Genomic DNA, 115343 nt, shown 5'->3' with positions numbered 1-115343 from the left:
GCGCGACGCGGGCGACCCCGTCGAGCTCGCCGCGACCTACGGCGCCGCGGGTGCTGACGAGGTGACGTTCCTCGACGTCACCGCCTCGGTGGACGGCCGCGACACCACCTACGACGTGGTGGGCCGCACCGCGGACACCGTGTTCGTCCCGCTCACCGTGGGCGGCGGCGTGCGCGCGCCCGAGGACGTGGACCGGCTGCTGCGCGCGGGCGCGGACAAGGTGGGCGTCAACACGGCGGCGATCGAGCGCCCCGAGCTCATCTCCGAGATCGCGCATCGCTTCGGCTCGCAGGTGCTGGTGCTGTCGGTCGACGCGCGTCGCTGCGGTCCCGACACCGTCACTGACTCCGGCTACGAGGTCACCACGCACGGGGGCAAGAAGGGCACCGGCATCGACGCCGTCGAGTGGGCGCGCCGCGGCGCGGAGCTCGGCGCGGGGGAGATCCTCCTCAACTCGATGGACGCGGACGGCACCACCGACGGCTTCGACCTCGAGATGATCCGCGCGGTCCGCGCGGTCGTCGACGTCCCGCTCATCGCCTCGGGCGGCGCGGGCACGGTCCAGCACTTCGTCGAGGCCGCGCAGGCGGGGGCCGATGCGGTGCTCGCGGCGTCGGTGTTCCACTTCGGCACGCTCACGATCCAGGAGGTCAAGGACGCGATGCGAGAGGCAGGGATCGAGGTCCGATGACATCGCGCGACCAGGCGCGCCGGTACGAGATCTCCGGCCGCTTCTCGAAGAAGGCTGCCCAGCTGCTCGCCCACGCGGTGCGCGAGCAGCCGTGGCAGTTCGCCATCGCCGTCGCCGCCGCGGCGGCCTTCAGCCTGCTCACCGTCACCTTCGGCACGCTGCTGGGCGACATCACCGACGAGGTGGTGATCCCCGGCGTCGCGGGCGAGCCGATCCAGGGCTTCTGGGGCGAGCGCACCCAGGACCCGACGGTCGCGATCTGGATCGCGGGGGCCGCGTTCCTGCTCATCGGCGTCGCCAACGCGATCCTCGTGGGCCTGCGCCGCATGGTGCAGGGCTTCGGCGTCGCGGGGGTGGGCGCCAAGCACCGCCGGGTGGTGGCCGATGCGCTGGCGTCGCTGCCGCTCGGCTGGCACCGCGCGAACCCGTCGGGCCGCATGCTGTCCGCGATGTCCTCCGACTCGGAGACCGCGACGTCGCCGCTGCACCCCTTCGCCTTCACGGTGGGCTCGTTCGTCATGATGATCGCCGCGGGCATCAGCATGTGGCGCATGGACCCGTGGCTCGCCGTCACCGGCCTCGCCGTGGTGCCGGTGATCTTCGCGATCAACGTGGTCTACGAGAAGGTCATCACCCCGCGCTGGGACCTCGGTCAGAGCCTGCGCGCCGACGTGTCGACCATCGCGCACGAGTCCTTCGAGGGCGGCACCGTGGTGAAGGCGCTCGGCGCCGAGGACCGCGAGACGCAGCGCTTCGCGAAGGCGGCCAACGACCTGCGCGACGCCGACACCCGCGTGGGCCACACCTCCGCGTGGTTCGAGCCGATGATGGACGTCATCGTGCCGCTCGGCGCGGTGTCCCTCATGGTCGTCGGCTCGTTCCGCGCCGCCGCGGGTGCCGTGTCCGTGGGCGACGTCGTGTCCTCGATCTACCTCGTCACGCTCATGGCCGTCCCGATCCGCGGCCTCGGCTGGGTGCTCGGGCAGATGCCGCAGGCCCTCGTGGCCTTCGGCCGCATCGGATCGATCGCGAAGGCCGCGACCGAGATCGACGAGCCGGGCCACCTCGAGATCTCGCGCGACGGCGCGGGCGAGGTGCGCTTCGACAAGGCGTCGATCGGCGCCGACGACGGCGACGGCGAGCTCGCGATCATCCTGCGCGACGTGTCGCTCGAGCTGCGCCCGGGCACCGTGACGGCGCTCGTGGGCTCGACCGGCTCCGGCAAGTCGACGGTCGCCCTGGCGGCCGCGCGTCTCGCGCGCCCGTCGGACGGCACCGTCACGCTCGACGGCGCGGATCTCGAGGAGATCGCGCGTCTCGGCACGCACGTCGCGCTGGTCCCGCAGACCGCCTTCGTGTTCGCGGGCACCGTGCGTGACAACGTCACGCTGGGCGAGGACCACACCGACGAGAAGGTGTGGGACGCGCTGCGGCGCGCCAACGTGCTCGACGTGGTGGAGAAGCTCGCGCGCGACGGCAGGGACGGCCTCGACGCCGTGCTGGCCGAGCGGGGCATGAACCTCTCGGGCGGACAGCGTCAGCGCCTCGCGCTGGCCCGCTCCCTGGTGCGCGACCCGCGCGTGCTGGTGCTCGACGACGCGACCAGCGCCGTGGACCCGCGCGTCGAGCGCGAGATCCTCACCGGCCTGGCCGGTGACGACGGCCCGACCGTCCTGGTGATCGCGTACCGGCTCGCGTCGATCATGCTGGCCGACCACATCGTCCACGTCGATCGCGGCGAGGTGGTGGACGCCGGCACGCACGCCGAGCTCATCGGCCGTGACGCGGGCTACCGCGAGCTGGTGCTCGCATACGAGGAGGACTCGCGCCGTCAGGCCGAGGAGCAGGCGGGGTACGTGGGATGACCGACGAGATGACGATGCGCCACCTGTTCCGGCGCGGGCTCGAGCTGAGCCCCGAGTTCCGCAAGGGGCTCGGCATCACGCTGACCCTGGCGGCCCTCGCGGCGACCGGTCGCGCGGTGTCGCCCTTCCTCACGCAGCGCGTCACCGACCTGGGCCTGCTCGCGCCCGGCGGCGTCGACACCGACGTGGTGGTCGCGTACGCGAGCGGGGGAGCGGTGATCCTGCTGATCTCCGCCGTGCTCGCGTGGCGCGTGCGCATGCGCATGGTCTCCGCCGCCGAGGCGGGCCTCGCGACGTTGCGCATCCGCGCGTTCGGCAAGGTGCACGAGCTCTCGGTGCTCACGCAGAACGAGGAGCAGCGCGGCCGCTACGTGTCGCGCGTCACGGGCGACGTCGAGACGATGCGCGACCTCATGCAGTGGACCGGCGCGGCGATGATCATCGCCGCGATGGAGTCCGGCGTGGTGTTCCTGGTGATGCTCGCGTACTCGTGGCAGCTGTCGCTGCTGGTGCTGCTCGCCTTCATCCCGATGGTGATGTCGCTGCTGTGGATCCAGCCGCGCGTCCGGGCGGCGTTCACCACCGTCCGCTCGCGCATGGCCGACCTGCTGGGCAAGACCTCGGAGCAGCTCGTGGGCATCTCGACCATCCGCGCGTACGGCGTGCAGCAGCGGATGCGCGACCAGCTGGGCGATGAGATCGACGACATCCTCAAGGCTGAGAAGCGCGCCTCCGCGCTCGCCTCGCTCAACTTCTCCTCGACGGTGCTGGGCCAGTCGCTCGCGACGGGCATCGCGCTCATCGGCGGCACGCACCTCGCGCTGCGCGGGGACATCACGGTCGGCACCGTGGTGGCCTTCGCCTTCCTCGTCTACATGTTCTCGGGTCCGCTCATGTGGATCATCGAGATGCTCGCGGAGATGCAGCGCGCGATCGTCGGCTGGCGCCGCGTGGTCGAGCTGGTCGACGAGGAGGTCACCATCGCCGACCCGGCCGAGGACGGCACGCCCATCCCGCACGGCCGTGGCGACCTGGCGATGGAGGGCATCCGGCTCACCTATCCGGGCGGCCCCGAGGTGCTCAAGGGCGTCGACCTCGACCTTCCCGCGGGCAAGCGCCTCGCGCTCGTGGGCCAGACCGGCTCGGGCAAGACCTCGCTCGCGCGCCTCATGTCGCGCTTCTTCGACCCGTCCGAGGGGACGGTGCGCGTCGGCGGCGTCGACGTGCGCGACGTGCCGATGTCCTCGCTGCGCCGCTCGGTCGCGGTGGTGCCGCAGGAGGGCTTCCTCTTCGACGGCTCGGTGCTGACGAATCTCGCGTACGCGCTGCCGAAGGCCTCGCCCGACGAGGTGGAGGCGCGCGCGCATGCGGCCTTCGAGTCGCTCGGGCTCGAGGGCTGGGTCAAGACCCTGCCCCACGGCCTCGACACGCATGTGGGCCCGCGCGGCGAGCTGCTGTCCGCCGGCGAGCGCCAGCTCGTGTCGATCGCGCGGGCGTACCTGCGCGACCCGGACCTGCTCATCCTGGACGAGGCGACCTCGGCCGTGGACCCCGCGACGGAGGTGCGGATCTCCCGCGCGCTCGAGTCGCTCATGCAGGGCCGCACCGCCGTGGTGATCGCGCACCGGCTGTCGACCGCCGAGCGTGCGGACCTCGTGGGCGTGATGGAGCAGGGCGAGCTCGTGGAGCTGGGTCACCACGACCAGCTGGTCAAGGCCGGCGGCATCTACTCGGGTCTCCACGCCGCGTGGGTGGCGCAGACCCGGGACTGACGTCCCTCGCCCCGTGCGCCCCTCGGCGCAAGCCCTCGTGAGGTTGCTCACGCCGGGGTGCGAAACGCGCACGAAGTGCGTGTCATCCGAGGGTCCTGGTGGTTTGATGTCCGTCAGGACCCCCTGGGGTCCGTGCTGAGGGATCTGAGGGAAGGACGGCCGTGACCGAGTCGTTGGCGGCGAGCGTGCGCGGGCTGCGCTACGCGGCGTTCGATGCGCACATGGAGCGGCTTCCGCACCTCACCATCCGAGAGGTGATCTCGCTGTCCAAGGCCCGCAAGATGGGCCTCACCGAGGTCTTCGACCTGCTGTCCGACACCGACTTCCTGGTGAGCGACTGGCACGCCTCATGGAAGCTCGCGTACGACGCGGTGTACTCGCTCGCGGTCGACCACGGCCTCGACGGGCTGCCCGTGGTCTGCTCCGCGGCGGCCGACGTCGCCGCATGCCAGGGTCTCGCGCGCCTCCTGGGCTCGGACGTGTCGATCGACGTCCACCTCAAGCTCTCCGAGCCGTGGCGCTTCGTGATGGAGCGCCACTGCATCGTCTCGGAGCCGCTCGAGGCCTGATCCTCCGCGCCGCGCGCGCCTGCGGGACATGAGTGCCGTTCTCGCGCGGATTCCGGCCTCCATGTCCCGCCAGCGCGCAGTGCGACGCTGCGGACTCCGTTGGCGCTGTCGGAGGGGAGGGCGTGGAAGGATAAGCCGCATGCCTCTCGACGGTGACCTCGCAGCGCGCCTCAAGCGCGACCCGAACGGCCTCGTCTGCGCCGTGGTGCAGCAGCACGACACGCGCGAGGTGCTCATGGTGGCGTGGATGAACGACGACGCGCTCCATGAGACCCTCACCAGCGGCCGCGCGGTCTACTGGAGCCGCTCGCGCCAGGAGCTGTGGCGCAAGGGCGACACCTCGGGCAACGTCCAGCGCGTGGTGCGCGTGAGCCTCGACTGCGACGGCGACGCGCTGCTGCTCGAGGTCGACCAGCAGGGTCCGGCCTGCCACACCGGTACGCGCACGTGCTTCGAGGCCGGGGGAGCCCTGGGCGCGGTGAACGGCCTGGGAGATCTCGCATGACGGCCGCGCCGCGCCTCGACTGGGGCCAGACCTGGCCGTCGCTCGCGGGCTTCACCGAGATCGGCGCCTCGCATCGCGTGGTGCCCGTGGTCCGCCGCCTGCTCGCCGACTCGCTCACGCCGGTCGCGGTCTACCGCGCCCTCGCGCAGGAGCGGCCCGGCACCTTCATCCTCGAGTCCGCCGAGCCCGACGGGTCGCGCGCCCGGTGGTCCTTCGTGGGCGTGCACAGCCGCGCGATGCTCACGGTCGACGGGGACGATGCGCGGTGGAGCGGCGACGTCCCCGTGGGCCTCGCCGACGGCGCGCCGCTCACGACGATCCAGCAGGTGCTCGCCGAGATGCGCTCCGAGGCCATCGAGGGCCTGCCCCCGCTCACCGGCGGCATGGTCGGCGTGCTCGGCTGGGACATCATCCGTCAGTGGGAGCCGACGCTGCCGATGAAGGCGCCGCGCGAGCTCGACGTGCCCGACGTGCTGCTGCTGCTCGCCACCGACATCGCGGCGATCGACCACCGCGACGGCTCGGTGTGGCTCATCGCCAACGCGGTCAACGCCGATGCGCAGCAGACGGGCATCGAGCGGGCGTACGAGGACGCGGTCGCCCGGCTCGACCGCATGCAGCGCGAGCTCGCGAACGCCGTCGCCGGAGAGGTGTCGGTGCTCACCGAAGGCGACGACCCGGCGATCACCCAGCGCAGCGCGCCGGGGGAGTACGAGAAGGCCGTCGAGTTCGCCAAGGAGGCCATCCGCGACGGCGAGGTGTTCCAGATGGTGCCCTCGCAGCGCTTCGACCTCCCGTGCGAGGCGAGCCCGCTCGAGGTCTACCGCGTGCTGCGCACGCTCAACCCGAGCCCGTACATGTACTACTTCCAGCTCGAGGACGACCAGGGCCGCGACTTCGCGGTGGTCGGCGCGAGCCCCGAGTCGCTGTGCACCGTCAAGGACGGGCGGGTCTCGACGTTCCCCATCGCGGGATCGCGTCCGCGCGGCGCGACGCCGGCCGAGGACAAGAGCCTCCAGGAGGAGCTGCTCGCGGACCCCAAGGAGATCGCCGAGCACGTCATGCTCGTCGATCTCGCCCGCAACGACCTCGTGAAGGTATGCGAGCCCACCTCGGTCGAGGTGGTCGAGTTCATGGTGGTCAACCGCTACAGCCACATCATGCACATCTGCTCGACGGTGGTGGGCGAGCTCGAGGCCCCGCACGGCGCGCTCGACGCGTTCACGGCGGTGTTCCCGGCCGGCACGCTCTCCGGGGCGCCCAAGCCCCGGGCCATCGCGCTCATCGACGAGATCGAGCCGACGCGGCGCGCGTTCTACGGCGGCGCGGTGGGCTACTTCGACTTCGCGGGCAACATGGACACCGCCATCGCGATCCGCACCGCGCTGATCGAGGACGGCACCGCGCACGTGCAGGCGGGCGCCGGCATCGTCGCCGACTCCGTGCCCGAGAACGAGGCCGCGGAGACCCGCCACAAGGCCGCCGCGCTCATCCGCGCGATCTCGACGGCGTCGCGCCTGGCACCGGCTCCGGCTTCGCTAGACTGACGCGCAATTCCCCAGTCCCCAAGGAGAACCCCATGTCGAGCGTGCACCTCGAGCCGCAGGACCTTCCCGAGATCGCCCCGCACAACCACGGCAGGACCACCGCCGCGTGGGTCACGAACATCGGCCTGGTGATCGCCGCGCTGCTCGCCTCGGTGGGCATCGCGATCCCCGTCCACGCGCTCACGATCGCCGGCATCGTCGTCGCCGTCGCGTCGCTCGCCGCGGGTGCCGTGCTCCGTGCGCTGGGCCACGGTCAGCCCCTCTCGTAGGCACTCTGTGCCTCAATTTGAGGCGTCCTTGAGCCGTTCTTTGCGGCGGTAGAGTGGGCGCCATGGGTGGGAGCAGCATGAGCGTTCTGGACAGCATCGTCTCGGGGGTACTCGAGGACCTGGAGGTCCGCAAGGAGCTGACCTCCATGGACGCGCTCAAGGAGCGCGCCGCACGCCTTCCCGAGGCGCTGGACGCTCGCGCGATCCTCGCTCAGGAGGAGGTCGGCATCATCGCCGAGGTGAAGCGGTCGAGCCCCTCCAAGGGTGACCTCGCCGACATCACCGATCCCGCGCTGCTCGCGACCGAGTACGCCGCGGGCGGCGCGTCCGTGATCTCCGTCCTCACCGAGCAGCGCCGGTTCAACGGCTCGCTCCAGGACCTCGACGCGGTGCGCGCCAAGGTGGACGCGCCGATCCTGCGCAAGGACTTCATCGTCACGCCGTACCAGGTGTGGGAGGCCAGGGCGCATGGCGCGGACGTGGTCCTCCTCATCGTCGCGGCGCTCGAGCAGCTCGCTCTCGAGAGCCTCATCGAGCGGGTCCACTCGCTCGGCATGCTCGCGCTCGTCGAGGTGCACAGCGAGGAGGAGGTCAAGCGGGCCGCCGACGCCGGCGCGACCGTCATCGGCGTGAACGCGCGCAACCTCCGCACCCTCGAGGTGGACCGCACCACGTTCGCCCGCGTCGCGCCGCACATCCCGGACGGCATCCTGCGGATCGCCGAGTCCGGCATCCGTGACAGCCACGACGTGGTCGAGTACGCCCGCCTGGGCGCCGACGCCGTGCTCGTGGGCGAGGCCCTGGTGAAGGACCGCGACCCGCGCGCGACGGTGGCGGAGATGGTCGCCGCCGGCGCCCACCCCGCGCTGCGCTCGGTGCGCCCGTGACGGGGTCGCTCCAGGAGGCCCCCGGGCCGTACTTCGGCGAGTTCGGAGGACGCTTCGTCCCCGAGGCGCTCATGGCCGCCCTCGACGAGCTCACCGACGCGTACGACAAGGCCCGCATCGACCCCGAGTTCACCCTCGAGCTCGAGCGCCTCGCCCGCGACTACACCGGCCGCCCGAGCATCGTGACCGAGGTGCCGCGCTTCGCCCAGCACTGCGGCGGCGCGCGTGTGCTCCTCAAGCGCGAGGACCTCAACCACACCGGCTCGCACAAGATCAACAACGTGCTCGGCCAGGCGCTGCTCACCAAGCGCCTGGGCAAGTCGCGCATCATCGCGGAGACCGGCGCGGGCCAGCACGGCGTCGCGACCGCGACCGCCGCGGCGCTCATGGGCCTCGACTGCGTGATCTACATGGGCGAGGAGGACACCGAGCGGCAGTCCCTCAACGTCGCCCGCATGCGCCTGCTCGGCGCCGAGGTCATCCCCGTCGCGACCGGCACCCGCACCCTGCGCGACGCCATCAACGAGGCCTTCCGCGACTGGGTCGCGAACGTCGAGCACACCAACTACGTCTTCGGCACCGCCGCGGGCCCGCACCCGTTCCCCGCGATGGTCCGCGACTTCCAGCGCGTCATCTCGGTCGAGGCGCGCGAGCAGATGCTCGCGCTCGGCGGGCTGCCCGACGCGGTGCTCGCGTGCGTGGGCGGCGGCTCCAACGCGATCGGCTCGTTCGACGCGTTCCTCGACGACGCCGACGTGCGCCTCATCGGCTGCGAGGCCGCGGGCGACGGGGTCGAGACCGGCCGCCACGCCGCGACGCTCACCGGCGGTCGCCCCGGCATCCTGCACGGCTCGATGTCCTACATCCTCCAGGACGAGGACGGCCAGACCCAGCCGAGCCACTCGATCTCCGCCGGCCTGGACTATCCGGGCGTGGGCCCCGAGCACACCTGGCTGTCGAGCATCGGCCGTGCCGAGTACTGGCCCGTCACCGACGCCGAGGCGATGGAGGCCTTCCGCCTCCTCACCCGCACCGAGGGGATCCTGCCCGCGATCGAGTCCGCGCACGCGCTCGCCGGCGCGATCCGCCTGGGCCGCGAGCTCGGCCCCGACGCGACGCTGCTGGTGACCCTCTCGGGTCGCGGCGACAAGGACGTCGAGCAGGCCGCACGCTGGTTCGACATGCTGCCGGAGGGAGACGAGTGAGCGCGCTGACCGACCGCCTCGATCAGTGCAAGGCCGAGGGGCGCGCGGCGCTCGTCGGCTACCTGCCCGTCGGCTACCCCGACGTCGAGACCTCGCTCGCCGCCATGCGCGTGCTGGTCGAGGCCGGCTGCGACGTCGTCGAGATCGGCCCGCCCTACTCGGACCCCGTCCTCGACGGCCCAATGATCCAGCACGCGGCCGCGCGCGCCCTCGAGGGTGGCGTCAAGGTGGACGATGCGTTCATCGCCGTGCGCACGGTCGCCGAGGCGGGCGCGGTGCCCGTGGTGATGAGCTACGCCAACCTCATGCTCCAGCGCGGCTGGTCGCGCTTCGCGCAGGACCTCAAGGCCGCCGGCGGCGCGGGCGTCATCACGCCCGACCTCACGCCCGACTCCGCGCCGGAGTGGGTCGAGGCGGCACGCGCCGAGGACGTCGACACGATCTTCCTGGTCGCCCCGTCGACCACGCGCGAGCGCATGGCGCTCACGTGCGGGGCCTCGACCGGCTTCGTCTACGCGACGCCGCTCATGGGCGTCACCGGCGAGCGCGCCTCGGTGGGCGACGCCGCGACACGCGTGGTGAAGGACGCCCGCGATGCCGGAGCCGCTCGCGTGTGCATCGGCGTCGGCGTCGCGACGGGGGAGCAGGCGGCCGAGATCGCCGGCTACGCGGACGGCGTCATCGTCGGCACGGCGCTGGTGCGCGCCCTGGGCGACGAGGGCGACCTCGAGCGCCTGCGCGCCAAGGTGACCGAGCTCGCCGAGGGGGTGCGCGCAGCACGATGACCACCTCCATCCCGAGCCCGCCTCTCGAGTGGAGCTCCTTCAGCATCGGACCGCTCACGGTCCACGCGTACGCGCTGTGGATCCTGCTCGGCATCTTCGTCGCGCTATGGCTCACCACGCGCCGCTGGGTCGAGCGCGGGGGAGACGCCGAGGTGGTCGGCGACATCGCCTTCTGGGCGATCCCGTTCGGCATCGTCGGCGGCCGCATCTATCACGTCATCACCACGCCGGCCCCGTACTGGGGACCCGACGGCAACCCGTGGGACGCGCTCAAGATCTGGAACGGCGGGCTGGGCATCTGGGGCGCCGTGGCGCTCGGTGCGCTGGGCGCCTGGATCGGCGCGCGCCGCGCGGGCGCGAGCTTCACGGCCTTCGCCGATGCCGCCGCGCCGGGCGTGCTGATCGCCCAGGCGATCGGCCGCATGGGCAACTACTTCAACCAGGAGCTCTTCGGCGCCCCGACCACGCTGCCGTGGGCGCTCGAGATCGAGGAGCGTTTCCGGCCCGCCGGCTACGAGCAGTTCGCCACGTTCCACCCCACCTTCCTCTACGAGATGGTGTGGAACCTCGCGGGCGCGGCGCTCATCATCTGGCTCGACAAGAAGTACGACCTCCGCGGCGGCCGCGTGTTCTGGCTGTACGTCATGGTGTACGTCTCGGGCCGTCTGTGGATCGAGCACGTCCGCATCGACGATGCGGTGCACATCGCGGGCCTGCGCATCAACGAGTGGGTCTCGATCATCGTGCTCGCGGGTTCGATCCTCGCGTTCGTGGCCCTAGGATGGCGGCAGCGCAAGGCAGCCGTGCGACCGGATCGGTCGCAGCTCGCGGCACGTGTCTCGCACCCTGATGACGCCGCCTTGCCCGACGATGACGCATCGTCGGACGTCGCCGACACCCCCGGCGACAGCCCCGCGGGGTCCTGAGGGGGTTTCCCCGTGCAGGGTCGTTCGCGGTAGGCTGAACGCCCGTGTCAACACCGGGTCGAAGGCGCCCCGAAATCTACGAATGTCCCCGTGTGAGCGGGGACGCTTAAGGACGGTGTGATGGTCGCGCATCTTGGCGCCCCCCAGCCCGCAGCGGGGCTTTACGACCCCGCCTACGAGCACGATGCGTGCGGTGTCGCCTTCGTCGCGACCCTGCGTGGCACGGCGGGCAGGGACATCGTCGATGCCGGCCTCACGGCGCTCAAGAACCTCGAGCACCGCGGAGCCGTCGGTGCCGAGACCGAGACCGGCGACGGCGCGGGCATCCTCACGCAGGTGCCCGACGCCTTCCTCCGCGAGGTCTCCGGCCTCGACCTCCCGGCGGCGGGAGAGTACGCGGTGGGTCTCGCGTTCCTCGAGCCCGGCCAGGAGGCCGCTCAGGTCGCGACCTTCGAGTCCGCCGCCGAGGCCGAGGGCGTCCGCGTCATCGGCTGGCGCGACGTCCCCGTGAACCCCGAGCCGCTGGGCCCGAGCGCCCGCGGCGCCATGCCGACGTTCCGGCAGGCGTTCCTCGCGGTCGACGGGCTGTCGGGCATCGAGCTCGACCGCCGCGTGTACCGCGTGCGCAAGCGCTCCGAGAACGCCGGCGGCCCCTTCTTCGCCTCGCTGTCGTCGCGCACGCTCACCTACAAGGGCATGCTCACCACGTACCAGCTCGAGCAGGTGTTCCCGGACGTCCTGCACCCGCTGTTCGCGTCGGAGCTCGCTCTGGTGCACTCGCGCTTCTCCACCAACACCTTCCCGTCGTGGCCGCTCGCGCAGCCGCTGCGCGGCATCGCCCACAACGGCGAGATCAACACCGTGCGCGGCAACCGCAACTGGATGGCCGCGCGCGAGGGCATGCTCCAGTCCGACCTGCTGGGCGACATGGCGCCGCTCATGCCGGTGTGCACGCCGAGCGCCTCTGACACCGCGTCCTTCGACGAGGTGCTCGAGCTCCTGCACCTGGGCGGCCGCCCGATCCACCACGCGCTGCTCATGATGATCCCCGAGGCGTGGCAGAACAACGAGTCCATGGACCCGGCCCGCCGCGCGTTCTACGAGTACCACTCGGGCCTCATGGAGCCGTGGGACGGCCCCGCCGCGCTCCACTTCACCGACGGCACCGTCATCGGCGCGACGCTCGACCGCAACGGTCTGCGCCCCGGCCGGTACTGGGTGACCGACGACGGCCTCGTGGTCTGCGGCTCCGAGGCGGGCCTGCTCGACCTCGACCCTGCGAAGGTGGTCCGCAAGGGCCGCCTGCAGCCCGGCCGCATGTTCCTCGTCGACACCCGCGAGGGCCGGATCGTCGAGGACGAGGAGATCAAGTCGGCGCTCGCCGCCGAGCAGCCCTACGAGCAGTGGGTCGCGGACAACGCGATCCGCCTGTCCGAGGTGCCCGACCGCGAGCACATCTCCCACTCGGCCCGCTCCGTCCAGCGCCGCCAGCGCGCGTTCGGGTACACCGAGGAGGAGCTCAAGATCCTGGTCGGCCCCATGGGCAAGACCGGCATCGAGCCCATCGGCGCGATGGGCTCCGACACCCCGATCGCGGTCCTGTCCGAGCGCCCGCGCCTGCTGTTCGACTACTTCGTGCAGATGTTCGCGCAGGTGACCAACCCGCCGCTGGACTCGATCCGCGAGGAGATCGTCACCGCGACCGGCGGCGCTCTCGGCCCCGAGCCGAACCTGCTCGACGCCACGCCCGAGCACGCCCGCAAGATCATCATCGACTTCCCGGTGATCGACAACGACGAGCTCGCCAAGATCCTCCACATCGACCGCGACCCCAAGCGCCGCGGCGTGTTCTCGGCGCGCAAGATCCGCGGCCTCTACCCGGTCAAGGGCGGGGCCGAGGCGCTCGACGCGCGCCTCGCGGAGATCTTCAACGAGGTCGACGAGGCGCTCGAGGACGGCGTGTCCTTCCTCGTCCTCTCGGATCGCGACTCCAACCCCGACCTCGCGCCCATCCCGTCGCTGCTGCTCACGTCGGCCGTGCACCACTACCTGGTGCGCACCCACCGCCGCACGCAGCTGTCGATGGTGGTCGAGGCGGGCGACGTCCGCGAGGTCCACCACGTCGCGCTGCTCATCGGCTACGGCGCCGGCTGCGTCAACCCGTACCTCGCGATGGAGACGGTCGAGGACCTCGCCAAGCGCGGCTACCTGGGCGACGTGGCCCCCGAGAAGGCGACCGCGAACCTCATCAAGGCGCTCGGCAAGGGCGTCCTCAAGATCATGTCCAAGATGGGCATCTCGACCATGGCGTCCTACCGCGGCGCGCAGGTGTTCGAGGCGATCGGCCTGTCCAAGGAGCTGGTCGACCTCCACTTCAACGGCACCCCGTCGCAGATCGACGGCGTCGGGCTCGACGTCATCGCCCGCGAGGTCGAGGAGCGCCACGCCGACGCGTACCCCGCCTCGGGCGAGCTGCCCCCGCACCAGCGCCTGCGCACCGGCGGCGAGTACCAGTGGCGTCGCGACGGCGAGGAGCACCTCTTCGACCCGGAGACGGTCTTCAAGCTCCAGCACTCGACCCGGACGCGTCAGTACGACGTGTTCCAGCAGTACACCGACCGCGTGGACCTCCAGTCCAAGCGCCTCATGACGCTGCGCGGCCTGCTCGAGTTCGCCTCGGACCGCCCCGCGGTGCCGATCGACGAGGTCGAGCCGGTGAGCGAGATCGTCAAGCGCTTCAACACCGGCGCGATGTCCTACGGGTCCATCTCGCAGGAGGCGCACGAGACCCTCGCGGTCGCGATGAACCGCCTGGGCGGCAAGTCGAACACCGGCGAGGGCGGCGAGTCCGTCGACCGCCTCCACGACCCCGAGCGCCGCAGCGCGATCAAGCAGATCGCCTCGGGCCGCTTCGGAGTGACCTCGGAGTACCTGGTCAACGCGGACGACATCCAGATCAAGCTGGCGCAGGGCGCCAAGCCGGGCGAGGGCGGCCAGCTCCCGGGCAACAAGGTGTACCCCTGGGTCGCCCAGACCCGTCACTCGACGCCCGGCGTCGGCCTCATCTCGCCGCCGCCGCACCACGACATCTACTCCATCGAGGATCTCAAGCAGCTGATCCACGATGCGAAGAACGCCAACCCGAAGGCGCGCATCCACACCAAGCTGGTGGCGGAGGTCGGCGTCGGCACCATCGCTGCCGGCGTCGCGAAGTGCAAGTCGGACGTGGTGCTCATCTCGGGCCACGACGGCGGCACCGGGGCGAGCCCGCTCAACTCGCTCAAGCACGCGGGCGCGCCGTGGGAGATCGGTCTCGCCGACACCCAGCAGACCCTGGTGCTCAACGACCTGCGCGACCGCATCGTCGTCCAGGTCGACGGACAGCTCAAGACCGGCCGCGACGTGGTCGTGGCGGCGCTGCTCGGCGCCGAGGAGTTCGGCTTCGCGACCGCGCCGCTCGTGGTGTCCGGCTGCATCATGATGCGCGTGTGCCACCTCGACACCTGTCCGGTGGGCGTCGCGACGCAGAACCCCGAGCTGCGGTCCCGGTTCTCCGGCAAGCCCGAGTTCGTCGAGACGTTCTTCGAGTTCATCGCGCAGCAGGTGCGCGAGCACCTCGCGGCTCTCGGCTTCCGTTCGATCGCGGAGGCGATCGGCCACGTCGAGGCGCTCGAGACCCGCGCGGCGATCGACCACTGGAAGGCGCAGGGGCTCGACCTCACGCCGGTGCTCGCGCGTCCCGCCGAGGGCGCGGCGCTCATGAACTCGACCACCCAGGACCACGGGCTGGCCGAGGCGCTCGACAACGACCTCATCGCCGCCGCCGAGGCCGCCCTCGAGCGCGGCGAGAAGGTGGTGCTCGAGCGCGAGGTGCGCAACATCAACCGCACGGTGGGCACGATGCTCGGCTACGAGGTCACGCGCCGCTACCGCGGGGCCGGCCTCGAGGACGACACGATCGACGTCACCTTCACCGGCAGCGCGGGCCAGTCCTTCGGCGCCTTCGTGCCCCGCGGCATCACGCTGCGGCTCGAGGGCGACGCCAACGACTACGTGGGCAAGGGCCTCTCCGGCGGCCGCATCATCGTGCGTCCGGCGCGGGAGTCGATGCTCGACGAGACCAGCGACGTCATCGCCGGCAACGTGGTGGGCTACGGCTCCACCGGCGGCGAGATCCTGCTCCGCGGCCAGGTGGGCGAGCGCTTCCTGGTCCGCAACTCCGGCGCGACGGCCGTCGTCTCGGGCGTGGGCGACCACGGCCTCGAGTACATGACGGGCGGCACCGCGGTGATCCTCGGTCGCACCGGCCGCAACCTCGGCGCCGGCATGTCGGGCGGCACGGCCTACGTGCTCGACCTGCGCCCCGAGCGGGTCAACGCGCAGGCGCTGGCGGCCGGCGAGCTCACGCTCGGCGAGCTGGACGCCGAGGACCAGGTGATCGTCCGCACGCTGATCGAGCGCTTCGAGCGCGAGACCGGATCGCCGGTGGCGCGCGAGCTGCTCGCCGACTGGTCCATGACGGTGGCGCGCTTCACGCGCGTCCTGCCGGCACAGTACGCACGCGTCCGCGAGGCGCTGACCGAGCTCGAGGCCAAGGGCGGGGACCTCTCCGCGCCGGGTGCCTGGGCCGAGTTCCTGGAGGTGACGGGTGGCTGACCCGCGTGGATTCCTGAACGTCCGTGACCGCGAGGTCCCGCCCTACCGCCCCGTCGAGGTCCGCCTGCGCGACTGGTCGGAGGTCAAGGACGAGCTCGGTCGAGACGAGGTGGTGCTCAAGCGCCAGGCCGGTCGCTGCATGGACTGCGGCATCCCGTTCTGCCACCAGGGGTGCCCGCTGGGCAACCTCATCCCGGAGTGGAACGACCTCGTATGGCGCGGCCAGTACGCCGACGCCATCGAGCGCCTGCACGCCACCAACAACTTCCCCGAGTTCACGGGCCGCGTCTGCCCGGCGCCGTGCGAGACCTCGTGCGTGCTCGGCATCAACCAGCCCGCGGTGACCATCAAGAACGTCGAGGTCGAGATCATCGAGCACGCGTTCGAGGACGGCAACGTGACGCCGCACATCGCGCAGCGTCACACCGGCAAGACGGTCGCCGTGGTCGGATCCGGCCCCGCGGGCCTCGCGGCGGCGCAGCAGCTCACGCGCGCCGGCCACACCGTCGCGGTCTACGAGAAGGACGACCGCGTGGGCGGCCTGCTCCGCTACGGCGTGCCGGACTTCAAGATGGAGAAGCACGTCATCGACCGCCGCGTCGCGCAGATGGAGCGCGAGGGCACGCGCTTCCGCACCGGCATCGCCATCGGCGAGGACATCACGTGGGACGACCTGCGGGCACGCTACGACTCGGTGCTCATCGCCACGGGCGCTCCGCTGCCGCGCGACCTCCCGCTGCCCGGCCGCGAGCTCGACGGCATCCACTTCGCGATGCCGTACCTCCATCAGGGCAACCAGGCGGCTGCAGGCGAGGACGTCGCCGACCAGATCCACGCGGCCGACAAGCACGTCATCGTCATCGGCGGCGGCGACACCGGCTCGGACTGCATCGGCACCGCTCTCCGTCAGGGAGCCGCGAGCGTCACCACGCTCGCGATCGGCAAGAAGCCGCCGACGGAGCGCCCCGCGAACCAGCCCTGGCCCACCGACCCTCGCGTGTTCGAGGTGTCCTCGAGCCACGAGGAGGGAGGCGAGCGCGACTATCTCGCCTCGACGGTGGAGTTCATCGGTGATGAGAATGGACACGTGAAGTCCCTCAAGGTCGCCGTCACGCAGTACAACGCGGACGGCTCGCGCACCCCCACTCCGGGGACCGAGCGGGAGATCCCGGCGGACCTTGTGCTCATCGCGATGGGCTTCACTGGGCCTGAGGTCACGAACCTGCAGGCACAGTCGCAAGTAGCGTTGACCGCGCGCGCTCAGATCGAGCGGGCGCACAACTACGCGACCACCCAGGACGGGGTCTTCGTGGCCGGCGATGCCGGGCGCGGCGCCTCGCTCGTAGTCTGGGCGATCGCCGAAGGCCGGGCGGCAGCCGCGGCCATCGATGAATACTTGACAGGGAGCACCGAGCTCCCGGCGCCGGTCACGGCGCACACAACGGCGCTTCGCGCCTGAATACCAAGGTTGGAGAACATGCGTAACGCGAAGATTGTCTGCACGATCGGACCGGCCACGGCGCCGATCGACCAGATGCGCAAGCTTGTGGGGGCGGGCATGGACGTCGCCCGTATCAACCGCAGCCACGGCTCCGCCGAGGAGCACGAGGCGGTCTACCGCAACATCCGCCAGGCGGCGGAGGAGTCCGGCCGCAACGTCGCCGTCCTCGTCGACCTCCAGGGCCCGAAGATCCGTCTCGAGAAGTTCGCGAACGGTCCGCACGAGCTCGCGGTCGACGACGTCTTCACCATCACCACGCGTGACGTCGAGGGCACCAAGGACATCTGCGGCACCACGTTCAAGGGCCTCCCGGGCGACTGCAACCCCGGCGACACGCTGCTCATCGACGACGGCAAGGTCCGCCTCGAGGTCACCGAGGTGACCGAGACGGACGTCGTCACCAAGTGCGTCGTGCCCGGCCCGGTCTCCAACAACAAGGGCATCAACCTGCCCGGCGTCGCCGTCTCGGTGCCCGCGATGTCGGAGAAGGACGAGGAGGACCTCCGCTGGGGCCTCAAGCTCGGCGCGGACTTCATCGCCCTCTCGTTCGTGCGCAACGCCGCCGACTACGAGGACGTCGCCCGCATCATGACCGAGGAGGGCCGCACGGTCCCCGTCATCGCCAAGGTCGAGAAGCCGCAGGCGGTCGAGAACCTCGCCGAGATCGTCGACGCGTTCGACGGCGTCATGGTCGCCCGCGGCGACCTCGGCGTCGAGCTGCCGCTCGAGGAGGTGCCGCTGGTCCAGAAGCGCGCCATCGAGCTGTGCCGCTCGCAGGCGAAGCCCGTCATCGTCGCCACCCAGGTGCTCGAGTCGATGACGCACTCGCCGGTACCGACGCGCGCCGAGACCTCGGACTGCGCGAACGCGATCCTCGACGGCACCGACGCGGTCATGCTCTCGGGCGAGACCTCGGTCGGCGACTACCCGATCATCACGGTGGAGACGATGGCCCGCATCGTCAAGAACACCGAGGAGAAGGGCTACTCGCGCATCGCGCCGTACCTGTCGACGCCGCACACCCGCGGTGGCGCCGTCACGCACGCGGCCTCGGAGATCGCCGAGAACCTCGACATCAAGTACATCGTGACGTTCACCCAGTCGGGCGACTCGGCGCTGCGCATGTCGCGCCTGCGTCCCTCGACCCCGATGATCGCCTTCACGCCCTCGGCCGACACCCAGAAGCGCCTCGCGCTGTCCTGGGGCATCCAGGCGGAGCTCGTGGAGAAGGTCGACTCGACCGACGCGATGGTCAACCTCGTGGACGGCTACCTCAAGTCCTCGGGTCGCGCCGTCGACGGCGACTTCGTGGTCGTCGTGTCCGGCACCCCGGTGGGCGTGCCCGGCACCACCAACTCGATCTTCGTGCACAAGGTCGGTCAGGTCCGCGGCTGAGCGGTTCCGCACTGCAGAAGGGCCCCGTCGGCTTCGGCCGGCGGGGCCCTTCGCCGTCCCTGGGCGGCCGCTTAGCGCGGGCCCGCATCGAAACGATGCGATCGGATGACTTCTTCTACATCGATTGACAAAGCGTGCGAACCCTCGCAAGGATGCGTAACTGTGTGAACGCGCACAATTCGCACGGATCCCTCCCTACATGGCAGTGGGGGAGGCGCGGGATCCGGGCAGGTGAGCGATCACATGCGCAGGACCGGACGGGCTCCGTCCGGGACCAGGGCAGGTGTCGAGCGTCAAGGAGGACGCGGGCATGGGCGGTGGGCGACGGGTGACCGTGCGGGCCGCTGCATGCGCGATGCCAGGCCGAACAAGGGAACCCCTCGGCCGACGGCACGGCGCGCGATGCAGCGCGCCCGTCGTCGCGCCATTCTCGGGAGGAGAGGACAGATGACATCCACCATCGGGGAGCGGCGCCGTCTCACGGCGCTGCTCACGGCGGCGATGATCGCGGCGCTCGTGATCGCGCTCCAGTATCCGGCAGGAGCGGCTCGCGCAGCGATCTCCGCGACGCTGCTGGCCCAGTACGACTTCTCCGCGAGCGACGGCACCACGGTGCCCGACGCGAGCGGGAACGGCAACGACGCGGCGATCATCGGCGCCGGCGCGAGCATCGACGGCGATGTGCTCGAGCTGCCGGGCGGCGCGAACGGCAGCGGCGCGGCCTACGTCGAGATGCCGACCGGCATGTTCGACGGCCAGGACACGCTCACCATCAACACGTGGCTGCGCAACGAGACCGGCACCGGCTACTACGCCGCCATGTTCTTCGGCACCACGGAGACGCTGCCGAGCCAGTACTGGCTGCTCAACCCCGCGACCCCGGCCGAGGGCCGCTTCAAGACCGTCATCACCGGCAGCCTCGACGCGAGCGCGCCGTGGTGGACCGAGGTCGGCATCTCCCCGACGGACGCGGCGAAGGGCATCTCCAGCCCGATCACGGACCCCGGCGAGTGGCAGATGTACACCACCGTGATCACGCCCACCTCCATCACGGGCTACCTCGACGGCGAGAAGGTGGGCACCGTCGCCACCTCGCGCACCGTGAGCGACTTCGGCACCGACCTGGTCGGGTACATCGGCCGCTCGTCGTACCCCGACATGCTCTACGCGGGCGGTGTGCGCGACGTCGCGATCTACACCGACGCGCTCACCGACGACGACGTCGCGGAGCTGTTCGTCGGAGACCTCACCGACGAGGAGGCCGTCGCGGCCGACCTCGCCGCGCTCACGGTCCCGAACCTCGACGACGTGCGCGGCAACATCACGCTGCCCGCCGAGGGCGACAACGGCTCGGCCATCAGCTGGGAGACCTCGGACGCTGCCGTCATCAGCGCCACAGGTGAGGTGACCCGTCCCGCGACCGGCGAGGCCCCCGCGGCCGTGACCCTCACCGCGACGCTCACCAAGGGCGACGCCTCCGACGTCAAGGTGCTCGAGGCCACGGTGACCCCGCTGCCCGAGGCCGCCGACTACGAGGGCTACTTCTTCCCGTACTTCGAGGGCGAGACCAGCACCGTCGGCGAGGAGATCTACTTCGCCGTGAGCGAGGGCGACGACCCGACCAGCTGGAAGGAGCTCAACAACGCGGAGTCCGTGCTGCAGTCCACCATGGGCGAGGAGGGCATCCGCGACCCGTTCATCATCCGCTCGCCCGAGGGCGACCGCTTCTACATGCTGTCGACGGACCTCAACATGTTCGACCGCTACGGCAGCTACGACTTCGGCACGGCGCAGGAGATCGGCAGCCGCCGACTCAACGTGTGGGAGTCGGACGACCTGGTGACGTGGAGCGAGCAGCGGTCCATCACCGTGTCGAGCCCGTTCGCCGGCAACACGTGGGCGCCTGAGGCGTTCTACGACGCCGATGCAGGGGAGTACGTCGTCTACTGGGCGTCGAACCTCTACGACACCACCGACACCTCGGCGCGTGATTACACCACCTCGTACAACCGCATGATGTACGTCACCACGCGCGACTTCGTGACGTTCACCGAGCCTCAGGAGTGGGTCGACGTCAAGCGCGGCACCGGGCGCGGCATGATCGACGCGACCGTGGTCGAGGACGACGGCACCTACTACCGGTTCATCAAGGACGAGGCGGACTTCACCATCCGTCAGGAGATGTCCACCGACCTCACCGCGACGGTCACCGGCTCCCTGCCGACCGCATCGTCCGAGGGCTGGCAACTGATCCAGGAGCACATCGGCGTGGGCGAGCCCAACCCGTGGGGCGGCACGTTCACCCAGGGGGAGGGCCCGACCGTGTTCGAGGACAACGAGCAGCCGGGCCACTGGTACATGCTCATCGACCAGCCGAGCTACCACGGCGGCGCGGGCTACATGCTGTTCGAGACCGACGACATCGCCTCGGGCGACTGGATGTCGATCCCGTCGGCGCAGCTCCCGTCGAGCGCGCGTCACGGCACGGTGCTGCCCATCACGGCGGCGGAGCAGGCGGCGCTGCTGGCGGCCTACCCCGACGACGAGCCGGCGGAGTACACCATCACGGTGGACGATGCGGCGACGGGCGCGGAGATCCAGGACTCGATGTACGGCGTGTTCTTCGAGGACATCAACTGGGCGGCGGACGGCGGGCTCTACGCGGAGCTCGTGCGCAACCGGTCGTTCGAGTTCCTGCCCATCGACAACTCGTCCTACACCGGCATGACGGCGTGGTCCACCACGGCGACCGGCGACGGCGCGGGCACGGCCACCACCGTGAACGACGACGAGCGTCTCAACGAGCGCAACCGCACGTACCTCCAGGTCGACCTCGACAGCGCGGACGGCGGAACGTTCGGCGTGCGCAACGGCGGATTCGACGGCGTGGCCCTTCAGGAGGGCGACCTGTACGACTTCTCCGTGTTCGCCCGCACCACCGCGGAGTCCGGCACCCCGCTGGCGGTCTCCCTGGTGTCCGCGGACGGGACGGCGCTGTCCGACACCCTCGAGCTCACCGTCGGCGACGACGGCTGGGCGAAGTACGAGGGCGTGCTCACCGCCTCGGCCACCAGCACCTCGGGACGTCTCGACGTCCAGGCGGGCGGCACGGGGACGCTGCGGCTCGACATGGTCTCGCTGTTCCCCGAGGACACCTACAAGGGCCGCACCAACGGCCTGCGCAAGGACCTCGCGGAGAAGATCGAGGCGCTCGACCCGGGCTTCATCCGGTTCCCCGGCGGCTGCATCGTCAACGTCGACAGCCACCAGGACTACTCCGAGGACTCGGACTACGAGCGCTCGCGCTCGTACCAGTGGAAGGACACGGTGGGACCGGTCGAGGAGCGGGCCACCAACACCAACTTCTGGGGCTACAACCAGTCCTACGGCCTGGGCTACTTCGAGTACTTCCAGTTCGCGGAGGACATCGGCGCCATGGCGGTGCCGGTGGTGCCGGCGCTCATGAACGGCTGCGGCCAGTCGCTGCGGTCGGGCGAGTACGACAACCAGGAGCTGATCGACCGTCACATCCAGGACGCCCTCGATCTCATCGAGTTCGCGCGCGGCGACGTCACCACCGAGTGGGGCGCGCTGCGGGCGGAGATGGGCCACCCGGAGCCGTTCTTCCTCGACCGCCTCGAGGTGGGCAACGAGGAGAACTACCCGGTGGAGTTCATCGAGATCTTCGTGCAGTTCCGGGACGCGATCCAGGAGGTCTACCCGGACGTCATGGTGATCAGCAACTCGGGTCCGGACGACCAGGGCTTCGCGTTCGACCTCCACTGGGAGCAGAACGTCGCGGCCGGGGTCGACATGGTCGACGAGCACTACTACAACAGCCCCAACTGGTTCCTCCAGAACAACGACCGGTACGACTCGTACGACCGTGAGGGTCCGCTGGTCTGGCTGGGCGAGTATGCCTCGCTCGACAACCGCTGGTTCAACGCGCTGTCGGAGGCCGCCTACATGACGGGTCTCGAGCGCAACGCCGACGTGGTGCAGATGGCGTCCTACGCCCCGCTGCTCGCGAACGCGAACCACTACCAGTGGTCGCCGGACATGATCTGGTTCGACAACGACGAGTCGTGGGGCTCGGCCGACTACGAGGTTCAGAAGCTCTTCATGAACAACGTGGGCGACCGGGTGATCCCGACCGACGCCACCGGAGACGTCATCGAGCCGACCCCGGTCGGCGGCACCGTCGGCCTGTCCACCTGGGCGACCGCGGCCAGCTACGACGACATCGTGGTGACCGACCCTGACGGCAACGTCATCTTCGAGGACGACTTCGAGGACGGCGACGCCGACGGCTGGAGCTCGCTCGCGGGCATCGGCGACTGGGCCGTGACCGACGGCGCCTACGTGCAGTCGAGCACGAGCGCCCTCAACACCCTGGTGTCGGCGCCGGACTTCGAGGCGGAGGACTACGACCTCAACCTCAAGGCCACCAAGCTCGAGGGCGCCGAGGGCTTCCTCATCGGCTTCGGGGTCAAGGACGCCGGCAACTTCTACTGGTGGAACCTGGGCGGGTGGAACAACACCCGTCACGTCATCGAGAAGGCGACCGACGGTGCGAAGGAGACGCTCTTCGCGCAGGAGGGTCGCAGCCTCGACACCGGTCACGAGTACGACATCACCATCTCGGTGAGGGGCACGCATGTGGACCTCTACCTGGACGGCGTGCTCGAGGGCTCGTTCGACGACGATGCGGTCACGGAGCCGTTCGCTCAGGTCCTCACCCAGGACGACGAGACGGGCGACCTCATCCTCAAGGTGGTCAACGCGCAGCGGCGTGCCGCGACGACGGCGATCGACCTCGGGGAGCGCATGGTCGCGTCGGAGGCCGAGATGACCCAGATCGTGGCCAAGGCGAGCGCGACCAACACCCGGGTCTCGACGCCTGTCTCGCCCGAGACGTCGATCCTCGGCGGCATCGCACCGCAGTTCGAGTACACCTTCCCGGGCTACTCGGTCACGTTCCTGCGGATCAGCACCAACGCGGTGTCGGGCTTCGACGCACCGGTGAGCATGGTCGGGGCCAACGTGGTCAAGGCCGGCAGCACGGTGCCGCTGAAGTTCAGCGCCACCACCGCGGGCGAGGCGCTCACCGATCCCGCCGACGTCGAGGTCACGGTCGCGCCGATGGCGTGCGACGCGGACCCGGCCGAGGCGGCGGCCTCCGATGACGCGGTCGCCGTCGACGCGACGATCAAGTGGACCGGCGACCGGTTCCACGTCAACTGGAAGACGCCCAAGTCCGGAGCGGGAGGCTGCTACGCGGTCACCGCGATGGTCGCGGGCGACAGCCCCGGCAACGGGACGACGGCGGTGTTCCAGCTGCGCTGATCACCGTCACCTGCGCAGGGCCCCGTCGGCAGCCGCCGGCGGGGCCCTCCGCATGCCCGGGCCTCCGGGCATCGCCGGGTGACGCGGTCCTAGAGTGGGAGAGGCGTGACGATGCGCCTGGCGAGGAGGGTGCGATGACGCGCAACGCGGTCCAGCTCATCACGTACGCGGACAGGCTCGCGGGAAACCTGCCGGGCCTTGCGGAGCTGCTGCGCACCCCGCCCTGGTCCGAGGCCTTCGGCGGCATCCACATCCTCCCGTTCTTCACCCCGTTCGACGGGGCGGACGCCGGCTTCGACCCGGTGGACCACACCGAGGTGGATCCTCGCCTCGGCACGTGGAGCGACGTCGGGGAGGTCGCGAGCGGGCGCGACCTCATGGTCGACGTCATCGTCAACCACGTCTCCGCGGACTCCGCCGCCTTCCGGGACTGGTGCCGGGACGGCGCATCGTCCCCCCGAGACGGCATGTTCCTCACGATGGCGTCGGTGTTCCCCGATGGCGCCACCGAGGAGCAGCTCGCGAGGATCTACCGGCCGCGGCCGGGGCTGCCGTTCACGCCGTACGACGTCGGGGGAGAGAAGCGGCTCGTGTGGACCACGTTCACGCCGCAGCAGATCGACATCGACGTCGCCGACCCGGGCGCGCAGGCGTACCTCGACTCGATCCTGGACGCGATCGCCGGCGCCGGCGCGACCCTGGTCCGGCTCGACGCGGTCGGCTACGCGGTCAAGACCCCCGGGACCACGTGCTTCATGACCCCGGAGTCCTTCTCGTTCATCGCGGACTTCACCGCGCATGCGCGGGCCCGCGGCCTCGAGGTGCTGGTCGAGGTGCACGCGTACTACCGCCGGCAGGTCGAGATCGGGGCGGCGGTCGACCGGGTCTACGACTTCGCGCTGCCGCCCCTGGTGCTCCACGCCCTCGGCACCGGGGACGGGGGGCCGCTCGCACGCTGGCTCGAGGTGCGTCCCGCGAACGCCGTGACGGTGCTCGACACGCACGACGGCATCGGCATCATCGACGTGGGCGCGGACCAGACCGCGCCCGACGCGCCGGGCCTGCTCCCGCCCGCCGAGCTCGACGCGCTGGTCGAACGGATCCACGAGGCCTCGGGCGGTTCATCGCGGCTGGCGACCGGCGCCGCCGCCTCCAATCTTGACCTCTACCAGGTCAACTGCACGTTCTACGACGCCCTGGGCGCCGACGACCGGGCCTACCTGGCCGCCCGCGCCATCCAGCTCTTCACCCCGGGCATCCCGCAGGTGTACTACGTCGGCGCGCTGGCCGGCCGCAACGACGTCGCGCTGCTGAAGGCCAGCGGGGTGGGACGCGACATCAACCGTCACCGCTACACCGCTTCAGAGGTCGCGGCGGACCTCGAGCGTCCCGTGGTGCGCGCGCTGTTCGCGCTCTGCGCCCTGCGGTCCCGGCTGCCGGTGTTCGACGCAGAGTTCACCTTCTCGCTCGAGGGCAGCGTGCTCTCGATGCGCTGGAGCGCGGGGGAGGACGAGGCGTCGCTCGCGGTCGATCTCGGCGACCACCGGGCGCGTCTGGCCTGGCGCCATGCCGGCGTCGCAGGTGCGACCGAGGACCTGCTGGCGTCGCCGCCCGTCGTGGCCGTCTGAGACGCGCTCTACGCCTCGCCGGCCTCCCGCATGGCCTCCCAGTCGCGCGGGCCGAGGTCGGGGACCTTGCGCACGTAGCCCTCGGTGAACAGGGGAGAGGAGATGAGGAAGTCCGCGGTCGCGATGTTCGACGCGATGGGGATGTTCCACAGGGCGCCGAGGCGCAGGAGCGCCTTGACGTCGGGATCGTGCGGCTGGGGCTCCAGCGGGTCCCAGAAGAAGATCAGCATGTCGAGCGCGCCCTCGGCGATCTTGGCGCCGATCTGCTGATCGCCGCCGACCGGGCCGGAGAGGAAGCGGTGGACGGGCAGGTTGAGCTCGTGCTGGAGCATCGTGCCCGTGGTGCCGGTCGCGTACAGGTGGTGACGGGCGAGGGATCCCTTGTTGAACGAGGTCCACTCGAGGAGCTCGGTCTTCTTGTGGTCGTGCGCCACCAGCGCGATGTGCAGCGGGCGAGCGGAGGGCTTGTTCGTGGTCACGTTCCGAGCATCCCACGCGGAGGTCCCGGTCGATGCGCGGCGTGTCGCAGCGTCGGGCGGAGGAGTACCCCGGGTGGGATTCGAACCCACAACACCGCGGGTTTGAGCCGCGTGCCTCTGCCAGTTGGGCTACCGGGGCGAGGGCACTAGGCTAGCGCCTGTGACTGAAGAGACTGACACTCCGATGACGGAGCAGGAGACCCAGGCCCCTAAGCGTGCGCGCCGTGCGGTCGTCGCCGAGGACGAGGCGCTCATCCGCATGGACATCGTGGAGACGCTCCGCGAGGGCGGCTACGACGTGGTCGGCGAGGGCGCCAACGGCGAGGAGGGCGTGGAGCTCGCGCGCGAGCACAAGCCCGACGTGGTCGTCATGGACGTGAAGATGCCCGTGATGGACGGCATCACCGCCGCCGAGCTCATCGCGAAGGAGCGCATCGCCCCGGTGGTGCTGCTGACCGCGTTCTCGCAGACCGAGCTGGTCGAGCGTGCGCGCGACGCCGGCGCGATGGCCTACGTGGTGAAGCCCTTCACGCCGGGCGATCTGCTGCCCGCCGTCGAGATCGCGGCGTCGCGGTACATCGAGATCCGCGCGCTCGAGAATGAGATCGCGGATATCAACGAGCGCATGGAGACCCGAAAGAAGGTCGAGCGCGCCAAGGGCCTTCTGATGGAGAAGATGAAGCTCAACGAGCCCGAGTCCTTCCGCTGGATTCAGAAGACCTCGATGGATCGCCGTCTCACGATGCGAGAGGTCGCCGAGGCCGTCATCGACCAGATGGGCGGAAAGTAGCGTAAACGCCCAAGTGCGCGCGGACTTTAGTCACGAAATCGTGATGGACACGACGCGAACGCGAAATCTTCCTTCGCTAGCGTGACGGTTACCGCCGGAGGGATACACCCTTCGGTGCTGTGACCGAGGCGGGATTTCCCCGCCGAAGTGGGAGGAAGTAAACATGGCACGATGGAATTCCATCGCCCGTGGCGCGGCATTCGCCGCCGTCGCGACTCTGTCCCTCGCCGCGTGCTCGTCTGACTCGAGCGACGGTGGTTCGAGCTCGGACGCGACCGACGGCGGCAGCGCCCCGTCGGGCGAGGCCCTCAAGATCGGCAGCTTCCTGCCGGTCACCGGTTCGCTCGCGTTCCTCGGCCCGCCGGAGGTTGCCGGCGTCAAGGTCGCGGTGAACGAGATCAACGAGGCCGGCGGCCTCTTCGAGCAGGACGTCGAGCTCATGGAGACCGACTCCGGCGATGCGAACAACCCGACCATCGGTGACCAGTCGATCTCCGAGCTCATCAACGCCGGGGTGTCGGCCATCATCGGTGCGGCCTCGTCGGCCTCCACCCTGCTGGTCCTCGACGACGTCGACGCGGCGGGCATCGTCATGGTGTCGCCTGCGAACACCTCGACCTCGCTCAGCGGCTACTCCGAGTACTACTTCCGCACCGCTCCGCCGGACACCGCGCAGGGTGCTGCGGTCGCCGACCTCATGATGGGCGAGGGCGCCTCGAACATCGCCATCCTGGTCCAGGGTGACGACTACGGCGTCTCGTTCCGCGACGTGGTCCAGGAGCGCGTGGAGGGTGCCGGCGGCACCATCACCTACGGCACCTCGGGCGAGGAGGTCGACCCGGCGGGCGGCAACTTCAACGCCAACGTCGAGGCGGCGCTGGCCACCAACCCGGACGCGATCCTCATGATCGCCTTCGACGTGACCTCGCAGATCGTTCCCGCGATCTTCGACGCCGGTTACGACATGTCGAAGGTCTACATGAGCGATGGCAACACCTCGAACTGGGGCGAGACCTTCGCGCCGGGCACGCTCGCGGGCGGCAAGGGCACCATCCCGGGCTCGGCGCCTTCCGACGAGTTCAAGGCCCTGCTCGACGAGGCCAACGGCTCGGAGCTCGAGGACGTGTCCTACGCCAACGAGTCCTACGACGCCGTCATGCTGGTCGCCCTCGCGGCGCTCCAGGGTGGCGCCTCGGACCCCGACACCATCCAGGCCAACATGGCCTCGGTCTCGGGTGCCGACGGTGGCACGGAGTGCTCCGGCTGGGTCGAGTGCTCGGAGCTCATCCTCGCGGGTGAGACCATCAACTACCAGGCGCTGTCGCTCTCGGGTCCCTTCAACGAGGAGAACGACCCGACCGCCGCGGTCATCGGCGTGTGGGAGTACGACGACGAGAACAACATCTCGCGCGTGGACGAGGTGGAGTGGTCGGCCGGCGAGTGATCGCCTGACCACCTGACCTAGGTCTGGAAGGCCCCCGGGGTTCGCCCCGGGGGCCTTCTGCGTGCCCGGGCGACGGGCATCGTGCGCGCTGGCGGGACATGGGTGCAGGATCCGGCCCGGAGACGACCCTCATGTCCCGCCAGGACGATGCGCCACGCGAGCCCACGCTCGAGACCGGGTCCCCGTCTGAGCCCGCCCCTGGCCCGAGTCCGGCTCACGCGCGAACCGCCGCCCCCTCCGCGCATCGCGACGCACCGCCCCGTATCGTCCGTGCGCGCTGGCGGGACATGAGAGCAGGATCCGGCCTGGAAACGACCCTCATGTCCCGCCAGGACGATGCACCGCGTACGGGCGGTCTGGGGGCAAGCGAAAGGCCCGGCCCCCGCGAGGGGAGCCGGGCCTTCGAGGCTGCGGGGCGCTACGCGCCCAGCGTGCCGAGGTAGAGCTCGATGACCTTGGGGTCCTTGAGCAGCTCCTGGCCCGTCGCGGTGTACGCGGCGGTGCCCTGGTCGAGGACGTAGCCGCGGTCGCAGATCTGCAGGCAGCGGCGAGCGTTCTGCTCGACCATGATGACCGTGACGCCGTGCTTGTTGATCTCGCGCGTGCGGACGAAGGTCTCGTCCTGGCGGGCGGGGGACAGGCCGGCGCTCGGCTCGTCGAGCAGCAGCACCTTCGGGTCCATCATGAGCGCCCGGGCCATCGCGACCATCTGGCGCTCACCGCCGGAGAGCGAGCCCGCCCGCTGGTTCTTGCGCTCGATGAGCACCGGGAACAGGTCGCCGATGACCTCGAGACGCTCCTTGAACGCCTGCGGGCGCTGGTAGGCGCCCATCTCGAGGTTCTCGAGGATGCTCAGCGACGGGAAGACGTTGTTCGTCTGCGGGACGAACCCGATGCCGCGCTTGACCAGCTGGTCGGCACGCAGGTTGGTGATGTCGTCCCCGTCGAGCACGAACTTGCCCTCGGTGACCGGCACGAGGCCGAAGAGCGCCTTGAGGAACGTCGACTTGCCGGCGCCGTTGGGGCCGATGATGCCGATGAGCTCGCCCTTCTTCACCTCGAGCGAGCAGCCGTTGAGGATGCTGACGCCCGGGATGTAGCCGGCCCACACGTCATCCGCCGTGATGAGCACGTCCTGGCTTGCAGCGTTCATCAGTTGTCCTCCGAGAGGTCGGTGTCGTGGTGCTCGCCCAGGTAGGCGTCCTGCACGGCCTTGTTCTGCATGACCGTGCCCGCCGGGCCCTCCGCGATGAGCTGGCCCTGCGCCATCACCGCGACCCAGTCGGAGATGCGGCGCACCATGTGCATGTCGTGCTCGACGAAGAGCACGGTCATGCCCTCGTTCTTGAGCTCGACGATGTGCTCGAGCAGCGACTCGGTGAGCGCCGGGTTGACGCCCGCCATCGGCTCGTCGAGCATCACCATCGTGGGGTTCGACATGAGCGCGCGCGCCATCTCGAGGAGCTTGCGCTGGCCGCCGGAGAGCGAGCCGGCGGAGTCGTCGCGCTTCTCGTAGAGCTTGAAGCGGTGCAGGAGCTCGTGCGCCTGCTCCGTCACCTCCTGCTCACGCTTGGACCACAGCGGCGGCACGAACGCCTTGAGGAGGGACTCCCCGGGCTGCTCCTGCGCGCCGAGACGCATGTTCTCCATGACGGACATGCCCTCGAGCGCCTTGGTGAGCTGGAACGTGCGGACCATGCCCTTGCGCGCCACCTTGTGAGGGGCGACCTTGCGCAGCGGCATGCCGTCGAACGTGCCGGCGCCCTCCTGTGCCGTGTCGAAGCTCGTCAGCAGGTTGAAGAACGTCGACTTTCCGGCGCCGTTGGGGCCGATGAGCGCGGTGATGGTGTTGCGCTGAACCTCGAAGTGGTCGACGTTCACCGCGGTGAGGCCGCCGAAGCGGCGCACGATGCCGTCGGCCACGAGGATCGGGTCCGGCTTGGCGACGCCGGGCTCGTGGGCGACTCCGTCCAGGACAGTGGTGTCAGGCATGGAACGCAAGCTCCTTCTTGTTGCCGAGGATTCCTTGCGGTCTGAACACCACGATCACGATGAGCGCGACGCCGACCAGCATGAGTCCGAAGGGCTCGATGGCGGTGGAGGGCAGGATGGACTCGGGGATGAACGCCTTCGCGACGGCCCTGACGAGCGACAGCGCGGCCCAGAAGACCACGGATCCGACCACGGGTCCGAGGACCGTGGCGGCGCCGCCGAGCAGCAGGATGGTCCACACCCAGAACGTCGTGGGACGTCCCATCGCATCGGCGACCACCGCGGATCCATGCGCCCAGATGACGCCTCCGAGGGCACCGATGACACCACCGATGATGAGCGCCTGCATCTTGTACCAGTAGACGTTCTTGCCGAGCGAGCGCACGGCGTCCTCGTCCTCGCGGATGCCCTTGAGCACGCGGCCCCAGGGCGAGTTCGACAGGCGCCAGAACGCGAGCAGCAGGAGCGCGACGAGCGTCCACGCGACCACGCGCAGCCACCACGAGTCGGAGGCCGAGCCGTGATAGGTGAACGGGCCGACGGTGATGCGCTCGTCGGCGAACGGGGAGAGGCCCTCGAGCGGCCCCTTGTAGTCCTTGCCCTTGATGCCGAGCGAGCCGCCGGTGACGTCGACCAGCGTGTTCGAGCGGCCGACGTACCTCACGATCTCGGAGGCCGCGATGGTGACGATGGCGAGATAGTCGCCGCGGAGCTTCAGGGTCGGCCAGCCGAGCAGGAGCCCGAAGAGGATCGCGGCGCCCATCGCGACGAGCAGCGCGGCCCACATGGGCAGCCCCTCGCGGACGGAGATCGCGTAGCCGTACATACCGAGCAGCATGAAGCCCGCCTGGCCCATGTTGAGCAGGCCGGTGAGGCCGAAGTGGAAGTTCAGGCCGATGGCCGCGATCGCGAACGCCGCGGTCGCAGGCGTGAACATCTGCTCGAGCGCATTGATGAGGATGTCCATGTCAGCCCACCCGCTCCTTCGTACCCAGGATGCCCTGCGGTCTCACGAGCAGGACGATGATGAGGATCGCCAGCGCGGACGCGTAGCGCATGTCGGGGGCGATGACCACGGTCGAGACCTCGGAGACCACACCGACGACGATGGCGCCGACGAGCGCGCCGAAGGCCTGGCCCAGGCCGCCGAGCGTGACGGCGGCGAACATGAGCAGCAGGATGCGGGCGCCGGAGTCGAAGCCCGCGCCGTTGTCGAACAGCGCGAGCAGGATGCCGCCCAGGCCGGCGAGGGCCGCGGACATCACCCACACGAGGCGGATGATCGAGTCCACGCGGATGCCGGAGGCGGCGGCGAGGGCCGGGTTGTCCGAGATCGCGCGGGTCGCGCGGCCCAGGCGGGTCTTCAGCAGGAACAGCGCGACCGCGACGAGCGCGATGGACGCGATGATCACGGACATCAGCGTCTGCGTGCCGATGTAGAAGTCGCCGAAGGTGATGCGGCCGCCGGAGGCGTTGGTGAGGCGGTGGCGGCTCGCGCCCATCCACCACTGCAGCAGGTTGAGCAGCGCGAGCGACAGACCGATGCTGACCACCATCTGCTGGAGGACGGCGACCCGGCGCCTGCGCAGCGGGCTCCACAGGAGCTTGTCCTGGAGCCAGCCCGTGCCGGCGGAGACGATGACCGCGATGATCGCGGCGAGCCACAGCGGCAGCCCGATGCTGAACGAGCCCGGGATGAGCGGGATGGTGACCTGCTCGTTGGTGCTGAGGAAGAAGGTCAGCAGCGCGCCGAAGGTCACCTGCTCTCCGTGCGCGAAGTTGCTGAGGCCCGTGGTGCCGAAGATCAGCGACAGGCCCACCGCCGCCAGCGCGAGGAGCACGCCGAAGGCGAGGCCGTTGATGACGTTCTGGATGATCAGGGTGCCCGTAGGCGTGCCCGCTGCCACGGGCTCGACGGTCTCGGCATCGGCGGGACCTCCGCCGAGCAAGAGCGTCGCGATGATGAATGCGGCCGCTGCGATGAGCAGCAAGCCGGCGGCCCGGTACAGCCGCTTGTCAGGTCTGGTGAACACCGTTCTCCCCTCCGAGTTGGCCCACACCTTAGACCGGCCGTGTTACCGGCGTGTTTTCAACGCACAGGTAAGACGCGAAACTGCAACCTTGGCGCCCGATTCGTCCGTGATCTCGATCTCGTAGCACGCCATGGAGCGGCCGAGGTGGAGCGCCGTGGCGGTTCCCGTCACGAGCCCCTCGCGCGCGCTGCGCACGTGGGTGATGCTGAGATCGACCCCGACCGCGACGCCCTCGGGGTCGATCGTCAGCACATGCGCCATCGCCGCGAGCGACCCGAGCGACTCGGCGAGCACCGCGGACGCTCCGCCATGGAGGAGGCCGTAGGGTTGCGTGTTCCCGTGCACCGGCATCGTCCCGACGGCGATGTCGGGGGTGATGCTCAGGATGGAGATGCCCATCCGGGAGATCAGCCCGTCCTCGGGCAGCGGCGGCGGGAAGGTCTCGGCGTCGGACATGGAAGATAGGTTGGCACCTGTGAGCGAATCCACCAAGGGAACTCTTCTGCTCGTCGACGGCCTCTCGATGGCCTTCCGGGCGTTCTTCGGTCTTCCGGTCGAGAACTTCGCGACCGCCACCGGTGTGCCGACCAACGCCGTGTACGGCTTCAGCACCATGCTGGCGACGCTGATGAAGGACCACCAGCCCACGCACGTGGCGGTCGCCTTCGACCTTCCCGGCGGCACGTTCCGCACCGAGCGTCTGCCGTCCTACAAGGGCACGCGCGACGCGACGCCGCCGGAGTTCGAGCCGCAGGTGCCTCTCATCCGCGAGATGCTCGGCGCGCTGCGGGTGACGGCGGTCGACAAGGAGCGGTACGAGGCCGACGACCTGCTCGCCACGTATGCGAGGCTCGGTCGCGAGGCGGGTCTGCGCGTGCTCGTCGTGTCTGGCGACCGGGACACCATCCAGCTGGTCAACGACGACGTCACGCTGCTCTATCCGCGCAAGGGCGTCTCCGACCTCGTGCACTTCACGCCGACGTCTGTCGAGGAGAAGTACGGGGTGCGCCCCGACCAGTACCCGGACATGGCCGCGCTCGTCGGCGAGACCAGCGACAACCTGCCGGGCGTGCCCGGGGTCGGGCCCAAGACGGCCGCGAAGTGGATCGGCGTCTACGGCGGGCTGCCGGGCATCCTCGAGAGCGCGGACGATGTCCCGGGCAAGGCCGGCCAGAGCCTGCGCGACCACCTCGACCAGGTGCGCCTCAACCGCGAGCTCAACCACCTGCTCACCGACCTCGAGGTGGCGGTGCCCCTGGCCGACCTCGAGTACGCGGGGGCCGACGCCGCCGCGATCCACCAGGTGTGCGATGCGCTCGAGTTCCGCACGCTGCGCGACCGGCTGCTGCCGTTCGCGGACGATGCGGCCGCGGAGCAGCCCGCGGAGGCCACGGCCGTCGTGGTGCGCACCGAGGGCGCCGTCGAGGCGATCACCGCGATGGCCGGACCGGTCGCCGTCCACGTCGACGGTCGCGCGGGCGTCGACGCGGATGCCTGGGCGCTCGGAGTCACGGACGCCGCGGACGCCGCGTGGGCCGTGGACCTCACCGCGCTGAGCCCGGATCAGGAGAAGGCGCTCGCCGCCTGGCTCGCGGATCCGGAGGTGGGCAAGGTGCTGCACGGCGCGAAGGACGCCTGGCATGCGCTCCAGGCGCGCGGCTGGGACCTCTCCGGCATCGTCGGGGACACGCAGATCGCCGCGTTCCTGGTGAACCCGGATCAGCGGGGCTTCGAGCTCGACCAGATCCTCCAGCGGCACCTGGGCCTCTCGCTCGACGCGGGCGCCGCGGCGGGCGAGCTGGACCTGGGGCTCGGCGGCTCGCCCGCGGAGTCGGCGGGGGAGCGCGCCGCGCACGTGCGCGCTCTCGCCGCGGTGCTCGACCCCATGGTCGACGAGCGCGGCATGGCCTCCCTCTACGCGGAGCTCGAGATCCCGCTCGTGAGCGTCCTCGCGCGCATGGAGCACGCGGGCATGGCCGTCGACACCGCGCAGCTCGGGTCGCTCGCGGACGAGGCGCGCGGGCGGGCGGAGCGCGCCGCCGAGGAGGCCTACTCCTCGATCGGCGGCGACCGCGTCAACCTGGGCTCCCCGAAGCAGCTCCAGGAGGTGCTCTTCGACCGCCTGGGCATGCCCAAGACCAAGAAGATCAAGACGGGCTACTCCACGGACGCCTCGTCGTTGCACGACCTCAGCGAGAAGTCGCCGCACCCGTTCCTCACGGCGCTGCTCGCGCATCGCGACGCCACCAAGCTGTCGCAGATCATCGAGACGCTCGCGCAGTCGGTGCAGCCCGACGGGCGCATCCACACCACGTTCTCGCAGGTGGTCGCGGCCACCGGACGCCTCAGCTCGAAGGACCCCAACCTCCAGAACATCCCGATCCGCACGCCGGAGGGTCACCGCATCCGCGAGGCCTTCGTGGTGGGGGACGGCTACGAGACGCTTCTCACCGCCGACTACTCGCAGATCGAGATGCGGATCATGGCGCACCTCTCGGGCGACGCGGGGCTCATCGAGGCCTTCCAGCGCGGCGAGGACCTGCACCGCTTCGTGGGCAGCCGCGTGTTCGGCGTCGCCCCGGAGGACGTCACGTCGGAGATGCGTTCGCAGGTCAAGGCGATGTCCTACGGGCTCGCGTACGGTCTCTCCTCGTTCGGCCTCGCGCGCCAGCTGGGTCTGCCCGTCGGCGCCGCGCAGGCGCTCATGGACGACTACTTCTCGCGTTTCGGCGGCGTGCGCGACTACCTCCGCGAGGTGGTCGACAAGGCCAGGGGCGACGGCTACACCGAGACCATCTTCGGGCGCCGGCGCTACATCCCCGACCTCACCTCCTCGAACCGCCAGCGCCGCGACATCGCGGAGCGGGTCGCGCTCAACGCCCCCATCCAGGGCTCCGCGGCGGACCTCATCAAGCGCGCGATGCTGGGCGTGGAGCGCCGGCTCAAGGACGAAGGTCTGGCATCGCGCCAGGTACTTCAGGTGCATGATGAGCTCGTGGTCGAGACAGCCCCCGGAGAGAGCGCGGCGGTCGAGACCATCCTCAGGGAGGAGATGCACGCCGCAGGCGACCTCAGCGTCCCTCTCGACGTCAACGTCGGAAAGGGCGGTGACTGGCGCACCGCCGGACACTAGGGTGGTGCCATGCGAATCGGACTTCTCACGGGCGGCGGAGACTGCCCCGGCCTGAACGCTGCGATCAGGGCGGTGGTGAAGAGGGGGACCTCCGAGCTCGGCTGCTCGATCGTCGGATTCAACAACGGGTGGCAGGGCGTCATCGACGGAGACGCGCGTCCGATGACGCGCGACGACGTCTCGGGCATCCTCGTCCACGGCGGCACGATGCTCGGCACGGCCCGCTGCCACCCGCACAAGGTCGAGGGCGGCATGGAGGCCGTCCAGGAGACGTTCGAGAACGAGAAGCTCGACGGCTTCATCTGCATCGGCGGCGACGGCACGCTCAAGGCCGCGGGCAAGGTCTCGAAGGCGCTCGGCGTCCCGGTGATCGGCATCCCCAAGACCATCGACAACGACGTGGTCGGCACCGATGCGGCGATCGGCTTCGACACCGCGGTGTCGATCGCGACGGAGGCGATCGACCGGCTCCACTCCACGGCGGAGTCGCACAACCGCGTCATGGTGGTCGAGCTCATGGGCCGTCACTCGGGATGGATCGCGGTGACCGCGGGCATCGCCGGCGGAGCGGACATCATCCTCGCGCCCGAGGAGCCCTTCGACATCGACGTCATCGCCAAGCGGATCAAGCACCGTCACCGTTACAAGAACTTCTCGATCGTCGCCGTCGCCGAGGGGGCCATCCCGGCCGAGGGCTCGAACTGGAGCGGCAAGCCCACGCTGGACGCGAAGGGCAACCCGATCGCGGGCTCGATCGGGCACGAGGTCACCAAGGCGATCGAGGCGGCGACCGGCTTCACCTCGCGTCTCACCACGCTCGGCTACGTGCAGCGCGGCGGCGTCCCGACCGCGGCCGACCGTCTGCTCGGCACCCGGATGGGAGTCGCCGCCATCGACGGGATCGTCGCGGGGGAGTCGCACAAGTTCACCGCGCTGCAGGGCAACCACATCGTGCTCGAGCCCTTCGACACGATGATGGGCAAGACCAAGTGGGTGCCCGAGGAGCTGCTGTCCGCCGCACGCGGGCTGTAGCGACGCGCCGAGAGGTGCGAGCCGCATTGCCCCGCACCTGCCGGACGAGGTAGGATATCCGTTGGTCTGGCGCGCCCGCGTGCCCGGCCACCACTATCCATACGATTCCCTGTCCACCGGAGCAATTCCTTAATGTCCGTTTCCACCCCCGAGTCCAGCATCGCGATCAACGACATCGGTACCGCAGAGGACTTCCTCGCGGCCGTCGACGCGACCATCAAGAACTTCGACGACGGTGACCTTGTCGAGGGCACCATCGTCAAGGTCGACCGTGACGAGGTCCTCCTCGACATCGGTTACAAGACCGAGGGTGTCATCCCCTCGCGCGAGCTCTCCATCCGCCACGACGCCAACCCGGATGAGGTCGTCAACGTCGGCGACACCATCGAGGCGCTCGTCCTCACCAAGGAGGACAAGGAGGGTCGCCTGATCCTCTCGAAGAAGCGTGCGCAGTACGAGCGCGCGTGGGGCTCGATCGAGAAGATCAAGGAAGAGGACGGCGTCGTCTCCGGCACCGTCATCGAGGTCGTCAAGGGCGGCCTCATCGTGGACATCGGTCTCCGCGGCTTCCTCCCGGCCTCGCTCGTCGAGATGCGCCGCGTGCGCGACCTCGCGCCCTACATCGGCCAGTCCATCGAGGCGAAGATCATCGAGCTCGACAAGAACCGCAACAACGTGGTCCTGTCGCGCCGTGCCTTCCTCGAGCAGACCCAGTCCGAGGTCCGTTCGTCGTTCCTCACCGCGCTCGCGCCGGGCCAGGTCCGCAAGGGTGTCGTCTCGTCGATCGTCAACTTCGGTGCGTTCGTCGACCTCGGCGGCGTGGACGGCCTCGTGCACGTCTCCGAGCTGTCGTGGAAGCACATCGACCACCCGTCCGAGGTCGTCTCGGTCGGCCAGGAGGTCGAGGTCGAGGTCCTCACCGTCGAGATGGACCGTGAGCGCGTCTCGCTGTCGCTCAAGGCGACCCAGGAGGACCCGTGGGCGGTCTACGCCCGCACCCACGCGATCGGCCAGATCGTCCCGGGCAAGGTCACCAAGCTCGTCCCGTTCGGCGCGTTCGTGCGCGTCTTCGAGGGCATCGAGGGCCTCGTGCACATCTCGGAGCTGGCGACCCGCCACGTCGAGCTGCCCGAGCAGGTCGTGTCGGCCGACGAGGACGTCTTCGTCAAGATCATCGACATCGACCTCGAGCGTCGCCGCATCTCGCTGTCCATCAAGCAGGCCAACGAGGGTGTCGACCCGCAGGGCGAGGACTTCGACCCCGCGCTCTACGGCATGACCGCCGAGTACGACGCTCAGGGCAACTACGTGTACCCCGAGGGCTTCGACCCGGAGACCCAGGAGTGGCGCGAGGGCTTCGAGGAGAAGCGCGAGGCCTGGGAGGCCGAGTACGCCAAGGCGCACGAGCGCTGGGAGGCGCACAAGGCGTTCGTCGCGAAGCAGGACGCTCAGGCCGCCGAGGCCGAGACCGCTGCGCCGGCCGCTGCCGCCGCCCCCCGCAAGGGTGGCCGCAAGGGCGACGCCCCCGCGTCGTACTCGTCGCACGACGAGTCGACCGACATGGGCACGCTCGCCTCGGACGAGCGCCTCGCGGCGCTTCGCGAGAAGCTGACCGGCAACTAACCGGTTCCCGTACGAAGGCCGTCATCCCTCCGGGGGTGGCGGCCTTCGTCGCGTCCGGGCGGTTTTGCGCGCGTCAGCCCAGCGTGTGACACTTCTGCCCGTGCTACGCATCGGTCTCACCGGCGGGATCGCCTCGGGCAAGTCCACCGCGGCGGCGCGCTTCGGCGCGCTCGGCGCGCGTGTGGTCGACCACGATGTGCTCGCCCGTCGCGCCGTCGAGCCGGGGTCCGCCGCGCTCGTCGACATCGTCTCCGAGTTCGGGGACCGGGTCATCCGCGACCACGCGCTCGACCGCCAGGCGCTCGCCTCCGTCGTCTTCTCGGACGACCACGCGCGCCAGCGCCTCAACGCCATCGTCCATCCGTACGTCATCGCGATGGGCGCGGCCGCCGACCGGCAGGCCCGCCGCGAGGGCGTCGACGTGGTGGTCCACGACATCCCGCTGCTCGTCGAGAGCGGCCAGGGGCACGACTTCGACCTCGTGGTCACGGTGGCCGCGCCCGACGACGTCCGGATCCGCCGCATGGTCGAGCTGCGCGGCATGACCGAGGCGGACGCGGTCGCGAGGATCAGGGCGCAGGCCTCGGATCCCGAGCGCGAGGCGGCGGCCGATGCGGTGCTCGACGGGTCGGGAAGGGTCGCGGACCTCGACTCCCAGGTCGACGCGTTCTGGGCGCTCCACGTCCCGCGCTGAGCGGCGTTCGCTGTCGGAGGCGCGGCGTACCGTAGTCGCATGAGCAGCCCCGACCTCCGCCGCAGCGAGGCACCGTTCCAGGTGGTGTCCGAGTACCAGCCGTCCGGCGACCAGCCGAAGGCGATCGACGACCTCGCGCGCCGCATCCAGGCGGGCGAGCAGGACGTCGTGCTCCTGGGCGCGACGGGTACCGGAAAGTCCGCGACCACGGCGTGGCTGGTCGAGCGGCTGCAGCGTCCCACGCTCGTCATGGCGCACAACAAGACGCTCGCCGCGCAGCTCGCGAACGAGTTCCGCGACCTGCTCCCGAACAACGCCGTCGAGTACTTCGTCAGCTACTACGACTACTACCAGCCCGAGGCGTACGTGCCGCAGACGGACACCTTCATCGAGAAGGACTCGTCCATCAACGAGGAGGTCGAGCGCCTGCGGTACTCGGCGACCAACTCGCTGCTCACGCGTCGGGACGTGGTGGTCGTGTCCTCGGTGTCCTGCATCTACGGCCTCGGCACCCCCGAGGAGTACATCGAGGGCATGGTGACGCTCGGCGTCGGCGACGTGGTCGATCGCGACACGCTCCTGCGCGAGTTCGTGCAGATGCAGTACTCCCGCAACGACCTCGCGTTCACGCGCGGCACGTTCCGCGTGCGGGGCGACACCGTCGAGATCATCCCGGTGTACGAGGAGCTCGCGATCCGCATCGAGATGTTCGGCGACGAGGTCGAGGCGCTCTACACGCTCCACCCGCTCACTGGCGAGGTGGTCGAGCGCCGGCAGCAGGTGCACATCTTCCCGGCCTCGCACTACGTCGCGAGCGAGGAGCGCATGAACCGCGCGATCTCGACCATCGAGAGCGAGCTCGGGGACCGCCTGCAGGAGCTCGAGCGTCAGAACAAGCTGCTCGAGGCGCAGCGTCTCAAGATGAGGACCACGTTCGACCTCGAGATGATGCGCTCCGTGGGGACCTGCTCGGGCATCGAGAACTACTCGCGGCACATCGAGCAGCGCGCGGCAGGGACCCCGCCGCACACGCTCCTCGACTACTTCCCGGACGACTTCCTGCTGGTGATCGACGAGTCGCACGTGACGGTGCCGCAGATCGGCGCGATGTACGAGGGCGACACGTCGCGCAAGCGCACCCTCGTCGAGCACGGCTTCCGCCTGCCGTCGGCGCTCGACAACCGGCCGCTCAAGTGGCCGGAGTTCCAGGAGCGGGTCGGGCAGACGGTCTACCTCTCCGCCACGCCCGGCAAGTACGAGCTCGAACGCTCGGACGGCGTGGTCGAGCAGATCATCCGACCCACGGGCCTGGTGGACCCGAAGATCGTCGTCAAGCCCACCGAGGGGCAGATCGACGACCTCCTCGAGCAGGTCCGGCAGCGCGTCGAGCGCGACGAGCGCGTCCTCGTCACGACGCTCACCAAGAAGATGGCCGAGGATCTGACCGAGTACCTGGGCGATCGCGGCGTGAGGGTCGAGTACCTGCACTCCGACGTCGACACCCTGCGGCGCGTCGAGCTGCTGCGCGAGCTGAGGATGGGCCGCTTCGACGTGCTCGTCGGCATCAACCTGCTGCGCGAGGGTCTGGACCTGCCCGAAGTCTCGCTCGTGTCGATCCTGGACGCGGACAAGGAAGGCTTCCTGCGCTCGGGGACGTCGCTCATCCAGACCATCGGCCGTGCCGCCCGCAACGTGTCCGGCGAGGTCCACATGTACGCGGACACCATCACGGACTCGATGGCCTCGGCGATCGACGAGACGAACCGCCGTCGCGAGCTCCAGGTCGCGTACAACGAGGAGAACGGCATCGATCCGCAGCCGCTGCGCAAGCGCATCGGCGACATCACCGAGATGCTCGCGCGCGAGGAGGCGGACACCGCCGAGGCGCTCGAGCTCGCGAAGCACGGCGGACAGGCGGGGGAGAAGGCTGCCAAGGCGGGCGGCGGCCTGCTCGCGCAGCGACCCGCGGAGGAGCTCTCGCAGCTGATCGAGGACCTCTCCGCGCAGATGCGTGAGGCCGCGGCGGAGCTGCAGTTCGAGATCGCCGCACGGCTGCGTGACGAGATCGGCGAGCTCAAGAAGGAGCTGCGGCAGATGATCAACGCCGGCTGAGCAGCAGGCGGAGCCGCGGCGCCGCGGTGCCCGGCGACTCGTGGCGGGCCGGCGCGGGCGGGCGGCGCCGCGCCACTACGATGATCGGGTGGAATCGACGACCGTCTGGCTGGTGACCATCCTCGGCGTCCTCGCGGTGGTCGTCTTCGACTTCCTCGTGGTGGTCCGCCGTCCGCACGAGCCTCCCTTCAAGGAGTCGGTGCGCTGGACGCTCTTCTACGTCGGCCTCGCCGTCGTGTTCGGGCTCGGCATGCTCGCGTGGGCGGGTCCCCAGAAGGGCATCGAGTTCTTCGCCGGCTACGTGACGGAGTGGTCGCTGTCGGTCGACAACCTCTTCGTCTTCCTCGTCATCCTCGCGCGCTTCCAGGTGCCGCCCAAGTACCGGCAGCGGGTCCTCCTGTTCGGCGTGGTGCTCGCGCTCGTGCTGCGCGGACTCTTCATCGCGGCCGGTGCCGCCGCGCTCCACGCCTTCTCCTGGGTCTTCTACCTCTTCGGGTTCTTCCTGCTGTGGACGGCCGTCAGCGTCGCGCGCGAGGGCGGCGCGGAGGAGGGCGAGGTCGAGTACAAGGAGACCGCGATCGTCGCGCTCGCGCGCCGCTTCCTTCCCGCGACGGACGGCTACCGCGGCGCCGCGGTGGTGGTGAAGGAGCACGGCAAGCGGCTCGTCACCCCGCTGCTCATGGTGATGATCGCGATCGGCACCACGGACGTGCTCTTCGCGCTCGACTCGATCCCCGCGATCTTCGGACTCACGGACGACCCCTACATCGTCTTCACGGCCAACGCGTTCGCGCTCATGGGCCTGCGGCAGCTGTTCTTCGTGGTCGAGGGGCTGCTGCGCCGCCTGGTGTACCTCTCGTACGGCCTGTCGATCGTGCTCGGGTTCATCGGCGTCAAGTTGGTGCTGAGCGCGCTCCACGAGAACTCGCTGCCGTTCATCAACGACGGCCGGCCCGTCGCCTGGGCTCCCGAGATCCCGACGTGGATGTCGCTGGCGGTGATCGTGGTCGCGATCGGCGGTGCCGCGCTGGTGTCCGTCATCGTCTCTGCGCGCACCGGCGAGACGCTGCCGCGCGAGCACCACCACCGCCACGAGGACGCGCCGGCCGACGAAGGCTGACGCGCCCCTCACCGCCTCTCAGGCGGGGAAGTCGCGACCCGGCCATGCGCCGAAGGCGGGCCACTCGCGGATGCCGTGCTCCGGCACGAGGCCCGCGCGGACGTACGGGTCCTCCGTGACGATGGCGGTCGCCTCGTCGAGGGAGTCGACGTCGACGATGATGAGCGCGCCGGGGTGGAGATCGTCGCCGTAGCGCCCGATCGCGGGCACCTTGCCGGCGTCCGCGAGGGCGCGGAAGTGCGCGAGGTGCTCGGGGCGCAGCGCGGCGCGCTCGTCGGCGCGCTCGTCGTACGTGTAGTGGATCGCGTAGAGGCTCATGGGGCCATCCTGCCGGAAAGGCCCCGGCGAACGTGAGGGTGGGGGCGGCGGGGCGTGTCCCGCGACGCGACACGCCGGATCGAACGTGTGTTCGAAGCGGTTTCCGCGTAGCATGGCCGGGTGAACGACCGTCTTCTCGTCCGCGGTGCTCGTGAGCACAACCTCAAGGGTGTCGACCTCGACCTCCCGCGCGACGCCCTCATCGTCTTCAGCGGCCTCTCCGGCTCCGGCAAGTCGTCCCTCGCGTTCGACACGATCTTCGCGGAGGGGCAGCGCCGCTACGTCGAGTCGCTGAGCGCGTACGCGCGCCAGTTCCTCGGCCAGATGGACAAGCCTGACGTCGACTTCATCGAGGGGCTGAGCCCGGCGGTGAGCATCGACCAGAAGTCGACCAACCGCAACCCGCGCTCCACGGTCGGCACCATCACCGAGGTGTACGACTACCTGCGCCTGCTGTACGCGCGCGTCGGCACCCCGCACTGCCCGGTGTGCGGCGAGGTGATCCAGGCGCAGACCCCGCAGCAGATCGTCGACTCGGTGCTCGCCCTGCCCGAGGGCACGCGCTACCAGGTGCTCGCGCCCGTGATCCGCGGCCGCAAGGGCGAGTACCAGGACCTCTTCGAGGACCTGCAGCAGCAAGGCTTCGCGCGCGCCCGCGTCGACGGAGAGACCGTGCAGCTCACCGAGCCGCCCAAGCTCGAGAAGAAGCTCAAGCACGACATCGAGGTGGTGGTCGACCGCCTCGTCGCGCGCGACGGCGTGCGCCAGCGCCTCACCGACTCCGTCGAGACCGCGCTGCGCATCGCGGACGGCCTCGTGGTGATCGACCCGGTCGACGGCGACATCGAGCCGCGCCGCTACTCCGAGAAGCGCGCGTGCCCGAACGACCACGTCCTCACGCTCGAGGAGATGGAGCCCCGCACCTTCTCCTTCAACGCCCCGTACGGCGCCTGCCCGCAGTGCACCGGCATCGGCATCAAGCTCGAGGTGGATCCCGACCTGGTGATCCCGGACCGCGATCTCTCGCTCGCCGAGGGCGCCGTGGCCCCGTGGGCGGCGACCAGCTCCGACTACTTCGGGCGCACGCTGACCGCGCTGGCCGACGACCTCGGCTTCTCGATGGACACCCCGTGGAAGGACCTGCCCCAGGAGGCGCGCACCGCGATCCTCACCGGCAAGGACTACCAGGTGCACGTGAAGTTCCGGAACCGCTACGGCCGCGAGCGTCAGTACACCACCGGCTTCGAGGGCGTGGTGACCTGGATCGAGCGCCTCCATAGCCAGACGGAGTCCGAGTACTCGCGCGAGAAGTACGAGTCCTACATGCGCGAGGTCCCGTGCCCCGTGTGCAAGGGCGCACGCCTCAAGCCCGAGGTGCTGTCCGTCACCATCGGCGGACGGTCCATCGCCGAGGTCTGCGAGCTGTCGATCGCCGAGGCGCGCGACTTCCTCATCACCGCCGAGCTCGACGAGCGCGGACGCCACATCGCCGTCCAGGTGCTCAAGGAGATCGACGCGCGCCTGGGCTTCCTGCTCGACGTGGGCCTCGACTACCTCACGCTGGCCCGCGCCGCCGGCACGCTCAGCGGCGGCGAGGCGCAGCGCATCCGGCTCGCGACCCAGATCGGGTCCGGGCTGGTCGGCGTGCTCTACGTCCTCGACGAGCCGAGCATCGGCCTCCACCAGCGAGACAACCGCCGCCTCATCGACACCCTCACCCGCCTCCGCGACCTCGGCAACACGCTCATCGTGGTCGAGCATGACGAGGACACCATCCGCACCGCCGACTGGGTGGTCGACATCGGCCCCGGCGCCGGCGAGCACGGGGGAGAGGTGGTCCACTCGGGCACCTACGAGGACCTGCTCGCCAACGAGCGCTCCGTCACCGGCGCGTACGTCGCGGGCAGGCGGTCCATCGCGGTCCCCGCGGAGCGTCGTCCCGTCGACCCGGACCGCCATGTCACGGTGGTGGGCGCGCGCGAGCACAACCTGCGCGACATCGACGTGAGGTTCCCGCTCGGCGTGCTCACGTCGGTCACCGGGGTCTCGGGCTCGGGCAAGTCGACGCTGGTGAACTCGATCCTCTACACGAGCCTCGCCAACACCCTCAACGGCGCACGACAGGTCGCCGGCCGGCACACGCGCATCACGGGCGTGGATCAGCTCGACAAGATCGTGCACGTCGACCAGGGACCCATCGGCCGCACCCCGCGCTCGAACCCCGCGACCTACACGGGCGTGTGGGACAAGGTCCGCAAGCTCTTCGCCGACACGCAGGAGGCCAAGGTCCGCGGCTACGGCCCCGGCCGCTTCTCCTTCAACGTCAAGGGCGGACGATGCGAGGCGTGCGCGGGCGACGGCACGCTCAAGATCGAGATGAACTTCCTGCCCGACGTCTACGTCCCGTGCGAGGTCTGCAAGGGCGCGCGCTACAACCGCGAGACGCTCGAGGTCCACTTCAAGGGCAAGAACGTGGCCGACGTGCTCGACATGCCCATCGAGGAGGCCGCTCACTTCTTCGAGGCGATCCCGGCGATCTCGCGGCACCTCACCACGCTCGTCGAGGTGGGGCTGGGCTACGTGCGGCTGGGACAGCCGGCGCCCACGCTCTCGGGCGGCGAGGCGCAGCGCGTCAAGCTGGCCTCCGAGCTCCAGCGCCGCTCGACCGGCCGCACCGTGTACGTGCTCGACGAGCCGACCACGGGCCTCCACTTCGAGGACGTGCGCAAGCTTCTCGGCGTCCTGCAGGGGCTGGTCGAGAAGGGCAACACGGTCATCGTCATCGAGCACAACCTCGACGTCATCAAGTCCTCGGACTGGGTGATCGACATGGGTCCCGAGGGAGGCTCCGGCGGCGGCATCGTCATCGCGGAGGGCACGCCCGAGGAGGTCGCGGGGGCGGAGGGGTCCCACACGGGCTCCTTCCTCGCGGAGATCCTCGGCACGCCCGCCCCGGTGTGATCCGTAGGCTGGCGACGTGACCGATCCGGCGTCGTACCGTCCCGCACCGGGGACCATCCCCACGCAGCCCGGCGTCTACCGCTTCCGGGACCCGCACGGGCGCGTGGTCTACGTGGGCAAGGCGAAGAGCCTGCGCGCGCGGCTCGCGAACTACTTCCAGGACCCCGCGCAGCTGCATCCGCGGACCCGGGCGATGGTCACCACCGCGGCCTCGGTCGAGTGGACCGTGGTGCGCAACGAGGTCGAGGCGCTCATCCTCGAGCACACCTGGATCAAGCAGTACGACCCGCGCTTCAACGTGGTGTTCCGGGATGACAAGTCGTATCCGTACCTCGCGGTCACCCTCAACGAGAAGTTCCCCCGCATGCAGGTGATGCGCGGCGAGCGCAAGAAGGGCGTGCGGTACTTCGGGCCGTACGCGAAGGCGTGGGCGATCCGCGCGACGGTCGACACGCTGCTCACCGCGCTGCCGATGCGCACCTGCGCGCCCGGGGTTTTCCGCAAGGCGGAGCGCCAGGGCAGGCCGTGCCTGCTCGGCTACATCGACAAGTGCGCCGCTCCGTGCGTGGGGCGCATCAACCCCGAGGACCATCGCGACCTCGCCGACCGCGTGTGCCAGGTCCTCGCGGGCGACGCCAAGCCGCTCGTGCGCGACCTGACCGAGACGATGCACGCCGCGGCCGAGCGCGAGGACTTCGAGGCGGCGGCGCGCGCACGCGACCGGCTCAGGGCGCTCGACAACGTCATGGCCCGCAACGCGATCGTGCTCGACGCCGGGGTGGACACGGACGTCTTCTCGCTCGAGGACGACGAGCTCGAGGCAGCCGCGCACGTCTTCCACGTGCGGGACGGCCGCATCGCCGGCGAGCGCGGGTGGGTCGTCGACAAGCCCGAGCCGCTCGGGCCCGCCGGCATGGTCGTCCGCCTGCTCGAGGAGGCCTACGGCGCCGCGGACGCCGAGGAGATCCCGCCCGAGGTGCTGGTCCCGCACCTGCCCGACGACCACGCCGTCCTCACCGAGTGGCTCTCCGGCCTCCGGGGCGCCAAGGTCACGATGCGCGTCCCGGCCCGCGGCAAGAAGGCCGAGCTCGCGTCCACCGGGCACGGCAACGCGGTGCAGGTGCTCGAGCAGCACCGTCTCAAGCGCGCCTCCGACCTCACGACGCGATCGGCCGCGCTCCAGGAGCTCCAGGAGGCGCTGAGCCTGTCCGAGGCGCCCCTGCGCATCGAGTGCTACGACATCTCGCACACCCAGGGAACCAACCAGGTCGGCTCGATGGTGGTGTTCGAGGACGCCATCGCGCGCAAGCCCGAGTACCGGCAGTTCTCCATCGCCGACGCGGTCGACGACACGGCGGCGATGCACGAGGTCCTCTCGCGGCGCTTCCGGCGCTACCTCGAGGAGTCGCAGCTCCCGCCCGAGGAGCGCGAGACGGCGCGCTTCGCGTACCCGCCGCAGCTCGTGGTGGTCGACGGCGGCCTGCCCCAGGTGAACGCCGCGCGCCGCACCTTGGACGAGGTCGGCGTGCCCGAGATCGCGGTCGTGGGCCTCGCGAAGCGGCTCGAGGAGGTGTGGGTCCCCGGCGACGACTTCCCGGTCATCCTGCCCCGCGGGTCCGAGGCGCTGTACCTGCTCCAGCGCGTCCGCGACGAGGCGCACCGCTTCGCGATCAAGCACCACCGAGCGAAGCGCACCAAGGCGATGAAGGTCTCCGAGCTCGACCAGGTCCCGGGCGTGGGCCCGGGCCGCGCGAAGGCTCTGCTCACCCACTTCGGGTCGCTCGCGCGGCTCAAGGAGGCGTCCGTCGAGCAGATCGCGCTGGTGCCCGGCGTGGGAGAGGGAACCGCGCGGACGGTCTACCAGGCCGTGCGGGGTCAGGCTGGCATGCTGGACCCATGATGGAAGAGGTCCCCCCGGTCACCTACCCCTCCGGCATCCCGCGGCCGTTGTTCGACGCGACGGGGATCGACGCCGAGGTGATGGTCCTCACCGGCATGTCGGGCGCCGGGCGCACCCGCGCCGCCGCCGCGCTGGCGGATCTCGGCTGGTACGTGGTCGACAACCTGCCTCCGCAGCTGCTCGCGGGCCTGGTGGAGATGGTCGGGCGCGGGCGGCACGACCGGCTCGCGGCCGTCGTCGACGTCCGCGGAGGCTCGTTCTTCCAGGACGTCGAGGCGGTGCTCGACGATCTCGAGACCAAGGGCATCACCGTGCGGCTGGTGTTCCTCGACGCCTCGGACGCGACGCTGGTGCGCCGCTTCGAGGAGGCCCGGCGGCCGCACCCGCTGCAGGGCGACGGCACCATCCTCGAGGGCATCGGTCGTGAGCGGGCCGCGCTCTCCGCGGTGCGCGAGCGAGCGACCGAGGTGGTCGACACGAGCCGTCTCAACGTGCACCAGCTGCGCGACGTCATGACCGAGGTGGCGGGGGAGACCGAGCGCCCCCTCCAGGTCAACGTCCAGTCCTTCGGCTTCAAGAACGGCGCGCCCCACGACGCCGACTTCGTCGCGGATGTGCGCTTCCTCCAGAACCCGCATTGGGAGCCCGAGCTGCGTCCCCTCACGGGCCTCGACGCGCCGGTGCGCGACTACGTGCTCGCCTCGGACGGCGCGCGCGACTTCGTCGACGGTTACGCGGGCGTCATCGCGGGCGTGCTCGACCGCTACCGCGCGCACGACAAGCACTCGGTCACCATCGGCGTCGGCTGCACGGGCGGCAAGCATCGCTCGGTGGCGATCGCCGAGGAGCTCGGACGCGTGCTCGGCGAGCGCGGCTACCAGGTGCGCGTCACGCATCGTGACCGGGAGCGCCGATGACCGGACCGCGGGTGGTCGCCCTAGGCGGCGGCCACGGGCTCTACGCCTCGCTGTCGGCGCTGCGAGGGACGTGCGACGTGCTCACCGCGGTGGTGACCGTCGCGGACGACGGAGGCTCCTCAGGCCGCATCCGCGAGGAGATGCCGGTGCCGCCGCCCGGAGACCTCCGCATGGCCCTCTCTGCGCTGTGCGAGGACACCGAGTGGGGCCGCACCTGGCGCGACGTGCTGCAGTGGCGCTTCGCGACCGGCGGGCCGCTCGACGGGCACACGGTCGGGAACCTGCTCATCGCGGGCCTGTGGGACCGCACGGGAGGCATCGTCGAGGGGCTCGACTGGGTCGCTCGGCTGCTGCGTGCCGAGGGCCGCGTGCTCCCCGTGTCGACCGAGCCGATCACCGTGAGCGCCGAGATGGGCGCCGACGGCGCGACCACGCGCGTGGTCGGCCAGGTCGCCGTCGCCACGGCCCCCGGCCGGGTGCGCTCGCTCGCGATCGAGCCCGCCGATCCGGCGGTGCCCGCCGCGACGCTCGAGGCCCTCGCCGAGGCCGACGCGGTCGTGCTCGGGCCCGGGTCCTGGTACACGTCGGTCCTCACCCACTTCCTGGTGCCTCGCGTGGCGAGCGCGCTGGTCGAGGCGGGGCCGCGCACCATCCTCACGCTCAACATTGCCGACGAGGACGAGGAGACCGCCGGCACCTGCCGCGCGGACGACATCGCGGCGCTGCGGGCCGCCGCGCCCGGCTTCTGCCCGGCCGTGGTCCTGGTCGACGCCTCCGAGGACGATGCGGCGCTGCGGCGGCGGATCGAGGACTGGGGCGCGCGGTACGTGAGCGCGCCGATGCGCGCGGAGGGCACGCTCGACAGGCATGACGTCCGTATGCTGCGCGACCAGTACACCTCCCTGGTGGGATGGGTGAGAGAAGGCGGCGCGCGCGTCACCTGAGTGATGCCATGATTGTCGCCATGGCTTTGACGGCACAGGTGAAGGACGAGCTCGCTCGGGTCCCGCTGGAGAAGGTGTCCGCCCGTAAGGCGGAGATCGCGGCGACCCTCCGATTCGCAGGCGGTCTGCACATCGTGTCCGGCCGCATCGTCATCGAGGCGGAGCTCGACACAGCAGCGGCCGCGCGCCGGCTGCGCGGATTCATCGCCGAGACCTACGGGCTCGGCTCGGAGATCATCGTCGTCTCCGGCGGCGGCCTCAAGAAGGGCAACCGCTACGTGGTGCGCGTGGTCAAGGAGGGCGAGGCGCTCGCGCGCCAGACCGGGCTCCTCGACCACCGCGGCCGGCCCGTGCGCGGTCTTCCGCCGCAGGTGGTCGGCGGCGCGATCGAGGACACCGTAGCGGCATGGCGCGGCGCGTTCCTCGCGCACGGCTCGCTCACCGAGCCCGGACGCTCGTCCGCGCTCGAGGTGACGTCGCCCGGACCCGAGGCGGCCCTCGCGCTCGTGGGTGCGGCGCGCAGGCTCGGCATCGGCGCGAAGTCCCGCGAGGTGCGTGGCGTCGACCGCGTGGTGATCCGCGACGGGGACGCGATCGCGAACCTGCTCACGCGGCTCGGCGCTCACGAGTCCGTGCTGGCGTGGGAGGAGAAGCGCACGCGCCGCGAGGTGCGCGGCACCGCGAACCGGCTCGCGAATTTCGACGACGCCAACCTGCGCCGCAGCGCACGCGCCGCGGTCGCCGCGGGGGCCCGCGTCGCGCGCGCCTTCGAGATCCTCGGCGAGGACCTCCCCGAGCACCTGCGCGAGGCCGGCGAGCTGCGCCTCGCGAACCGCGAGGCGTCCCTCGAGGAGCTGGGCAAGCTCGCTGATCCGCCGCTCACCAAGGACGCCGTCGCGGGCCGCATCCGCCGCCTCCTGGCGACCGCCGACAAGCGGGCCGAGGAGCTGGGGATCCCCGATACCGAGGCGGGCATCAGCCAGGAGCTCCTGGACGACGAATAGCGGCCTGTGAACGTTCTCACCTGGGACTTCTGTCCGCTGGGACGGCCCTGAGATTCGTTGTAGGCTCATCAGCAGTGGCCCGCTCCCGAGCGGCGTCCGGCGCACGTGGTCGTGCGCACTCACAACATCCACAACCGCGTCGCCCCGGCGACGCACCGGAGGAGACACACTGTGACCATCAAGGTCGGTATCAACGGCTTCGGCCGCATCGGACGTAACTTCTTCCGCGCCGCGCGCGATCTCGGCTTCGACTTCGAGGTGGTGGGTGTCAACGACCTCACCGACAACAAGACCCTCGCGCACCTCCTCAAGTACGACACCGTCCTCGGCAAGTTCCCGGGCGAGGTCTCCTACGACGACGAGAACATCTACGTCGACGGCAAGGCGATCAAGGCCCTCGCCGAGCGCGACCCCGCCAACCTCCCCTGGGGCGAGCTGGGCGCCGACATCGTGATCGAGTCGACCGGCTTCTTCACCGACGCCGAGAAGGCCAAGGCCCACATCGCCGCGGGCGCCAAGAAGGTCATCATCTCCGCTCCCGCGAAGAACGAGGACGCGACCTTCGTCGTCGGTGTGAACCACACCGACTACGACCCGGCCGCCCACAACGTGATCTCGAACGCGTCGTGCACCACCAACTGCCTCGCGCCCTTCGCGAAGGCCCTCAACGACGCGATCGGCATCGAGCGTGGCCTCATGACCACGATCCACGCGTACACCGGTGACCAGAACCTCCAGGACGGTCCCCACAAGGACCTGCGCCGCGCCCGTGCCGCCGCGCAGAACATCGTCCCCACCACCACCGGTGCCGCCAAGGCCGTGGCCCTCGTGCTCCCCGAGCTCAAGGGCAAGCTGGACGGCTTCGCGATGCGCGTCCCGACCATCACCGGCTCGGCCACCGACCTCACCTTCGAGGCCTCGCGTGAGACCACCGTCGAGGAGGTCAACGCCGCGATCAAGGCTGCTGCCGAGGGCGAGATGGCCGGCACGCTGTACTACACCGAGGACGACATCGTCTCGGCCGACATCGTGGGCGACCCGCACCAGTCGATCTTCGACGCGAAGCTCACCCGCGTGAACGGCTCCACCGTCAAGGTCGTGTCGTGGTACGACAACGAGTGGGGCTACTCGGCGTCGCTCGCCAAGCTGACGAACTACGTCGGCGAGCGCCTCTAAGCACTCTCGAAGTGATCGCTCCGACGGCCGTGCACGCTCTGGCGTGTGCGGCCGTCGTCGCGTCACCCTGAATCTCCCTTCCGCTCTCACAGGAACAGGAACACCCATGAAGACCATCGACTCGCTGGGCGACCTCAGCGGCAAGAAGGTGCTCGTCCGCTCGGACCTCAACGTCCCGCTCGACGGCACCACGATCACGGACGACGGCCGCGTGCGCGCCTCGGTCCCCACGATCCAGAAGCTCCTCGACGCCGGCGCCGCCGTCATCGTCACCGCGCACCTGGGCCGCCCCAAGGGCGAGCCCGACGCCAAGTACTCGCTCGCGCCCGCCGCCGCGCGCCTCGCGGAGCTGCTCGGGAGCCCTGTCACGCTCGCCGACGACCTCGTCGGCCCGTCCGCCAAGGCCGTCACCGACGCGCTCGAGGCCGGCCAGGTCGCGATGCTCGAGAACGTGCGCTTCGACGCGCGCGAGACCTCCAAGGTCGACGAGGAGCGCCAGGCGCTCGCCGCCGAGCTCGCCGCGTTCGCCGACGTCTTCGTCTCGGACGGCTTCGGCGTCGTGCACCGCAAGCAGGCCTCGGTCTACGACATCGCGCAGGTGCTTCCCGCCGCGGCCGGCACGCTGGTCGAGAAGGAGGTCGTGTCGCTGGGCAAGGCCGTGACCGACCCGGCCCGCCCGTACGCGGTGGTCCTCGGCGGCTCGAAGGTCTCCGACAAGCTCGGCGTCATCGCGAACCTGCTCACCAAGGCCGACCGCCTCCTCATCGGCGGCGGCATGGTCTTCACCTTCCTCGCGGCCAAGGGCTACGAGGTCGGCAGCTCGCTGCTCGAGCAGGACCAGATCGACACGGTCAAGGGCTACCTCAAGACCGCCGAGGAGAACGGCGTCGAGATCGTCCTCCCGACCGACATCGTCGCCGCGGACAAGTTCGCCGCGGACGCCGACGCCGTCATCGTCGCGGCCGACGCGATCCCCGCGGACCGCATGGGCCTCGACATCGGCCCCGACTCGGCCACCCTGTTCGCGTCGAAGCTCGCGGACGCCAAGACCATCGTCTGGAACGGCCCCATGGGCGTGTTCGAGATGGAGGCCTTCGCGAACGGCACCAAGGCCGTCGCGCAGGCGATGATCGACTCCGACGGCTTCTCGGTCGTCGGCGGCGGCGACTCGGCCGCGGCCGTGCGCCTGCTCGGCTTCGACGAGGCCGGCTTCGGCCACATCTCGACGGGCGGCGGCGCGTCGCTCGAGCTGCTCGAGGGCAAGGTCCTGCCGGGCCTCGCCGTTCTGGAGGACTGATACCCATGGCACGTACCCCGCTGATCGCCGGCAACTGGAAGCTCAACCTCGACCACCTCGAGGCGACGCACACCGTCCAGAAGCTGGCCTGGCTGCTCCGCGACGCCAAGCACGACTTCTCCGAGGTCGAGGTCGCGGTGCTCCCGTCCTTCACCTCGCTGCGCTCGGTGCAGACGCTCGTCGACGCCGACCAGCTCGAGCTCAAGTACGGCGCGCAGGACATCTCCGCGCACGTCTCGGGCGCGTACACCGGTGAGGTCTCCGGTACCCAGCTGTCGAAGCTGGGCGTCTCCTACGTGGCCGTGGGCCACTCGGAGCGTCGCCAGTACCACGGCGAGACCGACGAGGTCGTGGCGACCAAGACCCAGGCGGCCTTCGAGCACGGCATCGTGCCGATCGTCTGCGTGGGCGAGGGCCTCGACATCCGCAAGGCCGGCGAGCACGTGTCCTACACGCTCGCGCAGGTCGACGGCGCGCTCAAGGACCTCCCGGCCGACAAGGCCAAGGACGTCGTCATCGCGTACGAGCCCGTGTGGGCCATCGGCACCGGCGAGGTCGCGACCCCGGCGGACGCGCAGGAGGTCTGCGCGGCCATCCGCGGCCGTCTCGCGGAGCTGTACGACCAGGAGCTCGCGGACGGCGTCCGCGTCCTCTACGGCGGCTCGGTGAAGTCCTCGTCGATCGCGCAGCTCATGGCCGAGGAGGACGTCGACGGCGGCCTCGTCGGCGGCGCCTCGCTCGACCCGGAGGAGTTCTCCAAGATCGCCCGTTTCAAGGCGCACACCGTCGCGTAAGGGACATTCACGACAACAGCGGGGCCGGTCCGGAAACGGGCCGGCCCCGCCGTTTTCGTCGCGTATCCTTGTGAGCGCAATCCATCATCTGGGAGAACCGTGGACATCCTCGAGACCATCCTCTGGGTCATGCTCGTCGTGACGTCGCTGCTGATCATCGCGCTGGTGCTGATCCACCGCGGCCGTGGCGGCGGTATCACCGACATGTTCGGCGGCGGGCTCGCGTCCGGCGTCCAGTCGTCCGCCGTCGGCGAGCGCAACCTCACGCGCATCACGTGGGGCGTCGCGATCGTCTGGGGCGCAGTGGTCGTTCTGCTGGGGCTCGTGTCCCGGTTCTCCATCTAGGCAACGGAGGTCGCACCCATGGCAGGGGGCAACGCCATCCGAGGCTCGCGCGTCGGCGCAGGGCCCATGGGAGAGGACGAGCGCGGCGAATCGGCGCCGCGTCAGGTCGTCTCGTACTACTGCGCGCGAGGTCACGTGAACTCGCCCAGCTTCGCGGTCGGTGACGACCAGGAGATCCCGGTCGAGTGGGACTGCCCGCGCTGCGGTCTTCCCGCTGGTCTCGACCCGGAGAATCCGCCGGAGCCGATGCGCAACGAGCCCTACAAGACGCACCTCGCGTATGTGAAGGAGCGTCGTAGCGAGGAGGAGGGCGCCGCTCTCCTCGACGAGGCTCTCACCACGCTGCGTGTGCGGCGCGGAGACCTCGCGGCTGCGGAGTAAGACGTCACGAAGGGCCGGTTCCTCAGGGAGCCGGCCCTTCGGCGTCTCCGGGCGCTGTCACAGTGCACCGCGATGGTGCATGAGCGACCGATTCAGGCCGCTGCCGGCACTCATGCAGCAGCGGGGCGCGACGCAGGACGATGCGGCGGCGCGGGAATGCACGCGCCGGCCCCGACGTAGGGGAGAGTGGGACCAGTTCCCCCGACAGAAGGAGACAGGATGCTGATCGAGATCGAGTACTGCGTGCCCTGCGGCTACCTCCCGCGTGCGACGGAGGCGCAGACCCGGCTCCTGGAGGAGTTCGGCAACGCCATCGACGGCGTGACGCTCAAGACCGGGCGCAAGGGGATCTTCACCTTCCGCGCGGACGGCGAGGAGATCTACGCCAAGCCCGCGCAGTTCGACATCGACGCAATCGTCGCCTCCGTGCGCAACCGTCTGCCGGAGCGTGAGGGGATCCAGCCCGAGGGCCGCGACCTGCTCATGGGCAAGCGGCACTGAGAGCAGCACCCGAGCGCAGCCGGCCTCCACACGGATCGGCGGCGGCGCGGCGATCCTGATGCAACTGTGCCCACATCACCCCTGTTGATGTGGGCACAGTTGCATTCCGTGTGTGGAGAGGCGCATCCCGCGCCGAGGGTCAGACCTGCGCGACGGCCTCCGCGTCGACCAGCCACAGGGTCTCCTGCACGCCGCGCACCGCGGCTGCGGGGAGCTCGAGGTCGCCGTGCAGCGAGCGGCCCACGACCTCGGCCTTGGCGGCACCCGCGGCGACCACCCAGACGCGCTTCGCGCGGCGGATCGACTCGAGCGTGAGCGAGACGCGCGTGGGCGGGGGCTTGGGGGAGTCGTGCACCGCGACGACCTCGGCGCCGGTCGCGGCGTAGCCCTCGTGGCCGGGGAAGAGCGACGCGACGTGCCCGTCGGGACCCATGCCGAGCATCAGCACGTCCCATGCGGGCGCGCCCTCGACGGCGATGTCCTCGGCGTACGCGAAGGCAGCCTCCTCGGCGGAGGCGAAGTCGGACGAGGCGCCCATCCGGTGGATGTTCTCCTCGGGCAGGGGCAGTCCGGCGAGCAGCGCGGCCTGCGCCTGGCCCTCGTTGCGGTCGGCGTCCCCGGCGGGGACGAAGCGCTCGTCGCCCCACCACACGTGGACGCTGGTCCAGTCGATCGCGGCCGCGAGCGGCGAGCGGGACACCGCCGCGAGCGTCGCGATGCCGACGGTGCCGCCCGTGAGCACCACGTCCGCGCGGTCCTGGACCGACAGCGTGTCGATCACCGTGAGCAGCAGACGTGCGGCCGTGGCCTCGGCGAGCGCCTCGGCGTCGGTGTGGACCACCACGCGCGCGTTGCCGGTCACAGCGGCACCACGGTGTCGGCGGTGAAGGACGCGAGCGCCTCGCCGTAGACCTCGTCGGAGTCGAGGCGGCGCAGCTCCTCCGCGAGCGCCTCCTCGAGCGAGCGGGCCGGAAGCGCGATGACGTGGTCGGGCTGGCCGGGCTGACGGATGGTGGCGTTGTGGCCGTCGGGACGCGCGATCTCGATGGCGCCGGACGGGGTCTCAAGCACGATCGACTGGAGCGCCGCCACGGAGTCGTCGTAGGCGGCCTCGACCTCGCAGCCGAGCGCGCGCTTGAGCCACGCGCCCAGCAGCAGGATCGACGGGCTGTTGGTGTCGCCGTGGATGCGTGCGCGCGTCACCACGGGGTCCGCGACCTGCTCGAGCGCGACCGCGAGGAGCGCGCGCCAGCGGGTGAGGCGCGTCCACGCGAGGTCGGTGTCGCCGGGCCGGTAGGTGGTCCCGAGGGAGAGGAGCGTGCCCACGGGGTCCGCCTCGCCCTTGGTGTCGGTGATGCGGCGCTGCGCCATGCGGCCCAGCGAGCACGAGCCGATGTCCGCGGGGACGGCCGCCGGCCACCACACGACGATGGGCGCATCGGGGAGCAGCAGGGGAGTGACGAGCGTGTCGTCGTGGCCGATCTGCGCGCCGGACGGGCGGAGCACCACGACCTCGGAGGCGCCGGCGTCGCCGCCCACACGGATCTCCGCGTCGAGGCGTGCCTCCTCCGAGGTGCCGGGGGCGATGACGATGATGCGGCACGGGTGCTCGCGCGACGCGACGTTCGCGGTGGCGATGGCCTGCTCGGCATCCGCGTCCGTGGCGTCGATGACGAGGGTCATCACGCGGGCGAGCGTGACGACGCCGCCGTCCTTGCGGGACTCGACCAGGCGCTTCGCGATCGCGCCGGTGGTGGTGGCGGGGAGCTCGATGATCATGGGCGCCTCCAGACGCGTCCGTCGCGGGCCATCATCTCGTCGGCGCCCGCGGGACCCCACGTGCCGCTGCGGTACGGCTCGGGCTGGCCCTGGGTCTCCCAGAACTCCGTGATGGGATCGAGGATCTTCCAGGAGAGGGCGACCTCCTCCTGGCGGGGGAACAGCGGCGGGTCGCCGAGCAGGACGTCGAGGATGAGCCGCTCGTACGCCTCGGGCGAGCTCTCCGTGAACGCGTTGCCGTACGCGAAGTCCATGGTGACGTCGCGGACCTCCATCGCGGTGCCGGGCACCTTGGACCCGAAGCGCAGCGTCACGCCCTCGTCGGGCTGCACGCGGATCACCAGGGCGTTGGTGCCCGCGTCGCCGCCGGAGATCTCCTGGAAGTACGGGGACGGCGCCTTCTTGAACACGAGCGCGATCTCGGTGACGCGCCGCCCCAGGCGCTTGCCGGCGCGCAGGTAGAACGGCGTGCCCGCCCAGCGGCGGTTGGGGACGTCAAGGCGGATCGCCGCATAGGTCTCGGTGATCGAGGTGGGGGAGATGCCGTCCTCGTCGAGGAAGCCGCCCACCTGCTCGCCGCCGCGCCAGCCGGCCGCGTACTGGCCGCGCGCGGTGCCCTCGCCGAGGTCCTCGGGGAGGACCACCGAGCGCAGCACCTTCTCCTTCTCCATGCGGAGGTCGTCGGCCTCGAAGCTCGCCGGCTCCTCCATCGCGGTGAGGGCGAAGAGCTGGAGCAGGTGGTTCTGGATCACGTCCCGCGCGGTGCCGATGCCGTCGAAGTAGCCGGCGCGCGAGCCGATGCCGATGTCCTCGGCCATCGTGATCTGCACGTGGTCGATGTACTGCGAGTTCCAGACCGGCTCGAACAGCTGGTTGGCGAAGCGGATCGCCAGCAGGTTCTGCACCGTCTCCTTGCCCAGGTAGTGGTCGATGCGGAACACCGAGTCGGGCGGGAAGACCTCCGACACCACCGCGTCGAGCTGCTCCGCCGACTCGAGATCGTGGCCGAACGGCTTCTCGATGACGACGCGCCGCCACGTGCCCTCGTGCGGCGCCGACAGGCCGGACTCGCGCAGCTGGGTGATCACCTGCGGGAAGGCCGAGGGCGGGATCGACAGGTAGAAGGCGTGGTTGCCTCCCGTGCCCCGCTCGCGGTCGAGGGTCTCGACGGTCTCGCGCAGCCGCGCGAAGGCGTCCGGGTCGTCGAACGTGCCCTGCACGAACCGGATGCCCTCCGACAGCTGCTGCCACGTCTCCTCGCGGAACGGCGTGCGCGCGTACTTCTTCACGGAGTCGTGGACCACCTGCGCGAAGTCCTGCTCGTCCCAGTCGCGGCGGGCGAAGCCCGTGAGCGCGAAGGCCGGCGGCAGGAGGCCGCGGTTCGCGAGGTCGTACACGGCGGGCATGAGCTTCTTGCGGGCGAGGTCGCCGGTGACGCCGAACATCACCAGGCCGCACGAGCCGGCGATACGGGGCAGACGACGATCGCGAGGATCGCGCAAAGGATTGTTCACTCTGTGACCTTCCAGGGGGGACATCGTGGGAGGCGCTGACGCTTGGGCCATCCTATTGCGACGCGACGATGCGCGGGCGCCACCTGGTGAGACGGAGGAGCCTCAGCGCGACCTGGGCGGTTCAGCAGGGGGATCCTGCCGGATCGCCCTGCTGAACCGCCCAGTTGCGGATGCGGGGCATGGGGAGGGCGGGCGGAGCATCGGGAGGGGTGGAGACGCGGAAGGGGCCCCGCATCGTGCGATGCGAGGCCCCCTCCGGGAAGGACGATGCGTCAGCCGGCGGCCGCGATCGACTCGCGGGCCTGCGCGGCGACGTTCTCCGCGTTGAAGCCGTACTTCTTCAGCAGCAGCGCGCCGTCCGCGGACTCGCCGAAGTGGTCGACGGCCACGGTGCGGCCGGCGTCGCCGACCATGTCGCGCCAGCCGAGGGCCGAGCCGGCCTCGACGGACACGCGCGCCTTGAGAGCGGCCGGGATGACCGACTCGCGGTACTCGGCGTCCTGGCGGGCGAAGCGCTCACGCGAGGGCATCGACACGACGCGGGCCTTGACGCCGTCGGCCGCGAGGAGCTCGCGCGCCTCGATCGCGACGGAGACCTCGGAGCCGGTGGCGATGATGACCACCTCGGCGTCCTCGTCGGCGCCCGCGAGCACGTACGCGCCCTTGAGGACGCCGTCGGTCGAGGTGCCCTCGAGGACCGGGAGGTTCTGACGCGACAGGATGATCGCGGAGGGACGGTCGGTGGTCTCGAGGATCGCCTTCCACGCCGCCGCGGTCTCGTTGGCGTCCGCGGGGCGGATCACGTCGAGGCCGGGGATCGCGCGCAGCGTCGCGATGTGCTCGATCGGCTGGTGCGTCGGACCGTCCTCACCGAGGCCCACCGAGTCGTGCGTCCACACGAAGGTGGTGGGGATCTGCATCAGGGCGGCGAGACGGACCGACGCGCGCATGTAGTCGGAGAACACCAGGAAGGTGCCGCCGTACACGCGGGTGAGGCCGTGCAGCGTGATGCCGTTCATGATCGCGCCCATGCCGAACTCGCGGATGCCGAAGTGCAGCGTGCGGCCGTACCACTGGCCGTCGGGGTACGAGTGGGTCGAGCGGCGCGGGGGCAGGAACGAGGGCTCGCCGGCCATGGTCGTGTTGTTCGAGCCGGCGAGGTCGGCGGAACCGCCCCAGAGCTCGGGCAGCACGGGCGCGAGGGCGCCGAGCACCTTGCCGGAGGCGGCGCGGGTCGCGACCTTGGAGCCGACCTCGAACGAGGGGAGCGCGTCCTCCCAGCCGTCGGGCAGCTCGCGGTTGACGAGGCGCGACAGCAGCGCGGCGCGCTCGGGGTTCTCGGCCTCCCAGCGCGAGAACTGGGCGTTCCACTCGGAGTGGGCGGCCTGGCCGCGCTCCTTGACCTGGTGCATGTGGGCGAGGACCTCGGGCTCCACGGCGAAGGACTGCTCGGGGTCGAAGCCGAGCACCTCCTTGAGGCCCGCGACCTCGGCGGCGCCGAGCGCGGAGCCGTGCACGCCGCCCGAGTTCTGCTTGGTGGGCGAAGGCCAGCCGATGATGGTCGACAGCGCGATGATCGAGGGCTTGCCGGTCTCGGCCTTGGCGGCCTCGATGGCGTCGAAAAGGGCCTGCGGGTCCTCCTCGTAGCCGTCCTCCTTGACCCACGAGACCGACTGCGTGTGCCAGCCGTAGGCCTCGTAGCGGCCGAGGACATCCTCGGTGAAGGAGATGTCGGTCTCGTGCTCGATCGAGATCTTGTTGTCGTCCCAGATGACGATGAGGTTGCCGAGCTCCTGGGTGCCCGCGAGCGCCGAGGCCTCGTGCGCCACGCCCTCCTGGAGGCAGCCGTCGCCGGCGATCACGTACACGTGGTGGTCGAACGGCGACGTGCCGGGGGCCGCGTCGGGGTCGAGCAGGCCGCGCTCACGGCGAGCCGCCATCGCCATGCCCACGGAGGACGCGATGCCGGTGCCGAGGGGGCCGGTGGTGATCTCGACGCCGTCGGTGTGGCCGTACTCCGGGTGGCCCGGGGTGAGCGAGCCCTCGGTGCGGAGCGCCTTGAGGTCGTCGAGGCCCAGGTTGTAGCCCGAGGCGAAGAGCTGGAGGTACAGCGTCAGCGACGAGTGGCCGGCGGAGAGCACGAAGCGGTCGCGGCCGAGCCAGTGCGAGTCCGACGGGTCGTGGCGCATGACGTTCTGGAAGAGCAGGTACGCGGCGGGCGCCAGCGAGATCGCGGTGCCGGGGTGGCCGTTGCCGACCTTCTCGACGGCGTCGGCGGCCAGGACGCGGAGCGTGTCGACTGCGCGACGGTCCGTGTCGGTCCAGTTGATGGTCACAGGTGTCTCCCTCGACAGGTTGCGGGTACGGGGGCCAGCCTACCTGTGGTCCACGCGTTTGTAGGACGTTCACATTGGCGTGACGAACCGCGGAATCCCGCGTGGCGGGCATCGTCCAAGGTCTGTCGACGTGGTGGCGCGGCCACGGCTGGCCCACCGGGACGGAGGTCGCGATGCCGCGGCGCCGACGCGGGGTTACCGTCGAAGAGCGAGGGGACGCACGCACCGACAAGGGAGGCGCGCATGCCGGAGACTCCCGGCGGATGGTTCGAGCTGCTGCTCATCTTCATCCTGGTGTCGTACCCGATCGTGGGCGGCATGGGGTTCCTCGTGTCGAGCTTCTACTACCACGTGCTCTCGGAGCGCAGGGATCGTCCGCGCTACCTCGAGCAGGGTGAGCCGTTCGTCACGATCTTCATCCCCGCGCACAACGAGGAGGCGTCGATCGAGAGCACGGTCCGCTACCTCGCCGGCACGCTCAACTACCCCGCGGACAGGTACGAGATCATGGTGGTCGACGATGCGTCGAACGACCGTACGCCCGAGATCCTCACCGCGCTCATGGAGGAGTTCGACCAGCTCCGCGTGGTCACCATCGTCAACAACCGGGGCAAGGCGCACGGGCTGAACTGCGCCCTCGCCTTCGCCAAGGGCGACTTCCTGCTGTGCAACGACGCCGACACCAAGCCCAACCCCGACGCGATCTGGCAGTACCTCAGCTACTTCGAGCGTGAGGGCGGGCAGAACCTCGGCGCGGTGACCGGCAACATGCTCGCGGCCAACCGCACCACGCTCACGGCCGAGGCCCAGCAGAACGAGCTCAACTCGATCATCGGCCTCATCAAGCGGGGCCAGCTGGCGTACGGCGCGCTGTTCGCCTTCTCCGGCGCGAACACGATGTACCGCCGCCAGGCGGTCCTCGACATCGGCGGCTGGCACGCCGAGCAGCCCACCGAGGACATCGCGATCGCGTGGGACATGCAGACCGCCGGGTGGCGGGCGACGTTCGCGCCGCACATCCGCTTCTTCCTCGACGTGCCCGAGAAGCTGAGGGCGCTGATCAAGCAGCGGCACCGCTGGTCCTCGGGCGGCGTCTACGTGCTCGCGAGCAAGGGCCCCAAGCTGCTCAAGCATCCGATCAAGCGGTTCCGGATGATGCCCGTGATCACCGACTACGCGATCTCGGTGCTGTGGAGCCTCATCTACTGGATCACCCTGGTGATCTTCCTGCTCACCCAGGCGGTGTTCGCGGTGTCGGGCGACTGGGAGAGGTTCTGGCACACCTGGTACATGGCGGGCATCTTCGTGGCGCTCCAGATGATCATCGGGCTGGCCCAGCTCACGCTCGCATCGTTCTACAACGACCGCGGACGGACCCTGAGATACGTCCTGTTCGGCCCGATCTACCTGCTGGGTTACTGGATGGTCAACACCTGGACGGTCGCGCTCGAGCTCATCCCCGCGTTCGCCAAGGTCTGGTCCCGCCGCGACGGCGGAGTGTGGAAGTCGCCGGAGCGCTCGTCCAGCCTGCAGGACGCCGGCGAGGAGACGGGAGGCGCCGCATGACCGACAAGCCCGCGTACATCGTGCACGAGGTGAACGAGAAGGACGTCACCGTCGACTGGTTCTTCACCCGGTGGCGCAGCCTGCGGCCCGTGGGCCAGCTGATCGTGGTCCTCATCAGCTGGTTCTTCGCGCTCGCGCCCATCGTCATCACAGCCTCGTCCCTCTACTACGAGGGCGACCCCGACCGCGGCTGGTGGGGCTACCACGAGGGCTTCGTGATCTGGAAGATCACGGTCGCGTTCCTCGCGCTGATTCTGGTCTTCTACCTCGTCTTCTTCCTGGTGCTCCACCTCGTCGACCGCGCCCAGGCGAAGAAGCGGGCCCGGATCACCACGTACGACGAGGAGCGGCTCGCGAAGCGGCTCGAGATCGCCGAGGACTGGTACGAGGAGAAGTTCGGCCCCGAGGCGCTCCGGCATGAGCGCCGGGCGATCCGCATCGAGGGGCACGGCGACATCGAGACCTACGAGCTGCGCAGCCGCTACCGCGACCACGGGGTCGACTGATGGCGCTCTCGGCGGAGGACCTCGAGCTCGTCGACCAGATGCAGCAGCGCGAGCTGCATCTCAAGCGCCGCCAGCGGGCGACCGACCGCGTCCGCTACGAGCTCCGGCGCTATCAGGGGGTGGTGGTCGCCGTGGTTGCGGCGGCCGTGGCGCTGCTCGACGTCGTCGTGATCGTCACGATCCTGGGAGGGCTGCCGCAGCGGGACGTGGCGTGGGTGGTGTTCGTGGCGAGCATCCTCATCGCCGCGGCCCTCGGATCCATGGTGGGTCACGACCTGCTCGGGCGCGCCTGGGGTCGACGCCTGGTGGCGGGAAAGGAGCGTGCGCTGCTGCGCAAGTACGCCGGCGACCTGCACTCGGGACGCCGGTGGCTCCACTTCTACTACCGCGACGAGGACATCTCCGCCTACATCCCTCAGATCCTCACCTTCCTCGAGACGGGACGATGCGGCTCGGTCGGCGACGCTCTCGCGCTGGCGCAGGAGTCCGCCCGCGAGAAGGGATCCCTCTTCGCCGAGCGCGCGCACGCGCTCTTCGCGGAGGTCGCCGGGCAGACCAACACGGTGATCGTGTCCAACGCGACCGAGGCGGGGGAGCCGTCGAGCCGGATCATGCGCTTCGTCAGGACGGAGCGACCGGGCGTCTGGTACGTCACGACCGCGCCTCAGGGCGTCACGCCCACGGAGTACGCGCCCGGCCAGGTCGCGCTGGTGACGTCGCCGACGCCCGACGGGGCCACGATCACCAGCACGGACGTGCGCATCAGGCGGGCCGGGATCCCGTTCAGCGACGTGGCGGCGCTGTACGACGCGCAGGTGCCCGGCTACACGGACGGCATGACCGAGGACGAGCAGTCCTACGAGCTGGTGTTCGAGCTCACGATGCGGTCCGCGAAGGTCGACACCTGGCTCGAGCACGCGATGGTGCACTTCGACCTCTGACGCGCCGCGGAACGGCGCGCGGACCACGGACCCTGGTCCCGGATCGCGCGGCTACACTTGTCCGCATGCCGATCGCCACCACCGAGGCTCATGCCTCCGCGCCCGTCGGCGCGCCCCGTTCGGTGGCGACTGTCGTGGGCGCGTACATCGCGCTGACCAAGCCGCGCATCATCGAGCTGCTGCTCGTCACCACCATCCCGACGATGGTGCTCGCGGCCGACGGCTGGCCGTCGCTGGGCCTTCTCGTCGGCACGCTCGTGGGTGGCGCGCTGTCCGCGGGCGGCGCTCAGGTGTTCAACAGCTACCTCGACCGCGACATCGACGCGGTGATGAAGCGCACGCGCCGGAGGCCGCTGGTCACCGGCGCCGTGTCGGAGCGCGGCGCGCTCATCTTCGCGTGGGTGCTGTCGGTGGTCTCGACGCTGTGGTTCTGGCTCGTGGTCGGATCGCCGCTCGCGGCCGTCCTGTCGGTTCTCGCGATCGTGGGCTACGTGGTGGTCTACACGATGATCCTCAAGCGCCGCACGGCGCAGAACATCGTGTGGGGCGGCATCGCGGGCTGCATGCCCGTGCTCATCGGCTGGGCCGCCGTGACCCAGTCGCTGTCCTGGACGCCGTTCCTGCTGTTCCTCATCATCTTCTTCTGGACGCCGCCGCACTACTGGCCGCTGTCGATGAAGTTCAAGGGCGACTACGAGCAGGCCCGCGTGCCGATGCTCCCCGTGGTCGCGCCCGTGCGGAAGGTCGCGGTCGAGATGCTCGGCTACGCGGCCGCCATGGTCGCGACGTCGCTGGTGCTCGCGTGGGTCGCGAACATGACCTGGGTGTACGTCGTGGCGGCCACGGCCGCCGGCGCCTGGTTCATGACGGGCTGCGTCCGGCTCTACCTCCGGTCGAGCAGGGGCGAGGAGCGTCTCAAGGAGATGCGCCTGTTCCACGCCTCGATCACCTACCTCTCGGTGGTGTTCGCCGCGGTGATGGTGGATCCCTTCATCACCGACGTCCTCTCGGTCCGCTGAGGATGCTGACGCGGCAGCGTGACGCCTACCTGGCGCACGTCGCCGTCGAGCGCGGGCTGAGCCCCAACACCGTCGCCGCGTACCGGCGCGATCTCGACCGGTACTGCGCCTTCCTGGCCTCGCGCGCGTGCGACGACCTCGCGGACGTCGCGCGCGAGGACGTCGCCGAGTTCGCCCAGGCCGTCAGCACGGGCGCCGACGGCGGTCGCGCGCTGGCCCCCGCATCGGCCTCCCGCACCGTGGTCGCGGTCCGCGGCTGGCATCGCTTCGCGGTCCTCGAGGGCTGGACGCAGGCGGACCCGTCGGCGCAGGTGAAGCCGCGCGCGATCCCCAAGCGCCTGCCCAAGGCGATCAGCACCGACGACGTCGCGCGGATCCTCGGCCAGGCGGGCGTGGGCGACGGCATCGCGCCGCTGCGCGACCGGGCGCTCCTCGAGCTCGTGTACGCGACCGGCGCGCGCATCTCCGAGGCCGTGGGCCTCGACGTGGACGATGTCGAGCTGGCGCCGGGGGAGGAGACCGTGCTGCTGCGGGGCAAGGGGCGCAAGGAGCGCATCGTGCCCGTGGGCGGCTACGCGGTCGAGGCGCTCGACGCGTACCTGGTGCGCGCGCGCACGGCGTTCGCGCAGTCGGGTGCGGGCACGCCCGCGCTGTTCCTCAACACCCGCGGCGGACGGCTGTCGCGCCAGTCCGCGTGGGCGATCCTGCGCACCGCGGCCGAGCGCGCAGGCGTCGAGGACGTGTCCCCGCACACGCTGCGCCACTCGTTCGCGACGCATCTCCTCACCGGCGGCGCGGACGTGCGCGTGGTGCAGGAGCTGCTGGGCCACGCATCGGTCACCACCACGCAGATCTACACGCTCGTCACACGCGACACGCTGCGCGAGGTGTACGCGGCGACGCACCCGCGCGCCCGCTGAGTCGGGTCCCTTCCAGGCGGTAGGGTTGGCGCGTGTCCGACTTCCCTGCACCCGAGCCTCTTTCCAGCCACGGTCCCGCGCGCGTCGTCGCGCTGTGCAACCAGAAGGGCGGCGTCGGCAAGACCACCACGTCGGTGAACCTCGCCGCCGCCCTCGCCGAGTTCGGACGCAAGGTCCTCATCATCGACTTCGACCCGCAGGGTGCGGCCTCCGCCGGCCTCGGGATCAACGCCGACGCGCTCGACCGCACCGTCTACGACCTCCTCATGGAGACCGGGGTCGCGACCAAGGACGTCATCCTCGAGACCAAGGTGCCCGGGCTCGACCTGCTGCCCGCGAACATCGACCTCTCCGCCGCCGAGGTGCAGCTGGTCGGCGAGGTCGCCCGCGAGAGCGCGCTCGCCCGCGCGCTGCGCCCGGTGCTCGACGACTACGACGCGATCCTCATCGACTGCCAGCCGTCGCTGGGCCTGCTCACCGTCAACGCGCTCGTCGCGGCGCACGGCGTGGTGATCCCGCTCGCATCGGAGTACTTCGCGATGCGCGGCGTCAAGCTGCTGGTCGACACCATCAACAAGGTCCAGGACCGCCTCAACACGCGCCTCACCATCGACGCGATCGTCCCCACGCTGTACGACGGCCGCACGCTGCACGCCCAGGAGGTCGTGGAGCGGGTGCGCGAGGCCTTCGGCGACCGTGTCACGGACACGATGATCCACCGCACGGTGAAGTTCCCCGACGCGACCGTGGCGGCCGAGCCCATCACCACGTTCGCCCCGTCGCACGCCGGCGCTGAGGCCTACCGGCAGCTCGCGTGCGAGCTCGTGGCGCGCGGGGTCGCCGCGTAGCGTGACCGACCAGGTCGCGACCGAGTCCTCGAAGGGTTTCGAGGTCCATCTCGACAACTTCGAGGGACCGTTCGACCTTCTGCTGAGCCTCATCTCGAAGCACCAGCTCGAGATCACCGAGGTGTCGCTCGCGCGCGTGACGGATGAGTTCCTCGCCACCATCGCCGCACGCGAGGGCGACTGGGACCTCTCGCAGGCCTCCGAGTTCCTCGTGGTCGCGGCGACCCTCCTCGACCTCAAGGCGGCGCGGCTGCTGCCGCAGGGCGAGGTGGACGACGTCGAGGACCTCGAGCTGCTCGAGGCGCGCGACCTGCTGTTCGCGCGGCTCCTGCAGTACCGGGCCTTCAAGCAGGCGGCGGGCGCGTTCGCGACGATGCTCGCCGCGCCCCGCCGGGTCCCTCGCGACGTCCCGCTCGAGCCGCACTTCGCGATGCTGCTCCCCGAGCTCGTGTGGACCGTCACGCCGGAGACGTTTGCGCAGCTCGCGGCGCATGCGCTGCAGCCCAAGGCCGCGCCCACCGTGAGCCTCTCCCACCTGCACAACCCGGTCGTCAGCGTGCGCGAGCAGGCGGCGGTCATCACGCAGCGCCTCCAGCGCGAGGGCGCGGTGTCCTTCCGCAGCCTCACCAGGGATGCGGACGGCACCCCCGTGGTGGTCGCGCGGTTCCTCGCGCTGCTCGAGCTGTTCCGGGAGGCGGTGGTCGCCTTCGATCAGGTACGCTCCCTCGGCGAGCTGACGGTCCGCTGGACCGGCGGCGACTCCGCGGTCGAGGTGTCCGCGGAGTTCGATGAGGACGATGCCATGGGCGTCGCCTCGCAGGCCGCCGGGATCGCGGCGGAGGACGGGGAGCCATCGTGAACGAGGCATCGCTCCGAGGAGCGCTCGAGGCCGTGCTCATGGTGGTCGACGAGCCGGTGCCGGCGGCGGAGCTCGCGGCGGCCCTGGAGGTGCCCGTGGCCGAGGTCGACGGCGCGCTCACGTCGCTGCGCGACGAGTACGCCGACCCGGAGGCGCCCCGCGGCTTCGAGCTGCGGGAGGTCGACGGCGGCTGGCGCATCTACTCGTCGCGGCTGTTCGCGGACGTGGTCGGCCGGTTCATCGTCGACGGCCAGTCGGCGCGTCTGTCGCAGGCGGCTCTCGAGACGCTCGCCGTCGTGGCCTACCGGCAGCCGGTGACGCGCGGTCAGGTGTCCCAGGTCCGCGGCGTCAACGTCGACTCGGTGATGAAGACCCTGGCGGCGCGCGGGCTGGTGACCGAGGTCGGCGAGCTCGGCGGCGCCGTCCTGTACGGCACCTCGACCGAGTTCCTCGAGCGGATGGGCATGTCCTCTCTCGACGACCTGCCGCCGCTCGCGCCCTACCTGCCCGACCTGGCCGACATCGATGGGGAGTCCCGCTGATGGCTGATCTCGAGATCCACCGCCCCGAGGGCGTCCGGCTCCAGAAGGTGCTCGCCTCGGCGGGCGTCGGCTCGCGCCGCAAGTGCGAGGAGCTCATCGAGCGCGGCCGCGTGACCGTCGACGGCGAGGTCGTCGATCAGCTCGGCGTGCGCGTGGACCCCGAGGCCGTGGTGATCGCGGTCGACGGCGAGCGCATCTCCGTCGCCGCGGGCCACCTCACCGTGGTGCTCAACAAGCCGTTCGGCGTGGTGTCGACCATGAGCGATCCGCAGGGCCGTCCCGCGCTCGACCAGTTCGTCTCGCAGTACCAGGAGCGGCTGTTCCATGTGGGCCGGCTCGACGCCGAGACCACCGGGCTGCTGCTGCTCACCAACGACGGCGAGCTCGCGAACAGGCTCGCGCACCCCACGCACGGTGTGTCCAAGGTCTACGTCGCGAAGGTGAAGGGTCGCGTGTCCAAGCACGTCACCACGCAGCTCAAGGAGGGCATCGAGCTCGACGACGGTCCCGTGCGCGCCACCGCGTGCACGGTGCTCGACGTCGCGAAGGACTCGTCGCTCGTCCAGGTCGAGCTGCACGAGGGCCGCAACCGCATCGTGCGCCGCATGCTCGACAAGGTGGGCCACCCGGTGCTCGAGCTGGTCCGCACCCAGTTCGGCCCGTTGAGGCTCGGCACGATGGCGCCGGGCGAGGTGCGGGAGCTGTCGCCTGGCGAGGTCGGCCGGCTCATGGACATCGCCGGGATGTGACGCGCCCGTCGGGCGCCGCCGCGACCGATACGATGGGCGCCATGACCATCCGTGCGATCCGTGGCGCCATCACCCTGGACCGCGACGAGAAGTCCCATCTGCACGAGCGGACCACCGAGCTGGTCGAGGCGATGATGCAGGAGAACGCGCTGCACACCGACGACCTCATCTCGGTGATCTTCACGTGCACGCCCGACATCGTCAGCGACTTCCCGGCGGCCGCCGCCCGAGGCCTCGGCTTCGGGGCCGTCCCGCTCATGTGCGCGCAGGAGATGGCGGTCCCCGGCGCGCTGCCGCGCGTGGTCCGCGTCATGATGCACGCGCACCTCGACCGTCCGCGCGACGAGATCGCCCACGTGTACCTGCGCGACGCCGTGAGCCTGCGCCGCGACCTCGCCCAGTAGGAGCGGCATGCAGAACCCACCGCGGACGCACATCGTCGGCGCCGGACTCATCGGCGCGAGCCTGGGCATCGGCCTCGCCGCCGAGGGCTGGGACGTCACCATCGAGGACAACGACCCTGAGGCGCAGGCGCTCGCGCGCTCGATCGGCGCGGGCGGAGCCCCGGGCGACGACGCCCCCGAGCTGGTCATCGTCGCCGTGCCCCCGTCCGCCGCGCCCGCCGTGGTGGCCGCCGCGCTCGGCCGGTACCCCGAAGCGGTCGTGACGGACGTCGCGAGCGTCAAGGCCCCGATCGCCGACGCGGCCGCCGCCACCGGCGCCTCGTCCCGCTACGTCGGCTCGCACCCCATGGCGGGCCGCGAGATCTCGGGCGGGCTCGGGGCCCAGGGCGACCTGTTCAAGGCGCGCCCGTGGGTGCTGTGCCCCAACGGCGCGACCGCAGAGGCCGTCGCGCTGGTCTCGCGCGTGCCCGAGGTGCTCCAGTGCGACGTCGTCACCATGGAGGCCTCGGCGCACGATGCCGCGGTCGCCCGCGTGTCCCACGCGCCGCAGGTCGCGGCGTCGGCGGTGGCCGCCGCGCTCGGCATCCTCGACGCGGACGACGTCGCCCTCGCGGGCCAGGGCCTGCGCGACGTCACGCGCATCGCGGGCTCGCTGCCGGGGATGTGGGCCGACATCGCCCGCATGAACCGCACGCACCTCATCGAGACGCTCGGCCACATCATCGACGACCTCGAGGACGTGCGCGAGGCCGACGACATCGGCGAGGCGCTCACCGACCTCATCGACCGCGGCCGCTTCGAGGTCGCGCGCATCCCGGGCAAGCACGGCGGCGCGAGCCGCGACTGGACGCCCGTCACCGTCATCGTGCCCGACACGCCCGGCCAGCTGCTGCGGCTCCTGTCGCACACGGCCGAGGTCGGCGTCAACGTCGAGGACATCTCCATCGAGCACTCGCCGCGGCAGCCGGTGGGACTGACGACGCTCTACGTGCTGCCCGCGCGCGCCGCGGACCTCATCGCGGCGCTCGAACGGCAGGGTTGGGAGATCGCTGCATCATGACTGGAATCTCGATCGCGATCGACGGACCCGCGGGGACCGGCAAGTCGACGGTGTCCAAGGAGGTCGCGCGCCGCCTCAAGCTCGCCTACTTCGACACAGGCGCGACCTATCGCGTCGCGACGCTGTGGTGCATGCGCGAGGGCGTCGACCTCGCACAGGAGTCCGACGTCGCGGCGCTGGTGGAGACCATGAACGTCTCGCTCGTGCTCGACCCGCGCAACCCGCGCGTGCTGCTCGAGGACGAGGACGTGAGCTCGCTCATCCGCTCCGACTCGGTCGCGCTCACGGTGTCGAAGGTCGCGACCAACCTCGAGGCCCGTGCGGCGCTCGGGCAGTGGCAGCGCGACGTCATCGCGGCGGAGCTCGAGGGCGGGTACTCCGATGGCCGCGGCGTGGTCTCCGAGGGCCGCGACATCACCACCGTGATCGCGCCCGACGCCGACGTCCGCATCCTCATGACCGCCGACGAGGAGATCCGCGTCGCGCGCCGCGCCGGCGAGGGCGCCGACCTCGCCACCGTGCGCGAGGCGGTGCTCGGACGCGACAAGAAGGACTCGACGGTGGTGCAGTTCCACACGGCCGCCGACGGCGTCCACACGCTCGACACCTCGGAGCTCACCATCGAGGAGGCCGTCCAGGCCGTGCTCGACCTGGTGGCCGAGGTCCGGGGCGAGGGCGCGCAGGACGGCGAGGCCGAGGAAGCCGGAGCCGAGGCAGGGGAGTGAGCGCACGGGTCCCCAGCCGGTGGGGCCCTCGCTGGTCCCGCTGGGTGGGCCGCTTCCTCGCGCGCGTGCTGTGGCGCACCGAGGTGCGCGGGCGCGACAACGTCCCCTCCGACGGTGCGGCGATCGTGGTGTGCAACCACGTGGGTCTCATCGACGGGCCGGTGGTGCACGGCGTGATCCCGCGCGGCTCGCACTTCCTCATCCGCAAGGGCATGATGACCGGTCCGCTCGGCGCGATCCTCAACGCCGCTCAGCAGATCACGGTCGAGGGCTCGGGTCGCGAGGCGCTCGCGCAGGGCCTTGCGGTGCTCCGGCGCGGCGACGTGATCGGCGTGTTCCCCGAGGGCACCCGCGGCGGCGGCACCGCCGAGGCGGTCCACGGCGGGGCTGCGTGGCTCGCGATCCAGTCGGGCGCTCCCGTGGTGCCCACCGCCATCGTGGGCTCCCGGCACACCGGCGAGTCCGTCAACGTGTGGCCCCGACCGGGCCGGCGCCTGCTGGTGGCCTTCGGCGAGCCCGTCACGCTCACCCCTCCCGAGGACGTCCGGGGCGGCCGTGCGAAGCAGGCCTGGGCGGCCGAGAGGCTCGCCGAGACGCTTCGCGACCAGGTGACCCGTACCCTTGACACGACAGACCTCGAGCTTCCGCTCGACGACCCGCGCCGTGAAGCGCGCGAAGAGAAGGACCCCGCATGACTGACGAGCTCCCCGCTCCGCACGAGTCGGACGCGCCCGAGACGCTCGACGAGATCCGTGAGGCCGCGCTGCGCGCCGGCCTCGAGGACTACGACCTCAGCCCGGAGGACCTCGCGGACCTCGTCGGCGAGCCCGAGCCCCTGACCGAGGAGGCGCTGCCCGTCCTCGCGATCGTGGGTCGCCCGAACGTCGGCAAGTCGACCCTGGTCAACCGCATCATCGGCAAGCGCCTCGCCGTCGTCGAGGACACGCCCGGCGTCACCCGCGACCGTGTCGCGTACCGCGCCGAGTGGGCCGGTCGCGACTTCACGCTGCTCGACACGGGCGGCTGGGAGAAGAACGTCACCGGCATCGACCTCTCCGTCGCGCAGGCGGCGGAGGCCGCGATCGACATGGCGGACGCGATCGTCTTCGTCGTCGACGCGATGGTCGGCGCGACCGCGACCGACGAGCAGGTGGTACGCCTGCTGCGCAAGGCCGACAAGCCGGTGGTGCTCGCCGCGAACAAGGTCGACGGCCCGCAGGGCGAGCTCGAGGCCGCCGCGCTGTGGAACCTCGGCCTCGGGGAGCCCATCGCGGTCTCGGCGCTGCACGGCCGCGGCACGGGCGATCTGCTCGACGCCGCGATGGCGGTGCTGCCGACCGAGATGCACGAGATCGAGGTCGACGAGGACGCTCCGCGCCGCATCGCGCTGGTCGGCCGTCCGAACGTCGGCAAGTCGTCGCTGCTGAACAAGCTCGCCGGCACGGAGCGCGTCGTGGTGAACGAGCTCGCGGGCACCACCCGCGACCCCGTCGACGAGCAGGTCGAGTACGGCGGCCGCACGTGGACGCTGGTAGACACCGCGGGCATCCGCCGCCGCGTCCACATGACCAAGGGCGCGGACTTCTACGCGTCGCTGCGCACGCAGACGGCGATCGAGCGTGCCGAGGTCGCGCTCGTGCTGCTCGACGCGTCGACGCCGCTCACCGACCAGGACCTGCGCGTGGTGCAGCAGGTGGTCGACGCGGGCCGCGCGATGATCTTCGTGTTCAACAAGTGGGACCTCGTGGGCGAGGACGAGCGCTTCCTGCTCGAGCGCTCGATCGAGAAGGACATGGTGCAGCACTCGTGGGTGCCGCGCGTCAACCTGTCTGCGACCACGGGCTGGCACACCAACCGTCTGCTGCCCGCGCTCGAGCTCGCGCTGTCGAGCTGGGACCAGCGCATCTCCACGGGCCGTCTCAACTCGTTCCTGGGCGAGCTGGTCGCGGAGCACCCGCACCCCGTGCGCTCGGGCAAGCAGCCCAAGATCCTGTTCGCGACGCAGGCCGCCACGCGTCCGCCGCGCTTCGTCATCTTCACCTCGGGCTTCCTGGACCCGCAGTACCGCCGCTTCATCGAGCGTCGCCTGCGCGAGAACTTCGGCTTCGAGGGCACCCCGATCCAGATCTCGGTCCGCGTCCGCGAGAAGCGGGGCCGCAAGAAGTAGCCCCGCCGTCGATTCCCAATGACACGTGTGACAGGTGTGATCATGGGTGACCGATGCGGGGCAAGGGTCGCGTAGGGCGGGGCCACCCGACGCCCGCCGCGGGTGAAGGGCAGCGTGCGGCCCATCTGTGGCGCTCGGGGCGTCCCGGAGTGGCAGCCGCCGGCTACTGCGGGCCGCCGCCGCTCGCCCGGGAGAACACGAGCCCGAGCACGAACCCGATGCTCACGAAGGCCGGGAAGAGGGCGAACGTGCCCGTCGCGATCCATATGAGGAAGCCGGTGACGGAGCCGAGCAGTATGCCCGCAGCGAAGGGACGCGGCCGGATCGTCGGCTTCCTGTCGTCATCGCTCATCGCCCGCGCGCTCCCGACCAGGGCCGCGCACGGGTTGTCACACCGTTCACCTTTGTCATTGGGAATCGACGGGAGTCAACGTGCGAACGCTAGCTCGGCGAGGTCCGTCAGGACCGTGAGGTCGATCGCGTCGAGCCGCTTGACGTAGACGCAGGCGACGCTGCGCGTGTGCGGTCCGAGCTGCGCGAGCAGGCCGGCGCCTTCGGGGGTCTCGGTGAAGCCGTAGAAGGTGAGCTGCGCCTTGCGCGGCGAGAAGCCCAGCGCGGGCATGTCGCCCTCGCGTCCCGACGCGTAGCGGTAGTGCACCGAGCCCCAGCCGATGATCGACGGCCCCCACATCACCGGCTCGACCCCGGTCACCTCGGTGAAGAGCGCGACCACCGACTCGGCCTCCGCGCGCCGACGCGCGGGCTCGACCCCGGCGACGAAGGCCTCGACCGGCACATCCGTGGGGACGGTCTTGTTCACGGCCTCACCACATGCCGCGGGACTCGAGCACCTCGCGGAGGATGTCCGCACGGTCGGAGACGATGCCGTCCACGCCCGCATCGATGAGCGACTCCATCTCCTCGCGCTTGTTGACGGTCCACACGTGGACCGACCTGCCCGCCTCGTGCGCGAGGCGGATGTGGCGCTGCGTCAGCACCGGCATCATCCCCACCCGCCACGGGATCTGCAGCACGTCGATCTCGCGCAGGCTGCGCAGCGTCCCGAGCCCGAGCAGCCCGCCGACGAAGAACCGCGCGGCCTCCGACGTGCCCGCGGACGTGGCCACCGGCCGGCTGAGCCTGTCGACGGTGGCCTCGCGGCGCTCGGCCGAGAACGAGGCGACGCACACGCGGTCATGGGCGCCGGTGCGCTCGATCGCCTCGGCGACGGGGACGATGCCGGACACGGCCTTGACGTCGATGTTGACCCGGACGTCGGGCCAGGTGCCGAGCACGTCCTCGAGGAGGGGCACGGGCTCGACGCCGCCGATGCGCGCCTCCTTGACCCGGGACCACGCCAGCTCGGCCACCACGCCCTCGCCGTCCGTGGTGCGGTCGAGCGACTCGTCGTGCAACGCCACGGCGACGCCGTCCGCGGTGCCGTGGGCGTCGGTCTCGAGGTACCGGAAGCCGAGGTCCACCGCCGCCTGGAAGGCCGCCATCGAGTTCTCGAGCCCGTCGCGCGAGAAGCCGCGGTGGGCGAGCGGGGCGAAGCCCGTGTCGAAGTAGGGGTGGGCGGGACGTGGGGTCATGCGAGCACCTCCGTGAGCCAGGCGGCGACGGCGGCGAGGTACGCCGCGCGGGGGACGGGGGACGAGAGCGACAGCTCGTGCACCCCTCCGGTGATGACGGTCTCGGTGACGCGCGGACCGAGCCGGGGGGCGAGCCGTGCGATCGCGCCGACATCGACCACCGTGTCCTGGGCGCCGAGCAGCGGATTGTCGGGGGAGTCTGGGCCGGAGCTGTGGGAGCGCCCCACCAGCACGGGGACGCGGATGTCGAGACCCTCGGCGACCCGTGCCTGCGCGGCGCGGACCGCGGCCAGCCACGCGGCCCGGACCGGGACCCCAGCCGGCGTCTTCCAGCCCGCGTCGAAGCTCCAGCCGCCGCCGTCCTCGGCGAGCAGGTACGCCGCGTAGTGCGAGGGCGCGTTGTGGAGGACCATCGCCGGACGCACCCCGGCGAGCGCGGGGACGGCGCGGAGCGCGACCCGCTCCGACCATCGTCCGACGCGGTCGAAGTAGGGGCTGTCGAGCACCAGGCCGGCGAGCGCGGGGGACGGCCGGTCCGAGGCCCAGATCGCCGCGGCGAGGCCGCCGTTCGAGTGGGCATGGACGATGAGCGGGAGACCCGGGTGCTCAGCCTCCACGGCGGCCGCGGCGGCGCCGATGTCGTCCCCCAGCTCCGCGATGTCGGAGATGAGGTGCGGGACGTCGCCGTCGCGCAGCGACCGCCCCGCGCGCCGCATGTCGACCGCGTAGAACGCCAGCCCCTGCCCGGTGAGGAAGCGCGCGAGCTCGTCCTGGAAGAAGTAGTCGTTGTAGCCGTGGACGTGGAGCACCGCCGCGCGCGGTGACGCGGGCGCGTCGAGCGCACGCACCAGCGTCGCGTCGCCGAGCGGGCGCGCGGCGTACCCGGCGAGCACATCGTCATCCCAGGTCACTGCCGTCGTCATACGACGATCGTGCCACCTCGAGGCGGAGAGTTCAGCGTGCGTTCGCGTGTTGGTCGCGCATCGTTCACCCGACACCGGCACGCTTGGCGCATGACCTCGGACGCGAGCCCCCAGACCGCCGACGCCGATGCGGAGGGCCGGCCGGCGCATCGGGGCCGGATCCTCGCGTGGGCGCTGTGGGACTGGGCGACGCAGCCGTTCAACTCCGTCATCATCACGTTCGTCTTCACGGCGCTCTACTTGCAGTCCGAGGCCTTCATGCAGCCGGAGGTCGCGCGGCTGGGCGAGGGCGACCCGGCGTACGACCTCGCGCGCGCAGACATGTCGGGAGGCTTCGGCCTCGCGATGACCCTCGCCGGAGTGCTGGTCGCCATCCTCGCCCCGGTGCTCGGCCAGCGGGCGGACACGGACGGTCAGCGCAAGCGCTGGCTCGGCTGGATGACCACGCTGCTGGTGCTGTGCATGCTCGGCCTGTACTTCGTGCAGGCCGCGCCGCCCTACTTCGTGCTCGGCGTCTCGCTCATCGCGATCGGCTCGATCTTCTCGGAGATCGGCGGCGTCAACTACAACGCCCTCATCACCCAGGTGAGCACGCCCGCGAACCTGGGCCGGGTCTCAGGCCTCGGCTGGGGCTTCGGGTACACGGGCGGCATCGTCGCGCTGGTGCTCGTGGTGATCGCGGACTCCGCGGACTGGTTCGGCCTCGACACGTCCAACGGCATGGCCTACCGCCTCATCGCGGTCGGCTGCGCGCTGTGGACGGTCGCCTTCGCGTGGCCGCTGTTCCGCTACGTGCCGGAGGCTCCCGCGGCGGGGCGGGAGCGGGTCTCCTTCGTGGGCGGCTACGTGCGCCTGTGGCGCGACCTCGCCGGGCTGTGGCGCACCGACCGGCCGATGCTGTGGTTCCTCGTGGCGAGCGCGATCTACCGCGATGGCCTCGCCGGCGTCTTCACCTTCGGTGCCGTCATCGCATCGGTGGCGTACGGCTTCTCGACGACCGAGGTGCTGCTGTTCGGCGTCGCGGCGAACCTGGTCGCGGGGCTCGCGACGATGCTCTCCGGGCTCCTCGACGACCGCTTCGGCCCGCGCACCCTCATCATGTGGTCGCTGGGCGGGATGATCGGCGCGGGCCTCGTGGTCGCGTTCCTCGAGCCGCTCGGCAGCATCGTCTTCTGGACCGCCGGGCTGTTCCTGTGCCTGTTCGTCGGTCCCGTGCAGTCCGCCTCGCGCTCGCTGCTCGCGCGAGTCGCGCCCGCCGGCAAGCAGGGCGAGATCTTCGGCCTCTACGCGACGACCGGCCGCGCGGTGTCGTTCCTCGCCCCGCTCATGTGGACCGTCGCGATCGCGGTGACGGGCGCGACCATCTGGGGCGTGCTCGGCATCATCGCGGTGGTGGCGCTCGGCTTCGTCGCGATGATGTTCGTCAAGCTCGAGGTGCGCTGAGCGCGCACGGCACGGGTCAGGCGTCGACGGCGTCGATGGGTCCAGAGCCGCGGGCGTTGTAGACCGTCGCGGAGGACTCGCCGTAGGCCCGGTAGACCGCGAGTGCCTGGTCGCGCAGCACGTCGGAGGTGACGGTGATCCCGCGCGCCTCGAACTGCTCCGCCCAGTCGCGCACCACGGGCCCCTCGTCGAAGCGCGTGAGGCGCTCGAGCTCGGGCCCCTCTCCGGCCACCACGAGGTGCTTCACGCCGGACCACAGGGTCGCGCCGTAGCACTGCACGCACGGACGCCAGTTCACCACGAGCGCGAGATCGCGCTCCGCGCCGAGGTCCCACGTCCCGAGGCGCTGCTGCGCGAGCGCGAGCGCCATGACCTCGGCGTGACCGGCGCTGACCCCGGAGCCGAGCACCACGTTGACCCCCACCGAGACCAGCTCGCCGGTCCCGGCGTCGACCACGATCGCGGCGAACGGGCCGCCCCCGCCCTCACGCCAGTTGCGGTCCGCGAGGCGGTGCACCAGCGCCATCTGGTCCTCCGGCGTCGCGAGCGTGCCGGGGAGGTCGGGGATCTGGTCGATCAGCCAGCGGGGCAGGGACAGGGTGACGCTCGTGGCGAGGCCCTCGGCCATCGTTCCTCCAGGTGTCGGGGCGGTTCAGCGGTCGCTGCGCCCCGAGATGATCTCATCCCAGGTGGGGTGGCGCACAGCGCCGGTCGCGTCATCGTCCGGCTGCTGCGGCTCTGCGGCCTCTGCCGCGGGCGCCTCAGCCGCCGCCTCGAGCGCCGGCACCTCCCCGGACGTGGGTCCCCACGGCGGGACCACCACGGGGTGCGAGGTCTCGGGTCGCCCGGCGGCCGGGGGCAGGCCCGGATCGGAGGGCTCGGACGGAGATGCGGCGGTCGGCGCGAGCGTCGGCGCGACGCTCAGCGGTGCTGCGGCGAGCTCAGGTGCGGACTCCGCCGCCGACTCCGTGGCGATCGGGTCGGAGATCGGCATGAGGAAGGGCTGGGTGGCGTCCGCGTCGTACTCGGGCGCGGCGGGCTCGGGCGGCGCGGGCTCGGCGTGCTCCTCGCCCAGCACGGTCTCGACGATGGTTCGCAGCGCCTCGGCGAGCACCTCGGCGGGCAGCGCCACGCCTCCGGGCGCTGAGGGGGCCGTCGGCGGCAGCTGGATGAGCCCGCTGGGCACGCCCCACTCCGCGAGCTCGCGCTGCAGGACGTAGAAGACATGGTTCGCCAGGCCGCTGCCGGCGTTGACCGAGAGCTGCGCCGGGAGGCCGCGGGCGTCCAGCGCCTCGAGGAGCTCCCGTGACGGCAACGTGGTCCACAGCCCGGCGGGAGCCCCGGCGACGATGGGGGCGTCCATCGGCTGGGCGCCGTGCGCGTCGGCGACCGGGGCATCGTCCAGGTTGACCGCCAGGCGCTCGATGGTGACGGCGGTCGCGTCGGGCCGCGTGGCGACGACGATGACCGCGTCGGGAAGGTGCTTGGCCACCGAGGCGCGCAGCCGGCGCGATGCCTCGGTGTACGCGGGGGTGAGCTCGCGCGCGACGATCTCGGCCGATCCGTGCCACGTCTCGGCGAGGATGCGAGCGGCATCCGCCGCGCCGTCGCCCGCGGCGCCCGGCAGGGGTTCGAGTGCGGTGAGGAGAACGCGTGCCATGCCCTCAGCCTAGGCGTTCCGCGCCTTCGGTCCGGTTCGTGACACCTCGGTCGAGGCGATCCGAAGTTGAGGCGCTGTGGACTTCTCCACACCCTGTGGCCGCGCGCGCGTAGGGATCTCTACCTTTGGGGTCATGTTCGATCCGACCAGCCTGCGCGTCGCGCTCGGCGTGGTCGTGATGCTCGCGGTGCTCCACTCGCTCGGGAAGGTGCGCCGCATCTGGCCGAACTCCGCTCCGGTGTGGTGGGGAGCCGGGCTCATCGTCACCGTCGTGAGCCTGATGCTCGACGGGCTGGGCAACGGCAGCCCCGTGCAGTGGCTGACCGTGCCCCTGGGCAACGCCGCCGGCGTGGTCGCCGTGCTCTGCGTGTACAACGCCGGGGCGTCCCTTCTCGACAGGCGGCCGATGTGGGTGGCGCAGGGCGCGATCGTGGTCGGGGCTCTCGGCACGGCCGCGCTCGGCGAGCCCGGGCGCGATCCCTGGGCGGGAGCCCTGTACCTGCTCGTCGTGCTGGCGGGCGTGTACACGGCGATCGGGGTGACCATGGCGAGCGCATTGCTCTACGCGCGAGCGCATATGCCCGAGGTGTCGCGCACGGGCCGCCAGGCTCTCGGCGCCTTCGCGGTGGGTGCGCTCGCCCTCGCGGTGATGTACCTCATCAGGACCGCGGCGTTCGTCCTGCACGGTCCCGAGAGCACCGCGTTCGCGACGGATCAGGGCGCCGGGCTGACCGCCCTGATCCAGACTGCCGCGGTCGCGCTCACCACGCTCGCGATCGGCGCGGCCGCCGAGGAACGCCTGCGCGCGGACCTCGAGCGCCGTGCCACCACGGACGAGCTCACCGCCGTGCTGGCGCGCGGCGAGGTCCTGGCGCGCATCGAGCGCGCGCGCGACGGTACCCCCGACTGCACCGACGCCATCGTGCTCTGCGACGTGGACCGGTTCAAGGAGATCAACGACGGCTGGGGCCACGCCGCGGGCGACCGAGCGCTGGTGGCCTTCGCCGACGCGTGGAGGTCGGTGCTCGGGCCCCAGGACGTGATCGGAAGGCTCGGAGGGGACGAGTTCGTGGTGATGCTGCACGATGTCGACGAGGCAGGAGCCGTGGCGAGGGTGCGCGAGGCCTCGTGTCGCCTCGCCTCCGAGGACTGCGCGTCCGGTCGGCCCGCGCCGTCGGTGAGCCACGGCATCGCGATGCTCGCGGGCGACACGGTGCCCACGGTCGCGATCGGGCGCGCCGACATGGCGCTCTACGAGGCGAAGGCGGCCGGAGGAGGCGCGATCCACGTCGCGCACCGGTCCGAGCCGGCGAGGGAGCAATGATCGACGCCATCAGCATGCGCATCGTGCTCGCGGTCCTCGTGGTCGTCGCGCTCGCGTACACGCTTCACCTTGCCCGCCGCGAGGGCAGGGGTTCGGTGGCGGCGGCCTGGGCCGGCTCGCTCGCCGCCTTCTCCACCGGCACCGTCCTGTTCCTCGGGGACGGCACCCCGCTGCAGCCCTACACGGCCGCGCCGGCGAACATGGCGGCGGTCCTGGGCGGATGCATGATGATCGCGACGGCACGTCGGCTTCGCGGGGCCACGCTCCCGTGGTGGCTGTTCGCCACGGTCACCCTCGGCGCGGGCGCCGCGACGCTGCTGGAGGACCCCGTGCGCAACTCCTGGGCGGGTGGCGGCTACATGCTGTTCGGGCTCGGGGCCTGCTCGGCCTACACCGCTGCCTCGCTGTGGCGCCATCGCAGCCCGCGCAGCGCCGGCGAGGTGCGGTCTCTGGCGCTCACCGCGTCCGGACTGGCGGCCTTCTACGCGCTCCGATGCGCCCTGTTCGTGACGTTCGGCCCGGACAGCGCCGCGTTCACCACGTTCGCCGGGAGCGGGCTTACCGCGCTGGTGCAGGTGGCCTCGATATCCATCGTGACCGTCGCGGTCGCGCACCTCGACGCGTCGGGGACGCGCGAGGAGCTCGCGCGTCGGGCGACCACGGACGACCTCACGGGAGTCCTCAACCGGGGCGAGCTGCTGGAGCAGGCGGAGCGCATGCTCGCGTCCTCCTCCGGCGCCGCGCGCGACGGCGTGGCGGTGGTGATCTCCGATCTCGATCACTTCAAGGACGTCAACGACACCCACGGGCACGGCGAGGGCGATCGGGCGCTGCGCGCCTTCGCGCAGGCCTGGACCGACGCGCTTCGTCAGGGCGACGTGGTCGGGAGGATCGGCGGCGACGAGTTCGTGGTCGTGATCCCGGGTATCACCGCGGAGCGCGCCGCCGAGCGCGCGACCGTGGTCACGCGGCGCTTCGTGGAGCGGGCGGTCTCCGACGGCTACGCGGCGCCGACCGCCAGCCACGGCGTGTCGATCGCCGCGCCCGGCTCGAGCTTCGCGAACGCGCTGGCGCGGGCGGACGAGGCGCTCTACGAGGCGAAGCGGGCGGGCCGCGGCGTCGCACGCGTCTACGGACCCGCCGATCAGTCCTCGAACGCGACGTCGATGCCGTCCACGGTCGACACCAGTCCGCGCTCGCGCAGCTCGCGGATGTAGCGCGCCTGCCCCCGCCTGCCCTTGCCTCGGAACAGCGGCATGAGGCGCGGGAGCGCGTTGGGCATGAGAAGCGCGGCCCGCACCAGCCACGACTCGCTCGGCCGCGGGTAGGCCTCGAGACGCGGCCGGTCGAGCAGCCCCATCATCGTCGCCGCCACGTGCTGCGGCGACTGCGGCGGGTCCTGGAACTGCAGCGAGTTGCCGCCGTCGAGCGCCTCCTGCCGCAGCATCCGCGTGTCCGTGGCAGAGGGCAGCACCGAGCTCACCGTGATGCCCTTGTCGCGCAGGTCCAGCGCGATCGAGAGCATCGCGCCCCGCAGGCCGAACTTGCTCGCCGTGTAGATCGGCGTCTCCCCCAGGGGGAAGATGCCGCCGAGCGAGACGGTCGTGATCACACGGGGATCCGGCGACTCGCGCAGCAGCGGGATCGCGAGCCTGGTCACGACCAGGGGGGCGGTGAGATTGACCGCGAGCTCCTGCTCGATGCTCTCGACGCTGCGCTCGTCGAAGCGCGCGGCGCTCGTCATGCCGGCGTTGTTGACCAGGACATCGATGCGCCCGTACCGGTAAGCGATGCGGTCAAGGACCGCCTCGACCTCGCTCCGGTCCGTGAGGTCGGCCACCTCGGCGTGGTGGCGTGAGGCGCCGTCCGGGAGGGCGGCGACGGCCGTCGCTGCCGCCTCGTCCCTCGCATCGACGACGACGATGCGGGCCCCGCGCTCGGTGGCAAGCGCGCTGAACGCGCGGCCGATCCCGCCGGCGCCGCCGGTGACGACGACGATGCGTCCGGTGAGGTCCAGCCGCGCCCGCCTCACGGGAGGCTCCAGCTCATGCGCCGCGCCGTGCGATGGAGGTACCGGGTGATCGCGGTCATCTCGACGTACCCCGTGTGCCGGGGCGAGTCGATGAAACGGATGCCGCGGGAGAGGTCGGGCTCGTCCGTCGCGATGATGCGCTCGAACTCGTCCCAACTGTCCGGCCGCGCGGTCCGGTCCTCGATGTGCTGCGCGATCATCGCCGCGAGCTGGGCCATCACCACGTACGCCGCGCCGTTGGTCTCGACGAAGCCGAGCCCGTAGAGCCCCGGATGCCGCGCGAAGGCGGTGAGGTAGAGGTCCGGGTGCGGGCCCTCGCCCAGGAGTTCCCGGGCGTACGGCACCTCGTGGCGGTATCCGGTCGCGAGCAGGATGAGGTCGACGTCCTCGGTGCTGCCGTCGGTGAAGGTGACCGTGGTGCCCTCGGTGGCGGCGATGCCGGGTCGGGCGGTGATGTCGCCTTGGCCGAGGTGGTGGAGCAGTTGGGAGTTCATGAGCGGGTGGGTCTCGAAGACCTTGTGGTCGGGCCTCGGGAGGCCGAGCCGCGTCACGTCGCCGTTGATGAGGCGCAGGAGCGCGCCGAAGACGCGCTGCTCCAGCCAGATCGGCATCGTCGGCCCGCGGGTCGAGAACACGTCCGAGGGCATCCCGAAGACGTGCTTGGGGATGAAGTGGTAGCCACGGCGCAGGCTGATGGCCGCGCGGTCCGCGGAGCGCGCGGCGTCGCAGGCGATGTCCGCGCCCGAGTTGCCCCCGCCCACGATGAGCACGCGCCTGCCTTCGAGCTCGGCCGCGCTGCGGTAGGTGACGGTGTGGCGGATCTCGCCGGAGTAGTCGCCCGGGATGTCGATGATCTGGGGGATCCACTGCACTCCGCTGGCAACGATGACCTGGGCGTGGTCCGTGGCGCGGCCGTCCGCGCGGGTGACGCGGTAGCCGTCCGGTATGCGCTCGACGCGCTCCACCGCGGTGCCGAGCTCGATCCCGTCGATCAGCTGGTTGGCCTCCGCGAAGCCGCGGAGGTAGGCGAGGATCTGGCGGTGGCTCGGGTAGTCGGGGTAGTCGTCCGGCATGGGGAAGCCGGGGAAGGCCGAGAGGGTCTTCGACGAGATGAAGTGCGCGGACTCGTACATCGGGCTGCCGGGGGCGTCGATGTCCCAGAGCCCTCCGACGCCGGCGTTGCGCTCGAGGTGGGTGTAGGGCAGGCCGCGCTGCTTGAGGGCGTGGGCGGCGGCGAGCCCGGCGGGACCGGCGCCGATGATCGCGGTGTCGCGCATGGGTCTCCTCGTCGTCGAGCAGTGCCTTGAGACTAGGGGAGACGAGGGACGATGCGGAAGGGCGGCGGTGCGGGCGCAGTGCCAGGCGTCACCAAGTTATCCGGGGCAATCTTGGCGCCGGAGGCCGAAAGTGGTCAGCGAGGCCTCCGGATTCCGATATAGTTATCGGGCTGTCACGGGCTGTGGCGCAGCTTGGTAGCGCACCTGACTGGGGGTCAGGGGGTCGCAGGTTCAAATCCTGTCAGCCCGACGTGTAGCAGGCGGAAAGTCCTGGTAACCCACGGGTTGCCGGGACTTTTCTGCTTTGTGCGACATGACGCCCTCATCTTTGTCAGGATCGCGGTCGGTCTGCTGGCATGGCAGCACGACTCCGGAGCTGACAGCCGACAACGGCGCACCGCGATCCCTTCCCGCCGTGCGACCTGCTCAAGCGCCCGGCGCCCGGGGCAGGTGCCGTTCGAGGCGACGCGCCCGCAGCAGCTGCGTCTACCGTGGTGGGGTGAGCACCGACCAGCCCGACGACAACCCGCTTTGGATCGAGATCGAGGAGTTCCGCGAGCTCTACGCGAAGGACCCCACGGTCGCGGACGATGTCCACGGCGCCGTGGCACGCTCGTATCCGGACCGGCCGGCCCTGGCGGATGCCGTGGTCGACTCGCTGGTGGCGGGCTTCGACATGCATGCGGACGAGGACGCGATCGAGGATGTCATCGAGGCTTGCGCCCGGCTGATCCCGCTGCTCAGCGCCCTCAAGACCCTCCGGGACTCCGGGGACCACGCCCTCGCGGACCTCCTCGAGTCCGCTCCCGCCAATGCCGGGCGGTGGCTCCACCTGGGCGGCTGGGCGATCCACACACCCGACGGCGATGAGGCGGCGTTCATGTTCGCACGCTTGGACGCCGGCCGGGCGTGGGTGCTGCTGCTGTCCGATCCGACCTGAGCCCGAGCCGTGGCCCCCGCGAGGGTCACCGAACCGACGCGGCGCTATCACGCGGGTTTCCGCCGCCACCCACGAGCGCTCGGTCGGGTATCTCTCAACGACGCGTCGACACCGTGACGGTGAACTTGGCGTTGCGCGCGACCTGCCGGGTGGGGCCGATCGTGCGCTCGAGCAGCGGCCGATACTTGAGGCCGGAGTTCCACACGCACCACAGTTGGCCTCCGGGGCGCAGGACCCTGGCCACGTCGGAGAACATGCGGGGCGCGATGAGGTCGGTCACGGCGGCGGCCGAGTGGAACGGCGGGTTCAACGTGATGAGCGAGGCGCTGCCGGAAGCCCTCGTGCTCAGCATGTCGTCGCGCGCCACCTCAACGCGGTCCTCAATACCGTTGGCGAGCATCGTCGCTTGTGCGGATGCGACGGCGATGGCCGACTGATCGCACGCGTACACATGCGCGCCGGTGCACTTCGTCGCCATCCAGGCACCGATGATCCCCGTGCCGCAGGCCAGATCGATCAAGGGATCGCTCGCTGTCCCGCCGACCGGAGCATCAGGGAGGTTCTCCAGGAGCAGGCGCGTGCCGATGTCGAGCCGCGCGCCCGCGAAGGCTCCGCCGTACGCCCGCACCTCGAGGCCCGCGACCCGCGCAGCGGCAGGGGTGGGATCGCGGCCGTCCCGCGGCCCGCGTGCGATGAGAACCCGCGACTTCTGCCGGGCATGGCTGACGTCCAGCTGCCCGAAGTTGTCGCTCAGCACGGCGTTCATCGACACCGACATGTGCTTGAGCCTCCCGCCCGCGATCACCACCACGCCGGGATCGGCGTGCGCGGCGATGAGGCCGGCGATGTCGCGCAGCGCGTCGAGGGTGCGGGGCAGGCGCAGCAACACCACGCGCGCACCGCTGACCAGTTCAGCGTCGAAGGGAAGTGAGCGAAAGCGGCCGGTGAGCCCTGCGCGCGAAGCATTGGCCTCGAGCGCATGCTCACCGGTGATCGCGTCGAGATGCGCACGGATGCCGGTCGCACCGTCGTCCGCAGCCCCGAGGGTGAGCGCGCCGTAGGCGTCGTTGATCACCACGATGTCGCCTGGCCCCGCAGCCGCGCGCAGCTCAGCGGATTCGTCGAGGATCAACCGATCCGCCGCGTCGACGGCGACAAGTCCGGGCGCCTCGACGTCGGGCCAGCGCCGCAGCGCGTCGAAGAGCTCGCTCACCACGTCACATCGCCGTCGACGTCCCGAGCCGCGCCGGCGCAGGGGAGGGGGTAGGCGCGGACGCGGGTGGCGACGATGCGCGGGTGGGTACCGATCACCATGAGAGCCTAGCCGCGGGTGGCCGGGGGAGTTCTCGGCGATGCGGCGCGGAAGCCCCGCGGTGCAGGCCTGCCGGCCACCGTCGCCACTGCCACGTGCCGTGGACACGCCGGCGAAACACCGTCGGCATAGCCTGGCGTCGACCCGGTCCGCCTTCCGAGAGGTGCTCGCCATGACGTTCCATGTCCCCACGGTCGACATCGCGCCGTACGTCGCCGACGGTGCCGCCGCGGACCGAGAGGAGGTCGCACGGCAGATCGACGAGGCCTGCCGTGCGGTCGGATTCATCCAGGTCATCGGTCACGGCATCCCGGACACGGTGATCGACGGGCTGACCGATGCGCTCGACCGGTTCTTCGCTCTCGACCTCGACACCAAGAAGGGGTACCGCACGCCCCCACAGGTCAACCGCGGTTACAGCCCACCGAAATCGGAGTCGCTGTCGCTGTCGCTCGGGGTGGAGTCGGCGACGCGCATGAACGACTTCTTCGAGGCGTTCAACGTCGGCGCCTCGTCGGCGGCCTATCCGCACGTGACCGACCTTCCTCAGCCCGACTACGCCGAGAACGTCTGGCCCGCCGTCGAAGGGTTCGAGCCTCAAGTACAGGGCTACTTCGCCGAGGCCGCCCGGGTGGCCCGCACCATGACGCGCATCTTCGCCGATGCGCTGGGGCTCGACGACGACTTCTTCCCCAGCCGCACCGACCATTCTCTCGATGTCATGCGCATGAACAACTACGCGCTTCCGCCGGGTACCGAGGTGTCTCTCGACGGCGACCTCATCGGCATGAGCGAGCACACGGACTTCGGCATCGTCACCGTCCTCTGGGCGGACCAGGTGCGAGGGCTCCAGGTGCTCGGCTCCGACGGATCGTGGAACGATGTCCACCCCGCCGACGGGGCGCTGCTCATCAACCTCGGCGACATCACGGCGCACCTCACCAATGAGCGGTGGATGTCGACGCTTCACCGCGTCAAGCCCCCCGTCATCGACGGAACGATCGAGCGTCGGCGCAGCGTCGCGTTCTTCCACGACGGCAACGTCGACACGGTGATCACCACGCTTCCCTCGTGCGTCGACGAGCACCACCCCGCTCTGTTCGAGCCGGTCACGATCGCGGAGCACATCGCTGCCAAGCTGCGCGGTTCACGCGCGGGCATTCGCAACGATGCCGCCGGGCGCGAGGCGCAGAGGGTCCTGGACAGCGGCAGATACTGACCTTCGCGCCGTCGGATACCGGGAAGGCGCACGGGAGGTCGAGCGAGTCGGCCGGTGGTTCAGATCGTGGTGAGGATCGCCTCGCGCTGCCGCTGCAGCTCGGTGACGCGAGCCGCGATCTTCGCAGCGTCGGCTCCAAGCTCATCGGCGAGCTGCGAGAGGCGCCGACGGAGGCCCTTGGCGCGCGTCTGGGCTTCGGAGATGCGTTCCTTCACCATCCAGTCGCTGACGATATTGTCGAACACCACGTCGAAGACCGTGAGCAGCTGCGAGATGTCAACACCGTCGATGGTCGAGCCACCGATGTCGGCGAGCTCGACGGAGAGCCGCTCGAGCGCCCGGTTGACCTCTCTGAACGCCTCGGTGGCCCCGTCGATCCTCGAGTGCTTGATCATGTCGGTGACGAAGCCGCCCCCGAAGAATGTGTCGTACGTGGACCAGCCGCCCGCGCTGTCGAGCTCCGCGAGAGCCGCGTCGAGCGCGGCTCTGGTGGCATGCAGCGCGTCGACAGCCTCCGCGATCTCGCGTTGCCGGGCCTCGGCCACGCCCAGCCGCTCCGCCAGCGCTGTCAGCGCTGCGGCGTCCTGGCCACCGGCCGCGACGATGGCTTCCTCATAGCGGACGAGCGCGTCGGTGTACGCGCGGTCCGCCCCACGGAGGGCGTCGTGCTCCCGGCGAAGCCGCGAGTCCTCGGCGACGGCGCGGCCGAGGCGCGCTTGCGCGCCGGCGACCGCGAGCGCGGCAGCGTCTGCCTCGGCGCGTTCAACGGCCAAGCGATCGGCCGCGTCTCCGCGCAGCGTCGCCCAGATCCTCGTAGGCGAGAGCTCCTCGAGCCGGCGGACATCCGACCGCTCCACCGCCAGCACCCGCTCCAGCTCGGCCAGCTCGTCCCGCCGGGTCGCCACGAGCGCCGCGGTGGTCTCGAGCTGGACGGCAAGGCGCCTCCGATGCGTACGGTCCTCGGCAGCGGCGCGGACGGCTTCTGCGTGCGGAACCAGGGAGGATTCATTCACGTGGTCACTGTGCCACACCAGTGCCGGAGCAACCGGCTCCGTGATGCCGGGGGCCGTGTCGAGAACGTCGGCGTCTTCGGCCGTGCCGCCCACGCCGTCAGCGCGACCGGGGCTGACGAGGCGCGGCAGGCGGCGGCACCTCCTTCGCGGCGACGATGGCGTCGACGGCGATGCGTTCGACCCCGCGCTTGCCGTCCACCACGACCTCGTCCGGCGAGACGCTCAGGAGCTCGCCCAGCGCATCGGTCGCACGGCCGTCGGGCAGCAGGTAACGCACCACGACGCGGCGGCCGGGGGCAGGAAGCCTGATCATGCCCTCACCACTTCGACGGCGCGTAGTCCTTGAGGAACACGCCGAACAGGTCCTCGCCCGCCTCGCCGCGCACCACCGGGTCGTAGACGCGCGCGGCGCCGTCGACCAGGTCGAGCGGCGCGTGGAATCCCTCCTCGGCGAGACGGACCTTGGTGGGGTGCGGGCGCTCGTCGGTGATCCAGCCGGTGTCGACGCTGGTCATGAGGATCTGGTCGGACTCGAACATCTCGCGTGCGCTCGTGCGGGTGAGCATGTTGAGCGCCGCCTTCGCCATGTTCGTGTGCGGGTGCCCGGGCCCCTTGTAGCCGCGCTCGAACACGCCCTCCATCGCGGAGACGTTCACCACGTACGCACGGCCGGTGGACGATGCGGCGGCCGCCGCCGCGAGCGACGGGCGCAGGCGGTTGATGAGGATGAACGGCGCCGTCGAGTTGCACAGCTGCACCTCGAGCAGCTCCAACGGGCTCACCTCGCCCACCGCCTGCACCCACGAGTTGGTGTCGTGCAGGTCCGGGACCAGCCCGCCGGCGTCGATCGCCGAGCCGTCGGCCAACCGCTCGAGCGACGAGGATCCCGGCGCGAGCGCCAGCTCGGTGAGCCGCTGAGCCTCGCGCATGCCCGTCTCGGCCGCGTGGGCTGAGGCGAGCAGAGGGTGAGCCGTCGCGGACGCCTCGATGCTCACAGGGTGCGCATCGTGGGTGCGGCCGAGCGTGAGCAGGCTCGGACCCGAACCCTCCGGCCACAGCCCCGGCTCGATCGGCACCGCCTCGGCGTCCACCAGCGGCGCGTATGCGCCAGGGGAGCGGCGCACCGTCTGCGCGGCGTTGTTGATGAGGATGTCGAGCGGGCCGTGAGACGCCACGGAGTCGGCGAGCGCGACCACCTGCGCCGGGTCGCGCAAGTCGATGCCGACGACGGTGAGCCGGTGGAGCCAGTCGCCCGCATCGTGCATCCCGGCGAAGCGGCGCACCGCGTCGCGCGGGAAGCGTGTGGTGAGGGTGAGGTCCGCGCCGTCGCGCAGCAGCCGCAACGCGATGTGCATGCCGATCTTCGCGCGGCCGCCGGTGAGCAGCGCGCGCCGGCCCCTCAGATCGGTACGGGCGTGGCGCTTCGCGTGCCCGGTCTCCGCGCACTCGGGGCAGAGCTGGTGGTAGAACGCGTCGACCTGCGTGTACTTCTGCTTGCAGATGTAGCAGGGGCGCGGCTTGACGTAGTCGCCGACGGTGGGAGCGGCGGCGCGGGCCGTCAGGGTCAGCCCGCGCGTCTCATCGTCGATCCGGTCCGATGCGCCGGTCGCCGTCGCGGCCACGATGGCGGAGTCGGCGACGTTGATGGCGTTGCGGCGCTCGCGGCGCCGGCTGCGCTTGACGGACTTGATCATGCTCGCGGTCGCGTTGCGCACCGCAAGGAAGTCCGGGTCCTGCTCGTCCACCTCGCTGAGCGAGGCCAGCACGCGGAGCGTGATCTCGAGCTCGTCGGGGTCGATGCGGTGCTGGCGGGCCAGGGGAGGGACGGGTGCGGACACTCGCTCCATTCTACGGAGCGCACTCGCGACGACGCTCCGCGCACGCGCTGCTCTGGAGCGCCTCGCCCGCTAATGTGGCCGTGACGAGGGAGGACGCCTGTGATCGGGATGTCACGCATGAAGGCCCGGCTGGATATCGCCGGGGCCACGGTGGGCCTGATCGCCGTGGCGCTGTCGCTCACGCCGTCGCTGCTGCCGAGGCCCGCGTGGGGGCAGGGCCTCGTCTCGGGTCTGGGCTTCGCGGTCGGCTACGGCGTCGGCGTGCTCGTGTGGCGCGCCGTCGCGCGGCTGTCGCGCGGAAGGCTTCCCCACAACGCGGCCGAGGCGCCTGCGTGGATCGTGGTGCTCATCGGCTTCGCCGCGACGGCGGCCCTCATGCCGTTCGCGCTCGACTGGCAGAACTCCGTGCGCGCCGCCGTCGGCATGCCCGACACGAGCGGCTTCGACTGGCTCGTCGCCGCCGTCGCCTTCGCGCTCGGCTCGTGGCTGGCCTTCGCGATCGGCAACGGCGTCGCACGCGGCTACCGCAGCCTCCACCGCCTCGTCGCGCCGCGGATCCCGATGAAGGAGACCCGGCCCCGCGCCTCGTCCGCGCTGACCGTGGCGGGCACCGTCGTCGCGATGCTCGCCGTCTTCTCGATCGGTCTGTCGATCCTCTCCTTGCTGCTGACCGTCGCGTCCAACAGCAAGAACCGTCAGTACGACCCCGACTACGCCCAGCCCACCAGCCCGCTGCGCTCCGGCAGCGCCGAGAGCCTCATCGCGTGGGACCAGGTAGGGGCGGCCGGCGCGAAGATCGTCGGCGGAGGCCCCGACGCCGCGCAGATCGCGACCGTGACAGGTGCCGATGCGATGGAGCCCATCCGCGTCTACCTCGGGATCGATGTGCCCGGAAGCTTCGAGGAGCGCGCGCAGCTCGCGGTCCAGGAGCTCGAGCGCACCGGAGCCGCAGAACGCTCGGTGCTGATGATCGCGGGGACCACCGGCTCGGGCTGGCTCGACCCCGGAGCGATCGACGGCTTCGAGTACCTTCACGCCGGCGACACCGCGCTCGTCGCGATGCAGTACGGCGCGACCGGCAGCCCGGTATCGGCGATCCTCACGCCCGACCTGTCGCAGGACGGGACGGCGGCGCTGGTCGACGCCGTCACCGCATGGTGGGAGACGCTCCCCGCCGACGACCGCCCCCAGCTGGTGGTCTACGGCCTCAGCCTCGGCAGCTTCGGCATCCAGGCGGCCTACGACGACGCGCTCGACCTGCTCGACTCGACCCAGGGCGCGGTGCTCGCCGGCACGCCCTCCTTCACGCCCATCTGGGCGACGCTCCAGGACGAGCGCGACGAGGGCAGTCCCTACCCGCTGCCGGTCTTCGACCAGGGTCTGCACGTGCGCTGGGCGGACGAGTGGGGCGGGCTCGAGGCGCTCACCACCACCTGGCAGGACACGCGCGTGGCGTACCTGCAGCACGGCAACGACCCGATCGTCTTCATCGGGCCCAGCGTCATCTGGTCCGAGCCCGAGTGGCTCAAGCCGGATCAGCGCTCCGAGTCCGTGAGCAAGGACATGGTGTGGATCCCCGCGGTGACGGCCTTCCAGGGCGTCGTCGACCTCATCCTCTCGACGGCGGTCCCGGAGGACGCGGGCCACAAGTACGGCAACCTCGCGGTCGACGGGCTCCACCAGGTCACGGGGGACGCCGGCCTGGACGAGGATGCGATCGCGCGCATCCGCACCGTGATCGAGACCTACGACACCTTCTCGCCGGTCGCGAACTGACGCCGTACGCGCACGGCGCCGCGACCCGAGGACCGCGGCGCCGAAGCGGTGGTCAGTCCCAGCGAGGCTTGCGCGGACCCCGGTCGTCCCGCTGGCGGCGGTCGTCACGAGGGCCGCGGTCATCTCGGGGACCGCGATCGTCGCGCGAGCCCCGACCGCCGTCGTAGCGCCCGCCGCGGGATCCGCCCCGGGAACCGCCGCGCGACGGCCCGCCGGAGTCCGGACGGATGTCGATGAGGCGCCCGGAGATCCGCGTCCCGCCGAGCCTGCTCAGCGCCGAGGGCGGGAGCGTCGACGGCAGCTCGACCAGGGAGAACTCGGGCATGATCGTGATCTTGCCGAAGTCGCCGCGGGCGAGGCCGCCCTCGTTCGCGAGCGCGCCCACGATCTGCCGGGGCTCGACCTTGTGCCGCTTGCCCACCTCGATGCGGTAGGTCGTGAAGCCTTCGCTGGGGGCGCGACCGCGACGCTCGTCGCGCCCGCCCCGCGCATCGTCCCTGCCGCGGTCCCGCGCGCCCCGGTCGGGTGCGAACGTCGCGCGCTTGGGCTCGTCGGCCGGGTCGAGCAGCAGGGGGGTCTCGCCCTGGGCGACCACCGCGAGCGCGGCGGCGACGTCGGCCTCGGGCACGTCGTGGTGCTCGACGTAGTGGCCGATGATGTCGCGGAAGCGGCTGATCCGGTCGCTCTGCTCGAGCGCGGCCGTGATCGAGTCGTCGAAGCGCGCGAGGCGCGTCGCGTTGACCTCGTCGGCGGACGGCCAGTGCATCTCCGTGAGCGGCTGTCGCGTCGCCTTCTCGATCGCGGTGAGCATGCGGCGCTCGCGAGGCGTGATGAAGCTGATGGCGTCGCCGGTGCGCCCCGCACGTCCGGTGCGACCCACGCGGTGGACGTAGGACTCGGTGTCGATCGGGATGTCGAAGTTCACCACGTGGCTGATCCGCTCGACGTCGAGGCCGCGCGCCGCGACGTCGGTGGCGACCAGGATGTCGAGCTTGCCGTCCTTGAGCTGCTTGATGGTCCGCTCGCGCTGGGCCTGCGCGACGTCGCCGCTGATGGCCGCCGCTGCCAGGCCGCGCGCCCTGAGGCGCTCGGCCACGGTCTCCGTGTCGTTCTTGGTGCGGGTGAAGACGATCATCGCCTCGAAGTTCTCGACCTCGAGGAGGCGCGTGAGGGCGTCCATCTTCTGCTGGTAGGCCACCACCAGGTAGCGCTGGGTGATGGTCGAGGAGGTGGTGGTCTTGCGCTTGACCGTGACCTCCGCGGGGTCGTGCAGGTAGCGCTGCGACAGGCGGCGGATCGAGGACGGCATGGTCGCGGAGAACAGCGCGACCTGCTTGTCGTCGGGCGTGGACGCGAGGATGGTCTCGACGTCCTCGGCGAAGCCCATCTTCAGCATCTCGTCGGCCTCGTCGAGCACGAGGTACTTGAGCTCGGACAGGTCGAGCGTGCCCTTGTCGAGGTGGTCCATGATGCGCCCGGGCGTGCCGACCACGATGTGGACGCCGCGACGCAGCGCAGACAGCTGCACGCCGTAGCCCTGTCCGCCGTAGACGGGCAGCACGTGGACGCCCTTGACGTCCGCCGCGTAGCGCTCGAAGGCCTCGCAGACCTGGAGCGCGAGCTCGCGCGTCGGGGCGAGCACCAGCGCCTGAGGAGCCTTCTGGGACTTGTCGAGCCGGGCGAGGATGGGCAGCGCGAACGCGGCGGTCTTGCCGGTGCCCGTCTGCGCGAGACCCATCACATCGCGGCCGCTGAGCAGCAGCGGGATGGTCTCGGCCTGGATGGCGGAGGGGGTCTCGTAGCCGACGGCCTTGAGGGACTTGAGGATGGGCCCGTCGAGCCCGAGGTCGGCGAAGGTCTGGGTGGGGGCGGCTGCCGCGTCGGTCTCGACGCTTTCGGAGGTCATGACACCACCGTAAGCGGCCTGGGTCCCGCAGGGGGACCAACGGGACGATGCGTCAGGCCCGCGAGCGTGCGCGGGGTGTCGCCGTCGCCTCCGCCTCGGCGACGATGCGGTTGACCATGCCGCTGAACACGAGCCCGTGGAAGGGCAGCACCGACAGCCAGTACAGCCGCCCGGTGAGGCCGCGCGGCAGGAAGACCGCGCGCTGGCGGTACACCGCTCCCTCGGCCGCAGGCTCGACCCCGAGCTCGAGCCACGCGCGGCCGGGCACCCTCATCTCGGCGCGCAGCCGCAGCAGCCGCCCGGGCTCGACGTGCTCGACCCGCCAGACGTCGATCGCGTCGCCCACGCGCGGCGCTGCGAGCGTCCTGCGCCCGCGACGCTGCCCGACGCCGCCGACCATGCGATCCATGAGCCCGCGCACGGCCCACAGCACCGAGGCGGAGTACCACCCGGTCGCGCCGCCGATCTCCGTGATGACGCGCCACACCTCCGCGGGCTCCGCGGTGGTCGGCTTGGTGCGCTCGTCCTTGAACACCGTGCGCCGCGCCCACTCGGGATCGCTCGGCATCGGATCGCTCGGTGCGCCGAGCACACGCCCGTCCACCCAGCTGGTCTCGACCTCGTCGATCTCGACGCGTGCGAGAGCGAGCGCGACCGCATCGCTGTACCCCGTGAGCCCGCCGGGCGGCGGCGGGATGATCGCGTCGATCGCATCGTCCTTCACCACGCACGAGTGCAGCAGCGATTCGACGAGCGGACGGGCGATGCGACTCGGGACAGGCGTGACGAGCCCCACCCAGTGCGACGCGAGGCCCGGGGTGAGGACCGGCAGCGCGGTGATGCCGCGCCGGGGCAGGCCGGCGACCTCGGCGTAGCCGTTCATCATCTCGGAGTAGCGCATGACGTCCGGGCCGCCGATGTCGTAGACGCCGTTCGCGGCAGCGTCCACCCGCGCCGCGGCGAGCAGGTAGTAGAGGACGTCGCGCACGGCGATCGGCTGGATGAGGTTGCGCACCCATCGCGGCGCGGGCATGTACGGCAGCACCTCGGTGAGATGCCGGATCATCTCGAAGGACGCGGAGCCGGAGCCGATGACCACGCCCGCCTGCAGTACCAGCGTGGGCGTGGCGGACGCGAGCAGCAGGTCGCCGACCTCCTTGCGCGAGGCGAGGTGCGAGGAGAGCTCGACCCCGTCGGGGTGGAGGCCGCTGAGGTAGACGATGCGGTCGACGCCCGCGGCCGCGGCGGCGCGGGCGACGTTCTCGGCGATCGCCCGGTCGAGACGCGCGTAGTCGCGGCCGCTGTGCATCGAGTGCACCAGGTGGTAGACGATGCCGACCCCGGCCATGGCGCGGTCCATCGCCTCCGGGTCCGCGGCGTCGCCCTCGACGGTCTCGACCTCTCCCGACCAGGGCAGCGCCGCGACGCGTCGCGCGGAGCGCGTGAGCACGCGCACCCGGTAGCCGCCGGCGAGCAGGCGCGGCACCAGGCGCCCGCCGATGTAGCCGGTGGCGCCGAGCACGAGGACCAGCGGCGCGGCGCCGTCCGGGCCGGGCACGGCCCGCAGCGCCTCCTCCGAACCGAACGGGCTGTTGGGCGGCGCGGCATCGGGCGCATCCATGAGCGGGCTCCTTCCGGCGACGGTGCGCTGCGATGCGCACCTGAGGAGGCAACCCGGATCGGGCGGTGAGGCATTCCCGCCCGCCGCGTACTGCAGGCGCAGCAGGCCCAGATGACTGCGGAGGGACGATGCGCGCGGGCGCTCGGCGGAGGACCGTGGACGCATGAGCATCGAGACCGGTCAGAAGTCCACCGCCACCGTCCGCGATTCGGCGTCCCTGTGGTCGGGGACCGGGCTCGCGGTGATCATCGCCCTGTGCGTGACCGTGTCAGCCTTCGCGATCGACGGCGCTCGTGAGGTGCCGGCTGGTGCCGCGCTCCCGGCGAACCCCATCGCCGAGCAGCGTCCGGCGCCCGCCGGTGAGCTCCTCGGCCGCGCGCTCGACGCCAACGTCGCCGAGGTCGAGAGCTTCCTCGACTGGGGCGGCCGGGCGGACTACGACGGCGCGGGCCGGCTCGTGCTCGACGCGCACGGGATCACGGGTCGGATGCTCGAGACCGTGCTCGCCGCGGACCTCGCGCGGTCCATGGCCGTCGACCCGGACCTCGTGGCCGAGGCGATCGCCGCGGCCGAGCGCGACGCGGTGCCCGAGAACGGGATCGCTCGCGGGACAGCCTCGTCCGACCTCATCACCGTGATCTGCACCGAGTCCCACGACGGGATGACGCTGGCCTTCGAGGACCGCTCGGTCTGAGCCGGGCGTCAGGTCCAGAGCGCCTCGATCGGGAGGTCCCGTCCGACGATGCGCGAGGCGGCACGATGCCCCGACAGCATCGCGGCGGGGACGGTCGCCGGGTCGTCGGTCCAGGTCGCCTCGCCGGCCAGGTGGAGCACGCCGCCGACCGGTGTCGCGAGCGCATCGTGGTCGGCGGTGGTCGATCCCGGACGCATGAAGGCGTACGACCCGCGCGCGTGCGGGTCCTCGTGCCAGCGGGTGACGCTCACCGCGGTCGGATCCGGAACCTCGCCGTAGAGCCTGCGCAGCTGCGCGCGCACGGAGTCGGTCACCTCCGCATCGGTCCAGCCCTCGATCATCCGCGCCGTCGGCCCGGCCGCGAACGTCAGCAACGTCGGCGTCCCGTCGAGCGGCGTGAGGTCGTACCACGAGTGCCACGCGCGCCCCTCGGGACCCTGCTGGCGGATCGCGTACACGTCCTCGCCCCAGAAGCGCGTGGGGAAGCGGAGCACCACCTTCTCGAAGCGGTTCATCTCGAGCCGCGACAGCGCGCCGGCGACGGGCTCGGGCAGCGGGGGCTCGATCTCCAGCGCGCCCGCCTGGAGCACGCCCACGGGCACGGTGACCACCGCATCGGCCGCCGCGAAGGCGGCACCGTCGGTCTCGACGTGCACCCCGGTCGCCGACCACGTGATGCGGGACACCACGTGGCCGAGCCGCACGTCGAGGCCCTCGGCCAGGCGTGCGGGAAGCGCGTCGTAGCCGTCCGGGAAGACCACCTCGTCGCCCTCGATCGCGTCGTCGTCGAGGCCGTGGGCCGCGAGATCCTCGATCCACGCGCCGTACTGCTCCTCGGACCGATGCTCGAGGAACTCGCGGACGCGCTGCGCCCGATCCGCGGGCCAGCCCTGGGAGCCGAGCGCGCGTTCCGTGACGTCGCGGTAGGAATCCAGCGGCGCCGAGTCCGCGATCACATCAGCCAGCGTCGCGTCGACGGCACGGACGTCCGTGGCGAAGGCGGCCGCCTCATCGTCCGTCAGCCGGCGCCCGTCGGGGGAGAAGTACGCCATCGGCCGGCCGTCCACCTGATAGCCGCCCACCGTGAACTCGTGCGTGCGCATGCCGAACGCGCGGGCGGCGGCTGCGACGGGGCAGCCGTCGACACCATGGATCCACGAGGCGCCGAGGTCGGTCGCGCTGCCGTCGCGGCGCTCGGTCCACACGCGTCCGCCGACGCGGTCGCGGGCCTCGAGCACCACCACCCGGCGGCCGGCTTCGGACAAGAGCCGCGCGGCGGTCAGGCCCGCGACGCCCGCTCCGACCACCACGGTGTCGACGTGCTCCATGCCTGCTCCCTCGCTTCGATGTGCGCCGACCCTACCGGGGCGGGCGCGCGGGTAGCGTGAGGACATGTTCGTGCTCATGTCGATCCATCACCCGCATCCCGAGCATCGGGCCGCGCTCGTCGACTCGATGCATCGGTACGGCGCCGCCATCCTTGGCGAGGCCGGGCTCGTCTCGATCCGCACGCTCGCCGACGAGGACTCCGACCGGTTGGTGGGGCTCGCGATCTTCGATTCGCGAGAGGACTACGAGCGGCTCGCCCCGATCGCCCGCGCGGCGGTCGCGGACGACCCCTTCGACGAGTGGGAGCAGGTCCCGATCGACGGGCTCAGGCTCACCGAGATCTGAGGACGCTCACCCGTCGAGGATCACCAGCTCCCGCGTGGACCTGGTCATCGCGACGTAGCGGTCCACCGCTCCGGTGAGGCCGCCTCCGAAGCCCGCCGGATCGACCACCACGACGAGGTCGAACTCGAGGCCCTTGACCTGCTCCGGCGACAGCGACCGGACCCGGTCGCCGTCGGCGGCGGAGGGATCGCCGATGACGCACGCCACGCCCTCCTCGTGTGCGGTGAGCCAGGCGGAGAGGATCGCGTCGCGGTCGGATCGTGCGCCTCGGCGAACGGGGATGCCGGAGACCCGGATGGACTCGGGCACGTTGGCGTCCGGCAGCGCCGCGAGGATCGCGGGCGCCGCCTCCGCCATCACCTCGGCGGGGGTGCGGTAGTTGACGGAGAGCCGTGCGCTCGCGACGTCGCGCAGGCCCACCCGCGCGAGACGGTCCTCCCACGCCTCGGGGAAGCCGCGGCGCGCCTGCGCGCGGTCGCCCACCACCGTGAGGCTTCCCGAGGGACAGCGGCGCAGCAGCGCGCGCCATTCCGCGTCGGTGAGCTCCTGGGCCTCGTCCACCACCACGTGCGCGAAAGGCCCGGCCAGCCGATCGCCGGCTCCGGCGTCCTCGGTGACGTTGCCGACCAGCTCCTCGCGGAGATCCTGCCCCCGGAGCATGGACATGACATGGAGCTCGGTGTCGTCGGCCGCCATGAGGTCCTCCGCCACCTCGCGCATGCGTGCGAGATGCGCCTCACGACGCAGACGCTCGCCGCGCAGGCGCCTGGCCCGGTCGGGATCGCCGAGCCGGTGACGCGCGGCGTCCAGAATCGGCAGGTCCGCGACGGTCCAGGCGTCGGGGCGGTCGCGTCGCAGCGCCGCCGCCTCATCAACGGACAGCCACGGCGCGCAGCGGCGCAGGTAGGCGGGCACCTCGTACAGGTCGCCGACGAGCTCGGTGGGCTCGAGGATAGGCCACGCGGCGCCGATGGCGTCGAGCAGCGCACGGTTGCGCGAGAGCGCCGTGCGGGCCGCGGCATCGGGGTCGCCCTGATCGAGGCCGTACGCGTCGAACTCGTCGGGGTCCTCCCGCGCCTCGTCATCGCCGGAACCGCTGCGCACGCGGTCGACAACGATGGTGAGCAGCGCCGTCCAGACCGCGTCCCTCGCGTCGTTGTGCGCCGTGCCGGGCTCGGGTGCCGCGAACGCCTCGACCCAGTCCGCGGGTGTGACCTCGACCTGCTCGTCACCCACGTCGAGGCGGAGGGTCGACGTCGGCGGCTCCTCATACAGGGCGACCGCGGCGTCGATCGCGAGGTCCAGGTCGGCCTTGAGTCGGGCGACGTCCGGATCCGCCTCGGCGGGGGCCAGCCGGCCCTCCGGCACCAGATCCGTGACCGTGCACGTGCGCACCGAGTCCTCGCCGAGGCTCGGGAGCACGTCCGCGATGTACGCGAGGTACGGCCGATGCGGTCCCACGACGAGGACCCCGCCTCCCTGGGCGGCGAGGCGCGCATCGGCGTAGGTGAGGTACGCGGCACGATGCAGCGCGACCACGGTCTTCCCGGTCCCCGGGCCGCCGTCGACCACGAGGGCGCCGGCAGAGGACGCGCGGATGATGGAGTCCTGGTCCGCCTGGATCGTGGAGAGCACGTCGCGCATGCGGCTCGACCGGCTCGCACCGAGGCTCGCCATGAGCGCGGAGTCCTCGTCGAGCGTCGTCGCGACCGCCGCCGTGCCGGAGAGCGGCTCGTCCCAGTAGTCGACGATGCGCCCGCCGGACCACCGGTACCGGCGCCTGCTCGCGACGCCCATCGGTCGCGCGGCGGTAGCGGCGAAGAACCGCTCGGCGGCGGGGGAGCGCCAGTCCACGAGCAGCCGCGTGCCGTCCTCAGCGGTGACGCCGAGCCGACCGACGTACGTGCGCTCGCCGTCGGTCGTGACGATGCGTCCCAGGCACAGGTCGCGCCCGTAGCGCCGCAGCGTCCGCAGCCGAGCGCTCAGGCGGTGGACCTCGAGGTCGCGCTCGACGGTCGCCTGGCCGCCCCCGCCGGGCTTGCGGAGCTCGGCCTCGAGGCGCTCCTCGAGCTGACCGACCTGGCGCGCCACGGCTGCGGCGACGCGCGCGAGATGAGCGGAGTCGGCGTCGACGAGCGACGGGTCCGCCTTGGCGGAGAGGCGAGGGGGCAGCGCGAACGCCGAGGAGGTCATGAGGGGTCCTTCGAACCGGTGACTGCCGACGATTCTCCGCCGCGGAGGGGGCCTTGCCGCAAGGGGGCGGGCCCGCGGTACGGTGGACATGAGGTGAGCGCCGGCGACGCCTTCGCATCGTCCCTGGTGGGGGCGCGATGCCCTGGCTAAGGTGAGGGCACGCCGATCCCAGGAGGAACGATGTCCGAGCAGGCCGTGCCCGCGGGGTACTCGCGCTATCTGATGAAGAGCAAGTTCGGCGCCGGCCGTGACTTTCGCATCCTCGCGCCGGAGACGGAGGAGGACCTGTTCCTCGTCGACGGCAAGATGGGCCCTCGTCCGCGGGCGGACGTGCTCGACGCTTCCGGAGCGAAGCTCTTCGATGTCACCGGGCGCATGATGGGCATCCCCAAGCGCATGGACGTCACCGACGGCGCGGGCGCGCAGGTCGCGCACCTCCACGCGCAGCCGTTCAAGTTCGTCAAGGACAAGATCGACGTCAGCCTGGCCTCGGGCGAGGAGTGGCTGCTCGAGGGCAACCTCATCGAGAAGGACTACACGCTTCGGGATGCGTCCGGCACGGTGATGGTGCAGATCACGCAGAAGTGGATGACCATCCGCGACAAGTACACGATCGACGTGCGCGAAGGCGTCGCGCCGGGTCTGGCCTTCGCGATCGTGTGGGCGATCGACCGCTGGGTCGAGCGGGACTGAGCGCGCACGACGGCCCTCAGGGACGCGAGCGGTCCTGCGTCATCGACTCCTCCCACAGGCCGAAGGACTGCAGGAAGTCCTCGGTGAGCTCGAGCGCCTCGCGGGTCGAGGCGACGGAGCGCGGGCGCGAGACGAAGAACCGCTGCGCGCTCGCGTCCGTGGACCTGCTGGTGGTGATGGTGATGAGCAGGTGCTCGGGCTGGACCTCGACGCGAAGCGTGCAGACGCCGAACATCGGCTCGCGGGGGTCTCGCGACACCCGCGCGCCCGTCTGCCCCTGGGGTCCGGCCATAGTCCGGGCAACCTAGCCGATGGCGCGCGGCGCGACGATCAGGATCGCGTCGAGGTCTCGTCCTTCGAGCGTCCGGATGCCCAAAGGCGGGTGGCCTTGATCGAGCGACATCGCGAAAAGGCCGGCCCGGACCGCGGCCAGCGCCGGGTCGGAACCGCTGGTGACCGCGATGATCTCGTCAGGGACTCCACCGGCGAGGGTTTCCTTGACGGACTCGGCGGCGTCGCCCGCCGGGTACGCCCACGCGCCAGACGGGTAGGAGAGCTCGCGGACGTCGTCATGGGCGATCTTTCTCAGCTTCTCCTCGTTGAGGTTCGCCCCCAAGAGCTCGTCGAAGGTCTCGCGCACCACGGCCACCCGCACGGTGTCGCGTTCCGGCCCAGCCGTCTCGCAGCACGCCCCCTTCCTCACGAATGCGACCCAGCCGTACTCCTCGGTGAACAGCTCCTCCTTGTCGGCCGGCGCGAAGGGCACCAGGATCTCGACCTCCGGGGTCGTACGGAAGCCTTGGAGGGGGATCCGGTCGCGGTGCTGGGCCGCCAGGACCTCGTCGGCGATCTGGTCAGCGCGCATCAGCCGCACGCTGAGGTTCACGTGCCCGCCGACCACCACGCGGGCCTGCCTTTCGACCACGTTCCGGACCGCCTCCTCGGAACCTGGCTTCCCAAGGCTCGCCGGGAGGTACCCCGCGGGCGGCAGCTCGGTCAGACCGGCGAGCGGGCTGCCCTTGGCCGCGTTGGCGTGCGGGAACTTCTCGAGCGACTCGAGGATGTGCTCGCTCTTCATGCGCTCGAGCGACATGCCCGCGACCTCGTACGCCTCGGTCCCAGCGGCGTTGGACCGGTCGGAGATCACCTCGTACAGCTCGCGCATATGCCCGAAGTGCTCGAGGAGTCTCTCGACATCGAGACCCTCGCCGAAGTCGCCGGCGAGCGTCGCCATGGAGCCCGTCTTCGCGCCGAGCTCGTCCTGGAACTGCAGGATCTGGGCGAGGAACACCGGCCACGGCCGCATCGCCAGCCGGCTCCGCCAGGTCGAGTGCGCCGAGGTGCCGTCGACCAGCCGCCGCGCGGTCCACACCTGCACGCCGTAGGAGACGTCCTTCTTGTCCTTCGCGACGCTCGCGGGGTAGAGCAGCGCGAGGGGCACGCCCCGCTCGTCGGGCGCCGGAGTGTCATCGGTCCACGGCAGGCCGCTCCAGGCCGGCAGCGACGCGCCGGCCGCCGGCGGCACGAGCCAGGGCCCACCGGCGGAGCGCTCGCGCTCGAAGTACGCGGAGGAGAGGACGTTGGGCCGCATCGCGGTCACGGTGGCGCGGGCGAACGCGGGCAGGTGGTCCGGGACGATGCGGATCTCCACGCCCTCGTCCCGCCACGGCGTGAGCGTCCCGCCGCCGGTACCGCAGTCGTCCGCGCACAGGCTGCCGAAGCTCGCGACCTGGCCCGAGGTGCCCCACGCCCAGTGGACCTCGATCCGCCAGAAGCCGCCGTCGGCGATGGTGGGCAGGCCGTCCCCGAGCGGGATGGTGACGGTGCGCCCCAACCGCAGCGCTCGCCCTCGCGGGCTGATGGCGAGGCCTGGGTGCACCACCAGGTCCGTGCCGACGATCTCGACGCCGAGGCCGTCGACCACGCCCGGTCCCGAGGCCGTCGCGACGGCCGTCGACAGCGCCCGCGCATAGTCCTGGATCGCGGCGAGGTGCTCGGCGCGCAGGAACAGCCCGTCCTGCGGGTTGAGGCCGTGGAAGCCCTCGAGCACGGTGGCGCCGTGCGCGCCCGTCGTGGTGCCTGTTCGCGTCTCTGCCGACGACGCCGCGTCCTTCGACACGTAGACGGTGCGGGACGCATCGGCCGCCGCAGCGGCGGCAGCGCCGTCCTCGTGGCCGTGGCAGCCGCAGTCACTCGTGGTCGTCATGGTGGCCATCTCCTTCCATCGTCGCCATGTCCGCCGGCTCGTGCTTCGCGCCGTCGTCGCCCCCGCGCGGGTTCTCCGCGGTGAGCACCGCGTCCTTGCCCTGTCCAGCGAGTCCCGGGTCATCACCGAGCACCCCCGCGAGCGGCGCGCGGGGCGAGGCGCCGTAGACCGGCGTGGGCCCCGTGCCCGTGACCACCACCCTGATGAGCGGGTTGCGCGGACGGTCCGACAGCTCGACGGTCACGCGCCTGGTGTCCGGGTCGTACGTCGGGCGGGTCTCCAGGCCTTCGGGGGCCCATCCGTTCTTCGAGAGCGAGTTGACCGTGACCGTGGTCATCGTGAGCGTCGCCGGCAGCAGGTGCTCCGTCACCGCGAAGGTGAAGGCGGCGGACCGGCGGTGGCGACCCTTGCCGTCGGACTCGTCATCGACCCATGCGATGCTGCCGGGCACCGCCTGGGGACCCACCGCTGCGCGCGTGTCCCCGCTGCCGATGAGTCCTGGGGCGAGGCCGCAGACCAGGTCCTGGATCACGGTCGTGGGAATCAGGGTGGGACGGCAGCAGTCGTCGATGCAGACCTTGCCGTCCACGATCGCGGGATGGTCGCTGTCGCTGCGCACCGTGACGCGGACGCACCCGAGCACCACGCCGGCGTGTGCCTCGGGGGTGGGGAAGAGTCCCGGCTCGCAGTCGGAGCCGTCCGCGGTGAGGTCCGCGGCATCGCGCGCCGCGAGGCACCTGAAGCCCCGCAGCAGCTCCCGGGCACGATGCGCGGGCTCGGCGGCGAGCACCTCGTAGCGCTGCGCGAGGGCCTCCTTCCCGGCGTCGTCGTGCTTGCCCACCTTGTCGAGACCGAGCAGCACGCGCACGCGGTGATACGTGCGAGGCAGCCCGGGGTGGCCAGGCACCAGCGCGAGCCGCGCGCGCTCATGGACGCGGGAGTACGACTGGCTCTCGCGGGTGACATCGCACGGATCGGCGAGCGCGGGTACCGGCCGGGCCAGGCACGCGTCGTAGGTGAGCACCAGGCAGAGCTCGATCTCCTGGGGTCCGCAGTCCGGCTCGAGCTGGCCCTTGAGGGCGTCCCGCAGGTCGACGCACCACGGCGCGTCGACATGGAGCTCGCGCCCGAGAGCGTCGACGGCGAGACCCCGCGACACCCGCAGCTCCCATTCGCCGTGGCGCGCGACGGCGAGTCCCCAGACCACGCCGCGCCCGTGCTGCCAGGACTGATGGAGCATGTGCTTCGCCCGCGGGTTGCCGCCGAGCACCTCGAAGTCGTCGCTGTCGAGCAGCATGCCGGTCGCTGGCCGCAGCGCGTTCCAGGGCCAGAGCGGGAGCGCGGTCGAGGCGTCGGCCCCGTACGGCGTCGTGCTCATGGCGGTCGGCTCATCGATGGTGGTCATCTCGCCTCCTAGGTGGCTCGCCGGGGAACGGTGCGGATGCCTTCTGGTACTCGCGGTGCACCGCGCCCACCAGCAGGTCCTGGGTGATGGCCTCGTCGCGCGCCGCGGCGGCGAACGAGGCGGAGAGCGCGGCATTGCGGATCCACCCACCGGGGATCCGGTAGAGCCGGGCGAGCGCGCCGATGTCGAGGTCGGTGGCGCGTACGGCCGTCGCATCGTGCGGCAGCAGCCGGTCCCACAGCGCCTCGCTGGCCTCCACATCGGGCAGCGGGAAGTCGACCACGAAGTCGAGACGCCTCGTGAAGGCGGGGTCGATGTTCTTGCGCAGGTTGCTGGTGAGCACGATGAGCCCGTCGAACTGCTCGACGCGCTGCAGGAGGTACGCGGTCTCGAGGTTCGCGTAGCGGTCGTGCGCGTCCGAGATCTCGGTGCGGGTGCCGAAGAGCGCGTCCGCCTCGTCGAGGAGCAGCACCGCGCGGGTGCGCTCCGCCGCCTCGAAGACCGCGCCGAGGTTCTTCTCCGTCTCGCCGAGCCACTTGGACACGAGGCGTGCAACATCGACCACCATGAGGTCGGTGTCGATCGCCGTCGCGAGCGCTGCCGCGGCGAGGGTCTTGCCCGTGCCCGGGGTCCCCGTGAAGAGCATCCGCACGCCACGGTTGCCCTGAGCACGCTGCCGCATGCTCCACTCCTCGAGCACGGTCGCCTGCGCCCCCAGGCGCGCGACCGCGGCGTGCAGCTGGTCGAGCGCGGGGGGCGGCAGCACGAGCTGCTCCCACGGCACCGCGGGCTGGGTGAGCCGGACGCCGGGGGGCAGGCTCGCGCCGGCGCGGCCGCGCACGGCCGTAGAGATGGTGCGCGCGTCCCAGTCCCCGTCCGTGAGCGCGAGGTCACGCGCGAGCTGTGCGGTGACCGCGGGGTCGAGCGGGTGACGAGCGGCGAGGAGGTCGATGTCCACGCCGGGCGACGGCACGGCCGCGGCCCAGGCGTCGCGTACCGCGGCGAAGGGAAGCGTGTCTGGATCGAGGTGGATGAGCGGACGGTCCGCGGGCGGTGCGAGCGCGCCGGGCGCCATCGACACCAGCACGGCGCCGGGGAACCGGGCCATCGGCACTGAGCGGGGCCTGTCAGTTGCCGGCAGCACCACCGTGGGCACCGCGCCACGCGCGCGGGCGTGAACCGCCAGCAGCGCGGCGCCCGCCTCGTCGCCCTCGTCGAACGACGCCGCGACTGCCCGGAGGTCGGCAGCGTGCGCGATCGCCTCGCAACGGGCCAGGCTCACCACGGGATCGGGGTGGGGCACAGCGATGAGCGCGCGGGCGTCCTGCCGCAGCGTCTCGATGCAGGCCTCGACAGCGGGCAGGTCCAGCCACGGGTCCATGCCGTCGGGGACGCCGGAGCTCTCGACGCGGGCAAGCGCGCCGGGCCACGCCTCCCAGCCGTGCAGCGCGGCCCAGAGCTCCTCGGCGAGCAGCAGCGACCGCTCGAAGAACGGAGCCGTGCCCTCGACCCGGATCAGGCCGGATCTCACCCCGGGGCCGGATGCGAGCATCGAGCGCAACCGCGCTCGCTCCGCGTTTCCGCCGCCGAAAAGCAACGCCGCCAGGCCCGCTGTCGGGCGCGGCTCGCCCGTCGGATGGAGGGAGCGGAACGTGGCGGCCAGGCCCTCGTGCTCCTCGGCCACGCCGGCGAGGATCAGCACATCGACCTCGTCGCTCGAGAGTCCGTAGGCGCTCGCGAGCCGCTCGAGCGGCGAGTCGGGCATGAGGACCGATGCCGCGCCCGCTGCTCCGGCGGAATCGGCCCACTCGCGCAGGAACGTCACCGCATCCGCTGCGCCGGTCTCGGGAGCGCAGTGGAGCTCGACCACGTCCGCGATGCGGAGCGCGATCGCCCCCGCACGGGCGGTCAGGTCCCCGCTCTCCGAGCCGGACCAGGCGAGGGTCTCGTACGGCGCCTCACTCATAGCGGAACTTCACCACCTGACCTAGCCACGCCATCCAGCCGGGGTCGATGTCGAGACCGGCCCGGCGTACACCAAGGTCGACGTCCTCGATGGCGAGGACGGCCTCGGTCCAGCCGGGCCGCCTGAGGATCACCGCGTCGCGGCGCACGATGCGGGCTAGCACGTCCGGCTCGGTGCCGCCGTTCTCGCCCGTGTCCCCGTGGAGACGCATGCGGTCCCGCGTGGCGAGCGCCCACCGGGCGGAGCACTGTGCGAGCGCCGCCTCGGTGGCGTCGTCGGTGTCGCCCACCGGCACCTCCTGCGTGCCTGCGAGCGCCAGGACGGCGGGGTCCTCCGGCGAGGCCTCAGCGAGGAGCATCCCGATACGGTGCAGCGCCCAGGTCGCGCCGCGGTCGCTCAGCGGCGGGGACGCGAGCGCCTCGGGGACGCCGGCGTCCTCGGCGGTGTTGAGCAGGAACAGGAGCCCGCCCCACCGGGTGGGCTCCCCGGGGGGCTCCACGGGGGGCTGATCGGCGGGCGCATCGTCCCGCGCGCCGGGCGCCGCGTCCGACCCGCCGTGGTCGCGGGCACCGCCCTTGGGCCAGGTGCGCCCGACGGCGCGGGCGGCCATGCTGTCGCGTCCCGGGGACACCGTGCCGCGGAGGCGGCGGACGAGCGCGGCGATCAGCGCCGCGAGCTCCGGGTCGGGCCGGCGCAGCAGGCTCGGTTCCGCCTCGCCGAGCGCCAGGGTCGCCCAGTTCTCGAGCGTTGCGGGCCCGACGCGCAGGCCCGAGCGCAGCAGCGCCATGGCGAGCGCGCTCGCCGCCAGCACGGTCTGGGCATGAGCGTCGGCGGCAGAGTGCCCGTCATCCTGCGCGGCGCTGGCGGCCGGGTCTGCACCAGGCGCGCTGCGGTGGCCAGCGGCAGGCTGCCGCGCCGCCGCGACGTCCGCCCGGGCATCGTCGCCGGCCCCTGGACCCGCGCGACCGCTGGAGCCCGCGATCCCATGGCGGTCGGAACCCGGGAGTTCGAGCGAGGGCGACAGCACCGGCCGGCCGGATTCGGAGAGCACCAGCTCCGCGGCGCGCTCCCAACCCTCGGCGCCCAGCAGGCGGTGGGCGCGCACGCCCCCGACCTGTTCGACCACGCGGGCGAGCGCGGCGGCGCGGCCGCGGGCGAGGCGCTCCAGCAGCGTCAGGAACAGCCCCCGCGGATCTCTCGACGGGGAGGGATCGCCTGGCCTCGCAAGGCCCATCTGGGTCCAAGCCCACGCGTGCGCGGTGACGCCGGACGCGAGGCCGGCCAGCGCATCGTCGACCGCGTCCTCGGGCCGGCGGTAGTGGAGCACCTCGGGCGACCCCGCGCTCAAGCTGCGGTGCAGGGCCGCGAGCACCTGGTCCGCCCAGGTCGACTCGAGCGCGCTGGACGGCCGCTCGGGGTCGAGCGAGACCGCGACGTCGAGACGGCGCACGCACCACTCGCCCTCGGGTAGCGGCGCCCCGCGCAGCGCATCGTCGAGGCGCACCTGGGCGACCCGCTCGAGCATGGGGCGCACCGCCTCAGGGTCGGGCCAGTCCGTCACCGCCGCGGTCATCAGGTCGATCGTGAGGTCGCTCATCCGAGGCGCGCCTCTCCCAGGTGCGTCTCACCGATCCGGGGAGCGGGGTCGCGCAGCCCCACCCTCGCGTCCAGGCCGAGCCGTACCTGTCCGGTGGTGGCCTGCGGGTGCCCCGCGGGCGGGGCGACGTAGGCCGTCATCCCCAGCCGAAGGCGCCCCACGGGCATGCCCGCCCCGACCTCGCACACGTCGCCGAGCGTGTGCGAAGGCTTGTGGGCCTCGATCAGCTGCTCCACCACCTCGCGCTGCTCCGCGTCGAGGCACCCGGGCACCAGCACCACGAAGCGGTGGGCGAGCGCGGTGTACGCGGTCGAGGCCTCGCTCGCTCCACCGACGGCGAAGTGGCCCAGCATCCCGGCATCGACAGCGGTGCCCACGACCGTGGGCGAACGCAGCCGTCCCTCCGGCTCAAGGCCCAGGATCGCGCCGCCGAGGCCCCGGAGACGCCAGCGTTCGACGATGCGCGCCGTGCGCCCCAGGTAGAGGTACAGGATGCTCTCGAGCATCCCGATGGTGCCGCGCCGGGCGTACAGGGCGTAGGCCTTGGCGATGAGCGTGCGCTGCGCCTCCTCGCTCCAGCGGCGGTCGAGGACGATGCCCGCGAAGCTCGCGAGCCAGGGCAGCACCTCGCGGGGAGCGGCGGCGGCGTCGATGAGCGTCCGACGCTCGGCGGCCGCCGTGTCCAGGTCGTGCAGGATGCCCTCGGCGGGAGTGAGGTAGCGATGAAGGAAGTCGGCGTGGGCGTCGTCGCTTGAGAACAGGCGCGGCAGGGAATCCAGGAGCGCATGGCCGGGCCGTTCGACGCGGAGCGCGCGCACCCGCGGGGACGTCCTCGCTGTGCCCGTGAGCTCGATCCGCAGCCACAGGTAGCGGCCCGGCTGAGCATCCACCCCGGTCTCGTAGGTGACCCAGTCGCCGCCTTCTGCGAGCGGCTCCACCGCGCCGAGCGCGCCCTGCGCGCCGCGCGCGACCACGGGCCGCGACTCGGCGTCCGCGAGGGCGCTGGCCGACGGGAGGGGCGGCGTGGCCTCCGCCGCGCGCAGCCGCGGCGCGCCGCGGCCAGGCGGGGACGGCTGCAGGGGATCCTCGACGTCGTCCTCGTCGGATGTGAGGACCCGCACGGTGAGCCCCGTGCCGGTGGGCAGGCAGGCATCGATGAACACCCGTCCCCATCGCGTGCGGTACTCCCCGGCGTCGAGGCGGTACGTGGTCACGCTGCCGGAGCGCGCGTAGCGCGCGCTCGAGCCCTGCGTCGAGCGAGGCGGCCCGGCCGTCGTGTACACGATGCGTCCCCGAGGCCCCACGGTGACGGCGCCTCCGTCGTAGCCGGATGCCGCGAGCGGCTGGTCCTCGACCCACGCCCCGCCGGTGCCGCGGAGGCGCCGGAACGGCTCGCCGGTGCCGCGGGCCACCACCAGCAGCCCGCCCGGGGTGCCCTCGATGTCGCTCGCGGCGCGGTCCACCAGGATCTCGCGACCCGTCGTCTCAGCGATCACGGCGTCTCCGCCGCCGTGCCACAGCACCACCGGACGGCCCGCCACGAGCGTGACGCGGGCGGGAGCGACGTCGGGGTAGCCGTGCGGGCGGCTGAGCGGTACCCGGCGCACGCACGGTGGAGAGCCCCCGTCGATGCTGATGAGGCGATGAGGTGCGCGGGTGAGCACCAGGGCGCCGTCGGTGCCGTGAGCCACCAGGTCCACCGGGGCCCCGGGCATCGGCACCCGTCGGATCACCCGGCCCGCCCAGGGGTCCAGGACGGCGACCGCCCTGCCGACGGTCTCCGCGACCAGGACCCGGTCGCGCGCATCGATGGCGATGCCCGTCGGGTGACGCAGCGCGCCGGGGCAGGAGGCCCCGGGCGCCCCCGGGCGGTGGCCCACCTCGATGGTGCCGTCGAGCGGCCGGGTGGTCCACGTGCGGCCCCAGCGGTCGTGCGCGATCCCGGCCGCGCACGGCCCTGCGCAGGGCGGCGTCGGGTCGGCGCAGCGTTCGTGGTCCTCGTCCCAGCGCGACGGGCGCGGCGACGGCGGCATCGCCCAGTCGAGACCGACCCCGCCGTCGGGGAGGAGCACGGTGCGGTCATGCGCGCATCGTGCCCACTGGTCCTCGTGGACCAGCAGCGCCACGTCCCGGTCGCCGTGCATCAGCACACCTCCGGGGGCAGCGGCACGGGCGTCCTGTCAGGCTGCGCGCCGGGCTGAGGCATGCCGGGGAACGGCGGTTCGCCGCGCACGACCTCGATGGCCACGAGCTCGGGGAGCTGCCACTTCTCGAGGGCAACCACGTCCCGCTCGGTCACGGTGCGCGCTGCGGAGCCGCGCGCGGGCGTCACCTGACCCAGGCGCGCGCCCTCCGCGTACTCGACGCCCTCGACCTGCACGGCGACAGCCTCCAGCTCGGCCGCGCGGACGGCACGCGCAAGCGGCCATCCCTCGCCGTCCGGGCCGTTCGGCGGCACCGGGGAGAGGTACTGGCGGACGATGGTCTCGACCCATCGCCGGACCGCGTCCACCTGGTAGCCGTCGCGCACCTTGACACCCACGGCGATGGTGACCGGGACGTACTCCGGCGGGATCACGTAGACCTCGGATGTCACGAGGCGACGAGGCTGGAGGTGGGCGGCGACCTCGCGGAGCAGGGCGATGTCGGGCAACGGTGCGGCGGGGTTCCGGACATCGAGGTCGGGCACCACGATCACCGACGTGACGCCGGCCGCGCGCTCCGTGGGCGTGTCCGGTTGGAACAGCGGGAGCACGTCGACCCGCGCCACGCCCGTGACCTCCTTCGCGAGCGCGGCGAAGTCCTCCGGCGTGACCGCTCGATCTCGGCGGTGCACCTCGCCCGGGATCGCTCCGAGCGCCTCCCTGAGGTCCGCCGTGTCCGCTCCACCGCGCGCCGGGAACGGATTGGTGACCTCGACCGCGGGATGCCGCGGGAAGGACGTGACCGTGCCCGCCGCGACGTTGCCCGCCTTGCCCGCGCTGTAGCGGTAGGAGGGCACGCGGATGCGCTCGCCGATCTGGGGGACCAGGGTGCGGCCGAACACGACGGCGCCGTCCTCGTGGTCGACCATGAAGTGCCGGTCGCTCAGGCCGCTGCGGGCGAACGTCTCGACCTCCTCCCAGTCCGTCCATCCCTGCGGCTCCTCCACCTGGACCTTGACGCTTCCCCGGACGACGGGGGAGTGGGCCAGACGGAGCCGTTGATTGGCGTCGCCCGTGCCGGTCCCGAGCGACTCGGGCACCGGGGTGCGCGACTGCGCTGCGCGGACGCAGTTCGCGCCCACCCAGCGCACGCGCCGGATCGAGTCGCCGATGTTCTGGGCCTGCGGTCGTGACACGCGCAGCCACGCGATCACGCGGGCCGCCGTCTCCTCGTCGTCGATGAGGGGAGGAGAGTCGGTGCCGCCGTCGCCCGGTCCGCGCAGGCGCGGCAGCGTGGGGAGCTCGAGCTTGACCACGCCGGTGGTGGTCATGCCGTGCGTGGTGTCCCCGACCACGGAGAGAGGGACCAGGGGGGTCTCGGCGCCCGACCCGGGCGGACCCGACCACAGCTGCCACGAGGTGGCGGGCGGGGCCTCGGCGAGCACGCTTGCGCGGAACGTCTTCGCCTCATCGGCGCGGAGCGTCGCGATCGCGGGTGGCGGATCGAGGGCCTCGTCGAATGCGATGCCGAGGAACAGCGTCCTGCCCGCGAGCGCGGAGACGTCCGTGGTCTCCTTCGCGAGGACCGCGATCCACAGCGCGCGATCGAGCTGCTCGCTCACATCGATCGCGGCGGCGTCGGGCGAAGCGGGGTCCGGCGCCGTCAGGACGGTGCGGTAGAACGCCGCATCGGCGGCGTTCCTCACTCCCGCCTGCTCGCGCGCATCGGCCTTGCTGTCCTCGGCGCCGTCCGTGGTCTCGGTCTTGCCCGCTCCGACCGCCTCGAGGGGCCACACGTAGACCTCGTCGGAGGTCTGGAACGAGACGCTGCCGGCCGAGGCCTCGGAGTCCCGGAGCACCTGGACCCCGGCCGGCTGCTCGGTGCCTGCAGCAAGCAGTACCTCGGCGGCCCGCGCCGGGCGAGGCTGCACGCCCAGGAGCCGGAGGAACTCGATCCGCGTGGTCTCGGGGATCTGGTTGAAGCGGTAGAGCAGCGACTCGCCCAGGTGTGCGAACAGTTCGAGCAGGGCGATGCCGGGGTCGCTCTCGTTGTGGTCCGTCCATTGCTTCGTGTACGCGGGGATGCGCCGCACCAGCTCGTCCCGCAGCTCCCTCTGCGTGCGGTTGTCGAGGATCGGTCCGATCAGCGCCATGAGAGTGTCACTGCAGGTAGAACGGGTAGACGAGGTTGTCGGCGCGCCGGTCGGCGCGGCGCACGTACGCGATGTCGATCCACACGAGCGAGGGGTCGTCGCCCGCGGTGACGGAGGTCTCGAGGAGCTGGATCCGCGGCTCCCAGACCTCGAGCGCCGCCTTGATGTCCTCCGCCATCGCGGTCCGCGTGGCGACCGAGTTCGGTGCCATGAGGTAGCGCCGGAGCCCGCAACCGAAGCCCGGGAGCATGATGCGCTCGCCGGGCTCGGTGTCGAGGATGGTGGTGACCGACTGGCGGATGAGGTCCATCCCCTTCAGCGACGCGAAGCGCCCGGTCACGGGATCGGGGACCAGGGGCAGGCGGAACCCTGTGCCGGTCCACTGCTCGACGATGTCCGTCATGCCTCGATGGTGGTGCGCCGCCCGTCACGGGGGCGTTGCGATGTCATTGCCTGCCGCGCGACGCCGCCCTAGCCTGGAGGCATGCCGCGCGCGCTGCGGCGGGCGCCCCGGCCGCCCGCGACGCGTACCGCCCTGCTGCTGGACGCCAGCCATGGCGCGCACGAGCGCGCCGCGGAGGAGGCCGCGCACCGCATCGGGCGCGAGGGTCGGCTGTCGGGGGCGCTGTCCCGGATGCGCCCCGCGACCTCCGCGCAGGCCCCGGAGTCGGTGCGCTCCGCCGTCTCCGAGCCTGGACGCCCGCTGCACGGGGACGAGCGTGCGGCGTGGGAATCGCGGTTCGGGGCGTCTCTCGCGTCGGTCCGGCTCCACGAGGGCGCGGTGGCCGGTCGCTCGGCGGCGGATGTCGACGCCGCGGCATACGCGGTAGGCGACCACGTGGTGCTGGGGCGCGACGCTCCGCGTGCCCCCACCCCCGCGGGTCGGCGGCTGCTCGCGCACGAGCTCGCGCATGTGGTCGCCGCTTCCGGGGACCCCGCAGGTGCGGCGGTGGTGCAGCGGTACCGGCGCAGGGGCTCCTTCGCGTTCGGCGAGCGCGACACGGCCACCCTGATCGAGGACTCCTTCAATCCCGTCAAGGACAAGGCGACGAAGCCGTGGATCGAGAAGATCGAGGTGTTCTTCACCGGCACCAGCACCGACGCGGGCGGGAGCTTGTTCGACACGGGCGTCGCGATCGTGAGCTACCACGCGAGCCCGGTGGCACTCCCCGCGTTCGCCCTCGCGGTCTCGGGCGGGTCCGGGAAGATGAAGACCGATCCGGGCACCTTCACGGTCCATCGCATCGAGGGCTTCGGCTACAACAGCGGGAGCGCGTCGGGCACCCCCGGCGTGGATTTCCAATGGTCCGACCGGGAGGGGCCGAACAAGCGGTACGCCAAGAAGGATTCGGGGGGCTTCCGCGCGGCGAACATGAGCTTCGCGGTCTTCTACAACAAGGGCGAGGCGCTGCACGCCGGGCCGCTCGACTTCACGTCGCACGGCTGCGTGCACGTGGACTGGGGCAACGAGGACCTCATCAAGCAGGTGAATTACCACTCCGTGATCGGGCTGACGAAGGTTAAGGTGCGGTACGTCGGGCCGTGACGCGATGTCACTCGATCGCGATGACGGCATTGCCGAAGGCGCGCATCGCGTCCGTCTTGATCGCGTGCATCCGTTGCGGGGCGGCGACGTAGTTGCCCGCGTCGTCGAGGCCGCCGTGGCGCAGTTCGACGATGTGATCGACGCGCCAAACCCCCCAGACCGGGTCCGCCGGCCATAGCGTCGCATTCGGCGCGTCGGGTGCGCAGCGGTCCCCGGAGAGACGGTCGACCCATATGGCGTCTCCTGCTCTCACGGCACCCTCGCCACTTCCCGCGCGGGCCGTCGCCTGCTGCAGGTGGCTCGTGGTCATCTCCGCGGCGGCGCGGACCACCGCAGCGTCCTTGATGCCTGCGAGGAAGCGCGCGCGCATCTCCGCGGTGCCGGCGACGTGCTTGCCGTCGGTTGAACGTGAGGACCTGCCCACGTCGACCAACCCCTTTGTGACGTACCGGTCCCGGACGAGCTCCCGGTAGGCGACCCACTCGGGGTTCCCCTCGAGCGAGGGCTCGCTTATCGCCTCGTCGAAAGCGTCGAGCGCCCTCGGGTCATGGAGGTCGACGACATGCTGCTGCTCCCGCGTGGCGACGCGCTCATTCGCCAAGGTGTCCTTGAGGCTCTTCACCACCCGATCCGTGAGCTCGGCGTCGCCTCGTGCCACCGCCTCGTCGAGGGCCTTGCGCAGGCGCTTGGCCTGCGTCGCGCGCCCGGGTCGCCTGCCGTACTCGGCGAGACGCGTGCGCATCGCCTCGACGCGCGCGGCGCGGCGCGCGGCGTGGTCCACGGGCTGGCGCGGAGGCTGCACGGAGACGGCGGGTTCGGAGGCGGGTGTATCGCCGCCCGGCACGGCGGGTGTGTCGCCGCCCGGCACGGCGGGTGTGTCGCCGCCCTCGGCGAGAAACGCGCGCTCGTCCGTGCTGATCGCGACCTTCTCGATCGTGCCCTCGGTATTGGGATGCTCAAACCAGCCCCGTTCGAGGGTCCGCCGGATCTCGCCGGGATCGCTCATCTGCACGATGGGATTGCGGACTTTGATCCCGGTACCATCGCGCAAGGTAAGCGACGTCTCCTTGAGGCCGCCGCCGACCGACAGGAGGATGAACCCCCCGTTGATCATCGCGCCGCCGATGACCTGGCCCACCTTCCGGTCGCGGTCTGCGAGGATGCGGCGCCGCTCGTCGTCGGTGGTCGCCCGCGCGAGCGCGAGCTCGGTGCTCGCCTCGATGAGGGCGAGCTGGTCCCGCACCTCGGCGGCGATGAGGAAGCCTTGGGCGACGTCGACCGTTGTCATCGACACCAGGTACCCGACCTTGGCCATCCGGCTTGCGTTCGCGAGGACGCCCGCGAGGCGCCCAAAGGGGAGCGCGACCGATACGACCTGGAGCACGTCGAGCGCGAGCCGGCGATCGAACTTGAGCTCGCCCTCCTTCGCGACGCGGTCCTCGATCTCGAGCGCGACGGCCGCGACGCCGGCGGTCGCGGTGATGGTGAAGATCGCGGCGGAGACGAACCCCCCGCCGGGCACGAAGAGAAGCACGACGCCGCCGGCGAGCGCGATCGTGCCGAGGATGCTCTTCGCGGTCTTGCGGGCGTTGGCGGTGTCCCGCTTCGCCTCCCAGACGCGGCTGGCGTTCATCATCTGGGCGGCGAGGTGCACCGTGCCGTCGGGGTAGTCGTTGTGCGCGTGAACGTGGTCCGCCATGTCGTCGAGCGCGGCGGCCTCGACTCCCGCGAACTCCGCATTGGCGTCGCGCGCGACCGGCATCACCGCGGATCCGGGGTGCTGGACCGCGGCGCCAAGGGTCGTGTCATGGAGGATGACCGAGTACGAGGCCCAGCCGTCTGCGGAGGCTCGGGCGAGGAAGTGCAGCAGCACGCGCAGGTCGGTCGAAGTCGAGTCCTCGCGGCTCACGAACGACCCACGGACCACGTAGGGCGCGCCGCCCGCGGTGCGCGTGCTCACCCGCTCGAGCCCAGCACGCTGCTTCGCGAGCTCCTCCTTGAGTGTGCGGTGGTGGTCGGCGGTGAGCCGCCCCTGCGCGAGCAGCGCGTCCATCGCGCCTTCGGTGATGGCCAGGCTCTGGAGCTCCTGTGCGACGGTCAGCGGCTTCTGGCCCGGCTTGAGCCGGAGCACCCCGCGCGGCCCACGCTCGAACGGCTGATCGCGGCCCGTCGCGGCCCTGTCGAACGCGGCGCGGTCGGCCGTCGCCTCGTCCACCGCGGTGAGCGTGAGGTGCGCGCGGAACGTGTGATCAGGCGTGAGGAAGTGCCGGCTGGTCGCCACCACCGCGACCCGGTACACGCCCGGGCCTCCGTCGAGTTCGAGCCGCGCCGTCCTTGAGTTCCCGAACCACCCCGAGCCCTGCGAGTCGACCGTCTTCCCGTCGCGCGTCACCCGCCACTCGTAGTCGCAATGGCCGGGCAGTAGGACGAACCCCGCGTCGGGGCTGACCCCGTGGTCCCACTCGAGCGAGAGGTCGACGTTCGCCCCCGCCACGTAGCGCTCGAGTACCGGCCAGACTGCGAGAGTGCCGCGGGGGAGCCAGCGGGGATAGCGTTCGGCGTCCGATCGTCGCGGGGTGGGGGTGCCGCCGATGCTCGGCGAGCGGGGGAGCGCGAGGTACGCCTCCCACACGGTCACCCCGAAGAGGTCCTCCATCGCACGCTTGCTGAGGGAGACCTGGATGCCATGCGTGCCCGGCTGCGTGCGCACGATCAGCGGGTGCG

Annotated in this window: 95 protein-coding genes and 2 tRNA genes (2 of these 97 only partly in view); 60 read left to right on the top strand and 37 right to left on the bottom strand. The window is 71.3% G+C overall.

Annotation, left to right across the window (positions count from 1 at the left end; translation table 11 throughout):
- The 16 genes from hisF to gtfA all read left to right on the top strand — a co-directional run.
- Positions 1 to 691 carry the 3' portion of an imidazole glycerol phosphate synthase subunit HisF gene (hisF, locus tag TR42_RS01760; RefSeq protein WP_042212412.1) on the top strand. 80 nt of this gene lie to the left of the window's left edge, so 691 of the gene's 771 nt are visible here — the last part of the coding sequence; its start codon lies beyond the left edge, outside the window; the stop codon is at positions 689 to 691.
- Positions 688 to 2556: an ABC transporter ATP-binding protein gene (locus TR42_RS01755; protein ID WP_042212410.1), complete on the top strand. Its 1869-nt coding sequence runs from the start codon at positions 688 to 690 to the stop codon at positions 2554 to 2556. Before hisF ends, TR42_RS01755 begins: the two co-directional genes overlap by 4 nt.
- On the top strand, positions 2553 to 4328 hold the full coding sequence (locus TR42_RS01750) for an ABC transporter ATP-binding protein (RefSeq protein WP_042212408.1): 1776 nt from the start codon (positions 2553 to 2555) through the stop codon (positions 4326 to 4328). Before TR42_RS01755 ends, TR42_RS01750 begins: the two co-directional genes overlap by 4 nt.
- Positions 4329 to 4489: 161 nt before the next feature.
- The gene (locus tag TR42_RS01745) at positions 4490 to 4897 is read left to right on the top strand and encodes a hypothetical protein (protein WP_042212406.1); all 408 of its coding nucleotides are present in this window, start codon (positions 4490 to 4492) and stop codon (positions 4895 to 4897) included.
- A gap of 139 nt (positions 4898 to 5036) precedes the next feature.
- Complete coding sequence (gene hisI / locus TR42_RS01740; RefSeq protein ID WP_042212404.1) at positions 5037 to 5402, top strand: phosphoribosyl-AMP cyclohydrolase; 366 nt, start codon at positions 5037 to 5039, stop codon at positions 5400 to 5402.
- The gene (locus tag TR42_RS01735) at positions 5399 to 6949 is read left to right on the top strand and encodes an anthranilate synthase component I (RefSeq protein ID WP_042212401.1); all 1551 of its coding nucleotides are present in this window, start codon (positions 5399 to 5401) and stop codon (positions 6947 to 6949) included. Before hisI ends, TR42_RS01735 begins: the two co-directional genes overlap by 4 nt.
- 32 nt (positions 6950 to 6981) lie before the next feature.
- Entirely contained in the window at positions 6982 to 7218 is a 237-nt protein-coding gene (locus TR42_RS01730; protein WP_042212399.1) for an HGxxPAAW family protein, read from the top strand.
- Positions 7219 to 7295: 77 nt separating this feature from the next.
- Complete coding sequence (trpC, locus tag TR42_RS01725; protein WP_042212398.1) at positions 7296 to 8105, top strand: indole-3-glycerol phosphate synthase TrpC; 810 nt, start codon at positions 7296 to 7298, stop codon at positions 8103 to 8105.
- Positions 8102 to 9310 carry a tryptophan synthase subunit beta gene (gene trpB / locus TR42_RS01720; RefSeq protein WP_042212396.1) on the top strand — a complete coding sequence of 403 codons (1209 nt, stop codon included), beginning with the start codon at positions 8102 to 8104 and terminating at the stop codon, positions 9308 to 9310. The genes trpC and trpB overlap by 4 nt, the downstream gene beginning before the upstream one ends.
- A complete protein-coding gene (trpA, locus tag TR42_RS01715; protein ID WP_042212394.1) occupies positions 9307 to 10095 on the top strand; it encodes a tryptophan synthase subunit alpha in 789 nt (262 codons plus the stop codon). The genes trpB and trpA overlap by 4 nt, the downstream gene beginning before the upstream one ends.
- Positions 10092 to 11021: a prolipoprotein diacylglyceryl transferase gene (gene lgt / locus TR42_RS01710; RefSeq protein WP_052405495.1), complete on the top strand. Its 930-nt coding sequence runs from the start codon at positions 10092 to 10094 to the stop codon at positions 11019 to 11021. Before trpA ends, lgt begins: the two co-directional genes overlap by 4 nt.
- 120 nt (positions 11022 to 11141) lie before the next feature.
- Positions 11142 to 15677, top strand: coding sequence for a glutamate synthase large subunit (gene gltB, locus TR42_RS01705; RefSeq protein WP_042212393.1), 4536 nt, complete (start codon positions 11142 to 11144; stop codon positions 15675 to 15677).
- On the top strand, positions 15670 to 17136 hold the full coding sequence (locus TR42_RS01700) for a glutamate synthase subunit beta (protein WP_042212391.1): 1467 nt from the start codon (positions 15670 to 15672) through the stop codon (positions 17134 to 17136). Before gltB ends, TR42_RS01700 begins: the two co-directional genes overlap by 8 nt.
- 18 nt (positions 17137 to 17154) lie before the next feature.
- Positions 17155 to 18573, top strand: a complete 1419-nt coding sequence (gene pyk / locus TR42_RS01695) for a pyruvate kinase (protein ID WP_042212389.1) — start codon at positions 17155 to 17157, stop codon at positions 18571 to 18573.
- 447 nt (positions 18574 to 19020) lie between these two features.
- Positions 19021 to 23919: an alpha-L-arabinofuranosidase family protein gene (locus tag TR42_RS14500; RefSeq protein ID WP_074789053.1), complete on the top strand. Its 4899-nt coding sequence runs from the start codon at positions 19021 to 19023 to the stop codon at positions 23917 to 23919.
- Positions 23920 to 24053: 134 nt separating this feature from the next.
- Positions 24054 to 25547, top strand: a complete 1494-nt coding sequence (gtfA, locus tag TR42_RS01685) for a sucrose phosphorylase (RefSeq protein WP_042212387.1) — start codon at positions 24054 to 24056, stop codon at positions 25545 to 25547.
- Between the two features lie 8 nt (positions 25548 to 25555).
- Here gtfA and TR42_RS01680 read toward each other — a convergent pair whose 3' ends face one another.
- Together TR42_RS01680 and TR42_RS01675 are read right to left on the bottom strand one after the other, a co-directional pair.
- Positions 25556 to 26026 carry a methylglyoxal synthase gene (locus TR42_RS01680; RefSeq protein WP_042212385.1) on the bottom strand — a complete coding sequence of 157 codons (471 nt, stop codon included), beginning with the start codon at positions 26024 to 26026 and terminating at the stop codon, positions 25556 to 25558.
- A gap of 65 nt (positions 26027 to 26091) precedes the next feature.
- A tRNA-Leu gene (locus TR42_RS01675) sits at positions 26092 to 26165 on the bottom strand.
- 45 nt (positions 26166 to 26210) lie between these two features.
- Here TR42_RS01675 and TR42_RS01670 point away from each other — a divergent pair.
- Complete coding sequence (locus TR42_RS01670; protein ID WP_074789055.1) at positions 26211 to 26816, top strand: ANTAR domain-containing response regulator; 606 nt, start codon at positions 26211 to 26213, stop codon at positions 26814 to 26816.
- Positions 26817 to 26979: 163 nt separating this feature from the next.
- Positions 26980 to 28260 carry an ABC transporter substrate-binding protein gene (locus TR42_RS01665; protein WP_042212381.1) on the top strand — a complete coding sequence of 427 codons (1281 nt, stop codon included), beginning with the start codon at positions 26980 to 26982 and terminating at the stop codon, positions 28258 to 28260.
- Positions 28261 to 28678: 418 nt separating this feature from the next.
- Here the strand turns inward: TR42_RS01665 and TR42_RS01660 are convergent, their stop codons facing one another.
- From TR42_RS01660 to TR42_RS01640, 5 genes are read right to left on the bottom strand one after another with little or no spacing between them, the layout of a single operon-like run.
- Complete coding sequence (locus TR42_RS01660; protein ID WP_042212379.1) at positions 28679 to 29413, bottom strand: ABC transporter ATP-binding protein; 735 nt, start codon at positions 29411 to 29413, stop codon at positions 28679 to 28681.
- On the bottom strand, positions 29413 to 30252 hold the full coding sequence (locus tag TR42_RS01655; RefSeq protein WP_042212377.1) for an ABC transporter ATP-binding protein: 840 nt from the start codon (positions 30250 to 30252) through the stop codon (positions 29413 to 29415). The genes TR42_RS01660 and TR42_RS01655 overlap by 1 nt, the downstream gene beginning before the upstream one ends.
- Entirely contained in the window at positions 30245 to 31219 is a 975-nt protein-coding gene (locus TR42_RS01650) for a branched-chain amino acid ABC transporter permease (RefSeq protein WP_042212375.1), read from the bottom strand. Before TR42_RS01650 ends, TR42_RS01655 begins: the two co-directional genes overlap by 8 nt.
- A gap of 1 nt (position 31220) precedes the next feature.
- Positions 31221 to 32285 (bottom strand): branched-chain amino acid ABC transporter permease, encoded by a 1065-nt coding sequence (locus TR42_RS01645; protein ID WP_052405494.1) that lies wholly within the window; start codon positions 32283 to 32285, stop codon positions 31221 to 31223.
- Positions 32286 to 32327: 42 nt separating this feature from the next.
- Entirely contained in the window at positions 32328 to 32741 is a 414-nt protein-coding gene (locus TR42_RS01640) for a PaaI family thioesterase (protein ID WP_042212374.1), read from the bottom strand.
- Here TR42_RS01640 and polA point away from each other — a divergent pair.
- The 6 genes from polA to TR42_RS01610 all read left to right on the top strand — a co-directional run bounded on the left by polA (position 32740) and on the right by TR42_RS01610 (position 41999).
- Positions 32740 to 35418 (top strand): DNA polymerase I, encoded by a 2679-nt coding sequence (polA, locus tag TR42_RS01635; protein WP_042212520.1) that lies wholly within the window; start codon positions 32740 to 32742, stop codon positions 35416 to 35418. The two genes, TR42_RS01640 and polA, sit on opposite strands and share 2 nt — an antisense overlap.
- A 9-nt stretch (positions 35419 to 35427) precedes the next feature.
- Positions 35428 to 36450, top strand: a complete 1023-nt coding sequence (locus TR42_RS01630) for a 6-phosphofructokinase (protein ID WP_042212372.1) — start codon at positions 35428 to 35430, stop codon at positions 36448 to 36450.
- Between the two features lie 132 nt (positions 36451 to 36582).
- Positions 36583 to 38073, top strand: a complete 1491-nt coding sequence (rpsA, locus tag TR42_RS01625) for a 30S ribosomal protein S1 (protein WP_042212371.1) — start codon at positions 36583 to 36585, stop codon at positions 38071 to 38073.
- Between the two features lie 100 nt (positions 38074 to 38173).
- On the top strand, positions 38174 to 38767 hold the full coding sequence (gene coaE / locus TR42_RS01620) for a dephospho-CoA kinase (RefSeq protein ID WP_042212370.1): 594 nt from the start codon (positions 38174 to 38176) through the stop codon (positions 38765 to 38767).
- Between the two features lie 39 nt (positions 38768 to 38806).
- Positions 38807 to 40879, top strand: a complete 2073-nt coding sequence (gene uvrB / locus TR42_RS01615) for an excinuclease ABC subunit UvrB (protein ID WP_042212368.1) — start codon at positions 38807 to 38809, stop codon at positions 40877 to 40879.
- A gap of 88 nt (positions 40880 to 40967) precedes the next feature.
- The gene (locus TR42_RS01610; protein WP_042212366.1) at positions 40968 to 41999 is read left to right on the top strand and encodes a TerC/Alx family metal homeostasis membrane protein; all 1032 of its coding nucleotides are present in this window, start codon (positions 40968 to 40970) and stop codon (positions 41997 to 41999) included.
- Positions 42000 to 42017: 18 nt separating this feature from the next.
- On the opposite strand, the gene TR42_RS01605 is transcribed toward TR42_RS01610, so the two are convergent.
- Positions 42018 to 42317 (bottom strand): YciI family protein, encoded by a 300-nt coding sequence (locus tag TR42_RS01605; RefSeq protein WP_042212364.1) that lies wholly within the window; start codon positions 42315 to 42317, stop codon positions 42018 to 42020.
- Between the two features lie 120 nt (positions 42318 to 42437).
- Here TR42_RS01605 and uvrA point away from each other — a divergent pair, with 120 nt between their 5' ends.
- The 11 genes from uvrA (at position 42438) to TR42_RS01550 (ending at position 54537) form a co-directional block, all read left to right on the top strand.
- Positions 42438 to 45278, top strand: a complete 2841-nt coding sequence (gene uvrA, locus TR42_RS01600) for an excinuclease ABC subunit UvrA (protein WP_042212363.1) — start codon at positions 42438 to 42440, stop codon at positions 45276 to 45278.
- A 16-nt stretch (positions 45279 to 45294) separates the two neighbouring features.
- Complete coding sequence (uvrC, locus tag TR42_RS01595; RefSeq protein WP_042212361.1) at positions 45295 to 47178, top strand: excinuclease ABC subunit UvrC; 1884 nt, start codon at positions 45295 to 45297, stop codon at positions 47176 to 47178.
- Positions 47175 to 48095, top strand: coding sequence for an RNase adapter RapZ (gene rapZ / locus TR42_RS01590; protein WP_042212360.1), 921 nt, complete (start codon positions 47175 to 47177; stop codon positions 48093 to 48095). The genes uvrC and rapZ overlap by 4 nt, the downstream gene beginning before the upstream one ends.
- A complete protein-coding gene (locus TR42_RS01585) occupies positions 48092 to 49039 on the top strand; it encodes a gluconeogenesis factor YvcK family protein (RefSeq protein WP_042212358.1) in 948 nt (315 codons plus the stop codon). Before rapZ ends, TR42_RS01585 begins: the two co-directional genes overlap by 4 nt.
- A 20-nt stretch (positions 49040 to 49059) precedes the next feature.
- Complete coding sequence (gene whiA, locus TR42_RS01580; RefSeq protein ID WP_042212357.1) at positions 49060 to 50043, top strand: DNA-binding protein WhiA; 984 nt, start codon at positions 49060 to 49062, stop codon at positions 50041 to 50043.
- Positions 50044 to 50214: 171 nt separating this feature from the next.
- A complete protein-coding gene (gene gap / locus TR42_RS01575) occupies positions 50215 to 51219 on the top strand; it encodes a type I glyceraldehyde-3-phosphate dehydrogenase (RefSeq protein WP_042212355.1) in 1005 nt (334 codons plus the stop codon).
- A gap of 106 nt (positions 51220 to 51325) precedes the next feature.
- Positions 51326 to 52516, top strand: coding sequence for a phosphoglycerate kinase (locus TR42_RS01570; protein WP_042212353.1), 1191 nt, complete (start codon positions 51326 to 51328; stop codon positions 52514 to 52516).
- Between the two features lie 5 nt (positions 52517 to 52521).
- Positions 52522 to 53310 (top strand): triose-phosphate isomerase, encoded by a 789-nt coding sequence (gene tpiA, locus TR42_RS01565; protein ID WP_042212352.1) that lies wholly within the window; start codon positions 52522 to 52524, stop codon positions 53308 to 53310.
- Positions 53311 to 53409: 99 nt separating this feature from the next.
- Positions 53410 to 53655, top strand: a complete 246-nt coding sequence (secG, locus tag TR42_RS01560; protein ID WP_042212351.1) for a preprotein translocase subunit SecG — start codon at positions 53410 to 53412, stop codon at positions 53653 to 53655.
- Positions 53656 to 53673: 18 nt separating this feature from the next.
- Entirely contained in the window at positions 53674 to 54036 is a 363-nt protein-coding gene (locus TR42_RS01555; RefSeq protein ID WP_042212349.1) for an RNA polymerase-binding protein RbpA, read from the top strand.
- A gap of 219 nt (positions 54037 to 54255) precedes the next feature.
- Positions 54256 to 54537: a SelT/SelW/SelH family protein gene (locus TR42_RS01550; protein WP_042212347.1), complete on the top strand. Its 282-nt coding sequence runs from the start codon at positions 54256 to 54258 to the stop codon at positions 54535 to 54537.
- A 139-nt stretch (positions 54538 to 54676) separates the two neighbouring features.
- On the opposite strand, the gene pgl is transcribed toward TR42_RS01550, so the two are convergent.
- The 4 genes from pgl to tkt form a co-directional block, all read right to left on the bottom strand.
- Positions 54677 to 55399, bottom strand: coding sequence for a 6-phosphogluconolactonase (gene pgl / locus TR42_RS01545; protein ID WP_042212346.1), 723 nt, complete (start codon positions 55397 to 55399; stop codon positions 54677 to 54679).
- Entirely contained in the window at positions 55396 to 56316 is a 921-nt protein-coding gene (locus tag TR42_RS01540) for a glucose-6-phosphate dehydrogenase assembly protein OpcA (RefSeq protein ID WP_042212344.1), read from the bottom strand. The genes pgl and TR42_RS01540 overlap by 4 nt, the downstream gene beginning before the upstream one ends.
- Positions 56313 to 57830, bottom strand: a complete 1518-nt coding sequence (zwf, locus tag TR42_RS01535) for a glucose-6-phosphate dehydrogenase (protein WP_425305724.1) — start codon at positions 57828 to 57830, stop codon at positions 56313 to 56315. Before zwf ends, TR42_RS01540 begins: the two co-directional genes overlap by 4 nt.
- 272 nt (positions 57831 to 58102) lie before the next feature.
- Positions 58103 to 60166 carry a transketolase gene (gene tkt / locus TR42_RS01530; protein ID WP_236623291.1) on the bottom strand — a complete coding sequence of 688 codons (2064 nt, stop codon included), beginning with the start codon at positions 60164 to 60166 and terminating at the stop codon, positions 58103 to 58105.
- Positions 60167 to 60409: 243 nt separating this feature from the next.
- Here tkt and TR42_RS01525 point away from each other — a divergent pair, with 243 nt between their 5' ends.
- The 14 genes from TR42_RS01525 (at position 60410) to der (ending at position 72472) form a co-directional block, all read left to right on the top strand.
- Positions 60410 to 61732 carry a glycosyltransferase family 2 protein gene (locus tag TR42_RS01525; protein ID WP_042212339.1) on the top strand — a complete coding sequence of 441 codons (1323 nt, stop codon included), beginning with the start codon at positions 60410 to 60412 and terminating at the stop codon, positions 61730 to 61732.
- Positions 61729 to 62238, top strand: a complete 510-nt coding sequence (locus TR42_RS01520; RefSeq protein ID WP_042212337.1) for a hypothetical protein — start codon at positions 61729 to 61731, stop codon at positions 62236 to 62238. The genes TR42_RS01525 and TR42_RS01520 overlap by 4 nt, the downstream gene beginning before the upstream one ends.
- Positions 62238 to 63179: a hypothetical protein gene (locus TR42_RS01515; RefSeq protein WP_042212336.1), complete on the top strand. Its 942-nt coding sequence runs from the start codon at positions 62238 to 62240 to the stop codon at positions 63177 to 63179. The genes TR42_RS01520 and TR42_RS01515 overlap by 1 nt, the downstream gene beginning before the upstream one ends.
- Before the next feature lie 65 nt (positions 63180 to 63244).
- Positions 63245 to 64198 (top strand): heme o synthase, encoded by a 954-nt coding sequence (locus TR42_RS01510; RefSeq protein ID WP_042212334.1) that lies wholly within the window; start codon positions 63245 to 63247, stop codon positions 64196 to 64198.
- A gap of 2 nt (positions 64199 to 64200) precedes the next feature.
- Complete coding sequence (locus TR42_RS01505; RefSeq protein WP_042212332.1) at positions 64201 to 65118, top strand: site-specific tyrosine recombinase XerD; 918 nt, start codon at positions 64201 to 64203, stop codon at positions 65116 to 65118.
- A gap of 32 nt (positions 65119 to 65150) precedes the next feature.
- A complete protein-coding gene (locus TR42_RS01500; RefSeq protein WP_042212330.1) occupies positions 65151 to 65966 on the top strand; it encodes a ParA family protein in 816 nt (271 codons plus the stop codon).
- Between the two features lies 1 nt (position 65967).
- The gene (locus TR42_RS01495) at positions 65968 to 66825 is read left to right on the top strand and encodes a segregation and condensation protein A (protein WP_042212329.1); all 858 of its coding nucleotides are present in this window, start codon (positions 65968 to 65970) and stop codon (positions 66823 to 66825) included.
- A complete protein-coding gene (gene scpB, locus TR42_RS01490) occupies positions 66819 to 67367 on the top strand; it encodes an SMC-Scp complex subunit ScpB (RefSeq protein ID WP_074789057.1) in 549 nt (182 codons plus the stop codon). The genes TR42_RS01495 and scpB overlap by 7 nt, the downstream gene beginning before the upstream one ends.
- On the top strand, positions 67367 to 68116 hold the full coding sequence (locus TR42_RS01485) for a pseudouridine synthase (protein WP_042212325.1): 750 nt from the start codon (positions 67367 to 67369) through the stop codon (positions 68114 to 68116). Before scpB ends, TR42_RS01485 begins: the two co-directional genes overlap by 1 nt.
- Before the next feature lie 41 nt (positions 68117 to 68157).
- Positions 68158 to 68520, top strand: coding sequence for a chorismate mutase (gene aroH, locus TR42_RS01480; RefSeq protein ID WP_042212324.1), 363 nt, complete (start codon positions 68158 to 68160; stop codon positions 68518 to 68520).
- A gap of 7 nt (positions 68521 to 68527) precedes the next feature.
- Entirely contained in the window at positions 68528 to 69580 is a 1053-nt protein-coding gene (locus TR42_RS01475) for a prephenate dehydrogenase (RefSeq protein ID WP_042212321.1), read from the top strand.
- The gene (gene cmk / locus TR42_RS01470; RefSeq protein WP_042212320.1) at positions 69577 to 70305 is read left to right on the top strand and encodes a (d)CMP kinase; all 729 of its coding nucleotides are present in this window, start codon (positions 69577 to 69579) and stop codon (positions 70303 to 70305) included. Before TR42_RS01475 ends, cmk begins: the two co-directional genes overlap by 4 nt.
- The gene (locus TR42_RS01465; protein ID WP_042212318.1) at positions 70302 to 71000 is read left to right on the top strand and encodes a lysophospholipid acyltransferase family protein; all 699 of its coding nucleotides are present in this window, start codon (positions 70302 to 70304) and stop codon (positions 70998 to 71000) included. Before cmk ends, TR42_RS01465 begins: the two co-directional genes overlap by 4 nt.
- Entirely contained in the window at positions 70997 to 72472 is a 1476-nt protein-coding gene (der, locus tag TR42_RS01460) for a ribosome biogenesis GTPase Der (protein ID WP_042212316.1), read from the top strand. The genes TR42_RS01465 and der overlap by 4 nt, the downstream gene beginning before the upstream one ends.
- Positions 72473 to 72635: 163 nt before the next feature.
- On the opposite strand, the gene TR42_RS01455 is transcribed toward der, so the two are convergent.
- From TR42_RS01455 to TR42_RS01440, 4 genes are all read right to left on the bottom strand, one after another.
- Positions 72636 to 72824 (bottom strand): hypothetical protein, encoded by a 189-nt coding sequence (locus TR42_RS01455; protein WP_042212315.1) that lies wholly within the window; start codon positions 72822 to 72824, stop codon positions 72636 to 72638.
- A 75-nt stretch (positions 72825 to 72899) separates the two neighbouring features.
- Positions 72900 to 73292: a DUF1801 domain-containing protein gene (locus TR42_RS01450; protein WP_042212313.1), complete on the bottom strand. Its 393-nt coding sequence runs from the start codon at positions 73290 to 73292 to the stop codon at positions 72900 to 72902.
- Between the two features lie 4 nt (positions 73293 to 73296).
- Entirely contained in the window at positions 73297 to 74064 is a 768-nt protein-coding gene (locus tag TR42_RS01445; RefSeq protein WP_042212312.1) for a glycerophosphodiester phosphodiesterase family protein, read from the bottom strand.
- A complete protein-coding gene (locus TR42_RS01440) occupies positions 74061 to 74987 on the bottom strand; it encodes an alpha/beta hydrolase (RefSeq protein ID WP_042212310.1) in 927 nt (308 codons plus the stop codon). The genes TR42_RS01445 and TR42_RS01440 overlap by 4 nt, the downstream gene beginning before the upstream one ends.
- A gap of 90 nt (positions 74988 to 75077) precedes the next feature.
- Between TR42_RS01440 and TR42_RS01435 the strand changes: the two genes are divergently transcribed.
- Positions 75078 to 76430, top strand: coding sequence for an MFS transporter (locus TR42_RS01435; protein WP_042212309.1), 1353 nt, complete (start codon positions 75078 to 75080; stop codon positions 76428 to 76430).
- Positions 76431 to 76446: 16 nt separating this feature from the next.
- Here TR42_RS01435 and TR42_RS01430 read toward each other — a convergent pair whose 3' ends face one another.
- Both TR42_RS01430 and TR42_RS13985 read right to left on the bottom strand, forming a co-directional pair.
- Positions 76447 to 77058, bottom strand: coding sequence for a nucleoside deaminase (locus TR42_RS01430; RefSeq protein WP_042212307.1), 612 nt, complete (start codon positions 77056 to 77058; stop codon positions 76447 to 76449).
- 24 nt (positions 77059 to 77082) lie between these two features.
- Positions 77083 to 78090: a pyroglutamyl-peptidase I gene (locus tag TR42_RS13985; protein ID WP_052405493.1), complete on the bottom strand. Its 1008-nt coding sequence runs from the start codon at positions 78088 to 78090 to the stop codon at positions 77083 to 77085.
- 133 nt (positions 78091 to 78223) lie between these two features.
- Between TR42_RS13985 and TR42_RS13980 the strand changes: the two genes are divergently transcribed.
- Together TR42_RS13980 and TR42_RS01415 are read left to right on the top strand one after the other, a co-directional pair.
- Positions 78224 to 79414 (top strand): GGDEF domain-containing protein, encoded by a 1191-nt coding sequence (locus TR42_RS13980; RefSeq protein WP_052405492.1) that lies wholly within the window; start codon positions 78224 to 78226, stop codon positions 79412 to 79414.
- Positions 79411 to 80631, top strand: a complete 1221-nt coding sequence (locus TR42_RS01415) for a GGDEF domain-containing protein (RefSeq protein ID WP_042212306.1) — start codon at positions 79411 to 79413, stop codon at positions 80629 to 80631. Before TR42_RS13980 ends, TR42_RS01415 begins: the two co-directional genes overlap by 4 nt.
- Here the strand turns inward: TR42_RS01415 and TR42_RS01410 are convergent.
- Both TR42_RS01410 and TR42_RS01405 read right to left on the bottom strand, forming a co-directional pair.
- Complete coding sequence (locus tag TR42_RS01410) at positions 80559 to 81446, bottom strand: SDR family NAD(P)-dependent oxidoreductase (RefSeq protein ID WP_236623290.1); 888 nt, start codon at positions 81444 to 81446, stop codon at positions 80559 to 80561. The genes TR42_RS01415 and TR42_RS01410 overlap by 73 nt on opposite strands.
- On the bottom strand, positions 81443 to 82723 hold the full coding sequence (locus TR42_RS01405) for a flavin-containing monooxygenase (RefSeq protein ID WP_174435451.1): 1281 nt from the start codon (positions 82721 to 82723) through the stop codon (positions 81443 to 81445). The genes TR42_RS01410 and TR42_RS01405 overlap by 4 nt, the downstream gene beginning before the upstream one ends.
- Before the next feature lie 176 nt (positions 82724 to 82899).
- Between TR42_RS01405 and TR42_RS01400 the strand changes: the two genes are divergently transcribed.
- Positions 82900 to 82973: transfer RNA gene (locus tag TR42_RS01400), tRNA-Pro, on the top strand.
- A 249-nt stretch (positions 82974 to 83222) separates the two neighbouring features.
- Positions 83223 to 83663 carry a hypothetical protein gene (locus TR42_RS01395; RefSeq protein ID WP_042212304.1) on the top strand — a complete coding sequence of 147 codons (441 nt, stop codon included), beginning with the start codon at positions 83223 to 83225 and terminating at the stop codon, positions 83661 to 83663.
- A gap of 94 nt (positions 83664 to 83757) precedes the next feature.
- Here the strand turns inward: TR42_RS01395 and TR42_RS01390 are convergent, their stop codons facing one another.
- A complete protein-coding gene (locus TR42_RS01390; protein ID WP_042212303.1) occupies positions 83758 to 84876 on the bottom strand; it encodes a class I SAM-dependent methyltransferase in 1119 nt (372 codons plus the stop codon).
- Positions 84877 to 85147: 271 nt separating this feature from the next.
- Between TR42_RS01390 and TR42_RS01385 the strand changes: the two genes are divergently transcribed.
- Positions 85148 to 86194, top strand: coding sequence for an isopenicillin N synthase family dioxygenase (locus tag TR42_RS01385; protein ID WP_042212301.1), 1047 nt, complete (start codon positions 85148 to 85150; stop codon positions 86192 to 86194).
- 59 nt (positions 86195 to 86253) lie between these two features.
- Here the strand turns inward: TR42_RS01385 and TR42_RS01380 are convergent, their stop codons facing one another.
- From TR42_RS01380 to TR42_RS01370, 3 genes are read right to left on the bottom strand one after another with little or no spacing between them, the layout of a single operon-like run.
- On the bottom strand, positions 86254 to 87300 hold the full coding sequence (locus TR42_RS01380) for a hypothetical protein (protein ID WP_042212300.1): 1047 nt from the start codon (positions 87298 to 87300) through the stop codon (positions 86254 to 86256).
- A 4-nt stretch (positions 87301 to 87304) separates the two neighbouring features.
- On the bottom strand, positions 87305 to 87520 hold the full coding sequence (locus tag TR42_RS01375) for a putative acetyltransferase (RefSeq protein WP_042212298.1): 216 nt from the start codon (positions 87518 to 87520) through the stop codon (positions 87305 to 87307).
- Positions 87521 to 87524: 4 nt separating this feature from the next.
- The gene (locus TR42_RS01370; RefSeq protein WP_042212297.1) at positions 87525 to 89054 is read right to left on the bottom strand and encodes an SDR family NAD(P)-dependent oxidoreductase; all 1530 of its coding nucleotides are present in this window, start codon (positions 89052 to 89054) and stop codon (positions 87525 to 87527) included.
- A gap of 108 nt (positions 89055 to 89162) precedes the next feature.
- On the opposite strand from TR42_RS01370, the gene TR42_RS01365 reads away from it, so the two are divergent.
- Positions 89163 to 90821, top strand: coding sequence for an alpha/beta-hydrolase family protein (locus TR42_RS01365; RefSeq protein ID WP_052405491.1), 1659 nt, complete (start codon positions 89163 to 89165; stop codon positions 90819 to 90821).
- Positions 90822 to 90873: 52 nt separating this feature from the next.
- On the opposite strand, the gene TR42_RS01360 is transcribed toward TR42_RS01365, so the two are convergent.
- Positions 90874 to 92727 carry a DEAD/DEAH box helicase gene (locus TR42_RS01360; protein WP_042212295.1) on the bottom strand — a complete coding sequence of 618 codons (1854 nt, stop codon included), beginning with the start codon at positions 92725 to 92727 and terminating at the stop codon, positions 90874 to 90876.
- A 52-nt stretch (positions 92728 to 92779) separates the two neighbouring features.
- The gene (locus TR42_RS01355) at positions 92780 to 94348 is read right to left on the bottom strand and encodes an SDR family oxidoreductase (protein ID WP_042212293.1); all 1569 of its coding nucleotides are present in this window, start codon (positions 94346 to 94348) and stop codon (positions 92780 to 92782) included.
- A 163-nt stretch (positions 94349 to 94511) separates the two neighbouring features.
- On the opposite strand from TR42_RS01355, the gene TR42_RS01350 reads away from it, so the two are divergent.
- Positions 94512 to 95042, top strand: coding sequence for a hypothetical protein (locus TR42_RS01350; protein WP_042212291.1), 531 nt, complete (start codon positions 94512 to 94514; stop codon positions 95040 to 95042).
- Between the two features lie 8 nt (positions 95043 to 95050).
- Here TR42_RS01350 and TR42_RS01345 read toward each other — a convergent pair whose 3' ends face one another.
- A complete protein-coding gene (locus tag TR42_RS01345) occupies positions 95051 to 96370 on the bottom strand; it encodes a flavin monoamine oxidase family protein (protein ID WP_042212290.1) in 1320 nt (439 codons plus the stop codon).
- Between the two features lie 64 nt (positions 96371 to 96434).
- Between TR42_RS01345 and TR42_RS01340 the strand changes: the two genes are divergently transcribed.
- Positions 96435 to 96716, top strand: a complete 282-nt coding sequence (locus tag TR42_RS01340; protein ID WP_042212288.1) for a hypothetical protein — start codon at positions 96435 to 96437, stop codon at positions 96714 to 96716.
- 6 nt (positions 96717 to 96722) lie between these two features.
- On the opposite strand, the gene helR is transcribed toward TR42_RS01340, so the two are convergent.
- Positions 96723 to 98909: an RNA polymerase recycling motor ATPase HelR gene (gene helR / locus TR42_RS01335; RefSeq protein WP_042212286.1), complete on the bottom strand. Its 2187-nt coding sequence runs from the start codon at positions 98907 to 98909 to the stop codon at positions 96723 to 96725.
- Between the two features lie 180 nt (positions 98910 to 99089).
- Between helR and TR42_RS01330 the strand changes: the two genes are divergently transcribed.
- A complete protein-coding gene (locus tag TR42_RS01330; protein WP_042212284.1) occupies positions 99090 to 99602 on the top strand; it encodes an LURP-one-related/scramblase family protein in 513 nt (170 codons plus the stop codon).
- A 16-nt stretch (positions 99603 to 99618) separates the two neighbouring features.
- Here TR42_RS01330 and TR42_RS01325 read toward each other — a convergent pair whose 3' ends face one another.
- From TR42_RS01325 to TR42_RS01290, 8 genes are read right to left on the bottom strand one after another with little or no spacing between them, the layout of a single operon-like run.
- Positions 99619 to 99894: a hypothetical protein gene (locus TR42_RS01325; protein ID WP_042212283.1), complete on the bottom strand. Its 276-nt coding sequence runs from the start codon at positions 99892 to 99894 to the stop codon at positions 99619 to 99621.
- Positions 99895 to 99906: 12 nt separating this feature from the next.
- Positions 99907 to 101808 carry a hypothetical protein gene (locus TR42_RS01320; RefSeq protein WP_143058856.1) on the bottom strand — a complete coding sequence of 634 codons (1902 nt, stop codon included), beginning with the start codon at positions 101806 to 101808 and terminating at the stop codon, positions 99907 to 99909.
- Positions 101792 to 103213: a hypothetical protein gene (locus TR42_RS01315; protein WP_042212279.1), complete on the bottom strand. Its 1422-nt coding sequence runs from the start codon at positions 103211 to 103213 to the stop codon at positions 101792 to 101794. Before TR42_RS01315 ends, TR42_RS01320 begins: the two co-directional genes overlap by 17 nt.
- A complete protein-coding gene (locus TR42_RS13975) occupies positions 103197 to 105179 on the bottom strand; it encodes an ATP-binding protein (protein WP_052405490.1) in 1983 nt (660 codons plus the stop codon). The genes TR42_RS01315 and TR42_RS13975 overlap by 17 nt, the downstream gene beginning before the upstream one ends.
- Entirely contained in the window at positions 105172 to 106776 is a 1605-nt protein-coding gene (locus TR42_RS01305; RefSeq protein ID WP_042212277.1) for a hypothetical protein, read from the bottom strand. The genes TR42_RS13975 and TR42_RS01305 overlap by 8 nt, the downstream gene beginning before the upstream one ends.
- Positions 106773 to 108920, bottom strand: coding sequence for a phage tail protein (locus tag TR42_RS01300; protein ID WP_042212275.1), 2148 nt, complete (start codon positions 108918 to 108920; stop codon positions 106773 to 106775). Before TR42_RS01300 ends, TR42_RS01305 begins: the two co-directional genes overlap by 4 nt.
- Positions 108920 to 111073, bottom strand: coding sequence for a putative baseplate assembly protein (locus TR42_RS01295; protein ID WP_042212273.1), 2154 nt, complete (start codon positions 111071 to 111073; stop codon positions 108920 to 108922). The genes TR42_RS01300 and TR42_RS01295 overlap by 1 nt, the downstream gene beginning before the upstream one ends.
- Before the next feature lie 7 nt (positions 111074 to 111080).
- On the bottom strand, positions 111081 to 111476 hold the full coding sequence (locus TR42_RS01290; RefSeq protein WP_042212271.1) for a GPW/gp25 family protein: 396 nt from the start codon (positions 111474 to 111476) through the stop codon (positions 111081 to 111083).
- Positions 111477 to 111557: 81 nt separating this feature from the next.
- On the opposite strand from TR42_RS01290, the gene TR42_RS01285 reads away from it, so the two are divergent.
- Positions 111558 to 112619, top strand: coding sequence for an eCIS core domain-containing protein (locus TR42_RS01285; RefSeq protein ID WP_042212269.1), 1062 nt, complete (start codon positions 111558 to 111560; stop codon positions 112617 to 112619).
- Between the two features lie 7 nt (positions 112620 to 112626).
- Here the strand turns inward: TR42_RS01285 and TR42_RS13970 are convergent, their stop codons facing one another.
- On the bottom strand, positions 112627 to 115343 hold the 3' portion of the coding sequence (locus TR42_RS13970; RefSeq protein WP_052405489.1) for an eCIS core domain-containing protein. The gene runs 1087 nt beyond the window's last position; only the last 2717 of its 3804 coding nucleotides appear in the window; the start codon falls outside the window, past its right edge — the gene reads right to left on this strand; the stop codon is at positions 112627 to 112629.

Source organism: Demequina mangrovi (assembly GCF_000759715.1).
GTDB classification, from domain to species: Bacteria; Actinomycetota; Actinomycetes; order Actinomycetales; family Demequinaceae; genus Demequina; species Demequina mangrovi.
The sequence above is the reverse complement of the archived record's forward strand: the minus strand, read 5'-3'. Positions and strand labels throughout refer to the sequence as shown.

Bases quoted from the DNA above. Each gene is read 5' to 3' on its own strand.
- TR42_RS01755 (WP_042212410.1), top strand. From the start codon at position 688: ATGACATCGCGCGACCAGGCGCGCCGGTACGAGATCTCCGGCCGCTTC.
- TR42_RS01750 (WP_042212408.1), top strand. From the start codon at position 2,553: ATGACCGACGAGATGACGATGCGCCACCTGTTCCGGCGCGGGCTCGAG.
- hisI (WP_042212404.1), top strand. From the start codon at position 5,037: ATGCCTCTCGACGGTGACCTCGCAGCGCGCCTCAAGCGCGACCCGAAC.
- TR42_RS01735 (WP_042212401.1), top strand. From the start codon at position 5,399: ATGACGGCCGCGCCGCGCCTCGACTGGGGCCAGACCTGGCCGTCGCTC.
- TR42_RS01730 (WP_042212399.1), top strand. From the start codon at position 6,982: ATGTCGAGCGTGCACCTCGAGCCGCAGGACCTTCCCGAGATCGCCCCG.
- trpC (WP_042212398.1), top strand. From the start codon at position 7,296: ATGAGCGTTCTGGACAGCATCGTCTCGGGGGTACTCGAGGACCTGGAG.
- lgt (WP_052405495.1), top strand. From the start codon at position 10,092: ATGACCACCTCCATCCCGAGCCCGCCTCTCGAGTGGAGCTCCTTCAGC.
- gltB (WP_042212393.1), top strand. From the start codon at position 11,142: ATGGTCGCGCATCTTGGCGCCCCCCAGCCCGCAGCGGGGCTTTACGAC.
- pyk (WP_042212389.1), top strand. From the start codon at position 17,155: ATGCGTAACGCGAAGATTGTCTGCACGATCGGACCGGCCACGGCGCCG.
- TR42_RS14500 (WP_074789053.1), top strand. From the start codon at position 19,021: ATGACATCCACCATCGGGGAGCGGCGCCGTCTCACGGCGCTGCTCACG.
- gtfA (WP_042212387.1), top strand. From the start codon at position 24,054: ATGACGCGCAACGCGGTCCAGCTCATCACGTACGCGGACAGGCTCGCG.
- TR42_RS01670 (WP_074789055.1), top strand. From the start codon at position 26,211: ATGACGGAGCAGGAGACCCAGGCCCCTAAGCGTGCGCGCCGTGCGGTC.
- TR42_RS01665 (WP_042212381.1), top strand. From the start codon at position 26,980: ATGGCACGATGGAATTCCATCGCCCGTGGCGCGGCATTCGCCGCCGTC.
- TR42_RS01660 (WP_042212379.1), bottom strand. From the start codon at position 29,413: ATGAACGCTGCAAGCCAGGACGTGCTCATCACGGCGGATGACGTGTGG.
- TR42_RS01655 (WP_042212377.1), bottom strand. From the start codon at position 30,252: ATGCCTGACACCACTGTCCTGGACGGAGTCGCCCACGAGCCCGGCGTC.
- TR42_RS01650 (WP_042212375.1), bottom strand. From the start codon at position 31,219: ATGGACATCCTCATCAATGCGCTCGAGCAGATGTTCACGCCTGCGACC.
- polA (WP_042212520.1), top strand. From the start codon at position 32,740: ATGGAAGATAGGTTGGCACCTGTGAGCGAATCCACCAAGGGAACTCTT.
- TR42_RS01640 (WP_042212374.1), bottom strand. From the start codon at position 32,741: ATGTCCGACGCCGAGACCTTCCCGCCGCCGCTGCCCGAGGACGGGCTG.
- TR42_RS01630 (WP_042212372.1), top strand. From the start codon at position 35,428: ATGCGAATCGGACTTCTCACGGGCGGCGGAGACTGCCCCGGCCTGAAC.
- rpsA (WP_042212371.1), top strand. From the start codon at position 36,583: ATGTCCGTTTCCACCCCCGAGTCCAGCATCGCGATCAACGACATCGGT.
- uvrB (WP_042212368.1), top strand. From the start codon at position 38,807: ATGAGCAGCCCCGACCTCCGCCGCAGCGAGGCACCGTTCCAGGTGGTG.
- TR42_RS01605 (WP_042212364.1), bottom strand. From the start codon at position 42,317: ATGAGCCTCTACGCGATCCACTACACGTACGACGAGCGCGCCGACGAG.
- rapZ (WP_042212360.1), top strand. From the start codon at position 47,175: ATGATGGAAGAGGTCCCCCCGGTCACCTACCCCTCCGGCATCCCGCGG.
- TR42_RS01585 (WP_042212358.1), top strand. From the start codon at position 48,092: ATGACCGGACCGCGGGTGGTCGCCCTAGGCGGCGGCCACGGGCTCTAC.
- whiA (WP_042212357.1), top strand. From the start codon at position 49,060: ATGGCTTTGACGGCACAGGTGAAGGACGAGCTCGCTCGGGTCCCGCTG.
- TR42_RS01570 (WP_042212353.1), top strand. From the start codon at position 51,326: ATGAAGACCATCGACTCGCTGGGCGACCTCAGCGGCAAGAAGGTGCTC.
- tpiA (WP_042212352.1), top strand. From the start codon at position 52,522: ATGGCACGTACCCCGCTGATCGCCGGCAACTGGAAGCTCAACCTCGAC.
- TR42_RS01555 (WP_042212349.1), top strand. From the start codon at position 53,674: ATGGCAGGGGGCAACGCCATCCGAGGCTCGCGCGTCGGCGCAGGGCCC.
- TR42_RS01550 (WP_042212347.1), top strand. From the start codon at position 54,256: ATGCTGATCGAGATCGAGTACTGCGTGCCCTGCGGCTACCTCCCGCGT.
- TR42_RS01540 (WP_042212344.1), bottom strand. From the start codon at position 56,316: ATGATCATCGAGCTCCCCGCCACCACCACCGGCGCGATCGCGAAGCGC.
- TR42_RS01525 (WP_042212339.1), top strand. From the start codon at position 60,410: ATGCCGGAGACTCCCGGCGGATGGTTCGAGCTGCTGCTCATCTTCATC.
- TR42_RS01520 (WP_042212337.1), top strand. From the start codon at position 61,729: ATGACCGACAAGCCCGCGTACATCGTGCACGAGGTGAACGAGAAGGAC.
- TR42_RS01515 (WP_042212336.1), top strand. From the start codon at position 62,238: ATGGCGCTCTCGGCGGAGGACCTCGAGCTCGTCGACCAGATGCAGCAG.
- TR42_RS01510 (WP_042212334.1), top strand. From the start codon at position 63,245: ATGCCGATCGCCACCACCGAGGCTCATGCCTCCGCGCCCGTCGGCGCG.
- TR42_RS01505 (WP_042212332.1), top strand. From the start codon at position 64,201: ATGCTGACGCGGCAGCGTGACGCCTACCTGGCGCACGTCGCCGTCGAG.
- TR42_RS01485 (WP_042212325.1), top strand. From the start codon at position 67,367: ATGGCTGATCTCGAGATCCACCGCCCCGAGGGCGTCCGGCTCCAGAAG.
- aroH (WP_042212324.1), top strand. From the start codon at position 68,158: ATGACCATCCGTGCGATCCGTGGCGCCATCACCCTGGACCGCGACGAG.
- TR42_RS01475 (WP_042212321.1), top strand. From the start codon at position 68,528: ATGCAGAACCCACCGCGGACGCACATCGTCGGCGCCGGACTCATCGGC.
- cmk (WP_042212320.1), top strand. From the start codon at position 69,577: ATGACTGGAATCTCGATCGCGATCGACGGACCCGCGGGGACCGGCAAG.
- der (WP_042212316.1), top strand. From the start codon at position 70,997: ATGACTGACGAGCTCCCCGCTCCGCACGAGTCGGACGCGCCCGAGACG.
- TR42_RS01455 (WP_042212315.1), bottom strand. From the start codon at position 72,824: ATGAGCGATGACGACAGGAAGCCGACGATCCGGCCGCGTCCCTTCGCT.
- TR42_RS01445 (WP_042212312.1), bottom strand. From the start codon at position 74,064: ATGACCCCACGTCCCGCCCACCCCTACTTCGACACGGGCTTCGCCCCG.
- TR42_RS01440 (WP_042212310.1), bottom strand. From the start codon at position 74,987: ATGACGACGGCAGTGACCTGGGATGACGATGTGCTCGCCGGGTACGCC.
- TR42_RS01435 (WP_042212309.1), top strand. From the start codon at position 75,078: ATGACCTCGGACGCGAGCCCCCAGACCGCCGACGCCGATGCGGAGGGC.
- TR42_RS01430 (WP_042212307.1), bottom strand. From the start codon at position 77,058: ATGGCCGAGGGCCTCGCCACGAGCGTCACCCTGTCCCTGCCCCGCTGG.
- TR42_RS13985 (WP_052405493.1), bottom strand. From the start codon at position 78,090: ATGGCACGCGTTCTCCTCACCGCACTCGAACCCCTGCCGGGCGCCGCG.
- TR42_RS13980 (WP_052405492.1), top strand. From the start codon at position 78,224: ATGTTCGATCCGACCAGCCTGCGCGTCGCGCTCGGCGTGGTCGTGATG.
- TR42_RS01415 (WP_042212306.1), top strand. From the start codon at position 79,411: ATGATCGACGCCATCAGCATGCGCATCGTGCTCGCGGTCCTCGTGGTC.
- TR42_RS01405 (WP_174435451.1), bottom strand. From the start codon at position 82,723: ATGCGCGACACCGCGATCATCGGCGCCGGTCCCGCCGGGCTCGCCGCC.
- TR42_RS01385 (WP_042212301.1), top strand. From the start codon at position 85,148: ATGACGTTCCATGTCCCCACGGTCGACATCGCGCCGTACGTCGCCGAC.
- TR42_RS01375 (WP_042212298.1), bottom strand. From the start codon at position 87,520: ATGATCAGGCTTCCTGCCCCCGGCCGCCGCGTCGTGGTGCGTTACCTG.
- TR42_RS01370 (WP_042212297.1), bottom strand. From the start codon at position 89,054: ATGGAGCGAGTGTCCGCACCCGTCCCTCCCCTGGCCCGCCAGCACCGC.
- TR42_RS01365 (WP_052405491.1), top strand. From the start codon at position 89,163: ATGAAGGCCCGGCTGGATATCGCCGGGGCCACGGTGGGCCTGATCGCC.
- TR42_RS01360 (WP_042212295.1), bottom strand. From the start codon at position 92,727: ATGACCTCCGAAAGCGTCGAGACCGACGCGGCAGCCGCCCCCACCCAG.
- TR42_RS01355 (WP_042212293.1), bottom strand. From the start codon at position 94,348: ATGGATGCGCCCGATGCCGCGCCGCCCAACAGCCCGTTCGGTTCGGAG.
- TR42_RS01350 (WP_042212291.1), top strand. From the start codon at position 94,512: ATGAGCATCGAGACCGGTCAGAAGTCCACCGCCACCGTCCGCGATTCG.
- TR42_RS01345 (WP_042212290.1), bottom strand. From the start codon at position 96,370: ATGGAGCACGTCGACACCGTGGTGGTCGGAGCGGGCGTCGCGGGCCTG.
- TR42_RS01340 (WP_042212288.1), top strand. From the start codon at position 96,435: ATGTTCGTGCTCATGTCGATCCATCACCCGCATCCCGAGCATCGGGCC.
- helR (WP_042212286.1), bottom strand. From the start codon at position 98,909: ATGACCTCCTCGGCGTTCGCGCTGCCCCCTCGCCTCTCCGCCAAGGCG.
- TR42_RS01330 (WP_042212284.1), top strand. From the start codon at position 99,090: ATGTCCGAGCAGGCCGTGCCCGCGGGGTACTCGCGCTATCTGATGAAG.
- TR42_RS01325 (WP_042212283.1), bottom strand. From the start codon at position 99,894: ATGGCCGGACCCCAGGGGCAGACGGGCGCGCGGGTGTCGCGAGACCCC.
- TR42_RS01320 (WP_143058856.1), bottom strand. From the start codon at position 101,808: ATGACGACCACGAGTGACTGCGGCTGCCACGGCCACGAGGACGGCGCT.
- TR42_RS01315 (WP_042212279.1), bottom strand. From the start codon at position 103,213: ATGACCACCATCGATGAGCCGACCGCCATGAGCACGACGCCGTACGGG.
- TR42_RS13975 (WP_052405490.1), bottom strand. From the start codon at position 105,179: ATGAGTGAGGCGCCGTACGAGACCCTCGCCTGGTCCGGCTCGGAGAGC.
- TR42_RS01305 (WP_042212277.1), bottom strand. From the start codon at position 106,776: ATGAGCGACCTCACGATCGACCTGATGACCGCGGCGGTGACGGACTGG.
- TR42_RS01300 (WP_042212275.1), bottom strand. From the start codon at position 108,920: ATGCACGGCGACCGGGACGTGGCGCTGCTGGTCCACGAGGACCAGTGG.
- TR42_RS01295 (WP_042212273.1), bottom strand. From the start codon at position 111,073: ATGGCGCTGATCGGACCGATCCTCGACAACCGCACGCAGAGGGAGCTG.
- TR42_RS01290 (WP_042212271.1), bottom strand. From the start codon at position 111,476: ATGACGGACATCGTCGAGCAGTGGACCGGCACAGGGTTCCGCCTGCCC.
- TR42_RS01285 (WP_042212269.1), top strand. From the start codon at position 111,558: ATGCCGCGCGCGCTGCGGCGGGCGCCCCGGCCGCCCGCGACGCGTACC.